Source organism: Pedobacter soli (assembly GCF_900101435.1).
GTDB classification, from domain to species: Bacteria; Bacteroidota; Bacteroidia; order Sphingobacteriales; family Sphingobacteriaceae; genus Pedobacter; species Pedobacter soli.
In genome coordinates this window covers 173,014-288,356 of sequence record NZ_FMZH01000002.1, presented here as the reverse complement: position 1 = coordinate 288,356, position 115,343 = coordinate 173,014, and the positions used below count along the sequence as shown (strand labels likewise).

General features: G+C 39.5%; 101 protein-coding genes (1 of these 101 running past the window's edge). 32 read left to right on the top strand and 69 right to left on the bottom strand.

What is annotated here, in order from left to right; all coding sequences use genetic code 11:
* The first annotated feature begins 5 nt into the window (after positions 1 to 5).
* Entirely contained in the window at positions 6 to 2,540 is a 2,535-nt protein-coding gene (locus BLR37_RS05215; RefSeq protein WP_143009535.1) for an NACHT domain-containing protein, read from the top strand.
* A gap of 101 nt (positions 2,541 to 2,641) precedes the next feature.
* Here BLR37_RS05215 and BLR37_RS05210 read toward each other — a convergent pair whose 3' ends face one another.
* The 26 genes from BLR37_RS05210 to BLR37_RS05085 form a co-directional block, all read right to left on the bottom strand.
* Positions 2,642 to 3,481 (bottom strand): OmpA/MotB family protein, encoded by an 840-nt coding sequence (locus BLR37_RS05210; protein ID WP_090765513.1) that lies wholly within the window; start codon positions 3,479 to 3,481, stop codon positions 2,642 to 2,644.
* A gap of 167 nt (positions 3,482 to 3,648) precedes the next feature.
* On the bottom strand, positions 3,649 to 4,308 hold the full coding sequence (locus BLR37_RS05205; RefSeq protein ID WP_090765510.1) for a DUF2461 domain-containing protein: 660 nt from the start codon (positions 4,306 to 4,308) through the stop codon (positions 3,649 to 3,651).
* A gap of 98 nt (positions 4,309 to 4,406) precedes the next feature.
* Positions 4,407 to 4,802, bottom strand: coding sequence for a DUF983 domain-containing protein (locus BLR37_RS05200; protein ID WP_090765507.1), 396 nt, complete (start codon positions 4,800 to 4,802; stop codon positions 4,407 to 4,409).
* Between the two features lie 4 nt (positions 4,803 to 4,806).
* Entirely contained in the window at positions 4,807 to 5,079 is a 273-nt protein-coding gene (locus BLR37_RS05195) for a hypothetical protein (protein WP_090765504.1), read from the bottom strand.
* A gap of 119 nt (positions 5,080 to 5,198) precedes the next feature.
* Positions 5,199 to 6,542 (bottom strand): DUF4302 domain-containing protein, encoded by a 1,344-nt coding sequence (locus BLR37_RS05190; protein WP_090765501.1) that lies wholly within the window; start codon positions 6,540 to 6,542, stop codon positions 5,199 to 5,201.
* A 3-nt stretch (positions 6,543 to 6,545) separates the two neighbouring features.
* Positions 6,546 to 7,928 carry a substrate import-associated zinc metallohydrolase lipoprotein gene (locus BLR37_RS05185; protein WP_090765498.1) on the bottom strand — a complete coding sequence of 461 codons (1,383 nt, stop codon included), beginning with the start codon at positions 7,926 to 7,928 and terminating at the stop codon, positions 6,546 to 6,548.
* Positions 7,929 to 7,943: 15 nt separating this feature from the next.
* The gene (locus tag BLR37_RS05180) at positions 7,944 to 9,407 is read right to left on the bottom strand and encodes a RagB/SusD family nutrient uptake outer membrane protein (RefSeq protein ID WP_090765495.1); all 1,464 of its coding nucleotides are present in this window, start codon (positions 9,405 to 9,407) and stop codon (positions 7,944 to 7,946) included.
* 12 nt (positions 9,408 to 9,419) lie between these two features.
* A complete protein-coding gene (locus tag BLR37_RS05175) occupies positions 9,420 to 13,049 on the bottom strand; it encodes a SusC/RagA family TonB-linked outer membrane protein (RefSeq protein ID WP_244154600.1) in 3,630 nt (1,209 codons plus the stop codon).
* Positions 13,050 to 13,489: 440 nt separating this feature from the next.
* Positions 13,490 to 14,653 carry a FecR family protein gene (locus BLR37_RS05170; RefSeq protein WP_090765487.1) on the bottom strand — a complete coding sequence of 388 codons (1,164 nt, stop codon included), beginning with the start codon at positions 14,651 to 14,653 and terminating at the stop codon, positions 13,490 to 13,492.
* Positions 14,654 to 14,716: 63 nt separating this feature from the next.
* Positions 14,717 to 15,316 carry an RNA polymerase sigma-70 factor gene (locus tag BLR37_RS05165; RefSeq protein ID WP_090765483.1) on the bottom strand — a complete coding sequence of 200 codons (600 nt, stop codon included), beginning with the start codon at positions 15,314 to 15,316 and terminating at the stop codon, positions 14,717 to 14,719.
* Between the two features lie 179 nt (positions 15,317 to 15,495).
* A complete protein-coding gene (locus tag BLR37_RS05160; RefSeq protein ID WP_039471473.1) occupies positions 15,496 to 16,038 on the bottom strand; it encodes a DUF420 domain-containing protein in 543 nt (180 codons plus the stop codon).
* 65 nt (positions 16,039 to 16,103) lie between these two features.
* On the bottom strand, positions 16,104 to 16,799 hold the full coding sequence (locus tag BLR37_RS05155; protein WP_090765480.1) for an SCO family protein: 696 nt from the start codon (positions 16,797 to 16,799) through the stop codon (positions 16,104 to 16,106).
* A complete protein-coding gene (locus BLR37_RS05150; RefSeq protein WP_039471469.1) occupies positions 16,799 to 17,152 on the bottom strand; it encodes a cytochrome C oxidase subunit IV family protein in 354 nt (117 codons plus the stop codon). The genes BLR37_RS05155 and BLR37_RS05150 overlap by 1 nt, the downstream gene beginning before the upstream one ends.
* Before the next feature lie 24 nt (positions 17,153 to 17,176).
* Positions 17,177 to 17,884 carry a cytochrome c oxidase subunit 3 gene (locus BLR37_RS05145; RefSeq protein WP_090765477.1) on the bottom strand — a complete coding sequence of 236 codons (708 nt, stop codon included), beginning with the start codon at positions 17,882 to 17,884 and terminating at the stop codon, positions 17,177 to 17,179.
* A 31-nt stretch (positions 17,885 to 17,915) separates the two neighbouring features.
* On the bottom strand, positions 17,916 to 18,482 hold the full coding sequence (locus tag BLR37_RS05140; protein ID WP_082018487.1) for a cytochrome c oxidase subunit 3: 567 nt from the start codon (positions 18,480 to 18,482) through the stop codon (positions 17,916 to 17,918).
* A gap of 15 nt (positions 18,483 to 18,497) precedes the next feature.
* The gene (cyoE, locus tag BLR37_RS05135) at positions 18,498 to 19,406 is read right to left on the bottom strand and encodes a heme o synthase (protein WP_039471462.1); all 909 of its coding nucleotides are present in this window, start codon (positions 19,404 to 19,406) and stop codon (positions 18,498 to 18,500) included.
* A 12-nt stretch (positions 19,407 to 19,418) separates the two neighbouring features.
* The gene (locus BLR37_RS05130; RefSeq protein WP_090765474.1) at positions 19,419 to 20,477 is read right to left on the bottom strand and encodes a COX15/CtaA family protein; all 1,059 of its coding nucleotides are present in this window, start codon (positions 20,475 to 20,477) and stop codon (positions 19,419 to 19,421) included.
* 82 nt (positions 20,478 to 20,559) lie between these two features.
* Positions 20,560 to 22,440 carry a cytochrome c oxidase subunit I gene (locus BLR37_RS05125; protein WP_208599602.1) on the bottom strand — a complete coding sequence of 627 codons (1,881 nt, stop codon included), beginning with the start codon at positions 22,438 to 22,440 and terminating at the stop codon, positions 20,560 to 20,562.
* Positions 22,441 to 22,463: 23 nt separating this feature from the next.
* On the bottom strand, positions 22,464 to 23,696 hold the full coding sequence (locus tag BLR37_RS05120) for a cytochrome c oxidase subunit II (protein ID WP_090765468.1): 1,233 nt from the start codon (positions 23,694 to 23,696) through the stop codon (positions 22,464 to 22,466).
* 69 nt (positions 23,697 to 23,765) lie between these two features.
* Entirely contained in the window at positions 23,766 to 24,989 is a 1,224-nt protein-coding gene (locus BLR37_RS05115) for a quinol:cytochrome C oxidoreductase (RefSeq protein ID WP_090765465.1), read from the bottom strand.
* Between the two features lie 16 nt (positions 24,990 to 25,005).
* Positions 25,006 to 25,611 carry a c-type cytochrome gene (locus tag BLR37_RS05110; protein ID WP_090765462.1) on the bottom strand — a complete coding sequence of 202 codons (606 nt, stop codon included), beginning with the start codon at positions 25,609 to 25,611 and terminating at the stop codon, positions 25,006 to 25,008.
* Positions 25,583 to 26,119 (bottom strand): DUF3341 domain-containing protein, encoded by a 537-nt coding sequence (locus tag BLR37_RS05105; protein ID WP_039471449.1) that lies wholly within the window; start codon positions 26,117 to 26,119, stop codon positions 25,583 to 25,585. Before BLR37_RS05105 ends, BLR37_RS05110 begins: the two co-directional genes overlap by 29 nt.
* 2 nt (positions 26,120 to 26,121) lie before the next feature.
* Positions 26,122 to 27,594, bottom strand: coding sequence for an NrfD/PsrC family molybdoenzyme membrane anchor subunit (nrfD, locus tag BLR37_RS05100; RefSeq protein ID WP_090765459.1), 1,473 nt, complete (start codon positions 27,592 to 27,594; stop codon positions 26,122 to 26,124).
* Between the two features lie 26 nt (positions 27,595 to 27,620).
* Entirely contained in the window at positions 27,621 to 30,653 is a 3,033-nt protein-coding gene (locus tag BLR37_RS05095) for a TAT-variant-translocated molybdopterin oxidoreductase (RefSeq protein ID WP_090765456.1), read from the bottom strand.
* Between the two features lie 48 nt (positions 30,654 to 30,701).
* Positions 30,702 to 31,994: a c-type cytochrome gene (locus BLR37_RS05090; protein WP_090765454.1), complete on the bottom strand. Its 1,293-nt coding sequence runs from the start codon at positions 31,992 to 31,994 to the stop codon at positions 30,702 to 30,704.
* Between the two features lie 255 nt (positions 31,995 to 32,249).
* Positions 32,250 to 33,230: a deoxyhypusine synthase family protein gene (locus BLR37_RS05085; RefSeq protein ID WP_039471440.1), complete on the bottom strand. Its 981-nt coding sequence runs from the start codon at positions 33,228 to 33,230 to the stop codon at positions 32,250 to 32,252.
* A gap of 959 nt (positions 33,231 to 34,189) precedes the next feature.
* Here BLR37_RS05085 and BLR37_RS05080 point away from each other — a divergent pair.
* Complete coding sequence (locus BLR37_RS05080) at positions 34,190 to 35,320, top strand: BamA/TamA family outer membrane protein (protein ID WP_090765452.1); 1,131 nt, start codon at positions 34,190 to 34,192, stop codon at positions 35,318 to 35,320.
* A gap of 221 nt (positions 35,321 to 35,541) precedes the next feature.
* Here BLR37_RS05080 and BLR37_RS05075 read toward each other — a convergent pair whose 3' ends face one another.
* From BLR37_RS05075 to BLR37_RS05050, 6 genes are all read right to left on the bottom strand, one after another.
* Positions 35,542 to 37,920: an outer membrane beta-barrel family protein gene (locus BLR37_RS05075; protein ID WP_090765449.1), complete on the bottom strand. Its 2,379-nt coding sequence runs from the start codon at positions 37,918 to 37,920 to the stop codon at positions 35,542 to 35,544.
* Positions 37,921 to 38,148: a hypothetical protein gene (locus BLR37_RS05070; protein WP_090765446.1), complete on the bottom strand. Its 228-nt coding sequence runs from the start codon at positions 38,146 to 38,148 to the stop codon at positions 37,921 to 37,923.
* A gap of 17 nt (positions 38,149 to 38,165) precedes the next feature.
* Positions 38,166 to 39,731 carry an N-acetylmuramoyl-L-alanine amidase gene (locus tag BLR37_RS05065; RefSeq protein ID WP_090765443.1) on the bottom strand — a complete coding sequence of 522 codons (1,566 nt, stop codon included), beginning with the start codon at positions 39,729 to 39,731 and terminating at the stop codon, positions 38,166 to 38,168.
* Complete coding sequence (locus BLR37_RS05060; protein WP_090765440.1) at positions 39,728 to 40,096, bottom strand: BlaI/MecI/CopY family transcriptional regulator; 369 nt, start codon at positions 40,094 to 40,096, stop codon at positions 39,728 to 39,730. The genes BLR37_RS05065 and BLR37_RS05060 overlap by 4 nt, the downstream gene beginning before the upstream one ends.
* 346 nt (positions 40,097 to 40,442) lie before the next feature.
* Entirely contained in the window at positions 40,443 to 41,111 is a 669-nt protein-coding gene (locus BLR37_RS05055; RefSeq protein WP_090765437.1) for a DUF1345 domain-containing protein, read from the bottom strand.
* 4 nt (positions 41,112 to 41,115) lie between these two features.
* Positions 41,116 to 41,898: an O-methyltransferase gene (locus BLR37_RS05050; RefSeq protein ID WP_090765434.1), complete on the bottom strand. Its 783-nt coding sequence runs from the start codon at positions 41,896 to 41,898 to the stop codon at positions 41,116 to 41,118.
* A 44-nt stretch (positions 41,899 to 41,942) separates the two neighbouring features.
* On the opposite strand from BLR37_RS05050, the gene BLR37_RS05045 reads away from it, so the two are divergent.
* Both BLR37_RS05045 and BLR37_RS05040 read left to right on the top strand, forming a co-directional pair.
* Entirely contained in the window at positions 41,943 to 42,812 is an 870-nt protein-coding gene (locus tag BLR37_RS05045; RefSeq protein WP_090765431.1) for a transglutaminase-like domain-containing protein, read from the top strand.
* A gap of 11 nt (positions 42,813 to 42,823) precedes the next feature.
* On the top strand, positions 42,824 to 43,933 hold the full coding sequence (locus tag BLR37_RS05040; RefSeq protein WP_090765428.1) for a glycoside hydrolase family 18 protein: 1,110 nt from the start codon (positions 42,824 to 42,826) through the stop codon (positions 43,931 to 43,933).
* Positions 43,934 to 44,028: 95 nt separating this feature from the next.
* On the opposite strand, the gene BLR37_RS05035 is transcribed toward BLR37_RS05040, so the two are convergent.
* The 7 genes from BLR37_RS05035 to BLR37_RS05000 all read right to left on the bottom strand — a co-directional run bounded on the left by BLR37_RS05035 (position 44,029) and on the right by BLR37_RS05000 (position 50,929).
* Positions 44,029 to 44,511 carry a CAP domain-containing protein gene (locus BLR37_RS05035; protein WP_167356551.1) on the bottom strand — a complete coding sequence of 161 codons (483 nt, stop codon included), beginning with the start codon at positions 44,509 to 44,511 and terminating at the stop codon, positions 44,029 to 44,031.
* A 61-nt stretch (positions 44,512 to 44,572) separates the two neighbouring features.
* Positions 44,573 to 45,400: a glycoside hydrolase family 16 protein gene (locus BLR37_RS05030; RefSeq protein ID WP_090765422.1), complete on the bottom strand. Its 828-nt coding sequence runs from the start codon at positions 45,398 to 45,400 to the stop codon at positions 44,573 to 44,575.
* A gap of 377 nt (positions 45,401 to 45,777) precedes the next feature.
* Positions 45,778 to 46,578 (bottom strand): DUF4595 domain-containing protein, encoded by an 801-nt coding sequence (locus BLR37_RS05020; RefSeq protein ID WP_090765417.1) that lies wholly within the window; start codon positions 46,576 to 46,578, stop codon positions 45,778 to 45,780.
* A 41-nt stretch (positions 46,579 to 46,619) separates the two neighbouring features.
* On the bottom strand, positions 46,620 to 47,534 hold the full coding sequence (locus tag BLR37_RS05015; protein ID WP_090765414.1) for an alpha/beta hydrolase: 915 nt from the start codon (positions 47,532 to 47,534) through the stop codon (positions 46,620 to 46,622).
* Positions 47,535 to 47,543: 9 nt separating this feature from the next.
* Positions 47,544 to 48,618 (bottom strand): peptide chain release factor 2 gene (gene prfB / locus BLR37_RS05010; protein WP_143009534.1). Its coding sequence is split into 2 segments (ribosomal slippage): positions 47,544 to 48,557 and positions 48,559 to 48,618, totalling 1,074 coding nucleotides; the frame shifts between segments, so codons are not numbered across the junction.
* Between the two features lie 309 nt (positions 48,619 to 48,927).
* Positions 48,928 to 50,232 carry an amidohydrolase gene (locus BLR37_RS05005; protein ID WP_090765410.1) on the bottom strand — a complete coding sequence of 435 codons (1,305 nt, stop codon included), beginning with the start codon at positions 50,230 to 50,232 and terminating at the stop codon, positions 48,928 to 48,930.
* A 190-nt stretch (positions 50,233 to 50,422) separates the two neighbouring features.
* Positions 50,423 to 50,929 carry a hypothetical protein gene (locus BLR37_RS05000; RefSeq protein WP_090765407.1) on the bottom strand — a complete coding sequence of 169 codons (507 nt, stop codon included), beginning with the start codon at positions 50,927 to 50,929 and terminating at the stop codon, positions 50,423 to 50,425.
* Between the two features lie 161 nt (positions 50,930 to 51,090).
* Here BLR37_RS05000 and pgi point away from each other — a divergent pair, with 161 nt between their 5' ends.
* From pgi to BLR37_RS04975, 5 genes are all read left to right on the top strand, one after another.
* Positions 51,091 to 52,737 (top strand): glucose-6-phosphate isomerase, encoded by a 1,647-nt coding sequence (pgi, locus tag BLR37_RS04995; protein WP_090765404.1) that lies wholly within the window; start codon positions 51,091 to 51,093, stop codon positions 52,735 to 52,737.
* A gap of 254 nt (positions 52,738 to 52,991) precedes the next feature.
* Complete coding sequence (locus BLR37_RS04990) at positions 52,992 to 53,348, top strand: hypothetical protein (RefSeq protein WP_143009533.1); 357 nt, start codon at positions 52,992 to 52,994, stop codon at positions 53,346 to 53,348.
* An 11-nt stretch (positions 53,349 to 53,359) separates the two neighbouring features.
* Positions 53,360 to 53,902, top strand: a complete 543-nt coding sequence (locus BLR37_RS04985; RefSeq protein WP_090765399.1) for a YceI family protein — start codon at positions 53,360 to 53,362, stop codon at positions 53,900 to 53,902.
* 3 nt (positions 53,903 to 53,905) lie between these two features.
* Complete coding sequence (locus BLR37_RS04980; protein ID WP_090765396.1) at positions 53,906 to 54,856, top strand: DUF5777 family beta-barrel protein; 951 nt, start codon at positions 53,906 to 53,908, stop codon at positions 54,854 to 54,856.
* Positions 54,857 to 54,910: 54 nt separating this feature from the next.
* Positions 54,911 to 55,363 carry a QcrA and Rieske domain-containing protein gene (locus BLR37_RS04975; protein WP_090765394.1) on the top strand — a complete coding sequence of 151 codons (453 nt, stop codon included), beginning with the start codon at positions 54,911 to 54,913 and terminating at the stop codon, positions 55,361 to 55,363.
* A 68-nt stretch (positions 55,364 to 55,431) separates the two neighbouring features.
* Here the strand turns inward: BLR37_RS04975 and BLR37_RS04970 are convergent, their stop codons facing one another.
* From BLR37_RS04970 to BLR37_RS04960, 3 genes are read right to left on the bottom strand one after another with little or no spacing between them, the layout of a single operon-like run.
* Positions 55,432 to 56,574: an ABC transporter permease gene (locus tag BLR37_RS04970; protein WP_090765391.1), complete on the bottom strand. Its 1,143-nt coding sequence runs from the start codon at positions 56,572 to 56,574 to the stop codon at positions 55,432 to 55,434.
* Positions 56,574 to 57,710: a glycosyltransferase family 2 protein gene (locus BLR37_RS04965; protein ID WP_090765388.1), complete on the bottom strand. Its 1,137-nt coding sequence runs from the start codon at positions 57,708 to 57,710 to the stop codon at positions 56,574 to 56,576. Before BLR37_RS04965 ends, BLR37_RS04970 begins: the two co-directional genes overlap by 1 nt.
* Complete coding sequence (locus BLR37_RS04960; RefSeq protein WP_090765383.1) at positions 57,688 to 58,665, bottom strand: lysylphosphatidylglycerol synthase domain-containing protein; 978 nt, start codon at positions 58,663 to 58,665, stop codon at positions 57,688 to 57,690. Before BLR37_RS04960 ends, BLR37_RS04965 begins: the two co-directional genes overlap by 23 nt.
* A gap of 41 nt (positions 58,666 to 58,706) precedes the next feature.
* On the opposite strand from BLR37_RS04960, the gene ruvC reads away from it, so the two are divergent.
* The gene (gene ruvC, locus BLR37_RS04955; protein WP_090766511.1) at positions 58,707 to 59,303 is read left to right on the top strand and encodes a crossover junction endodeoxyribonuclease RuvC; all 597 of its coding nucleotides are present in this window, start codon (positions 58,707 to 58,709) and stop codon (positions 59,301 to 59,303) included.
* 195 nt (positions 59,304 to 59,498) lie between these two features.
* Here the strand turns inward: ruvC and BLR37_RS04950 are convergent, their stop codons facing one another.
* From BLR37_RS04950 to BLR37_RS04895, 11 genes are all read right to left on the bottom strand, one after another.
* On the bottom strand, positions 59,499 to 60,386 hold the full coding sequence (locus tag BLR37_RS04950) for a DUF4349 domain-containing protein (RefSeq protein WP_244154599.1): 888 nt from the start codon (positions 60,384 to 60,386) through the stop codon (positions 59,499 to 59,501).
* 298 nt (positions 60,387 to 60,684) lie between these two features.
* Complete coding sequence (locus tag BLR37_RS04945; RefSeq protein WP_039471394.1) at positions 60,685 to 60,903, bottom strand: hypothetical protein; 219 nt, start codon at positions 60,901 to 60,903, stop codon at positions 60,685 to 60,687.
* 58 nt (positions 60,904 to 60,961) lie between these two features.
* The gene (locus BLR37_RS04940; protein ID WP_090765380.1) at positions 60,962 to 61,726 is read right to left on the bottom strand and encodes a 5'-nucleotidase, lipoprotein e(P4) family; all 765 of its coding nucleotides are present in this window, start codon (positions 61,724 to 61,726) and stop codon (positions 60,962 to 60,964) included.
* A 28-nt stretch (positions 61,727 to 61,754) separates the two neighbouring features.
* The gene (locus tag BLR37_RS04935; protein WP_090765377.1) at positions 61,755 to 62,882 is read right to left on the bottom strand and encodes an ATP-binding protein; all 1,128 of its coding nucleotides are present in this window, start codon (positions 62,880 to 62,882) and stop codon (positions 61,755 to 61,757) included.
* 210 nt (positions 62,883 to 63,092) lie between these two features.
* Complete coding sequence (gene atpG / locus BLR37_RS04930; RefSeq protein ID WP_039471390.1) at positions 63,093 to 63,986, bottom strand: ATP synthase F1 subunit gamma; 894 nt, start codon at positions 63,984 to 63,986, stop codon at positions 63,093 to 63,095.
* Between the two features lie 78 nt (positions 63,987 to 64,064).
* The gene (gene atpA, locus BLR37_RS04925) at positions 64,065 to 65,639 is read right to left on the bottom strand and encodes a F0F1 ATP synthase subunit alpha (protein WP_090765375.1); all 1,575 of its coding nucleotides are present in this window, start codon (positions 65,637 to 65,639) and stop codon (positions 64,065 to 64,067) included.
* A 139-nt stretch (positions 65,640 to 65,778) separates the two neighbouring features.
* Entirely contained in the window at positions 65,779 to 66,318 is a 540-nt protein-coding gene (gene atpH, locus BLR37_RS04920; protein ID WP_090765372.1) for an ATP synthase F1 subunit delta, read from the bottom strand.
* Positions 66,319 to 66,379: 61 nt separating this feature from the next.
* Positions 66,380 to 66,874, bottom strand: coding sequence for a F0F1 ATP synthase subunit B (locus BLR37_RS04915; protein ID WP_090765368.1), 495 nt, complete (start codon positions 66,872 to 66,874; stop codon positions 66,380 to 66,382).
* Between the two features lie 89 nt (positions 66,875 to 66,963).
* The gene (gene atpE, locus BLR37_RS04910; protein ID WP_056087863.1) at positions 66,964 to 67,179 is read right to left on the bottom strand and encodes an ATP synthase F0 subunit C; all 216 of its coding nucleotides are present in this window, start codon (positions 67,177 to 67,179) and stop codon (positions 66,964 to 66,966) included.
* Positions 67,180 to 67,221: 42 nt separating this feature from the next.
* Positions 67,222 to 68,349, bottom strand: a complete 1,128-nt coding sequence (gene atpB, locus BLR37_RS04905) for a F0F1 ATP synthase subunit A (RefSeq protein ID WP_090765365.1) — start codon at positions 68,347 to 68,349, stop codon at positions 67,222 to 67,224.
* A 785-nt stretch (positions 68,350 to 69,134) separates the two neighbouring features.
* Positions 69,135 to 69,359, bottom strand: a complete 225-nt coding sequence (locus tag BLR37_RS04895) for an AtpZ/AtpI family protein (protein WP_090765362.1) — start codon at positions 69,357 to 69,359, stop codon at positions 69,135 to 69,137.
* Between the two features lie 105 nt (positions 69,360 to 69,464).
* Between BLR37_RS04895 and porW the strand changes: the two genes are divergently transcribed.
* The 5 genes from porW (at position 69,465) to BLR37_RS04870 (ending at position 78,801) form a co-directional block, all read left to right on the top strand.
* Positions 69,465 to 72,227 carry a type IX secretion system periplasmic lipoprotein PorW/SprE gene (gene porW / locus BLR37_RS04890; RefSeq protein ID WP_090765359.1) on the top strand — a complete coding sequence of 921 codons (2,763 nt, stop codon included), beginning with the start codon at positions 69,465 to 69,467 and terminating at the stop codon, positions 72,225 to 72,227.
* Between the two features lie 415 nt (positions 72,228 to 72,642).
* A complete protein-coding gene (locus tag BLR37_RS04885; RefSeq protein WP_090765356.1) occupies positions 72,643 to 74,862 on the top strand; it encodes a transglycosylase domain-containing protein in 2,220 nt (739 codons plus the stop codon).
* A gap of 198 nt (positions 74,863 to 75,060) precedes the next feature.
* Positions 75,061 to 76,863 carry an excinuclease ABC subunit UvrC gene (uvrC, locus tag BLR37_RS04880; RefSeq protein ID WP_090765353.1) on the top strand — a complete coding sequence of 601 codons (1,803 nt, stop codon included), beginning with the start codon at positions 75,061 to 75,063 and terminating at the stop codon, positions 76,861 to 76,863.
* 132 nt (positions 76,864 to 76,995) lie between these two features.
* Complete coding sequence (locus BLR37_RS04875) at positions 76,996 to 77,394, top strand: nuclease A inhibitor family protein (RefSeq protein WP_090765350.1); 399 nt, start codon at positions 76,996 to 76,998, stop codon at positions 77,392 to 77,394.
* A gap of 36 nt (positions 77,395 to 77,430) precedes the next feature.
* Positions 77,431 to 78,801 (top strand): DNA/RNA non-specific endonuclease, encoded by a 1,371-nt coding sequence (locus BLR37_RS04870; RefSeq protein ID WP_090765347.1) that lies wholly within the window; start codon positions 77,431 to 77,433, stop codon positions 78,799 to 78,801.
* Positions 78,802 to 78,999: 198 nt separating this feature from the next.
* On the opposite strand, the gene porN is transcribed toward BLR37_RS04870, so the two are convergent.
* The 6 genes from porN to BLR37_RS04840 form a co-directional block, all read right to left on the bottom strand.
* Positions 79,000 to 79,911: a type IX secretion system ring subunit PorN/GldN gene (gene porN / locus BLR37_RS04865; protein WP_039471357.1), complete on the bottom strand. Its 912-nt coding sequence runs from the start codon at positions 79,909 to 79,911 to the stop codon at positions 79,000 to 79,002.
* Between the two features lie 7 nt (positions 79,912 to 79,918).
* On the bottom strand, positions 79,919 to 81,451 hold the full coding sequence (porM, locus tag BLR37_RS04860; RefSeq protein ID WP_090765345.1) for a type IX secretion system motor protein PorM/GldM: 1,533 nt from the start codon (positions 81,449 to 81,451) through the stop codon (positions 79,919 to 79,921).
* Between the two features lie 41 nt (positions 81,452 to 81,492).
* Positions 81,493 to 82,299, bottom strand: coding sequence for a type IX secretion system motor protein PorL/GldL (gene porL, locus BLR37_RS04855; RefSeq protein WP_090765342.1), 807 nt, complete (start codon positions 82,297 to 82,299; stop codon positions 81,493 to 81,495).
* A 40-nt stretch (positions 82,300 to 82,339) separates the two neighbouring features.
* Positions 82,340 to 83,665, bottom strand: a complete 1,326-nt coding sequence (gene porK / locus BLR37_RS04850; protein WP_090765339.1) for a T9SS ring complex lipoprotein PorK/GldK — start codon at positions 83,663 to 83,665, stop codon at positions 82,340 to 82,342.
* Positions 83,666 to 83,891: 226 nt separating this feature from the next.
* Entirely contained in the window at positions 83,892 to 84,662 is a 771-nt protein-coding gene (locus BLR37_RS04845; RefSeq protein ID WP_039471348.1) for a uroporphyrinogen-III synthase, read from the bottom strand.
* A 14-nt stretch (positions 84,663 to 84,676) separates the two neighbouring features.
* Positions 84,677 to 85,654 carry a DUF4271 domain-containing protein gene (locus tag BLR37_RS04840; protein WP_090765335.1) on the bottom strand — a complete coding sequence of 326 codons (978 nt, stop codon included), beginning with the start codon at positions 85,652 to 85,654 and terminating at the stop codon, positions 84,677 to 84,679.
* A gap of 176 nt (positions 85,655 to 85,830) precedes the next feature.
* Here BLR37_RS04840 and hemW point away from each other — a divergent pair, with 176 nt between their 5' ends.
* From hemW to BLR37_RS04810, 6 genes are all read left to right on the top strand, one after another.
* Complete coding sequence (gene hemW / locus BLR37_RS04835) at positions 85,831 to 86,961, top strand: radical SAM family heme chaperone HemW (protein ID WP_090765332.1); 1,131 nt, start codon at positions 85,831 to 85,833, stop codon at positions 86,959 to 86,961.
* Between the two features lie 45 nt (positions 86,962 to 87,006).
* Positions 87,007 to 87,789 (top strand): SDR family oxidoreductase, encoded by a 783-nt coding sequence (locus BLR37_RS04830; RefSeq protein ID WP_090765329.1) that lies wholly within the window; start codon positions 87,007 to 87,009, stop codon positions 87,787 to 87,789.
* Between the two features lie 288 nt (positions 87,790 to 88,077).
* Positions 88,078 to 88,959: a cupin-like domain-containing protein gene (locus tag BLR37_RS04825; protein WP_090765326.1), complete on the top strand. Its 882-nt coding sequence runs from the start codon at positions 88,078 to 88,080 to the stop codon at positions 88,957 to 88,959.
* A 115-nt stretch (positions 88,960 to 89,074) separates the two neighbouring features.
* Positions 89,075 to 89,860 carry a DUF3050 domain-containing protein gene (locus tag BLR37_RS04820; RefSeq protein WP_090765323.1) on the top strand — a complete coding sequence of 262 codons (786 nt, stop codon included), beginning with the start codon at positions 89,075 to 89,077 and terminating at the stop codon, positions 89,858 to 89,860.
* A gap of 127 nt (positions 89,861 to 89,987) precedes the next feature.
* Positions 89,988 to 90,866, top strand: coding sequence for a cupin-like domain-containing protein (locus BLR37_RS04815; protein ID WP_039471330.1), 879 nt, complete (start codon positions 89,988 to 89,990; stop codon positions 90,864 to 90,866).
* 91 nt (positions 90,867 to 90,957) lie between these two features.
* Positions 90,958 to 91,572 (top strand): sugar O-acetyltransferase, encoded by a 615-nt coding sequence (locus BLR37_RS04810; RefSeq protein ID WP_244154597.1) that lies wholly within the window; start codon positions 90,958 to 90,960, stop codon positions 91,570 to 91,572.
* A gap of 87 nt (positions 91,573 to 91,659) precedes the next feature.
* On the opposite strand, the gene BLR37_RS04805 is transcribed toward BLR37_RS04810, so the two are convergent.
* The gene (locus BLR37_RS04805; RefSeq protein WP_090765320.1) at positions 91,660 to 92,085 is read right to left on the bottom strand and encodes a YybH family protein; all 426 of its coding nucleotides are present in this window, start codon (positions 92,083 to 92,085) and stop codon (positions 91,660 to 91,662) included.
* A 94-nt stretch (positions 92,086 to 92,179) separates the two neighbouring features.
* Here BLR37_RS04805 and BLR37_RS04800 point away from each other — a divergent pair, with 94 nt between their 5' ends.
* From BLR37_RS04800 to BLR37_RS04785, 4 genes are all read left to right on the top strand, one after another.
* On the top strand, positions 92,180 to 93,058 hold the full coding sequence (locus BLR37_RS04800; RefSeq protein ID WP_090765317.1) for a carbohydrate kinase family protein: 879 nt from the start codon (positions 92,180 to 92,182) through the stop codon (positions 93,056 to 93,058).
* A gap of 122 nt (positions 93,059 to 93,180) precedes the next feature.
* Positions 93,181 to 94,278 carry a vWA domain-containing protein gene (locus BLR37_RS04795; RefSeq protein WP_090765315.1) on the top strand — a complete coding sequence of 366 codons (1,098 nt, stop codon included), beginning with the start codon at positions 93,181 to 93,183 and terminating at the stop codon, positions 94,276 to 94,278.
* Between the two features lie 213 nt (positions 94,279 to 94,491).
* A complete protein-coding gene (locus BLR37_RS04790; RefSeq protein ID WP_039480454.1) occupies positions 94,492 to 95,979 on the top strand; it encodes a magnesium chelatase ATPase subunit I in 1,488 nt (495 codons plus the stop codon).
* A gap of 82 nt (positions 95,980 to 96,061) precedes the next feature.
* Positions 96,062 to 97,318, top strand: a complete 1,257-nt coding sequence (locus BLR37_RS04785) for a metallophosphoesterase (RefSeq protein ID WP_090765312.1) — start codon at positions 96,062 to 96,064, stop codon at positions 97,316 to 97,318.
* Between the two features lie 89 nt (positions 97,319 to 97,407).
* On the opposite strand, the gene BLR37_RS04780 is transcribed toward BLR37_RS04785, so the two are convergent.
* The 3 genes from BLR37_RS04780 to BLR37_RS04770 all read right to left on the bottom strand — a co-directional run bounded on the left by BLR37_RS04780 (position 97,408) and on the right by BLR37_RS04770 (position 101,774).
* On the bottom strand, positions 97,408 to 98,097 hold the full coding sequence (locus tag BLR37_RS04780; protein ID WP_039480457.1) for a response regulator transcription factor: 690 nt from the start codon (positions 98,095 to 98,097) through the stop codon (positions 97,408 to 97,410).
* Between the two features lie 143 nt (positions 98,098 to 98,240).
* Positions 98,241 to 99,914 carry a sensor histidine kinase gene (locus BLR37_RS04775; protein WP_090765309.1) on the bottom strand — a complete coding sequence of 558 codons (1,674 nt, stop codon included), beginning with the start codon at positions 99,912 to 99,914 and terminating at the stop codon, positions 98,241 to 98,243.
* Positions 99,915 to 99,917: 3 nt separating this feature from the next.
* Entirely contained in the window at positions 99,918 to 101,774 is a 1,857-nt protein-coding gene (locus BLR37_RS04770) for a S9 family peptidase (protein ID WP_208599601.1), read from the bottom strand.
* A 255-nt stretch (positions 101,775 to 102,029) separates the two neighbouring features.
* Between BLR37_RS04770 and BLR37_RS04765 the strand changes: the two genes are divergently transcribed.
* Together BLR37_RS04765 and BLR37_RS04760 are read left to right on the top strand one after the other, a co-directional pair.
* Complete coding sequence (locus BLR37_RS04765; RefSeq protein ID WP_090765301.1) at positions 102,030 to 103,853, top strand: tetratricopeptide repeat protein; 1,824 nt, start codon at positions 102,030 to 102,032, stop codon at positions 103,851 to 103,853.
* A 178-nt stretch (positions 103,854 to 104,031) separates the two neighbouring features.
* Positions 104,032 to 104,343, top strand: coding sequence for a DUF4286 family protein (locus BLR37_RS04760; RefSeq protein WP_090765298.1), 312 nt, complete (start codon positions 104,032 to 104,034; stop codon positions 104,341 to 104,343).
* Between the two features lie 40 nt (positions 104,344 to 104,383).
* Here BLR37_RS04760 and BLR37_RS04755 read toward each other — a convergent pair whose 3' ends face one another.
* Genes BLR37_RS04755 through dtd form a run of 3 tightly spaced genes read right to left on the bottom strand, consistent with a single transcriptional unit; the run spans position 104,384 to position 106,737 of the window.
* A complete protein-coding gene (locus BLR37_RS04755) occupies positions 104,384 to 104,713 on the bottom strand; it encodes a nucleotide pyrophosphohydrolase (protein WP_090765295.1) in 330 nt (109 codons plus the stop codon).
* Complete coding sequence (locus tag BLR37_RS04750; RefSeq protein ID WP_090765293.1) at positions 104,703 to 106,268, bottom strand: ArnT family glycosyltransferase; 1,566 nt, start codon at positions 106,266 to 106,268, stop codon at positions 104,703 to 104,705. The genes BLR37_RS04755 and BLR37_RS04750 overlap by 11 nt, the downstream gene beginning before the upstream one ends.
* 16 nt (positions 106,269 to 106,284) lie before the next feature.
* Positions 106,285 to 106,737 (bottom strand): D-aminoacyl-tRNA deacylase, encoded by a 453-nt coding sequence (gene dtd, locus BLR37_RS04745; RefSeq protein ID WP_090765290.1) that lies wholly within the window; start codon positions 106,735 to 106,737, stop codon positions 106,285 to 106,287.
* Between the two features lie 30 nt (positions 106,738 to 106,767).
* Between dtd and BLR37_RS04740 the strand changes: the two genes are divergently transcribed.
* Positions 106,768 to 107,793: a hypothetical protein gene (locus BLR37_RS04740; RefSeq protein WP_244154596.1), complete on the top strand. Its 1,026-nt coding sequence runs from the start codon at positions 106,768 to 106,770 to the stop codon at positions 107,791 to 107,793.
* Positions 107,759 to 110,215, top strand: coding sequence for a hypothetical protein (locus BLR37_RS04735; RefSeq protein WP_143009532.1), 2,457 nt, complete (start codon positions 107,759 to 107,761; stop codon positions 110,213 to 110,215). The genes BLR37_RS04740 and BLR37_RS04735 overlap by 35 nt, the downstream gene beginning before the upstream one ends.
* Before the next feature lie 218 nt (positions 110,216 to 110,433).
* On the opposite strand, the gene BLR37_RS04730 is transcribed toward BLR37_RS04735, so the two are convergent.
* A complete protein-coding gene (locus BLR37_RS04730; protein ID WP_090765281.1) occupies positions 110,434 to 111,480 on the bottom strand; it encodes a 3-oxoacyl-ACP synthase III family protein in 1,047 nt (348 codons plus the stop codon).
* 128 nt (positions 111,481 to 111,608) lie between these two features.
* On the opposite strand from BLR37_RS04730, the gene BLR37_RS04725 reads away from it, so the two are divergent.
* Complete coding sequence (locus tag BLR37_RS04725; RefSeq protein WP_039480490.1) at positions 111,609 to 111,890, top strand: ATP-dependent Clp protease adaptor ClpS; 282 nt, start codon at positions 111,609 to 111,611, stop codon at positions 111,888 to 111,890.
* Between the two features lie 63 nt (positions 111,891 to 111,953).
* Here BLR37_RS04725 and BLR37_RS04720 read toward each other — a convergent pair whose 3' ends face one another.
* Together BLR37_RS04720 and rsmA are read right to left on the bottom strand one after the other, a co-directional pair.
* Positions 111,954 to 112,556, bottom strand: a complete 603-nt coding sequence (locus BLR37_RS04720; RefSeq protein WP_090765278.1) for a thioredoxin family protein — start codon at positions 112,554 to 112,556, stop codon at positions 111,954 to 111,956.
* Between the two features lie 346 nt (positions 112,557 to 112,902).
* Positions 112,903 to 113,688: a 16S rRNA (adenine(1518)-N(6)/adenine(1519)-N(6))-dimethyltransferase RsmA gene (gene rsmA, locus BLR37_RS04715; protein WP_090765275.1), complete on the bottom strand. Its 786-nt coding sequence runs from the start codon at positions 113,686 to 113,688 to the stop codon at positions 112,903 to 112,905.
* Between the two features lie 192 nt (positions 113,689 to 113,880).
* Between rsmA and pdxA the strand changes: the two genes are divergently transcribed.
* Complete coding sequence (gene pdxA / locus BLR37_RS04710; RefSeq protein ID WP_090765273.1) at positions 113,881 to 114,960, top strand: 4-hydroxythreonine-4-phosphate dehydrogenase PdxA; 1,080 nt, start codon at positions 113,881 to 113,883, stop codon at positions 114,958 to 114,960.
* Between the two features lie 91 nt (positions 114,961 to 115,051).
* Positions 115,052 to 115,343 carry the 5' end (the start) of an MFS transporter gene (locus tag BLR37_RS04705; RefSeq protein WP_090765269.1) on the top strand. The gene runs 887 nt beyond the window's last position, so only the first 292 of its 1,179 coding nucleotides appear in the window; the start codon lies at positions 115,052 to 115,054; the stop codon falls past the right edge of the window.

The following is a 115,343-nucleotide window of genomic DNA, read 5'->3' as shown; positions in this document are numbered from 1 at the left end:
CAGGCTTGAGAAATATCGATCCTGCGCATTGTAAGATCATTTCTGAGTATGTATTTCAGGAAACCAAGAATTATGTAAGCGAAACTACCATAAAACGCTTCTTTGGCTTCGCCAATACGTTACATAAATTTTCGCTTTTTACTTTAAACAGCTTATCACAATATATCGGCTACAACGACTGGGATTCGTTTTGCAAAGACAAAGAAAATCAGACAACCTCTGTACAAAGCATCTGGCAGGATTTAAAATTAAAGACACACGCCATTACCGAAGTATCTTTAATTGCCAATAAAAATAACTCTGGCGTTCCCTTTAATGCAACCGCTAACCGCAGTTTCTTTTTTCCGGATTTCGATTATTTTTTAAAAAACAATTATCAGTTTACCACCATCAGTGCGCAGCCAGGGCAGGGCAAATCGATATTACTATCGCACATGATCGAGTATTTTTTCCTCTCAGAAAATGCTCTTTATAAAAATGATATCGTTTTAATGGTTAATTCGACCAGTATTAACACCATTATTCAAACGGGAAGCACTTTAAAAGAATGGTTTTTAAAAGAATTTAAATTTAACAGCCTTACCGAACTGATTGGCTTTTTTAAAAAGAACCCCGATAAACGCGAAGGGCGCTTTGTGATTATTGTGGATGGCATTGACGAACATTTAACCAAAAGCAATTATTTTAAAACGTTTATCGATTTTTTATATAGTATTGAAGAGAATAATTTTGTTAAACTCGTTTTCGCACTCCGAACGAATAGCTGGATTAATCTCCAGCCCGCCATTTACGGATCGGCATCGTTAACCAAATCGTGGTATACGGGTCTTTTTTACGATGACGACACCTTAAGCAACGTTCCATCTCTCAATACCGAAGAAGTACTCTATACCCTCAGCCATATCGAGAATAAAGTAATCAATAAAGCAGATGTTAGCCCTCCCCTCTTAACCCAGTTTAAAACCCCATTCTGGTTACAGATTTATTTTAAGCTTAAAGAAGAAAACCACCATCTCGAGCTCAATAATCCATTGCTTTGTTACGAACTGATTAATTATTTTCTGGAAAGACGTGTATTTCTGGCTAAGAAAAGTACCGAAAAAATATTCCTCCTTAAGAAAATAAGCGATTCTATCTCTGAAGGAAGCAAAAAACTAAGGGTATCGAAAGAAAAAATACTGAGTTATATTAACTGTTATCCCGATGCATATGAAGAACTTTTACATGCAGGTATTATTATAGAAGAAAAAAGATTAAGCACCGCCATTCCCACTGAAATTGTGCGGTTTTTGAACGATGATATTTACACCTATTTTCTGTTTATACAAATAACGGATAAGTTTGCATACAAACCCGATCAGTCATTTTTTGAATACATTTTAAACAATTTCACGGTTCAGAGCAGTCTCCGTTACCACATTTTAAACTGGTCAATCCGCTTTTGTATTAACCGCAACGAAATTGCAGCCCTCAAAAACATTTTCAGGCTGCCATTCAGCAACACCGAAAAAAACAATGCTTTTGATTTTATCTGCTACGTCTCTAAATTTGAGCTGGGCAAAACCAATTCTAACTTTAACAAGTTAAGTATTGGAATGGATTTTATCGATATTATGGCTACCGGACGGACAATGAGCCGGCTGTACAAAGAAACGGTAAAAACAATTTCTGAAAATGTACTCAATGAGGATATACAGATCATGCTGCATGTAATCGAATGCAATGTTAACCTGATCGATGTAGATAAAAATGCCCTGGCCAATACCATGCAGTCGCTTAAAAGAACTTATAAGCGGTTAAATGAGCTTTTCCCGATTAACCCCTACGATTTAATCCTTTATTTCTACAATAACCTGGCTAATAAGCCTGGCGACAGCAAAACCCTCGAAGAAAAAATTATCAGGCTTTGCCAGGATATAGATCGCAGTACACCGCGCAAAAATGAGGAAATGACTTCTGCTGAAGTTTTATCTTACCGAATGGTGTTGATTTTGCTGTTCTCTCAAAAGAGCTATGCTGAATGTCACCGTTTTATTATGGCCATATTAAGCAAGTATCCGAATCTTTTTTATTTACGCCACTCGGTATTTTCGCCTTTTCTGCTCATCCATCTGGGACAAACCTATATCAAACTCAATTATTTTAAAAAGGCACAGCGCATTATCCAGTTTGTAGATAAGATTATTACCAGCGATTATACCTATTACACGAGCTTTATACTGGCAAGCTTTAATGTTTTTAAAGCTAATTTTTACAGCGCCACACATAACTATGAGCAGGCGTTGATAGAAGCCAACATTGGACTTGAGTTAACCAGTAAAAATGATTTTAAAATGTTTGAGATTTCGCTCCTGCTCAACAAGATCGACACCTTGAAACACACTGAAGACGCCGAAGAAGTATCGAATGTAATTAAGGAACTGCTTAATTTTTTAACGGTACACAAACTTTCTATGCCTGATTATGCCAACCTGAGCGGCAGTGAATTTGAGCATACCTTTAAGATTTTAAAATCTTATCGCCGTCACCAAAACCTATAATTATTAATGGCTTAAGGTTAATTGTAAAATAAAAAATCGGTTAACTGTATGTTGCCAAATCAGTTAACCGACTCCGAAATTGAGGCTTTCGACTCAATATATTATTTAATCAGGTTGTAAAGTTCATCCAGTTTTGGCGAGAGTACAATTTCAATCCTTCTGTTTTTACTTCTTCCATCAGCATTTGCATTTGAACCCAATGGCTGGAATTCGCCTTTACCCGTAGCAGTCATCCTAACACTTTCTACCTTCTCGTTTTCAGTAAGGTAACGCACAACCGAAGTAGCCCTCAACACACTTAAATCCCAGTTATCCTTAATCTGGCCCAAGTTATTTATTTTCTGGTTATCGGTATGGCCTTCAACCGCAATATTAATTTCGGGCTGTTGTTTTAATACATTGGCCAGTTGGGTAAGGGCCTGTTTACCTTTTTCATCGATAATAATACTTCCTGACGGGAATAAGAGTTTATCGGTTAAGGACACATAAACCTTTCCGTTTTTAATTTCAACCGTTAAGCCGCTTTTGGTAAAGCCAAGTAAAGCCTGCTGTAATTTTTCTTTAAGCGCATTGGTTGCTTCATCGCGTTTACGCAGCACTTCTTCTACTTCTTTAAGGCGTTTTTCGCGGGCTGCCAGATCGCCAGATAGTTTGGTAATTTCTGATGATGAATTGCTTTTTAGTTTTTTATAATTCGCATCAACGGTGTTGTAACTGTTCTGCAAATCGCGAAGTTCTTCTGCCATCAAAGTGGTATCTTTCTTTAGCCTGTTTACTTCTTTTTCGAGGTTTTCAATTTTAATCAAACCCTCGTTAAAGGCAGTATACAGCGAATCTTTTGTACCAAGTAATGCTTTATACTTTTTAGGCGAGAGTACTACACAGGAAGTAAGCGAAGAAATAACGAGGAGAAAGGCAAAGGCAAGAAAGGTGTTTTTCATTTTTTTATTTTCAAGAGTAAGGTTATTGCGTATTGGGTATTATGTAGCAAGTATTATGTAGCAAGTATCAAGATTAAAGCTTCTAATTACTTTTTCATAATTGGTTATTGAGTATTGGTTATTAAAAACTGACAACTGCTAACTGTTTACTGCTAACTGTTAATTAACTACTGTTCAATAGCGTTTCGTAAAAATGCAACTAAAGGTTGTACGGTTTTAAAAGAACTTATCAACTTATTAACGAAATTCGGTTTAAAAAATTCTTCATCATCGATTTGCATCGTTGCTTCAAAGCTTTTTAATTTCAACAATTCAATATTCGGATCGGCCGGATCGTATCCTTTAGGGGCATTTTTAAGTGCATTATCAACTCCCAGTTTAAAGTTTTTCTTAAATTCCTTTTCGTTAATAATGGCCTTAAAGTCTTCGGCGTTATAATCGATTTCCTGTCTGATGAGTTTTAGGTGTGGCACATCCGGCATCCAGTAACCTCCGGCAACGAAGCTCTTTCCGGGTTGTATGTGCAGGTAATATCCAGGTTCGTTGCCTCCCTTTTTAGTAGAGAACCACATGCCATAGTTATTTTTATAAGGATCTTTGTTTTTACTGAAACGCACATCGCGGTAAATGCGCAAAAGCGTTTTTTTGGGGTCAGCCTCTGCCGAAAGGATTGGGTCTATTTTAGCTAGTTCGGGTATAATGGCTGCTGCCAGTGCTAAAGCATCTTCCTTTGCTGCTTCGTATACATCTTTGTTAGCTGCAAACCATTCGCGGTTATTGTTTTCAGCAACATCTTTTATAAAGTTTAAAGTTTCTTTTTTAAGCATATATCTTGAGGTTAACTGGTTAATTGTTTAATAGATAACCTAACGATTAACCGGTTTATACAATTGAAACAATTAACCATAATTACGATTAACCCATACTACTTATCGTAATACGGCTTATACTTAATATTTGGCGATAAAACGTGAAGTAATATGATCCTCGAATATCGGTAATTAAAGGGATACAGGATAAAACAGCCTGTAAAAATTACGATAAGGTAATGCCAGAAAGTATTGTCGGTAAGTGGTCCGAATATTAAATAGGTAATGAAACTGGCTATCAGCATTTCGATCACGTTCATGGCGTAACTTACGTACATGGCCGCGTAAAAATAGCCAGGCTCTATTTCAATCCGTTGTGCGCAGTGCCCGCAAATTTCTTTGGTATGCTGTATATTCCAGCCATACATGCTCCCGGTAAAAATATCTCCCCTACGGCAATGCGGACATTTACAATGCACAATGGCATAAAGTTTAGACGTAGTGCCAGACATGCTTTTAATTTAAATTAAAAGGTTCTCTTTTCATATTGAGGTGGATGTTTTTTTTACGGTATTTTTTATACCACACCACGCCCACAATCAGCGCCATTAAGTACGGAATAGATAAAAGATACAGCACCCCTGTATTTAAGCCTGCCGTTTGTGTATTACCGTTTTTAACACCTTGCTCAGCATTAATGGTACACATTGAACATTGTGCATGCACATTAGGGCTAACCGCAAACGTAAGTGCCAGTATTAACAGGATAAAAATTGCTTTCTTTTTCATGGATTACAAATATAAGCATAAACGCGTGGAGGGGTTTAAAAATTATGTCATAAAAAAGCCCCTTGCTTTTTAAGACAAGGGGCACGGGAGAGAAAGATTAAAATTTAGATTTTAACTATTTACAGTGTTCCATATATAAACGAGCTGGCATCGGCTGTTCGGTAAAGACCGCCAAGTAAACCTGCATTGGGGTTCGTGCTTGTTACCCAATCAATCCTGAAAGGGCCAGATAGCATGTAATTTGTAAGCGGCAATAACTGTGTAGCTCTTGTTACCCAGTTTGCACTATAAGCAGGTGAAGCGCCTAAAGTAATTACATCTCCAGACCTGGTATAGGTATAATCGGCAGTAGCTACAAAAGCACTTGTCCCAGAATTGTAAGAAACATATACCTGTAATGTAGAATTACCGGTTAAAGTAATAGTGGTATAATTCACTACCCTACTTGTAGAAACAAAATTACTTAGTACTGTGTTGTACACACTCGTAAAGCCAGAAGTAACCCCTGTTGGCAAGCTACCAGTAATCGAAATTTTTCTATAGGTAAAAGTAGTAGGAAAGCCAAATAACAGGGTAAGTGGTGTTAAAGGAGCGGCACTCGATTTAATAATATATTCTTTACCAGCTGAATCATAGAGTGCTAAAGTAGTGGCATCCTTCCAGGCCATCCTTGTAAAGGTGATGTTTTGATAAATCAGACCATCTCCCACAAAATCAGCACCATTTAAAGTAAATGCGAATTTACCTGTACCTGTTGCAGTTGATACCCCATCCTCCAAAATACCAGTTAAAGTAGCTCGTTTTCCTGAGGCTAGAGTGCTGCCTGTGCTTAAACTAAAAGCTACCTTTAAAAGTGTAGCACCTGATGCCACCTCAATATATGGGTATTTAACCGTTGCAAAAAAATCTTTCACTTTATTGATAGCTGTTTTATAACCACCATCAATATAAGTAGCCTTTTGTGCTGCAGAAGCTTTAACCATTTTTAAAAGCTGGCGATATTGCTTCCCGATAAAAATAATACTGTCAGCCGAAGAGCGTACATAGGTAAATTCTACATCGCTTTTAAAACCGGTTGGTTGTGTACCACCGAAAGCAGCCGGATTGGGATCGGCCAGCATTGCCAGATAATTGTAGGTATCGAAAATTAAATTGGCGCCTAAACCTGTTTTTACACGATAGGTCGAGGTTGCACTGGTAACAGCAGCATCGTCAGTTAAATCGGCATACATGCTTACATTATCTTTATCATCAAAGGTCATGTAAAAACCAAAACCCCCACCTGCAGAGGTAGATAAAGTGGCTACCCAACCGTTTGATGCAGCAGTAAGTGTATTTTTGACCTGCGCTACCGATGTTGCCATACGGTCTTCAGGCGTTTGATCGAAATCTGATACAAAAGATGATTTTTTACATCCAGAAATGATCAGTACGGTTATAAATAAATATAATATCTTTTTCATATTTTATAATGCTGTTTGACCTAATATTCCATAAAAATAATTGGTTGGGGTACCGCTTACATAGAAACCACCATAGCTGTTAAAGTTATCATTACCAATATTAGCTGGCATCCAATCGGCTATAAAATTGCTTGCTGTGAAGTAATTAATTAATGGCTGCGCACCCGCTTGAATTACGGCAGCATTTGTCCAAGGAGTTGTGGTATCTCTCGCTGTTCCGGCAGTAAACTTCGTTGCTCCGGTAGTTGCATTAAAGGTCATATTTAAGGCATACAATGCTTCTAAAGTACTTCCTGCTGAGTTGGTATAATTTAAATACAGATTAGCAGCAGTTGTAGATAAGAAATCCAAGCGAATATAATTCAGTTTCCTGTTGGCATTGCCCACGGCAGCAACTGCAGTAACAGATGCCTGGTAAGCAGTACTGAAATTAGAAGATATACCCGAAGAAGTATACACAGGATTGGATAAATCTATCGTAATATTCTTAAATAAACCTTGACCTATCCAATAAGGAAATGAAGCGGACTGATATTTATAAGTATTGCGAACAACATTTTGAACCTCTCTTTGCAATGCCCTAAAGTCGATTCCAAGGTTAATGGTAAAATACTGCACTACGCTAGCCTCTTTCGCTTTCAGCGCAATTTTACCTGCAGCCGTTGAGGCATTTGCACGGGCATCAAACCAGGCCTCGCCCAGTACCAGTAAGTGCGCGGTTGTTTCTGCAAAATCTTCTCCTGGCTGACTAGATGCATAAGGGCTAACATAACCGTTATCTCTTGCAGTTGCATCGGCCACGGTGGTCCAGGTTGCGTTATAAGTTGCCTTGGTTATAGTTTGAAAATCAGTTGGCATAGGCACAATCTGATTCAAAATGTGCGTAAACTCGTGGTGAATGGTTCGTAATTTACGTGTAACTAAATCAGCATTATTAATGTCGAAGTTGTTCAAATCGTAAATGGTTACCCTCCTGCCGGCAGAAGCTGTAGCCAGGATCATCGATCCATCACTTTGATAAGCTCCTGAGCCATACAGCACCCATTCTTTTGGCAATCTTTCTTTTACAAAGGTTTGCCCAGCCACTTTTTTATATGGAGAGATAAAGCCATCCAGCACGGTTTGCATCTGTGGCATCACTTTGTTTACATTAACAGGACTAACTACCTTATCGTAATCTTTGTAATAATCGCTGTAACGGTAAATTACATCGATATTATAGGTATCAAGAAAACTGGTTTTTAACCATTTATCCAGATCAGTCTGCGTAGAAGGGTTATCAATGTATTGCGTTAAATCAATGCTTACCGCATCTTCTTTTTTGCAAGACTGTACCGCAAGAACAAAAGTTAGTGCAGCAAATATTTTAAATATATTTTTTTTCATCGTATTTCTGATTAATTACCTTGGGTTTAATGGCACACCAGAAAGTCTGGCTTCTTCAGGTAGTTGAAACATCCTCCTGTTATCATCTGGTCCCAGTTCAATAAAGGTTTCATTACCCACTGCATCTAAAACATTGTGCTTAACGGTAAGGCGGTTACGTAAAATATCCATCCATCTGATGCCTTCTTGCAAAAAGATCGACTTTTTAGTCTCCAGGATAATTTTAATCACTGCCTCCTGAGAATCGGTAATGCTGTAAAAAGCCTTTATCTTATCTAATGTAGCAGCATCACTGGCGACATAACTTTTAACCGTTTGGCTTAACATGATATTGACATCTTTAATCGCATTATCGAACTGATTTAGGCGGGCGTATGCTTCAGCACGATTCATCAAAGCTTCATCAGTAGTTAATAATGGCGACATAATATAAGGCTGACCGGTATTTGCTATCTGATTGGTTACATAGAAAAATTCTGAGTATTTACCAGTAGTATAATTCGGCACTGTTGTATAGGCGATTTTAAAAGCATAAGCTTTACCGGTAATATTATAACCAGCCGAAAACATTTTAACCAGATTTGCACCGTATCCGTAACGGGGATAGGTACGCTGATAAGTTGAGTACTGGTTGGCCAGCAACAAATTATATTTTTGATCATCTTTGGTTAAGGCCACTTTATAATCTGCGTATGCCATTGCATTCAAAGTACTGTTAATCGGTCTGATGATGTTGGCGAAATTTTCGGTAGAGATAGCTGATGCATGATCGATTACTTTTTGCCATTCGCCTTTAAAAAGATAAAAACGTGAGGCAAAGGCATGTGCAGCTGCTGGGGTAAAATGAAATTTCGGAACACTATAAGCTGATGCTGATAATAAAGCTATCCCCTCTGTTAAATCTTTCTCGATTTTTTCGTAGGTAGACTTAACCGTTTCCCTGTCGTATTGTTTAATTACTTCAGTTTCGGGTACGGTAACATACGGAATGCCTGGTGCATCGTTGGCACCACCTATTACATATGCTTTTGCAAACAATGTAACCAGCATAAAATGAGCATATGCTCTTGCCACTAAAGCCTCACCTTTATAAGGTAATACTGCAGGGCCAAAGTTATTTTGATCTATAGCCTCCAAAGCCTGATTGGCAGCGGCAATGCCCCTATAGCAACCCGTCCAGTAATTGGTTGGTGTATTGGTGCTTGAGCCTGCTACATCCTGCCAGAAATAAGGGCGGCTGGTGATATCTGTAACAGTACCAATACCCGGTCCTTTATCTTCTGTGTTATCTGAGGCCGCCTCGGTAAAAGTTAAATAATCGTAAGCCGGATAAGCCGTGCCCACCAGCTGGGCCACTTTATCAACCGAGTTAATTTCCGTTCTGTTATCCGGATTGGTATCTAAATATTTATTACAAGATGGAGTTAACAATAAGATAGCCGATCCAAATACAAAATATTTTAGTTTATCTAATTTCATAATCTTTTATTTTTAAAATCCAACTTTTAGTGAGATCGTGTATTGTTTAGGAATAGGTAATGCAACACCACCATTGCCAAAAAATTCAGGGTCGGCACCATTTAATCTTTTATCAGAATAAAGTAAAGCGATATTATTTCCGATAAAGGAAACAGAAGCGTTTGACATGTTCAGTTTTGAAGTGAATTTTTTAGGCAGATCGTAAGTTACAGATACCTGCTTAAACCGGATAAAATCGCCTTTTGCAACCCGCTCACTCGAGAAGTTATATAAATTATACGGGTAAGCTGCCGAAATTACAGTACCTGATGTATTGGTAATAACCTTACTGGCGGTAACCGGATCCATAATTGATGGAACAGTAGTAAATGCCTCATCACCAGGTTGCATCCAGCGGTTCAACATAGATTTAGTCATAGAATAAATATCCGGGTAACCTGCAGAGAATTCCTGGGCTAACCGTACCACATTGCCAGCTGCAAAAGTAAACAATGCAGATACACTAAACTGTTTGTATCTGAACTGGTTGTAATAACCACCTGTAAAAGTTGGGTCTGTTGGCCCCTCATATTTCAGGTAACCTGTTTTAGTACTCTGTAAATTTACATAAGCACTTTTATTACCTGCATCATCAATAAAATATGGGTAACCATAATTGTGGTCTAAGCCAGCAAACTCAATAGAATATAAACCACCACGCGGATAACCTACTATTGAACCGCCAACATCACTTACCAGATCAAATATGCGTGGGGTATTTTGTAACTCGGTAATTTCATTTTTATTGAAGGCCATGTTAATCTGGGTTCTCCATTTAAAATCGCCGTTTTGAACTGGCGTACCGCCAAGAGTTAACTCCAGTCCTTTTGCTTTCATTTTACCATAATTGGCTGTTTTTGCGTATTGGCCTCCAATACCCGAAGTATTGATGGTACCAATCAGATCGTAAATATTTCGTGTATATAAATCAGCAGTAAATGATAAACGGTCTTTTAAAAAGGTTAAATCGAAACCCAGGTTAGCTTCTTTAAGTTTCTCCCAGGTTAACTCCGAATTGGCTAAGCTGGAAATATAGGTTAATGTTTCTTTCTCGGTATCGTAAGGTCTTCTGGCCAACTGGTTGTAGAATACAGCGGCTGAGTTTTTAGCATTACCAATGTTAGCCACTAAACCATAAGTTCCTCTTACCCTTGCTGATGACAATATATCATTTTTAGGCCAGAAATTTTCCTGATCTATATTCCAGGCACCAGATACGTTCCAGGTAGGCAACCATCGTGCAGTTCGGCTCTTACCCATTAAATTAGATCCATCATAACGGGTAGTAGCATTAAAGCTATATTTATCTTTATAAGAATAAGCTGCTCTTAAAGCAAATGCAGCAAAACGGTCAGCACCGGTAGACATACTGTAATATGGTGCTCCAGATTCCTGAGCTTTTTTGAAATACAGGAAATTCGCATTTACAATACCGCCGTTATCGTACTGGTAACCTACCCCATCAAAGCTGGCCGTTTGGCGGTCGGTATACCTTACCTCCATCGAACCAAACACATTCAGACGGTGATCTTTGTTAAAAGTTTTATCGAATTCCAGGTTTTGTCTGAAATAGTAATTCTTCAAATCATCAGACGTAGTATTATAAAAACCTCCTTCAGGTAATATTACGACTGGTAATTTGGTTAAATCATCAGGATTAGTATATAAGAATGGATTATCGCCAATGGTTGTAGCGTCGGTTGCTGCCCTGAACGCTAGCGCCATATTCGAATTTTCTAAAATATAGGTTTTACGTTCTGTTTTGGCAAAACGGTAAGCGCCATCAACCGAATAGGTTAAGGAAGGAATAATTTTATATTTCAAACCGCCCTGAACTTTAAAATCGATCTGACCTAATTTTAAGTAATTGTTATCCAATTCGCTTAAAATATTAAACGGTGCGTAGTTTCTGTTAAAATACTCCAGATTTCCATTTTCATCATAAGCTGTCATGGCCCTGCTGGTATTTAGTGCATACGAATAAGGGTTTATATCAAAACTTCTGGAAAATGTACCAAAAACCGGGTCAGATGTACGGTTTAAACTACCGGGAGCTTGCTGATCGCGCACTGATCCGGTAAGTAAAAACTCACCGCTTAACTTGCTGCTCATTTTAAAATTGGCCCTGAAATTACCAGTAAAACGGTCTACATTACTTCCAAGCGTCTGACCATTATCGTGCAGATAAGAAGTTGAAGCATAAGTTTGAAATTTTTCTGTACCCGACGACATACTAACTGAGTGCTCTTGCATCAGCGAGTTTTTGAATAAAATATCAAACCAATCGGTATTGGCATTGGCATATCTGTTCAGGAACTGCGCTCTGTCAGTTGCTGTATTTTTTAAGGCGTAAGTATCAGTAGCGGGATCATAATCGTATAAAGCATTATACATTTTATAAAACGGTCCACCATCCGAACCTCTAGATGCTGTGGTATGCTGAAAATATCCTTTAGTGTACATTTCCATCAACACCGACATCTGATCTGCAGAGTTCAAAATGTCAAAGTTATCGTAAGTCGGCTTTAAATAAGTGGTAAAATTGCCAGAATAACTGATTCTAGGTGTTCCTTCCGATTGCCTTCCCTTTTTGGTAGTTACTACAATTACACCATTCATAGCACGCGCGCCGTACATGGCTGTGGCAGCTGCATCTTTTAATATATTGAAACTTTCAATATCATCAGGGTTTAAACCAGCTACTGAAGACCCGATTAATGTATTGGCATCACCGGTAGAAAGTGACTCATTAGAAATATTCACTACATCTTCCAGAATGATTCCATCTACGACCCAAAGTGGTTTATTATCACCAGAAATAGATGTTGCCCCACGCACACGGATTTTTGGAGCGGCACCAAAAGTACCCGATACGTTCTGTACAGATACACCGGCAACCTGCCCTTCCAGCATACGACTGATGTCGGGCACACCGTTTCGTTGCGCATCTACTGCTTTTACCTGAGAAGAAGAACCGGTAAATAATTTTCTATCCAACTGTTGATAACCGGTAGAAACCACATTTACTTCGTTAAGCTGGGCGGCGTCTTCTTCTAAAGTAACATTGATAACGGTTTTAGCACCAATTGGAACTTCAAGTGTTTTGTAACCAATGTAACTGAAAGTTAAAACTGCACCTTCTTTAACAGAGATTGTATAATCACCAGAGCTATTAGTTGATACCGCATTGGCAGCACCTTTCTCTCTAACACTTACACCCGGAAGCGCTGCCCCGCTTTTATCCCTTACCTTACCGGTTACTTTTACTGCCACAAAATAACCAATCACTTTATCCAAAATTGTTTTTTCTTTTGGCTTAATGAGGATGGTTTTATCTTCTATAGTATAGGTTAAATCATTTCCGGCAATAATTTTAGCCATTACTTCTTCAATGGTTGAGTTGCTAAAATTTGCATTAAAAGTGGTGGTACTGCTGATTTTATTGGTAGAAAGCAGTACATCATAACCAGATTGCAATCTGATTTCGCGAAACATTTTCTCGAGCGTTACATTTTTCTCCTTTAATGTAACCAGCTGGCCAAATGAAGCTGCACTTACCTGCATTAGCGAGGCAAGCAGCACGACCGTAATTAACTTCATCATCAATAGCAATTTAGGGATGTAGCGGCGATGCGTACATAAAATTCTAATATAAATTTTGTACATTTAATAGTCTGTTTTTTGTGCGGAACGCAAGAAGTTTGGACGCTAAAATGCGTTTCGCGGTTATCCAAGAAAATAATTGATTTTTAATCGATTCCGGTTTACGGAATAGCTAAACAGATCATAAAAGGGGTGTTACGAGCACTCCTTTTTTATGCGTTTAACTGTCGGTTCGTCAGGAGTTTTGTCGAAGTGTATTCATAATTTGTTAAGTTAAGGTTGTTATTTAATTTATTTTTTAGAGATAAAGGTTAGTTACTCCTCCATCTTTTTTCTTTAAACCGTTATGATTACCTGATATGGACAATCATCTGTCTGGTTAAGTTGGTTAATCTTTTATTTTTTAAGAATAGTGGTTAGTTAGTCCTTATCCTTTATTGTTAATCTTTATACACAATTATTTTATTGCCTTTAATATCAAAACGCACTTCACCAGTCTGCTCTAACTTGTGTAGTACCTTCGATATTTTTTCGAAACGGCTTACTGTTCCATAGTACATTACCTCTTTTGCCTCAGGATCTGCATATTCTATCTCTACATTGTACCATCTGGCAATTTTTCGTAAAATGCTCTCCTGTTTTTCATTATTAAACATAAAGTAGCCCTGCTTCCAGGCCACAGCTTCATCTACATCTACGTTTTTAACCGCAATGCCCCTCGCGCTTACCAGCGACTGCTCACCGGGTTCGAGCACTTCACTTTCATTGGTATCATTATGCGAAACGCGTACACTTCCTTCCAGTAATGTGGTTTTGGTTACTTGCTCTTCCTCATAGCTGTTAATATTAAAGTGTGTACCCAACACCTCAACGGTTTGCTTTGCTGTTTCTACCACAAACGGATGTGCTTTGTTTTTTGAAACTTCGAAATAAGCTTCGCCATCCAGTTTTACCAAACGTTCTTTAGCCGTACCAATATTAAGCGAATACTGGATTGATGAGGCTGCATTAAGCCACACTCTTGTACCATCGGGTAAACGGATTTGCCACTCGCCGCCATTTGGTGTAGAAATGGTATTTAAGCGGGTATCGTTTGCATTTTCAGCTTCGGCAATGTTGTAAACCAATTCACCATTGGAAGTTTTAGTAATAGAAAAGCCTGCTTCTTTTGCTATATCACCTGTTAAAGCATCAGAAAGCGATATTTTCTTACCATTAGCCAAAGTTAAAATCGCTTTATTCTTCCCCGGTGCTACATCAGAAGCAAAAACATGCTCTTTCTTTTTATTTAGCGATAAATAAGCCGTGAACGAGAACACCACCAATACAGCCGCGGCTGCTGCCCATTTTAAAGGGCGTAGCAAAATGCTGCGCGGTGTTTTCTGCGGTTTATCCGTAGCCACGATGTTATTTAGAACAGACTCCCACTTTTCAGTTTCGGTTACTTCAGTAGCAGCTCCCTCTTCGGCCTCAATCAGCTTTGCGATTTCATCGCCAACAACAGATGCTGGATCAGTGGCCAATGCCAAAAGCTCCTGCTTTTCTGCCGGGCTTAATGCATCTGCCGTAAACTGTTTTAATAAGTAATTTATACGTTGTTCCATAATGGGGCTACAATACTAAGAAGCAGGAAATCGGATTTAGGACTATCCGGTTTTCAAAAAAATTTATTTTATTTTAAAAAAGAGGAATACAAACGGAAAAAGGAAAGCAATTCCATGTTGATCGAGGTGAATTCGAATAGATTTTAGAGCCGATACCAAAGCATTTTTAACCGTATTTGGCGATACATGCAATATTTCTGCAATTTCCGGGATGGTTTTACCATCACGGCGACTCAATTGGTATATTTTTCGACGCTGATCGGGCAGTTTGTCGATAGCAACGGCAATAATCCTGGTTACTTCGTTCAAATTAATGGTTTCGACAGTGTTGTTGTGGCTATCGGTTTGTTTAGCGGTAAAAGCATCAACCATTTTATCGGTTTTAAGTTTTTTACGCAGATAACTTAAACATTCGTTTGATACGTATTTGTACAAATAGGCTTTGATATTTTCAACTTCAGCCAGTTTATCCCGGTTCAGCCATACCCTTAAAAAGGCATCCTGGATTATTTCTTCAGCGGCATCATCAGATTTTGTAAATTTTGTGGCGAAAATCTGGAGTACAGGCAGGTATTTGAAGAACAACACAGAAAAAGCCTGCTCATCCCCCGTTACTATTTTTTCTACAAGCTTTAGATCATCTTCCTTATTTATCAGCGCCATACCTTAGTTTACCTACACTCACGCATATTGAATTAGAATTATATGAAATGATATACTCCACATAAAAGTGAAAAAAAAATTGAGTTAAAACAAATAACTATTGTAACCAAAGCAATGTTTAACTAAAAAAGCCTTACATTTTTGGTGTAAGGCTCTATCGATATTTTTTTCAGGTGCTATTAATACTGGTAATAAGGCGAGATCATCAGATATACCACTACACCGGTTATAGCCACGTAAAGCCACAAAGGAAAGGTAATTTTAGCAATCTTTCTGTGGCGGTCAAAACGCTCAGCCAAAGCCCTTACGTAGGTAACCAATACCAATGGGATAATGGCAATCGAAAGCAGGATGTGCGTTAAAAGGATAAAGAAATAAACATACCTGATTGTTCCATCGCCACCAAATTTAGTAGAAGGCGTAGTCATGTGGTAGGCTATATACATTACCAAAAACAGCAAGGAACAAGCTATTGCAGTTTTCATTAAATTTTGGTGAAGCGCAACTTTTCCATTTTTAATGGCCCAAACGGCAACAATTAAAAGGACGGCTGTTATACCATTAATCGTAGCATATATTGGTGGCAAAAAAGGAAGCGGTGGTGCATCTATTCCTAAATCTTTTAATTTAACAACAAATAAGACTGCTACAGCAACCGGAATTAAAATGGATAGGATAATGATCCATTTATTATATTTTTTCTCAATCGGGCTATTTTCCATGAGTTTTAAATCTCTTTATTTTTTATGAATAAGTTAATCGCCTCAGACTACCGACTAAAGACTAACTACCGTCCGTCTTTAACATTTCTCAGATACTCTGCAATCAGTACCTTGATTTCATCCTCCAGTCTGGCATTGGCCTCCTTGTTATCGGCTTCATAAATACCGCGAATTCGGTGCAGGTTATCGATGAGCAATATTTTATTACTGAAAATGAAGGTAGGCTTTGTGCGGGTGTCATCTTCAATTACATCAAGCAATAAACCATTTTTAATTAGCGGATAGGTTTGTATGGTATCGCCTGCTAAAAAATCCCATTTGCCTTCTATTGCTTTAAAGCTGGCTGCAAAATCTTTAATCTTACTTTGATCGGCCGGATCTACCGATAAGCTTAAAAATTTAACCAATGGTTTTTGTGCGTAACCATCTGATAGCTGTTTAATATACTGACTTGTTTGCTGGTTGCCGGCTCCGGTATGGAATAAGTTTAAGACTACAATCTTGTTCTCCAGCGATTTCCAGCTGATGGTATCGTTATGCTGGTTAACCAGTTTAAAATCCGGAATCTGATGATAGATGGTATCGGGTATTTTCTTCCCCTTTACACTGTGAAATGTAGTGGCCACAATCTTCTTGCCATAGATTGGTAAACTCTTATACCTGTTTTTGGCAAAGTGGGGCAATAAGTAAAAAAATAAAAATCCCGGTATAGCTAAAATGCTTACCAGGATTAATACCTTTTTTATAGGGCTTCTTTTCATTAATGGCTCATCATGTGCAGGTTTAAAAACCCACCTTCTATTAGCATTAAAACAATAAAGTAAATGATGAAAATGAATGAAACTGTTAATGCTAACTGCAAGCCCAGTTTTTCGAATTTTAAGTGCATAAAGTAAGCAACAATATAAAAAGCTTTTACAAGCGTTAAAGCAATGTAAACATAGTTACCAACGTGTTGCGACATATGACCACCTGGTATTGCCCAAAGTGCAATCATAAATTCGATAGCTGTAATTAGCGATAAAATACCTGCTACTTTCCAGATTTTTGCTTTATTCATGCCTGCATGTTCTCCATGCTCGTGGCCTTCTGTTGTATGTGCGTGTTCTGACATGTTAAATATTTTTTTTCGTTGAAATTAAACCAAATAGAAGAATGTAAATACAAATACCCACACTAAATCTACGAAGTGCCAGTATAAACCCACTTTCTCAACCATTAAATAATGACCTCTTCTCTCGAAAGTACCATTAATCGTCATGATTAAGATAATGATGTTAATTACCACACCACTAAATACGTGGAAACCGTGGAAACCAGTGATAGTGAAGAATAAATTCGCAAATTGTTGTGCAGCTACCAAAGAAACTGGCCCGTCAAATAAATGCTTTAATTCCTCAGCAGATGGGATATGTCCCCACCAAAAACCTTCGTGGTGTAAGTGTGTCCACTCTAAGGCCTGACAGCCTAAGAACATGAAACCTCCAACGATAGTAGCTACCATCCACCAGATTACTTCTTTCTTTGCGCGACGGTGGCCGGCTTCTACCGCCATAACCATCGTTACAGAACTTAAGATTAATATAAAAGTCATAAGGCCCACAAAAACCAATGGAGCACCATTATCTTTTATACCAGGTATAGATTGAAATACCAAATCAGGATCTGGCCATGTTAATTTAGAAAAACGCTGAGCGCCGTAGTAGATCAATAATGATGAAAATGTAAAAGCATCTGATAAAAGGAAAAACCACATCATGATTTTACCATATTCTACCGACCACGGAGAACGACCACCATTCCATGGCCCGGTTTTAACTTGATCTAATTGTGATACTGCATTCATTTGGAAATAGTATAATAGTTTGTTAACAAATTTAACGGTTCAAAAGTAAAAAAACATATAGATAAATCCATAGGATATCTATAAAATGCCAAAAAATAGAAGCGATTTCCATTCTGTACTGGCTCTTAGCAGCAGGAATATGCTTATAACTGCCTATTAATGCATTAATAATAAAGCCTACACCCGCAATAATGTGCAAAAGGTGCATACCCGATACGACGTAAATAAAAGAAATTGCGGCGTTGTTACCCACAAGGGTAGCGCCTGTTCTTACCATGCTACCCCATGCATTAAACTGCATCACACCAAAAGCTATGGCTAAGATTACAGTAACCCAAAGCAGGTTGCGTTGTAAGCTGAAATTAAGTTTTTTCAGGGCTCTTGCCGCTAAAAATAAAGTAACACTGCTGGCCAAAATCACCATGCTCGAGTAAATAAACGCATCGGGCAATATTAAACCATGCCCTTTACCTTTAGATGCGGCAAAAACCAGATAATAACTGGTAAAGCCCCCAAACATAATGGTAGATGATACTACGAATAACCAAACAATAAACTTTCTGGGTTTTGGATCAAATGTATCCTGGATTTTTTCCATTGTGATAACCATCAGTTATTTTGCTATAAAATTTAATAATAATCCGAGCTGTACAGCAGGGATGTAAAAAAACGAACAGAACATCACGCGCTTCGCATCAATCATTTCTCTGTTCATTAAAAGTTTAAATGCTAACCAGCTGAATATAAAACCAGCAATTAGCGATAAGCCAGCAATGTAATAACCGCCAAAGCCATAAAAGGTAGGCAATAAACTCACTGGTATTAAAATCAAAGTACTTAAAAACGTAAGTAAAGCTGTCGCTTTATCGCGTTTTTTGGTAGGCAATAACCTGAAACCGGCCTTTTTATAATCATCATCCAATACCCATGCAATGGCCCAGAAATGTGGGAACTGCCATACAAACTGGATGAGGAACAAAATACCGGCAATGTAATAATCGATTTCATGAAACAACTCGGCTTTTAAACTGCCAAATGCAGCCAGGTAACCAATAAGCGGAGGTAATGCTCCCGGAATAGCCCCAACAAAAACAGCTATTGGCGATTTCCTTTTTAAAGGTGTATAGGCAAAAGCATATAATAAAATGGAGAATACCGATAATAAACCCGTTTCTAAATTCAATTTACCCAGTAACCAGGTGCCCACAAACGACATAAACACACCTAATATCAAACCTTGTCCGGTAGTCATCCTACCTGCTGGCATTGGCCTGTCTTTGGTGCGCGACATCAGTTTATCCAGGTCCTTTTCTATAATCTCGTTAAAGGTATTCGCAGCTGCAGTAACCAAAAAGCCACCTGCAATTAATATCAGCCAGTTTCCCCAATCTATGCTGGGAATATGGCCCCTGCCTACCTGCATTTTCTGTCCGATCAGAAAAGAGATCGATGCAGAAAACACTACCGTAAACGATAGCCTGAATTTGATGAGTTTAGAAAAATCTGAAAAAAATTGTTTCAATTCCCTTAAATATTATTGTTTATATGTACTGGTACGATATACCAACAAGTACAGATAAAATTGTAAACTAAATAGTAACGTAGAGAACAAAATATGTAACGCCTGCGCCACTGGTGGAAAAGCAATGTATGCTAAAGCTAAACCACTTAACAACTGAACCAGGAGCGTAATTAGAATAAATCTGGCCGTTAACAATGGAGCTGCTTTGCCGCTAAAACGATCGGTAACCATTTTATAAACCACAGCATTGGTGATCACTACCAGTATAGCCAGATCGCGGTGATAAGAAAAGATGCTTCCAACTTTCGAAATCCAACTAGCCTTAGCTCCATATCCGAGCGATTTTGCGATTACATCTACAGCCTCTCTAACATCTGTACCAATAACTATTTGTATTAGGCTAATAATCAGCGTAAAGAACAAAAAGCCTTTTAGCCACAGTATGCGGTACATAATTACCGAAGGTGCCTTGTTTAGCTGTTTCGCATAATTATAGGTATAAATGGAAATAGCCAGAATTACCAATGCCAAAAGCATGTGTACCGTTACCACCCATTGCGCCAAATTGGTAGATACTACAATTGAGCCCAACCAACCCTGATAGCCTACCACAAAAATATTGAGTATGCTTAATACAATGATGCGTTTAGCGGTTTTCCTATACGTAAAAGAACAAATTGCCGTTAGCAGTAAAAATATTCCTGCAGCAACACCTGCCAAACGGTTCAGATATTCGGTCCAGGTTTTAGCTGGATTAAATTCTTCAGGGATGGTGATACTTTTATCGTGCCTAATACTATCTGCCAATGCTACTTTGCCCATACTTTCGAGGTATTTGGCAAATTTTTCGTTTTTCTTTAGCCTTCCCGCTACATACTTTTCTTTGTAGTTGGCCGGAAGCTGCGATACATCGGTAGGTGGAATATAACGGTCGAAACATTTTGGCCAATCCGGACAGCCCATGCCTGAACCTGTACTGCGCACAATACCGCCGGCAAGTATAACCAATAGTGTAACTACGATGGTTATCAGATTAATTTTAATGAAACGTTGTTCTGATCCGCTGACCATATATCTATTAAGATGAAAAGGGTATCCGGATAAGCAGAAACTTAATCAGATACCCCTTCTAAATTTTATTTAAAGCTTAAAACTAGCCTTTATTTTCTGCAACCGGATTGGCTAATTCCCATTCCTGTTGAATTTTCTCTGCTTCAGCATTTCCTTCAAAATCGTGAGGTAAGTTAGAGCTCATGGTTTGAGAGAAAGGAACAGTTTGTGGAATGAAATCTGCATCATGTCCTGGCTTGCTATAATCGTAAGGCCATCTGTAAACAGTTGGAATCTCACCTGGCCAGTTACCATGTAAGTGCTCTACTGGTGCAGTCCACTCTAATGTATTGGCTTCCCAAGGGTTTTGAGGAGAAACTTTACCTTTAAAGATCGAGTAGAAGAAGTTAAATAAGAACGCAACTTGTGCCAACGCAGCCATAATAGCAGCCCAGGTAACAAATACGTTTACAGTTAACCATTTTTTCATAAACTCGAACTCAGTAAATGCATAGTAACGACGTGGTACACCATCTAAACCTAAGAAGTGAAGTGGGAAGAATACCAGGTACGCAGCGATGAAAGTTAACCAGAAGTGTAAATATCCAAGTTTAGCGTTCATCATTTTACCGAACATTTTAGGAAACCAGTGATAAACACCTGCAAGCATACCAAAAATCGCTGCTGATCCCATTACCAGGTGGAAGTGGGCAACTACGAAATAAGTATCGTGTAAGTTAATATCTAAAGATGCGTTACCTAAGAAGATACCGGTTAAACCACCAGAGATAAAGAATGATACTAAACCGATAGCAAATAACATGGCCGGAGTAAAACGGATATTACCGCGCCATAATGTAGCCAGGTAGTTAAATGTTTTTACTGCCGATGGTACCGCAATAATTAAAGTAGTGATCATAAATACACCACCCAATAACGGGTTCATACCAGTAACAAACATGTGGTGACCCCATACGATGAATGATAATACCGTAATACCAATTAAAGAGTAAACCATCGCGTGGTAACCAAAGATTGGTTTACGTGAGTTTACCGAAATTACTTCAGATGAAATACCTAAAGCAGGCATAATTACGATGTATACCTCAGGGTGACCTAAGAACCAGAATAAGTGTTGCCATAAAATTGGAGAACCACCTTCGTTTGGTAAAATATCAGTACCCATTACGATATCTGATAAATAGAAACTAGTTCCGAAACTACGGTCAAAGATCATTAATACCACACCCGCAACTAATACAGGGAATGATAAAATACCCAAAATAGCGGTTAAGAAGAATGCCCAGATTGGTAAAGGCATTTTCCAAAGATCCATACCTTTAGTACGCATGTTTAAGATTGTACTTACGTAGTTGATACCCCCCATTAATGATGATGCTACGAAAAGTACCATACTAATTAACCACAAGGTCATACCCAAACCCGAACCTGGCATAGCCTTCGCTACTACAGATAATGGCGGATAAACTGTCCAACCACCAGATGCAGGACCTGTTTGAATAAAGAATGATGACATCATGATCACACAGGCCATAAAGAAGAACCAGTATGAAAGCATGTTTAAGAATGGCGAAGCCATATCCCGTGCACCAATCTGCAATGGAATTAATAAGTTACTAAATGTACCGCTCAATCCGGCTGTTAGTACAAAGAATACCATGATGGTACCGTGAATGGTTACCAATGCCAGATAAAAATCGGATTTAATACGACCGCCTTCAGCCCATTTACCTAAAAATGTTTCTAAGAAAGGGAAACTTTTATCTGGCCAGGCCAATTGGATACGGAATAAAATAGATAAGCCCATTGCTATTACCGCCATAATGATACCGGTAATTAAAAATTGCTTGGCAATCATTTTATGATCCATACTAAAGATGTACTTTGAAATCAAAGTCTCTTTATGATGTCCATGATCAGCGTGATCGTGATTGTGTTCGTCGTGTAATGCTATTGTTGACATAATTCGTTCGCTCCTGCTTAATATTATTTATTTAAAGCCATTTGGTTAGTTTTAACAGCTGCTGAATCTGTAGCTGCTGAATCTGCTTCTGCTTTTACAGGTGCAGGTGCCACTGGCAAATTAAATTGTTTTCTTAAATCATCGTTTAAGTATGTTTTCTGTTCAGCTATCCAGGCTTTGTAGTCAGCCTCAGAAACTACACGTACAACTTTTTGCATGTTGTAGTGACCAGAACCACAGATTTTGGCACAGAAGAAAAGGTACTTAAAGTTAGGATCGTTTGTTTCTTGCTGCATCTCTGCAGTTGTTTTTGTAGGCGTAAACTCAAAGTAAGTTCTCATACCCGGTACAGTGTTTAACTGAACCCTGAAATGAGGCATGTAAAAACTGTGAATTACATCTTTACTGGTTAAGATTAACTTAACTGGTTTTCCTACCGGAATAACCATTTCGTCAGCCATCTCATCATCGCGAGAGTTTAAATCTTTAAAATCGATACCCAGTGGATTAGCAGCTGTAGTTAATTTGTAGTTTTTAGTACCTACAACACCATCAGCACCAGGGTAACGGATAGACCATTTGAACTGCTCAGAAGTTACTTCAATCTGTAAAGGTTTGTTGTTTGGATCTTCAACCTTAAAGAAGATTGATCTCCAGGTTAAGAAACCCATTAATACCAATACCGTTAATACTAAAGCCGGAACAATAGTCCAGATTTTTTCGATGGTATTATTATGCGGATAGTAGTAAGCTTTTCTTTTTGCAGAATATTTGTAGATATAAGAAAATCCGAATAATAAGATGTGGGTTACCACAAACACAATTGTAGTGATGATCAATGTTAAATTGAACATCTCATCTATTTTCTTTCCATGTTCTGATGCTGCATCAGGAAGTAACATTGCACCGTGCACGGTATATTCCCAATATACACCATATAAACCCAACACCAAGAACAAGGCAAATAAACTTGCATGTACCCTGTTCCAGTTAATGCCAACAGGTTTACCTTGTGCTTCGCGGCTTAATTCATATACCCTTATCGATTTACCGATAATTGCGATGAATAAACATACGGCAAGGAAAATCAGAATATAAAATATTACCGATTTATAAACCTCGCCCATATCAACCTTCGGTGCCGCGGCAGCACCTGCTGCTGCATCTTGCGCAAATACGCTAGTGTTTGCAAAAACAGTAAGTAATACTGCTAAAGCTGCGGTCGTTTTATTCGTTATAAACTTTCTTAAACTCATTTTCTTAAAAGTAGTACGCTGTACTGCTAATTATAATAATAACTAAATATTTGCTCTATCTTATCATCATTACAGTTGATGATGCAAACTTTCTTGTAATAATGGGTGATTCTTTGCAATCAAAGGCTTTTTACTCAATGCCGATAAAACGGTAAAGGTAAACAATCCTACGAAACCTACTGCAGTTCCGATTTCAACAATTCCGAAACCATTGTGACCATCTTCTACTGCACCTGGCATAATCATTTGGTAGTAATCTACCCAGTGACCTAATAATACCACGATAGAAACGAATAATAATTTGGCATCGGTTCTTTTGTTATCTCTATCCATTAACAATAACACTGGCGCTAAGAAGTTCATCGCAAGGTTTAAGAAAAACCAGAACTTGTAATATTCAAAGCGTTTGAAGAAATATACAGTCTCCTCAGGCATGTTTGCATAGTAGATCAATAAGAACTGAGCAAACCATACATAAGTCCAGAAGATAGAGAAACCGAAAATAAACTGGCCTAAATTGTGTAAGTGACTGTTGTTAATCCACTGCATGTAGCCAGCTCTTCTTAACAAGATCAGGATAATAGCAATAGTTGCTAAACTGCTTACCCACATGGCGGCGAAGTTATACCAACCGAACATGGTTGAGAACCAGTGTGCCTCTAATGACATCACGGTATCGAAAGCAAAAACAGGAGTTGTAAATCCGTAGATAACTAAGAAGATACAAGCATTTTTGAAGCTTTTTCTGTAAGAGTTTAAACCACCAGCTAAATCTTCGTTATAAGAAAGTTTAACAAAAAGCATTGAAAAAATGCTGTAAACACCTAAGAAGATAACCTGACGACCTAAGAAGAAAGGTACGTTAAGGAATACCGATTTACCAGCAATGATTGAATCATAGTGCGGGCTGTTTGGATCAGTTAATCCTTCAGCATTCCAGTGGTGGTATAAGTTATGTGTAAATAAACCTGCTGAAATAACTACAACAAGTATTACAGCTGCTAAAGGCAAAGTTTTTGCCATAGCCTGTGGTACACGTAAAATAGATGCAGACCATCCTGCCTGCGCTACATATTGAACAGCAAGGAAAAATGTACCCGACATACAAACGCATGCAAAGTAATATGCCATAAGCAACAGGTTGGCAAAAGTACGCTCGTGCATTACTTTATCGCCGGCTAAGAAACCGAAAAGAACAGCTGCTGCACCGATAAGGATACCAACTATGCTTAAGGTTTTTACTTTTCCTGTAAACTCAAACTGTTCACTAAAATTAATATTGTGAGTTCCCATTTATATTCTGCTTTACTTATTGTTGTTTTTGTAATTCCTGAACATACATCACTACTTTCCAACGATCAGTTGGTGAAATTTGTGAAGCATGTGAGCCCATATTATTTACACCGTAGGTAATGGTGTGGTAGATTTTACCAGCTGTAAGTGCTTTCATCTCCCCACCTCTTGATGAACTTCCAGCGAAGTAAGAAGGTACACCATTAAATTTCTCAATTTTTACCAGGTGTCCTTGTCCGTCTCCTTTTGTTCCGTGGCATGGGCTACAGAAAACGTCGAACAAGTGTTTACCCTGAGCTAAATTTACAGTATCAACCGGTAAAGGGTTAACCATGCTCACACCCGCTGCCTGATATCCCTCAAGGGTATTAGGAAACTCATCATACTCGGTAAAACCTACCGGTTTAGTATGTGCTGGTGGCAATTGTGCCGTTTTACCATCTTTAAAATTCTTGTTTGGCTGATCCGGATTGTAAGCAATCGGATCATACATGTTTCTGGCATATTCTAAGCCAGTACTGCGTTTATCTCTACAAGCAGAAAAGGTAGCTGCAAAAGCGATAGCTAAAAACGCTGTGTAAACAAATTTATTCTTATTCATAGCTAATGTACTTCCTTTCATTATACTTTACTTCTAAAGCACCTGCATCTTTTAATAATCCATCAATTACCGTGTGTGCGGCGTTGTCTTTTGCATCAACTGCAATTACAAAGCGATCATCAGTAGCACGTAAATCCATCACTCTTGGTGCTCTTCCTGGAAATAAGTGTGTAGAAGCATAGTAAGTTAACACCATACCGAAAGCACAGAATAATACTGTAAGCTCGAACATTATCGGAATAAAATCCGGCAATGCAAATGATGGTTTACCACCTATGTTTACTCTCCAATCGATAACTGCGCAGAAATAAATCAAAGCGAATGCACAGCAAGTACCGGTAATACCAAAGCAAAATGCTGCGATATCGATTCTAGATCTTTTAATTCCTAATTTGGCTTCTATTCCGTGTATAGGCATTGGAGTATATACATCATAAATGCTGATGTTATTTTCCTGAAGTTTTTCGATGCCATGCATCATTTCATCAGGATCGCCAAAGCTGCCTAAAATATATTTGATATCACTCATTGTTATATTTTTGCGTAATCTTCTTGTTTAACACTATCAAATTTTTCTAAAGACTCTATGTACTCAGCTACATATTCTTTATTCTCGTGCCCTTCTTTAATCTGTTTCATTTTAGCTTGCTCACTTGCAGATTTTAATAATAATTTAACCTCTGCGATAGCGATTGATGGCAATACTCTTAAGAACAATAAGAATAAGGTAAAGAATAAACCAATCGAACCTACGAATACACTGATATCAACCCAGGTTGGATAGAACATCGCCCAGCTAGATGGAATATAATCGCGGTGTAATGAAGTAACGATAATTACGAAACGCTCGAACCACATACCTACGTTTACTACGATCGATAAAATCCAGGTAGCTTTGATGCTTAAACGGATCTTTTTGAACCATAATAACTGTGGAGAGATTACGTTACAAGTCATCATCATCCAGTAAGACCACCAGTAAGGACCAGTAGACCTGTTGATGAAAGCATATTGCTCGTACTCAGAGCCTGAATACCATGCAATGAAGAACTCAGTTAAATAAGCCACACCTACGATTGATCCGGTTAAGATGATGATTTTATTCATCGACTCAATGTGGAACATGGTGATGTAATTCTCTAAACCTAATACTTTACGTGCAACCAATAATAAGGTTAATACCATCGCGAAACCTGAGAAAATCGCACCGGCCACGAAATATGGAGGGAAGATGGTAGTGTGCCATCCCGGAATTACCGAAGTTGCAAAGTCCATAGATACAATGGTGTGTACCGAAAGTACAAGTGGTGTAGAAATACCCGCTAAGATTAACGACACCGCTTCGAAACGTTGCCATGTTTTAACGCTTCCACTCCACCCGAAAGAGAAGATAGAATAGATTTTTCTGCGTGTACCCACTGCACGGTCGCGGATAGTTGCAATATCTGGTAATAAACCTGTGTACCAGAATAATAATGATACAGAGAAATAAGTTGAGATCGCAAACATATCCCATACCAATGGTGAGTTAAAGTTTACCCAAAGTGAACCAAACTGGTTTGGTAAAGGTAAAACCCAATAAGCTAACCATGGACGGCCCATGTGTGATACTACATAAGTTGCGGCACAGATTACGGCGAAAATTGTCATCGCCTCTGCCGAACGGTTGATTGAGTTACGCCAGTTCTGACGGAAAAGTAATAGTACAGCCGAAATTAGCGTTCCGGCGTGACCGATACCTACCCACCATACGAAACCGGTGATATCCCATGCCCAACCTACTGTTTTATTTAAACCCCACGCTCCGATACCGTTCCAGAAGGTGTAACTTACAGCTACCACCCAAAGTAAGGCGCCTAATGCGGAAACGATGAAACCAATCCACCAAGCTTTGTTTGGCTTATTTTCTACTGGCATCAAAATATCATCCGTAATTTTTGCATACGTGATATTATCGCCGGTAATTAATGGTTCTCTAAGTATTGATTCGTTATGTCCTGACATAATTTGTATTTTCTTTATACTAAAGCTTACGCTTGTACTGTTGTATCTGTATTTCTAATTTTTGTCATGTAGCCGATACCTGGTTTCACATTGATTTCTTCTAATACGTAGTAGATACGCTCAGAACGCAATGCTTTTGAAACTTCTGAATTAGGATCGTTTGCATCACCAAATACAATTGCATTTGCTGAACAAGCTTCCTGACAAGCCATTTTAATATCGCCATCTTTTAATGGACGTTTTTCCAATTTAGCCTGTAATTTACCACCTTGGATACGTTGGATACACATAGAGCATTTCTCCATAACACCACGTGAACGTGTGGTTACATCAGGATTCAATACCAATTGGGTAAACTCGTTATTTAAATAGTTATCGAAACGAGAATCGTTCCAGTAGTTAAACCAGTTGAAACGACGTACTTTGTATGGACAGTTGTTTGCACAGTAACGTGTACCTACGCAACGGTTATAAGCCATGTGGTTTAAACCATCACTTGAGTGTACTGTTGCCAATACCGGACATACAGTTTCGCAAGGTGCGTGGTCACAGTGCTGGCACAACATCGGTTGGTGAACAACTGAAACGTGGTCTAAATCTTCTAGTTTTGCAATTTCTTTCTCTCTGGTTACATCGCCTTCTTTAGTTTCGTAGCTATAGTAACGGTCGATACGGATCCAGTGCATCTCACGACGACGACGAACCTCATCACGGCCTACAACCGGAATGTTGTTTTCTACGTTACAGGCAACAATACAAGAACCACAACCAGTACAAGCATTCAAATCGATTGCCATAACCCAGTTGTTACCTGGTTTTTCATATTGATCCCAAAGATCGTAGTTTTTGTGTTCGCCTTTTTCGTTACCGGCACCAGCATTTTTTAAGTACTCTTTAAAAGTAGCTTCTTTAATTACTGCACGGCCCTCGAAAGAGTGGTGAGTTTGTGTTTGAGCCAATTCGTAATAACCGCCTGTTGGAGTAATGGTTACCGAAGTAGCATATTGCATTGTTCCATTGATAAAAGAAACAAAAGGGAAAGCATTTTTACCTACACCGTTACCAGCTTTACCAGCTTTATCACGGCCATAACCTAATGCAATAGAAGCAGTTCCCTGTGCTTGTCCTGGCTGGATCAATACCGGAAGCTCTACTGAATATCCGTTGCTTCCTTTTACAGTTACAACATCAAATTCTTTAACTTTTAATTTTTCTGCAAATTTTGGCGCAATGGCAACAAAGTTATCCCAGGTTACTTTCGAAACCGGATCAGGTAACTCCTGTAAGAATGCATTGTTAGCATTTTTACCATCACGCATCGGGATGTTTTCGTAAACCTGTAACTGGATATCTTTATCTAAAGCTTTGCTGCTGTTGGTAATTGAAGTAGCTACTGCAGCTAACGATAAAGTGAAGCTGTAAGCACCAGCGGCTTTTGCCGTTGTAGTAACTACACCTTTTTCCAATACCTCTTCCCATTTCAAGCCTGCAGCTGGTAATACTTTAGCTTCCCAGTTGCTGCGTACAAACTGATAGTAGTCTTTAACAGGAGCATCAGCCCAGGTTAATAAACTTTCTTCTGCCTGACGGCTATTGAATACCGGGTTAATGGTTGGCTGAACGATAGAATAATATCCTTCGTAAGCGTTAGCATCACCCCAAGATTCTAAGTAGTTGTGGTTAATGGCAATTGCATCGCAAAGCGTAGCTGTTTCATCAGCACGGTCTGAGAATGAAATTTTTGCCGGAACTTTAGCTAAAGCATCAGTAAATGCTTTTGGATTTGCTGCGTCGTAAGCCGGATTGCTGTTTAAGAATAAAACTGCACCAACTTCGCCACGTACCATTTCAGCAACTAAGCCATTAAATTCGGCATCGTTACCAGCATATAAGTAGCAAGGGTTATCTAAATCGATAGTAGTACCATAACTTCCGATAGCGGCGTTAATAGCATTTACCAGGATTTGAGTAGAAACGTCGTTCGAACCACAAACTACTAAACCTTTACCTTTATTTTGTAATAATTCTTTAGCAACTAATTTAATTACTTTATCAGCAGTTGCATTATTCGCTAATGAACCTCCAGGTAAAGCCTGACCAGTAATTGCATTGTATAAAGCGATTAATGCAGGACCTTCTTCCGATAATTTAACCGGAACACGGGTATCGGCATTGGTACCAGTTAAGCTCATACCACCTTCAAACTGAATGTGGCGGCTCATTTTTTTATTTTCTAACGATTTGTAGTTACGGTTGGCAGTGTATTGAGCAGTAAACTCTTCACCACTGATCCAGGTACCTAAGAAATCGGCACTGAAACTTACAATTAAATCGGCTTTATCGAAGTTGTACTTTGGTAAAACAGCTTTACCAAAACTGTTTTGGTTAGCCTGGATAATACCTGTATAAGAAACAGCATCATACTGAACCAATTTGGCAGCAGGATATTTAGCCACAAACTGAGCAATTACTGCGTTGGTTGACGGGCTGTTTACTGTTGATGCTACAATACGGATTTTTTTACCTGAAGCCTGTGCTTTTGCCAACTCGCCTTTTACAAAGCTGTCGATTTTTGCCCAGGTAGTTTCTTCAGTCTGACCGCCTTTTACTAAAGCTGGTGCTTTTAGTTTAGATACATCGTATAAATCTAATACTGAAGCTTGCGCTCTTGCATCGGTACCGCAATTGTATAAACCTGCATTTGGATTCGGTTCAATTTTAATTGGGCGACCTTCTCTTGTTTTAACCAAAATACTCTGGCCGTTGAAGCTTGAAGTATAAAAGTTAGGGATACCTGGAGTAACCTCTTCAGGTTTTACCAGATAAGGGATTGATTTTTTTAACGGTGTACTTTGGCAGGCTGCTAATGTAACCGCACCTAAACCAAAGCCTAACGCCTTTAAAAAGTCGCGGCGTGGGGTAACGGTACTTAACCCTGCTTCATTTAAAACATCTTCTATTGGAAGTGGCTCGGCGAATTCGTTTTTGTTATTTTTAACAAAATCCGGTGTATTGTTATACTCCTCTAAGCCTTTCCAGTATTTTTTATTGCTTTCCATTTAAGCTATATTACTGTGTATCGAACGTTCTTACTAAACTCTAATCTATTAATAGTGGCACTTACCACACTCTAAACCACCCAATAACGCTGGGGTAATTTTCTCGCCTTTTTTAATTTTTTCGTGCGCTTCGATAACCTTAGCGTAGAAAGCATTGTTTTTCTGACCAGAAATATCTGTTTCTTTATGGCAGTTAATACACCATTTCATGGTTAACGGAGAATATTGATAAATTTCTTCCATTGTATTAACCGGACCGTGACAAGCGAAACAAACAGGTTCAGTTGGTTGTAATCCTTTTGCTTTACGAATTGCATCTTCTGCAACTACCACGTGTTGAGAGTGGTTGAAGTAAGCAAAATCAGGTAGATTGTGTACACGTACCCACTCCATTGGTTTCGATTTACTCTCGTCGTATTTCTGTGTTTCAGGATCGTAACCTAAAGCACTGTAGATTTTTTTGATCTCAGGAGAAATCTCGCCGTCATATTTATCTCTTGCCTGTACCGCTTTGTGGCAGTTCATACAAACGTTTAATGATGGAATAGATGCATTTTTAGATTTAAATGCTCCAGAGTGACAATACTGACAATCGATCTGATTGATACCAGCGTGCAGCTCGTGAGAGAATTTAATTGGCTGAACTGGCTGATAACCTGTATGAACACCGGTATTCCACATACCCATCCAACCGAACGAACCTAAGCAGATAATTAGACACAAGATAAAGAACATTACAAATTTCTTGTTTTTGAACATCTTGCGCACACCTACTTTCAATGGCACATCTTCTTCAATTTCAATACCTTGTTTTTGTAAAATCAAACGCTCTAATAATTTAGATGCGCGACCTAAAATTACAAGGATAACAATAGCTACAATTACGATAGCTACGATACCTGCAATTGATAAACCTGAAGTAGATTCATCTTTAGCAACAGCACCACCATCGGTTTTAGCAGCTTTTGGTTCGCCTTCTTTAATGTAAGCTAAGATGTCTTTTACTTTTGCTTCATCTAACTCAGGGAAAGATGTCATCGCAACTTTTCCGTTTTCGTTAAAAAGTTTAACAGCCTCAGGGTTACCAGAAGCTACCAGACCTTGCGAATTTGGAATCCATTTTAAAAGGAACTCTTCAGAGTGACGATCCGATACTCCTGTTAAGGCCGGACCAACCATTTTCTGATCTAATGCGTGGCATGACGTACATTTTGCTTTGAAAAGCGTCCTTCCCTCTTTAGCATCTTGCGCATTTACGGTAGAAACCGCTATTACGGAAACTGCTGAAAATACGAATAACGACTTCCAAACATTCTTTAAAATCATCGAGATATCTCTCATAATGAACACTTTATACTTATTTAATTTACTTTTTGTTGTGAAATTGATGTTTGAACCCAGATAGCCCCATCAAAACTTGAACAAAAGTATAACTTATTAATAAATCCCATGACATAATAGTGACTGGAAATACAATTTATAATCATTCTAAACAAATGCTGATTTGAGCCACTGAGGCAATAAAAATGCCCATTTTTGATACCTAATCTCAAATGGGCATACCAAAAACCAATTTGGTTTATTTATTTCTTGCGATTATTGTTTTAATATCCACGCAAACATTAAGGGTGCTACGATTGTTGCATCACTTTCTACGATAAATTTAGGCGTATGGATATCCAGTTTACCCCAGGTAATCTTTTCGTTTGGCACAGCACCAGAATATGAGCCATAAGAAGTAGTCGAATCTGAAATCTGGCAGAAATAGCTCCAGAAAGGAATGTTTTCCATTTCCATATCCTGATATAACATTGGTACTACGCAAATCGGGAAATCGCCGGCAATACCACCGCCAATCTGGAAGAAACCAATTCCTTTACCTTCTGAGTTTTTAACATACCAATCGGCAAGCCAGCCCATATACTCAATACCGCTTTTCATCGTTGTTGCTTTGAATTCGTTTTTGATTACATAAGAAGCAAAGATGTTACCCATGGTCGAATCTTCCCATCCCGGTACCACAATTGGTAAATTCTTTTCAGCAGCAGCCAGCATCCATGAGTTTTTAGGATCAATTTCGTAGTATTGTTCTAAAACACCACTCAACAACATTTTGTACATAAACTCATGCGGGAAATATCTTTCGCCCGCATCATCTGCATCTTTCCAGATTTTGTGGATGTGTTTCTGTAAACGACGGAAAGCTTCTTCTTCCGGAATACAGGTATCGGTAACACGATTATAATGGTTCTCTAACAAATCCCACTCATCCTGCGGACTTAAGTCGCGATAGTTAGGCACACGTTTATAGTGAGAATGCGCAACCAGGTTCATAATATCCTCTTCTAAATTGGCACCTGTACAAGAAATAATCGCCACTTTATCCTGACGAATCATTTCAGCAAGTGAAATACCCAATTCTGCAGTACTCATTGCACCGGCAAGTGTAATCATCATTTTTCCACCTTCATCCAAATGCGTTTCGTATCCTTTAGCCGCATCCATCATTGCCGCAGCATTAAAATGGAGGTAATTACGCTCCATAAACTGAGATATTGGTCCTCTAGTATTGCTCATTTCGTTTTGTATTGTTTGCCGCAAAAATAGGTATTTAGGCCGAAAGGTTAAAACGTAAATGCGTTTAGCGTTTGGCGGGCTGTGTTTGGCCTTTGTGAGACAATATGAATTAGCGCGTCATACTCAACAATCGTCATCCTGAACTTGTTTCAGGATCTCTAGCTTAAATAAGTTAATACCTGTTTTTCAGAAAAGCAGTGACAGTAACTTTTATTAAAGGTAGCCCGGCTTTTTGGTACAAGTCCTCTCCCGATGAAAAATCGGGATGCGGGCTTTCCCCGTCAATCCGGTTTAGGTGGCAGCAGGTAAATGCACCTATCCCCTCGCGATCGTCACGATGCGCATGTCGTCCTCAGCTATGCGATCGGCATCCTGAGCGGAGTCGAAGGATCTTTTTGAGATAACATATATATAAGGTATACCTTATAATAACCAATTATCAAACAACAATGACCAATAACCAGGCACCAATGATCAAATACCCATTAACAATAACCAATGACCAGGCACCAATGAACAAACGACCAGTGAACGAATGAACCAACCAGTTTACAATTGGCAGTTTGCAGTACTAATGAACAAATGACCAATGAACCAATCAGTTTGGAGTTGAGCGTTTGGCATTTGGTGTCAGTTAACCAATTTAAACCGTTAACCGATTAACCACAATTCAGTTTACAGTTGGCAGTTTGCAGTACCAATGAACAAATGACCAATGAACGAATGAACCAATCAGTTTGGAGTTGAGCGTTCGGCGTTTGGTGTCAGTTAACCAATTTAATCAGTTAACCGATTAACCACAATTCAGTTTACAGTTGGCAGCACCAATGAACAAATGACCAATGAACGAATGAGCCAATTAGCTTGGAGTTGAGCGTTTGGCATTTGGTGTCAGTTAACCAATTTAAACCGTTAACCGATTAACCAACTTATAACTAAATTTCCTTTTCTTTGCATCAATGAAAAAATATTATCTAATTATTTTACTTGCACTTGTTTCAGGAAGCTCTTTTGCACAAATGAAACTGATCAGGAAAATGCTCTCGAACGAAAAAGATACTACACGTAAAGCCAGCTTTTTGCCTTTACCGGCTTTTGGCTATAGTCAGGAAACTGGATTTGAATTTGGTGTTGGCGCTATTTACTCCTTTTACATAGACCGCAAAGATACACTGAACCGCAGCTCCAATTTCGCACTGAATACCACCTACTCTACCAAAAAGACAGCTAATTTTATGCTGAAGGGCGACATGTGGACAAAAGGGAATAAATATCACTTTATTGGTGATATCCGTTTCAAAAACCAGCCCTTTAATTTTTATGGCATTGGCAATAACGCTACAAAGGCTGATGAAGATAAATTAGATCAAAGGGTTTTTAAAACACTTTTTGATGCAGAAATGAATACCCTACCCAAAGCCTACACAGGTGTTTCATTAGGTTTTGAAAATTATCATTTTATCGACAAGCAAGTTGGAGGCATTTATACCACTAACCCAGCTATTTTAGATAAAGATGGTGGCTCAGTGGCGTGGATCGGCGTATCGCAAAGTTATGATACCCGCAACAGCAACAATTACCCAACCAAAGGTTTCTTCGGAAGGGCAACCTATCAATACGCACCTGATTTTTTTGGTGGCGAAAGTTTTAATGGTTCGCAGATTAAGCTCGATCTGCGTGGTTTCTTTAGCTTAGCCCCAAAAGTGGTTGTAGGCGTACAGGGATTATATTACACTATACAAAGCAAAAGCACACCATTTTATTTATTGCAACAGTTAGGAAACGACCAAATGATGCGTGGCTATTACAGTGGCCGTTACCGCGACGAAAACTTAATGGCAGCACAAGCCGAAATACGCTACCGCTTTATGAACCGTTTCGGTATCGTAGCTTTTGCCGGCACAGGTAAGGTATTTAGCAATGGTCAGTTTAATGGCGATGGGCTAAAACCCAACTATGGGGTTGGTGGCCGCTACTTTTTTGATCCGGCAAAAGGACTTAGCGTTAGACTTGACTATGGTATAGGTGAAAAATTACCGAATGAAAAACGCCAAAGCGGCTTTTATATCAGTTTGGCTGAAGCGTTTTAAAAGATGGAAATAGGAATGGCGTAAGATAGATAATGGAAAAAATCGCAAAATGTCTTAGATGGTAAAAAACCATGCTACCCGTTCTGCGGTAATCAACGAAATCTGCGGGCCAATTTTAATAACCATTTAAGCTATTGAAGTTTTATATCAACCTAAACAAACCTTAAATGTGCTTACCTGTTGTCTTAGGTGGTAAAAGTTATGCTATGGATTTTACTAACCTAGTTATTTCTCTTCCGTTCCTCCTCGTTACCTTGTTTAATTTCTTGTCGCTTAATTTTTTCATTGCCAAAATTATAACTTACCGAAAACCTTAACTGCCGGCTATCGTAGTAATTGTGATATACCTGATTAATGCCGTTAATTAAACTGCTAAAACGATAGCGATCTGTTTTTAAAATATCGGTAGCTGCCAGGGCGATTTGCAATTTTTTATTGAGCCATAACGTTTTAAAGCCAATATCCAGATTATATTGGCTACTGCTTTTGTTTACTCCATCAACCGTAGGCCAGGCGTACCAGAAACTAATGTCGCCAAGCACAGTTTTCGACTGGTTAAAAACGAACTGATTTGTACTGGCAAAATAAGCACCTAAGCCTGTTAAACGCTTTAAAGTTTGCGGTAGTGCAGAGTTAGCTACATTGTAAAAAACATCAAGCTGACTAGTATTCTCCCAAATCTTTAACGGATTAAGCACAACTGAATTGCTTAGCTGATAATGATAGCCCGTAATAAAATTAACCGGTTTTGATGACTGGGTATTGGAAAGCGCCTCAACAAAATTTACATCGTTATAGCCATCGGTGGTTTTGCTAAACGAAAAAGTAGTGGTAAATAGCTGTTTGTAAATATGCATCAGGCTGATATTGTTATTGTATGATGGTTTTAAAAACGGATTGCCTTCTGTATAAACATATTGGTTGCTGTACCAACGGAACGGATTGAGTTTACGGTAAGCAGGACGGTTAATTCGCCGGCCATAATTTACCGACCAAACACTTTGCTCGCTTGCCCGGTAACTAATAAAAGCAGTGGGAAACATCTGGAAATACCGGATCTGATTGTGCTCATTTACCGAAACACCATCAAGCTGCGTATATTCCCCGCGTAAACCGAATTGAAAATCCCAGCGTTTAATATTTTTACTTGCATTAAGGTATAGCGCCTGCGTATTTTCCCGGTACCTGAACAAATTACTTTGTTTTTCATCCTGGATATAGGTTCCTGCATTGCGTTTAAAAAAGTTAACATCACTCTCATTTTGGATAAAACTGGTTTTTCCGCCAAGCGATATCTTCAAAAAAGGATAAGGCAAATCGAAATCGGCCTTTAATGTATATAGGGCTATCTGCTGCTTACTGGCCGATAAATACTCGGCAAAGGAGCCTGGAATAAGCTGTCCGTTTGAGGAATAACTGGTATTATCAAAGAACCGGTTTTTATCATCATTGTACCTAAACCAGTCGGCATTAAGTGTAAATGTTTTGCCCGCAGTATCCAGCAATTGTTGTAAATATATACTGGCCGAGTGGTAATGCGACCTGATTTTGGCATTGGCATTGGAGTTTAGTGCTGAATCAATAAGATGTGCTGCTCCAAAAACCGAAGTATTGATCTGCTCTTCTGAATGAAAATTGGTAAGGCCACCGGCATAGGAAGCGCCAACGGTACCACCTTTCGAAAACTGATAATCGAAACCTAACTGCCCGCTGGGTACTGTTCGAAAATTACGGTCTTTATTTACAACTTCCCACTGCTGCGCAGGATAGTAAATGTTACTTTGCTCTAAAGGTACCAGTGATCCTTTTCTGAAATTAAGATTGGTATATAGTGTGAGCTTATCTTTGCGGTAATTTAAATTACCTCCAATAACAGCCGCAGCATAGGTGGCCTGATTTAATCCAGCATTTACCGAGCCTTTAAAACCATTGCCCAGTGTTTTTTTGAGTACAATATTAATTAAGCCATTATTTCCCTGGGCATCGTACTTTGCCGGTGGATTGGTTATAATTTCGATTTTTGCAATGTTACCCGCCGAAATTGATTTGAGGTAATTCGACAAGTCATCGCCGGCTAGCTGCACCAGTTTATCGTCGATCATTACACTTACACTCCCCTTCCCTACCAGCGAAACTTTATCGTTTAAAACCCTTACTCCAGGTACTTTTGCCAGCAGTTCGAGCGCATCGGTACCGATAGCTGCCAAACTATTTTCAGCATTGAAAATAGTGCGGTCTATTTTATGGGTGATTAAGGGTTGTTTAGCCTTTATATCTACATCAGCTAACATTTGCTCATTTGCAAACAGCTGTATATTAATAATGGTATCAGATGTTAAATATAGGCTTCTGGTTGTGGTCTTAAAATTAAGTGCACTGTAAGTAATCAAATACTGACCACCTTTTAAACCTTTAAAATGGTAATTACCTAAGCTATCAGTCTGAGTATAATTTAACTGACTTCCAGAACCAGAAATTTTAATGGTAATAGCTGGTAAAGTATTAAAATTTTGATCTGTTAATTTACCAAAAATGCTGAACTGTGCCCATGAGTGCAAAGCAGAAAAACAGACAAACAAAAAGAAAGAAAACCGCAACATTTAATGGTTAAAACCAGTGCCATATAATCTGGCCTTTTCGGTATTTAAATTAAAGAACAAACTATCTGCTTTTATAACTTCATTGTTGCCAGTAGTCATGGTTGCTTTATTTACCATTACCGAATTTTTCTTCTTGTTGTAAACAATTTTAGCTCCAGATAAGACCACTTCATTATAAATTAATTTGGCATTTCCGAAGAGTGAGACAACAGCTTTATCTCTGCTCATTTTAGCCGTCCGTTTATTTAGCAGCCGCGTTGTGAAAATTCTACAAAACCATCCAGAATCAGGTTACTCATCCTGCGAATATTTTTTTCCTGACTGATATACTCCAGACTTTTTTCGTCGGCAATATTACCCATTTCAATTACCACGGCAGGCGCTTTCGATTCGCGTAACAAATACAGGTTAGCTTCCTTTAAGGCTCCCCTCACCGGCAGGCCTTCCAGTTTATTCAGTTTACTTAAAATGCCTGTACCAAATTCTTCCGCAACCTTAATGTTTTTGTTCAATTTAGAAACGTATACTTCTACACCATTAAAAGGAACCTGCTCACTGTTTTTTACACCAGCATTGTGATGGATAGAGATAAATGCAGTTACAGGTTGCTGAGGCAGGCGATCGCGAAGAGACAGATATTCATCCTTATCTCTGGTGAGCAATACTTTTATCCCTCTTTTTGCAGCTTCTTCCTTTAAAATTTTTACTGCTCGTAAGTTGAGGTCCTTTTCTCTTTGCCCATCTACAGCCGTTGCTGCAGCATCTTTACCACCATGGCCCGCATCAACAACCAATACCACTTCTACCGCTTTAATGGCTCCCCGTGTATTTCGCTTAATAATCAGGTTATCTTTAAGGTAATTCATGGCATAAACATTGGGTTTTCGCGGTGCATCTGACGGAATTTCGGCACCAGCCATTGTTTTTTCTACAATAATTTCTTTTCTGTTGATAAATGCCATGCAGCAGATCAACAATACGGGCACTACGGCTAAATAAGCCAGCCTTTTCAGTTTTGCATTGGGTTCTTTGTACAACATCATAATTCTATTTTTTAAGGGTAACTTACTGAAGCTATGGGTTGCAAGTTGTTTGGCTGGCATGGCCAGGTTAAGCAGCAACGATGCATAAACTTTTTTATCGGCTACGCGTGAGGTTTCCCGATCGGCCAAAAATTCGTGGTTATGATCGATGGCATTACGCCAGAAATAAATAACGGGGTTAAACCAAAGAACAGCGGTTACTACATTTGCCAGTAGTTTATCTGCTGCATGTAACTGTTTTACATGCACCAACTCGTGCCTGATGACCAGCTCGCGTTCGCTGGGCGGTAGAGAAATATCGACTACGATGCGGTTAAGGAAAGAACAGTTTTTAATGGCCGAGTTTTTACCCACCAGAATAACCGAATCTTCCTCCCCCAACTTGTTTTTACGCAACTGATGCTTAATCCGGATCATCATCAAAACCATTCTGAAAGATAAAAGAATCAAAATACTGAGGTATGCATAAACGAGAAGCAATTCCCAATTTAAGTTTTTAACCGGCTTTGCACCATTATCTATAAAATCCTGCTCTACAAAGCCATCATTTTTTGCATAAGTAACCTGATTTAATTTTTGATCGGCAGGCACAACTATTTCCTGTATATTTTCGATAGTTAAAGCAGGTATTATGAAACTGAATACCAGCATCAGTAGCAAGTAAACTCTGTTCAGGTTAAAAAACGTAAGCCTGGCCAGCAAGAAATGATAAACTGCAAAAAACAATGCTGTACACGCCGAAACTTTAAGGAGATAAATCAAAATCATGGCCTGCTGTTTTGGTTAATTAACTGCTTAATTTCTTCTATATCTTTTTCACTTAGCTTTTCCTCTTTTACCATAAAAGACAAAAGGCTGGCTGGCGAATTATCAAAATACCCCGAAAACAGCTTGGAAAATGTAGTTTTGGCATACTGATCTTTGCTAATTGCCGGAAAATATTCGTAAGTCTTACCGTAAGCTTTATAATTTACATAACCTTTCTTTTCGAGCAAACGCACGATAGACGAAATGGTATTGTATGGTGGTTTCGGTTCTTCATCCAGTTCATCAATAATATCTTTTACAAATGCTTTTTGCAGCTTCCATAAAACCTGCATAATGCGCTCTTCTGCTTTGGTTAATTCTTCCATAACCAAATATATAACTTATTTTTCAGTTTCACAACTGAAAAATAAGTTATTCGACTGAAAAATCAGTTAACAAAACATAAACAACTGATTTACAAATAAATAATTATTAATCCCATTAAAAGGGAATGGAACTTAATGCCAATTAAAGGCTGAACCGCAGTAATTAAACCTGATCCGATAGCTATCGGATGAAGTGAAAAGCCCGCAACCCGATTTTTCATCGGGAGAGGACTTGAAACGGAAAGCAGGACAGCAAGCCGCCAAAAGAACCTGACTGCTCATTTTCTAAAAAAGGTAGTGGATAGCATTTTACACTTGTTTGCACGCTGGCAGAGGCGAGGCCTGATTACTTGCTTAACCCCGCAACGGCATTGATGGTAAGTGCTACAATTACGGTATTGAAAATAAAGGCGATTAAACTGTGTAGCAGCGACAGTCTTCTAATGGTACGATCAGAAATTTCGACATCCGAAACCTGGAAGGTCATACCCAAAACAAAAGAGAAATAGGCAAAATCAATAAAATCAGGTTCATCATCGCCCGGAAACTCTAGTCCTGAACCTCCTTTTGCTGATTTTTCTTTACGCTTGTCGCCATAATACAAATGCGCGTAGCGCATAGTAAAGGTGGTATGCACCAAAAACCACGATAAAAACATGCCCAGGATAGCAATTACCAGATCGAGTGGTTCAATATCTTTGTTAATGAGCAGCAACACTACCGCAAGTAAGCCGGCAAAGGTAGAAACCACTACAATAGCAAAAATTTCGCCCCGCGTTTCATCCTGCATTTTGGCTTTTAAATGGGTTTCGGCTGCAGAGGTATGAAAAAACATATACCAATGGAGACTAATGAGTACCAGGCAAAATACATCCCACCCAAACATAATATGCGTGAGGGCATCCATTTTGCAAAGTAGCGAAAGCAGGTATGCTACAATTCCCGAAAAGAGGCTGAGCAGCAAAATAAAGAGTGCCGATCGTTTTAGAATACCTGCTAATTTCGGTTCCTGCATGGGTTTAAAACTTAAGTTTAAAATGTTCTTTAGCCTGCCCCTTTTTAAAATAAACCAATCCTATCCAAAACAAATCGATGGTTATGCTAACATCGGGATGGTTTTTAATTTCGGTCCAGGCTTCTTTCATGCCCTGGCTCCAGTAAATATCGTCAAAAATCAGCAGCGAATTTTCGTTAATTTTCGGCAAACACCATTTAAAATAATTCAGAGTGGCATCTTTCCTATGGTTTCCGTCTATGTAAACGAAATCCAGACTGGGTTGATGCGCGATAATATCGGGTAAAATTAAATCGAAATTGCCTACATGCAGCTCAATATTATTCAATCCCAGCGTTTCAAAATTCTTTTTGGCCACTGCCGCAGTTTGCGGGCAGCCCTCTATGGTAATGATTTCGGCATTGGCATCTGTTTTAGCCAAATAGGCGGTAGTAATACCCAGGCAGGTACCGAGCTCGATAGCACTTTTAGGAGCCGTATTTTTAGCCAGACGGTAAATGAGCTTGGCCAGTCGCGGACTTTTTAATGCGTTTTTAGCAATCTGGCTAACTTTCTTGGTGCGGTTTTTATTGAGGTGCGATCCTGCTCCAAGGTCAGTAACCGTGATTATGGAATCGTCATTAAAAAGTTTTTTTCGCTGTTCCTCTATGTTTTTGTATTCAGATTTGTCCTTAAAATCGTAAATTACCTCATCAGCGAGCTTGTACACAAATGGCGAATGCGTTCCATGCCTGCTTTTTGCTGTGAAACGGTGTTTAAGGTAATCTGTAATAAATTGAAATAGCATAATATTGCAAAAGTAATTAAACACCGCAAACGTATGTATGTTTTATGGAAAATATCGCAGAGATAAGTGCTTTAGTAAAATTGTTGGATGATCCGGATGAGGAAGTGTACCAGCATGTGGAGAAAAAACTGCTGGAATATGGTGGTGAGGTAATCCATTATTTAGAAAATGCATGGGAGCAGTCGTTCGACAGCCTGATGCAGGAACGCATTGAAAATATTGTTCACCAAATCCAGTTTAAAACCGTTAAGGAGGATTTAAACCTTTGGTATTTAAGTGGTGCTTTCGATTTATTGCAGGGTGCGCTGATTATAAACCGTTATCAATACCCTGATTTAGACGAACAAAAGGTAATTAATCAGATCGAAGATATTAAAAGGGATATCTGGCTGGGCCTTCAATACGAAATGAGTTCGGTTGAAAAAGTTAAACTGATTAACCACGTTTTATACCAGCAATATGGTTTTGGTGGAAATACCAAAAACCACCACGATCCGCAAAATTCTTATCTCAGTCAGGTTCTGGAAAGCAAAAAGGGAAACCAGATTTCTTTAGCTATTATTTATTCTACCCTGGCTCAAAAGTTGGATTTACCAGTATACGGCATTAATTTGCCGCAGCATTTTATTTTAGGGTATATAGATGATAGTAAACAGGAAGGCACCGAGTATGGTGTACTTTTTTACATTAACGCCTTTAACCGCGGTAATATTTTTGGCAAACACGATGTTGACCAGTTTTTACGCCAGCTTAACCTCGAAGCTTTGCCCGAATATTATAAACCCTGTAGCAATACCGATATTATTCGCCGCGTAATCAGAAACCTGATTTCGGCTTACGAAAACGCTGGTGCTACCGAAAAGGTAGCGGAGCTTAACGAATTACAACAAATTTTAACAGAAAATAACCCTTAAAACTTCAGCACGTGCATTCTAAAACCGGTAATTTCTTTAAAACTGGCCTTTTAATAGCATTCATATTCCTGACAGGCAGTTTGAAAGCACAAACACCGGCTAAACCCAATGTAATTGCATATTATACTGGTCACGGATCGGTTATTGACAGTTTTCCTGTTGAAAAAATAAGTCACCTGATTTATAGTTTCGGCCATTTGAAAGGCGATAGTTTAAACATCCGATCGGCCAAAGATTCGGCTTTAATTTCGAAAATGATCGAACTGAAAAAACGTAATCCCGATTTAAAGGTAATGATTGCACTGGGTGGCTGGGGTGGTTGTGCACCCTGTTCAGAAGTTTTTAGCCGGGCAAACGGTCGGAAAACCTTTGCCAAAACTACTAAAGAAATCCTCGATTTTTTTCATGCTGATGGCATCGACCTCGATTGGGAATATCCGGCAGTAATGGGCTATCCCGGTCACAGATATACGCCGGAAGACAAACATAATTTTACCTTATTGATTAAAGCATTGCGGAGTAAACTTGGCAAAAAAGCAGAGATTAGTTTCGCGGCAGGAGGTACACAAAACTGTATCGATTCGTGCTTTGAATGGGATAAAGTGATGCCATTAGTAAACCGGGTTAATGTAATGAGTTACGACCTGGTAAGCGGCTATGCAACAGTGAGCGGGCACCATACGCCTCTATATTCTACCGATAAGCAACAGTTATCTGGCCATTATGCCGTAAAATCGTTAACTGATTTGGGCGTACCTGCAAATAAAATAGCCCTCGGGGCTGCTTTTTATGCTCGAATTTTTGAGAATACAGTAGATGCCAACCAAGGACTGTATCAGCCTACCAAATTTATCCGTGGTGTTTCTTTTAAAAACTTTAAAACCACTTTTACCGAAGCTGAAGGCTATACCTATTACTGGGATGAGGTAGCCAAATCGCCTTATTACTACAATGCTAAAAACATGCAACTGGTTACTTTCGATGATCCTAAATCAATTGATTTAAAAACCAGGTACGTAATCGATAAAAAATTAAATGGCATTATGTTCTGGGAGCTTACCGACGATGCTTATACCAATGGCTTACTCGATGTTATCGATAAAACGATGAAAGGGATTTAAGCTTTAAATCAATTTTAAATAAAGGAATTTATACCAACTTAATTTCTTAATGATGTAAAGAAAAATTACATCAGCTTTAATTATTTAGCTTAGCACTAACGCGAAGCACCGAAGCTTACTGCCCAATAGTTTTCAGCCATCCCTACACCTGCTTCTATACTTTTGGCATCCATCATGGCCTTACAATGGCTTGTGCTGTTTTTCCATGCAGCTACTACCTCATCAGCCTTGCGATAACCTTTGGCTAAATTTTCGGCTATGAATTGGCCGGTATAGCTGGCATTAATTACCCGTTCTTCGGGTGTACCACCCTCTGGAGATAAATGGTCGAAATAGTCTTTTTGCGCCATGTCTTTTGCATGCGCTGTGGCCGCAGCCTGCAGGCTCATATTTACAGATAATGCCTGTACGGGCGGCATGTATATTGTACCACAGTTACATCCGCTCTGCCGCAACAGGTTAATTTTATCAACCAGCAATACAACCTCATTTTCGGGCTCAGTCAGCTCATCTTTTTTGCACTGTACCAATACGATACCCGACAGCAAAAACAAAAAAATTATCAGCCAGTTTTTCATTTCAATTACTTGGAAAAAAGGAGGAAACATGGTGTTTCCTCCCGCATGCACTAATGGTTATTTAAAAAGCCCGTTCTCTACCCAGGTAAATATTTCTTGCAGTATACAAGGTATTGCCACCCGGACCAGGAGATCCGCTATCGCCTTCCATTTGCATATTGATGATTAGCCACATGGGTTTATTTACCGAATTGCTCATGGTATGCTTGGCTACCCAAACATTGTCAATATAATAATGGCAATCTACATCGGTTGCACTCACTTTGTTGTACCAGCATTTGTAATTGTGATAGGAACCCGCATTAGAAACTGCAGTTAGCTTGTTTTCCCAGCCCCCATCGTAAGTATTTTGCCAGTTTGTACTGCTACCCTTAAACTCCATAATATCGCTTTCAGGCGGCCATGAATTAACGCCGGTAATCCAGAAAGCCGGCCAGGTACCTTTTACAGTTGGCACAGCAAAATCGCCTGATATGGTGTAACTCGGAAACTGATCGTTAATTACCACCTGCTGTTTGGCATGGCAAGCTCCAGAATTATACCAGATAGCTACATTGGTAAAACCATTGGCTGTACTGTTTCCGGGCGAGGTAGCCAAACGGGTTGCCTTAATGGTAAGTACACCACCGCTTAACGAGATTTGGTTATGGTTTGAAGCGCTACCTACCATGCGTGCCGAACCGTTATGATCGGTACCCCAGGGATAATTGTAATTCCATTGCGCCTCAAAATTAGCGTAGCTGGCAAAAGAATTGCCATCAATTAAGGTTTCCCAGGCTTTAACCTGGCCATGTTCTGGTTCAACCTGGGCTTTATCTTTTTTACAAGATAAAAGCGCCGTACAAATGCATACCAATAGCAAGCACCATTTCATTGTTTCTTTTCTCATCTTTTTTTGATTTAGGTAAATATTTGGTTAATTGTAAAGACTTCACTCATGATCTTAACCAGATAAAAACCTGAAAAACAACAAGATTCACAGTTAAACAACTATTAACCTGCTTGCATGCTAATTCAGTAAATTTGGTTAGATCATTTGCAACGAACGGGATAAATGCGGACGTGCTTGTAAGCAAAGCTATACAGACAAGCCATAAAAAATGAGGGCCTAAATCGTAAAAATAGAGTGGTAAAATGGGCGTTTTTAACCAATTTCTTAAATAAAACATGAAACCATCGCCAGCGATACGGGCTTGCATGCTTACCATAAACGCAAAAGCCCGATCACAAGCATTATGATCGGGCTTTGTATGAATGTATTAAAATCTATTTACAGTTGTAAGTTAAACTTAAAGTTGCTAAAGACTCGTCGGCTACACTTCCACCCATTTTAGTTTGATTTTTGATCACAATTGAAGTTGCATTACCCTTACCATCAAAAGCATAAGTATATTCCTCTGTATCAACACTCGCCATGTTACTGGAACTTGTAACTGATTTTTTAAGCACATTTTTAGATGCTTTACCGAAATAATTTCCCGGAATATAATCTACAAAAGCCGAAAGTGGGTCAACCAGCTCATAAGCGTTTACCGCAACTTCACCAGAATATTCATAAGTGGTTGTTTCAACACTTCCATCTGTGGTATAGGTTACTTTGGTTTGAGTTAAATTACCTCCGGTATAACTAAGTTCGGCAGTAGAATTAAGGTTATTCCCTATATAGCTTTTAATTACCGTTAAATAACCATCGGCATTATAGGTATAGGTTCTCGTAGCACTTACCCCAGGAAAGAAATCAGACATATAACCGGATACCGCTCTTCCGTTTGATAATGTAAGTTCGGTCTTTTCACCACTTTCAAGGGTTCCGGTAATTTTTGTAGCAGCATAGGTATAGACCATTGTTTCGCCATCACTGGTTGCGCTAACTAATTTACCGGAAGCATCATATTTATAACTAATTGAAAACTCGCCCAATGTACCAAGATCAGTTTTTAAACTGGCCAACTTACAGCCATTTCCGTTCGGATCGGGAAATGCATTCCAATTAATTTCTTTTTTACAACTTGCTATAGCGAGGATAGCAACAAGAGATACCATCAGGTATTTTACCGTTTTTTGCATGGTGTTTTAGATCAAGAGGTTAAAAATATCCGGCAAAGATATTAAAATTTCTCTTTCTTTATCCAGTTGCTCAATAAGTTAAACCAATCTACATCCGAAGTTTTATTAATGAGGCCAAATCCATGTCCGCCGTTTTCGTATAAATAAATATCAGTATCAACATGATTGGCCTTTAATGCTTCATTCATTAAAACACTATTGGCATAGGGTACGGTTTTATCATCTTTGGCATGCACAAAGAAAACAGGAGGTGTTTTCTTGTTCACATTTTTATTGGCCGAGAAATAATGTTTCAGATCATCAGCAGGGTTAGGTCCCAAAAGGTTTTTCATGGTACCGGTATGCACCGATTCTTCGAAGCTGATTACCGGGTAAATTAAAGCTGCGAAGCTGGGTTTCAGGTTTATTTTTTCGGGATTGGCTATTTTAAGATCGTTGTAATGTGCCACTAGCGTAGAGGCAAAGTGCCCTCCTGCCGAAAAGCCCATGATACCAACTTTGTTAGCTTTAATTCCGTATTTTTTTGCATTTTTCTTCACCAGGTAAATGGCCTGCTGTGCATCCTGTAAAGGGCCATAGGTTTTATCAACCATAATTTCGTCGCTCGGCAAACGGTATTTTAATACAAAAGCCGTAATACCAATTGCATTAAAACGTTTGGCAACATCGGTTCCTTCGTGGCTAAAAGCCAAAGCACCATAACCACCGCCAGGACAAATAATAACGGCTGCTCCTGTAGCAATTTCTTTTGGGGCAACAAAAACCGTCATAGTAGGCACCGATACTTTGGTAATACTCAGCGTACCGTTACTACGTACTTCTGTATGTTCGGTATAGGTTGTTGGTGTGGGTTTTGCACCCGGAATATCGCCCGCGTACAATGGAATTACCTCCTGTGCGCCTGAATAGTTTACAGCCATGAACAATGTGATGATTAAGGTGAAGATCTTTGTCATTTTCTCGAATTAAAATTCCATTAAATATGCTTTCAAAAAGTCGTTGATATCGCCATTTAAAACCGCATCAGGGTTAGAAGTCTGGTAGTTGGTACGGTGATCTTTCACACGTCTGTCGTCCAAAACATAACTTCTGATTTGCGAGCCCCACTCTATCTTTTTCTTCGATCCTTCTACCGCTGCTATGGCTTCGTTACGCTTACGTTCTTCTATTTCGAACAACTGCGATTTAAGTAAACGGATGGCATTTTCTTTATTCTGCAACTGCGAGCGCGATTCCTGGTTTTTAATAATAATGCCCGAGGGTTTGTGATACAAACGCACTGCGGTTTCAACCTTGTTTACGTTTTGTCCGCCGGCACCGCCAGCCCTGAAGGTTTCAAATTCAATATCGGCAGGGTTAATATCAATCTGAATTGTATCATCAACCAAAGGATAAACATATACCGAAGCAAAGGAAGTATGCCTGCGGGCATTCGAATCAAAAGGCGATATCCGCACCAGTCGGTGAACACCATTTTCTCCTTTGAGGTAGCCATAAGAAAAATCACCATCAAACTGAAGTGTTACCGATTTAATACCGGCAATCTCCCCTTCCTGACTATCCTGTTCGGTAATTTTATAGCCGTTTTTCTCGCCCCACATCAGGTACATCCGCATCAGCATGTAGGCCCAGTCGCAACTCTCGGTACCACCGGCACCCGCTGTAATTTGCATTACCGCCGAAAGCTGATCTTCTTTACTCCGCAGCATGTTTTTAAGCTCGAGATCTTCTACAGCCTGTTTGCTGATTTCGAACTGATCTTTCATCTCAGCTTCTGAAGCATCGCCTGATTGAAAAAAATCGAACATAACAGCAGCATCCTCAACCGCATTATGGGTTTGGTTAAAGCCATCTGTCCACTTTTTCTTTGCACTTATTTCAGCAAGAATTTTCTCTGCTTTTTTAGGATCGTCCCAGAAATCGGGCGCCATGGTTAATTTTTCTTCTTCGCGAATGGCGTAAAGTAGCTCTTCAACGTCAAAGATACCTCCTTAGAGACGTTACTCTGTCTCTTAAATCCTGAATCTGTTCTTTGGTCATGAAACAAATATAGCAACTTTTTGATCTCTCTTTGGCAGTACCTAAATATTACGTTCACTTTTGATGTGATTCTTCACTTTGTTTTGAATGACAAATTCCTAAAAAAAATCGTCATTCCCGCGCATGCGGGAATCTCAAAGCTTAAGCATTACGATTCCCAATCAAGTTGGGAATGACGATCCCGTTAAGTGTTTGACGCCTGGAACCAGTTAACCGATTTAAACAATTAACCGGTTAACCCATAAAACAGTTTGCAATAGGCAATTTGCAGTTACTAATGAACAATTGAACTAATGACGAATGAACCCCTTACTTCTTCATCCCCATATAATCAAGCGTTAGGTTGGCCAGCAACTTCACACCTAAAACAAAGCCACTTTCATCCAGGTAAAAATCGGGCGTGTGGTGCGACGGGGCTTTTAAAGGATCTTTCCCTTTTGGCATCCCACCTAAAAACACAAACAAACCAGGTACTTTTTCCTGAAAGAAAGAAAAATCTTCGGCACCAGTAACCGGTGGTTTTAACTTTACATGTTCTTTCCCTGCCGTTAACTGCATACTGGGCAACATTTTTTCAGTAAGTGCAATATTGTTGAAGGTAACCGGATAATGGTTACTGTATGGAATTTTTACTATGGCAGTTGCGCCACCCGCTTCGGCCGTTTTGGTTGCGATGGTTTTAATCCGCTCAATAAACATGGCCTCATCTTCTTTGCTAAAATTGCGAACGGTCCCCAGCATTTCAACTTTTTCAGGAATAATATTAGAGCGTACACCACCATTAATTGCGCCAATGGTAACCACACCAGGATTCTCGGTTACATTTAAATTGCGGCTAACAATGGTTTGCAGGTTATTGATAATCTGTGCCGATATAACCACCGGATCGATACTGCTCCATGGATAAGCACCATGGGCCTGCCTGCCGGTAACGGTAATCTTCATATCGTTTACAGCAGCCATGGTACCACCCGGGCGATAAGTTACATCACCAACCTCAGTTTGTGAATTGATGTGCAGACCAAAAATTACATCTACTTTTGGATTTTCTAAAACACCCTCTTTAATCATCAGCGCAGCTCCGCCTTCCTCTCCTTCCGGCACTCCTTCTTCTGCAGGTTGAAAAATGAATTTTACTGTGCCTTGAATATCTTTTTGCATACCGGCCAGCACCTCTGCAACGCCCATTAAAATAGCCATGTGACTATCGTGCCCGCAAGCATGCATTACGCCTACTTCCTGCCCGTTATACTGCGTTTTTACTTTTGATGCAAATGGAACATCAACCCGTTCGGTAACAGGTAAGCCATCCATATCGGCACGGAGTGCCACAACCGGCCCCGGCTTCCCTCCTTTCAAAATGCCTACTACTCCTGTTTTGGCTACTCCTGTGGTTACTTTAATGCCTAACGACTCCAGGTGTTTAGCAATTATACCTGCTGTTCGCACTTCAGTGTTACCCAATTCGGGGTGTTCATGAAAATCACGTCGCCAGTTAATTACTTTCTGCTCTAAGGCATCGGCTTTTTTAGCAACGGCAGGTCGTAATGCTGTAGTTTGGGCAGCTGCATTTAAGGTAAATAACGAAAGGCCAATCAGGTATAGTTTTTTCATGAAATCAAGAATTTAGGTTTAGCTGCTCTAAGCTAATCAATTTTAAGCAGAGCTGGAATGGAAACAAACACAAAAGCCATCCCTGAAGTGGAATGGCTTTAAAATATTAGTCGATAAGAAAATAATCTAATTAAACATAACAGTGATGTCAGCTGTTACCAGCTGACTTTGAGTAAAAAATCTAATTTGTTTAATTAAACATCCCTTTTAACTTATCCATAATCCCGCCCTCGCCGGCCTGACCACCTTCTTGCGATTGCCTGCCATTGAACATGCCAATCACATCACTCACATCAAATTTACCGTCATCGCCACCTAAACTACCTAAAACATCTTTCAGGTTAAAAGAACTATCATTCGGATCGTTGGTTTTTTGGGTAAACTTGGCAATCAGCCCCGGAATAATACTCGATGCCAGAGATTTCGCCGTATCCGCATTAATCCCCAAGCCACCTAACTTATCAATAAAACTACCGGAAGCTTGCTCGGCCACCTGGGTGCCTTCGGCTTTGTTGCCATTAAAAATATCGGTAAGCGCGCCAATATTACCTGATGATAAATGGTCTTTCAAAGAATCGAAAATGGAGCCGGAAGCAGCCTGAATAACCGCTTCATTTTTTTCATTCGGAATAGCGGCATTATTTACAACGCTTTCCTGTACGTTTTCACGTACCATTTCATTTAAATTTTCTAACATAATGATAGAATTAATGGTAAAACAATAGATGGTTAGTTAACAGGGACGTTGATATTAAAGTTACACGCTTTATTTGAGATTTAAAATTCTTAACGATTTTTGAACATTAAAAAGACCATTTTAAATTTTTGCTTTATTACTTTTACAAAAAACCCAAAATTATGTTACCTAAAGTAAATTTTACCGAAACTGAGGCTTACAAATACCTGGCCGATCATTTTATAGATATTAATCAGAAAAGCATTAAAAATCTTTTTGCTGAAGACGCAGATCGTTTCAACAAGTTTTCTGTTTTTTTTGAAGATATTTTACTCGATTACAGTAAAAACCGTATCAGCGACGAAACATTAGCACTGTTAATGCAACTGGCGCGCGAGTGTAAGCTGGATGAAGCCATTAAATCGATGTACAATGGCGATAAAATTAACGAAACGGAAGACCGTTCGGTACTCCACATTGCTTTACGTAACCTGAGTAACAGCCCAATTTTGGTTGATGGTAAAGATGTAATGCCCGATGTGAACGCGGTGCTGGCTAAAATGGAAAAATTTAGCAACAGCATTATCAGTGGCGACTGGAAAGGTTATACCGGAAAAGCCATTACTGATATCGTGAACATTGGTATTGGTGGTTCTGATTTAGGTCCGGTAATGGTTACCGAAGCCCTAAAACATTATAAAAATCACTTAAATATTCATTTCGTTTCGAATATTGATGGCACACACATTGCCGAAACCTTAGCCGGTTTAAATGCCGAAACCACTTTATTCCTGGTAGCCTCTAAAACATTTACTACACAAGAAACCATGACCAATGCGCATTCTGCACGTACCTGGTTTTTAGAAAAAGGTGGTAAAGAAGGCGATATTGCCAAACACTTTGCTGCATTATCTACCAACGCAAAAGATGTAGCTGCTTTTGGTATCGATACGGCAAATATGTTCGAATTTTGGGATTGGGTAGGTGGTCGTTACTCATTATGGAGCGCCATTGGTTTATCTATCTCACTGAGCATTGGTTTCGATAATTTTAAACAATTGCTTGCAGGAGCACACGCTACCGATAACCACTTTAAAACTGCCGAATTCGAAAGCAATTTGCCCGTTATATTAGGTTTACTGGGTGTTTGGTATATTAATTTCTACAATGCCGAAACACAGGTTATTTTACCTTACGATCAATACATGCACCGTTTTGCAGCCTATTTCCAACAAGGAGATATGGAAAGTAACGGTAAACATGTAGATAGAAACGGTAACGAAGTGGATTATGAAACCGGACCGATTATCTGGGGCGAGCCAGGCACAAACGGTCAGCATGCTTTTTACCAACTGATACACCAGGGTACACGCATTATTCCGGCAGATTTTATTGCACCGGCACAGAGTTTAAATCCACTTGGCGATCATCACCCGATCTTGCTATCTAACTTTTTTGCACAAACAGAAGCTTTAATGAACGGTAAAACCGAAGAAGAAGTTGTTGCCGAGCTTAAAAAAGAAGGCAAATCTGAAGAGGAGATCCAAAAAATTGCTCCTTTTAAAGTTTTCGAAGGTAACCGTCCAACCAATTCTATTTTATTGAAAAAAGTAACGCCTTATACTTTAGGTAGCCTGGTTGCCATTTACGAACATAAAATATTTGTACAGGGCATTATCTGGAACATATTCAGTTTCGATCAGTGGGGCGTTGAGCTGGGCAAACAACTAGCCAAGAAAATCCTTCCTGAGTTAAATGGAGATGAAAAAGTTTCGAGCCACGACAGTTCTACAAACGGATTGATTAACCAGTATAAAGCCTGGAGATAGGATAAACAAAAACTTTTTTGATTGAGTCCCCGACGTGTAAAACGATCGGGGACTTTTTTTTTTGCAAAAAAATATGGATTTAGGGCAACCTTTCTAAAAAGGTGGCCGTAATACAGCTAAGAAACTTAATTAACAAAACGTGCCACTAATCCTTTATCCGGTAATTAAAGCTTACGCTTATAGCAGCTTTAATCAATAACCCTTGATTAAGGTATGCCACAGAAAATAGATTGATTACTTGCTAAATCACCACTATGAGAAAAATAACCCTTTACTTATGCATTACTGCGTTCTATTTAATGCTTTTTGCATGCTCGAAGAAACAAGCCGATGAGCTTACTGAAGGTAATCCCACTGGAGTAACCACCGAAAATGTAAGCTATAACAATTATGTTGGAGCCCTTTTAACCACTAAATGCAATAGTTGCCATGGTCCTGGCGGTGCCGACCGCGGATTTTGGACCTTTAACGGAATTCAATCAGTTACAGCCGAGCCACGTGTAAAAACCAACACATTAGTAACTATGACCATGCCGGTTGGCGGGAGCTTAACAGCAAGAGAGAAACTATTATTAACTGCCTGGTACGATAGAGGGATGCCAGCAAACTAAACAGGAAAGCCATGAAAAAACTATTCATCACCCTTATGCTGGTTTCTGCTTTTGCAGCCGTACAAGCACAAATGCTCATCAGCAAAGATGTAACCATTTCATTCTTCTCTAAGGCGCCGATGGAAGATATCGATGCAACCAGCAAAACGGCCGCTTCCGGCATTAATGTTAAAACCGGTGAGGTAATCTTTAAAATTAATAACAACAGTTTTCAATTTAAAAAGAAACTGATGCAGGAGCATTTTAATGAGAATTACATGGAAAGCGATACCTACCCTGTTTCCGAGTTTAAAGGAAAAATAATTGACCCTGTTGATTTTTCGAAACCGGGAACATACAACGTAGCAGTAAAAGGCAATTTACAGATCCATGGCGTAACCAAAACCTACCAAACCCAGGCTAAAATTACAGTTACTGCCGACGCTGTTACTGCCAACACAACTTTCAGGGTTAAACTGGAAGATCATAAAATCAAAATACCAACCATCGTAATTGCGAAAATTGCCGAAGTAGTTGATGTTAAAATTAATGCAGTTTATCCCACAAAAAATTAAGTCATGATAAAAATTTACAGCACACTAATAATTATGGGCCTGGGCCTCTCATCAACTGTCTTTGCTCAAGACTCGCTGGAAAAAGCGCTGCAAATGCCGGCAACCAAAAGCCAGGTGAGCGCAACTTTTAAATCGCCGAAGTTGATTAATATCCAAACCAACGAAACCATTTTTAAAAATGAACTCGATTTTAGGGTAGACCACCGTTTTGGTGATATTGCGGGGCAAAGTGGCGGCATTAAAAATTTCTTTGGACTGGATCAATCTACCGATGTTCGTATCGGTTTCGAATATGGAATCAGCGATGATCTTTCGGTGGGCATCGCCAGGGCAAAAGGAGCCGGTCCGGCTACCCAGTTATACGAAGGCAATCTTAAATACCGACTGCTAAGGCAAACTGGCAATGAAAAAATGCCATTGAGCGTTACACTTTTCGGAAGCAGTACTATATCGGCTGTAAAAGCCAGTACCGATCCAACTTCGGCTATTGCATACCAGGATTTTCAAGACCGAATTGTATATGTGGTTCAGGCTGTAATTGCACGTAAATTCAGTCCTGATTTTTCGATGTTAATCATGCCATCTTATGTACACCGGAATTTTACTGTTTTTGGTGATCAGAATGATCTTTTTGCCCTATCGATAGGTGGTCGTATCAAAATCACCAAACGCATGGCATTTGTAGCCGATTACACCTTGCCGTTTAGGGACGACACCAAAAAGGCTTACCTCGAAAATCTTTGGGGCAATAAATATTACAATACCCTGGGTGCGGGTTTAGAATTCGAAACTGGCGGTCATATTTTTCATCTCAATTTTACCAATGCAACAGCGATACAAGAATCGCAGTTTATAACCGACACCAATACTTCATGGACCAAAGGCCAGTATCGCTGGGGTTTTAGTATTGCACGCAGATTCTCTTTCGATAAGAAAAAAGATAAAGCTCAATAATTTAAATACCACTGATAAACATTGTTAATCTAAAATAAACTAACTGAAAAAATTATGGAACGTAACGAATTTATCAAATCTTTAGGCCTGGGTGTTGCCGCGGTATGCACCGGAGCCTGTTTTTCGGCCTGTGGCAAAAAGAGCGATTCGCCCGAACCCAGCAAACCAAATGGTGGCGGAGTGCCTCCAGGTACAACAGCCAGTGTCGATCTCACCACGCAATTGCTTACTGTAGGCGCATCTGTTACCGTGGGTGGTATTCTGTTTATCAGAACAGCAACCGGAAATGCAAGCACCTCATTTGTGGCCACGCAGGCGGCCTGTCCGCATCAGGGTGGCACATTAAGCTTTATTCAGGCCAGCAATTATATACAATGTGGCTTACATAGTTCGAGATATACTACATCGGGAAGCATTTTAGCCCAACCTAACGATGGAGGAACTACCAGTGCATTAAAAATTTATACTGTAACGGTTTCGGGTAATACGCTGAGTGCAACCGCATAAAATTTTATTATTTTAAGGGTAAAGCAGTATCAAAAATGGTACTGCTTTTTTATGTTGTCACTTTAGCATTAAACGGTTACATTTTGTCCTTTAACATCAAAGGCATCACGCAGGCCTATTGCCAGCACATTAAAGGCATAAACGGTAAGCATAATGGCTAAACCAGGCAAAATGGCCAGGTAAGCGGCATCCATAATAATATAGCCATAATGTTCCTTAATCATACTGCCCCAGCTTGGCATGGGCGGCTGCGCGCCAAAGCCTAAAAAGCTTAGACCGGTTTCCAATAATATAGCTGAAGCGAAATTAGAAGAAGCTACGACCAAAATAGGCCCCGCTATATTGGGCAGGATGTGTTTGATAATTATTTTACTCGTACTAAAACCCAGCGCCCTTGCGGCTTCTACAAATTCGACTTCTTTTAGGGCTATAACCTGCCCGCGTACCAAGCGGGCAACATCTACCCAGGTAGATAAGCCTACCGCAATAAAGATTTGCCAGAAACCTTTTCCCAGTGCAAATGATATAGCTATAACCAGTAATAGTGAAGGTAAAGACCATACCACATTCATAAACCAGCTGATTGTCGCGTCAATCCGGCCACCAAAATAACCTGCTACAGCACCTAAACTCACGCCTATGAAAAGCGAAATAAGTACAGCCATTAAACCTACTGATAGGGAAACACGGATGCCCAAAATTACGCGACTTAATAAATCGCGGCCATAAATATCAGTTCCTAAAATATACGTCCGCTGGTAAATGTTATTTTTTTCAAATAAAGATTGAGGAGTAGCCATTTTAGCTGGCAACACGCAATCGGGGCATAAATCTTTTAAAGCATATTGGGTTGCTTTTGCTTTTTCATCATCGCCAATATATTCCTGAACCAAAACATTTTGCCCCACTATTTTATAGCCGGTAATTGGGATACTTTTAAAGGTTGGGGTTTGGCCGAACAGCATTTTTTCGAAAAAACCCACCTTTTCTACTTTTGGGTTGCTGCTCGTAATGAGAAAAGTAAAGGTACTGCCGGGTTTCTTTTTATTAAGCTGCAGTGTTTGCAGGTTCGCATCCGGAGAATCATCGGGCATAATGGCATAGCCTAAAATGCCCATCACCATCAATAGTAAGATAAAAACTAATCCGCCGAAGGCAAATTTATTTCGCTTAAATTTTAACCATACTTTTTTTGACGGGCTGTTATCCATTATCTAACCATTCTGCCTTTCCAATTGTATTTTCCGCTGTTGCCGGCAATGCCGATATACACCATGTATAAGATGTGCAATACATTTAACACCGGGATTAAAATGAGCAGGCTACGTCTTTTGGCAAAGCCTGTCACATCCCATAAAAATAAGCTTTCTAAAACCATTTTAACCAACAATTGATAAAATGTAATGGTTAAAAAACCTGGTACAAATAATCCGGTAATGAAATTAGATAATATGCTCAGGTTGAAAATCCAGATGAGTACCCCCAGCACAATAATTCCCTTGTTTTTATAACGGGTACTTTTAGAAGCCCAACGCCTGCGCTGCTGAATAAAAGCACTTAAATTTTCTTTGGCATGGGTATATACAATTGCTTCCCTGTTTTTAAGGAAGCCAATTTGGTCAGGATATTTGGCTGCAATTTTATGCAATAACAATTCATCATCTCCTGAAGCCAGATCATCAATCCCCTGAAAACCACCAACCTCGTAAAAAGTCGCTTTCTCATAAGCCAGGTTTGCGCCGTTACAGGTAGATGGCTGTTTATTGCCGATGGTAGATGCCCCCAGGCCAATCAGATATAAAAATTCAAGCGATTGCAGCCTTTCGAAGAAACTCTTTTCCTGAAAATAGGCTACCGGTGAAGAAATCATTTTATATTTTTTCTGTTCAAACAACTGCACAATAGTACTCAGCCAGTTTTCACCCATCCTACAATCGGCATCTGTGGTTACAATTAAATCGCCGGAGCAGGTACCTATTGCCGTTTGTATGGCCTTCTTTTTATATGAATTTAACGCACGATCCTCATTTAGTTTAATCAACCGTACATTTCGATCGGCATAACTCAATACAATTTCAGCTGTAGCATCAGTAGAGTGGTCGTCGATAATGATAATTTCGGTTAAAACCTTTGGATAGGTTTGTGCAATCAAATCATCAATTGTTTTGGCAATATTAGCCTCCTCATCTCGCGCAGCTACAATAATCGAAACTTTGGTTTGCGGATCGGAAATTTCGGGAATAAAATAAGTTAAATTATGCCATCCCCTGATAAAATTAAGCACCAGAAAAGCATAAATGAGGGTTAATGCAGCGGATAATAGACTAATTAGATTTAAGATTTCCAAAAAAGTTAAGTTTAAAAACGAAATAAGCGCCTAATATAGCAGGAATTATAATATTTATAAGCCAAATACTTGCAGTACATGCAATAACAGCTACATGCTGATCGGTTACATGCTTAAACAATTCTACAGCCGTAACACTTCTAATGCCTACATCAAACAAATCTAATGATGGCAAAGCCGATTGTACCAGAAACAATAAGCAGGTCATCATCACAATATCTGCATAATGCAAACCAGGTATTAGCCAAATAAACAGGATAAAGTATTGCGAGCTGAACACCAAATACCTGGCCAGGCAATAACCAATAATTCGGAGCAATTCTTTCCGGCGGTAACGGCCTAAAATACTGTAAAACTTTTTGTATTTGCGGGTAAATTTAAAGGATAGCAGCAAACCATTTAGCCATTTGATATTGAAATAAAAAACAATAAAAAACAGACAGAAAAATACGGCCAGAAAAACCACCGCAATAAACAATACCCGATCAATCGGGATAAAGCGGTAGACAAAAAAACAGGCTGCGATTGCGCCAAAAACATTGGTTAACACCAACTGGCCAATGCTGCCAACACTCATGGCAACAACGCCTACAATCCGCCTTCTGGGTGAAAGAAAAAATACCCTGCCCCCATATTCACCCAGGCGGTTTGGGGTAAAAATAGCCATTGTTAAACCACAAAAGACTGATTCAATAGCCCGGTAAAAGCTAATGGCTTCAATATGGCTCATTAAATATTTCCATTTTGCTGCCTCGAGTAACCAGTTTACAAACATCAGGAGTACCACCAACCCAATTACAGCCGTAATTTCGAGTTGATCGATATCTTTTAGCAACGTTCGGAAATCGCTCAGGTTTTTATTGGCGACAAGCTTGTGGTAAATAAACCAAAAGGCAAACAGCACAATAGCAGCTTTTATAAGCAGTGATAATATTTTTTTGTTCTTGCCTGTCAAACTTGTCTTTTTAGATTGCAAATATGCTTAATATTGCTGTAATGTTGAACGAAAAAAAGGAACGGGTTATTATGGGCATCGACCCGGGCACTGCGGTGATGGGTTACGGTGTGATTTTAGAAAAGGGGAATAAAACAGAACTGATCAGTATGGGAGTGGTAAAAATGACCCATCTCGATGATCCTTTTCTTAAGCTTCAGCGCATTTTCGAAAAAACTGTTGTTTTACTTGATCAGTATAAACCTGATGTATTGGCCATTGAAGCTCCTTTTTATGGCAAAAACATACAGGTACTTTTAAAATTAGGACGTGCGCAGGGAACCGCTATTGCCGCTGCCTTATCCAGAAATATTTCTGTAACGGAATATTCGCCCCGGAAGATCAAACAATCCATTACAGGCAGCGGAAATGCCACTAAAGAACAGGTTGCAGCGATGTTGCAAAGGTTATTAAATTTTAAAGAAACACCCGAATTTTTAGATGCCACTGATGGTTTAGCCGTTGCGGTCTGCCATTCGTTTCAAAAAATTACAACTGGCGGCAAGTCTAAAACTTACTCAGGCTGGGAATCTTTTGTGAGTGACAATAAAAGTAAGGTTACAGGGGTAAAAAAAGCTACAGGTAAGCTTAAAGGGTAAAGGGGGTAGTTTAAATGGTCTGTGTAGAAACAAACCATTAGGAAAAACAATCGTCACACCGATCCGATAGCTATCGGATTTCTGCCCGGCCAGTCAGACGGGTATTTCAGGGTCTACTTTTTTTAATACTTTTCAGGAAATAAAAAAATGGTTCGTGCGGACACGAACCATGGAGCGATTTATAAATATCATTTATTACCTGGCCTGATCAATCAAATTCTTAGTAGCCAAATCGGTTGCCAGTTTATTTCTTCTGATCAGGTACCTTGCTACAAAAAACACTACCACTCCAACCAGTATTAACATCCATAGGTTAGAAAGTGCAAGGATAATTTCTTTAAAAATGGTCCAGCCGTTTACAAGGCCTAGCCAAAAGCGATCGGCAAAGCCTGGTTTGTAATCGTACACATTATCATTGGCCACAATCATAGTTTTAACAGTATTATCCTGATAAAAATTTAGGGTAATGGTGCTATACTTTACGCGGTTATCAATCAGCAGGTTTTCAATTTTCCGGTCAACATAATCATCTTTGATCAAAAGCGAGGTTTCTACATTCGGACTTTTCTTTGTTGCCATTTTATTAATCCGCTCAACGGCTTCTACCCTATTGTTGGCTTTTAGTTTATTGGCCAGGTAAGCAATGCTCTGGTCGTCCATTTTCATCGACTGATTATCGACAAATACCGCCATTTTAGCAATGGCGTTGGTAAAATCATCGAGCTTTTCTGATGGCACTTTAGCCACGAGATAGCCTTCTGTACGGTAAGAGGTAATTTCTTTAAGCGAATCGATAGATTGTTTAACTTTCTGGCTTTCCTGAATTACACTTTGGATAGAAAACTCGGCCACCGCTCCACCCTGCGCTTTAATGGTCTGGCTTAATTTTTCTTTCGTACTTTGCACATCCTTAACGCGGAAGCGCATATCGGCAGTTTTAATAATTTTGGGGGCAACTGTACCAGTGGTACTATCAGTTGCACTGATTTCCTCGGTTGAGGCTACTGAGCCATATTTTTTTTCAGCGTTTTGGCAGCCGAACAAACATGCGGCTACGGCCATAGCAATAATAATCCTTTTCATGATTTAGTGGTTCTAAGGGGTTAATCATTTGTGTGATATTATCTTCGCTGGCCAGTGAAGTTGCGGTATCTTTTTCTTTTTTGTACCGCGTTTTCCCTTTATACTAAAATTGGTTTAAGGTAACCCAAGGTGGTTGGGAGTTGAGAGCTTGGAGTTAGGCGTTATAGCCATTAATTACGCTAATTGAGTGCTTTGAAGCATCAATTAGGCTAAAAAAATATTTTTTTTGAAAGGCACAAAAACAAAAAAAGCCTGTCATGCGTGAACAAGACAGGCTTTATTATAGAGAGAAAATATGTTATGCGTCTAAAATTTTGAATACACCTTTAATGGCGATAATTGCACCGATAAACAAAACAATCCACGATGCTAAAGATACTTGCCATGAATCGTAAGCGAAACGTGCGTAAGTACCCACAATGCATATCAGTACACCAAAAACCATCAATTTATAAATTCCTGGCTGGTTAGCCGTTTGCATACTTTCTGTATTGTGTTTTAATTTATTGTTCTCCATAATGTTTATTTTTATGTTGCAGCAAAAGTAATACTTATTGCTGAATAATTACAGAAACTTAGTAACTTTTTAATCGTTCTAAACGTTGCTTTGCCTTATCCTGATCGGACAGTTTTTCGCCCTGATACAAAGGCTTTTCCCAATCGCCATACATGGGGTTAGGCAATACAATAAATTTCACCCCGAAAAGTGCCTGATTTAAGTTTACCTGCTCGTTTGTATTTTTATTCTCACGATAAAAAATATTTGAAAAATCGCTCAGATTATCGCCACAAAGCATTAAAATGTTATGCGTTTCGGTTATTTTTTGCCTGCGGGGTTCTTTATTGGAAGTGCCTTTCGAAACCAGCAAGTGCGCATCATCCGCATAAGGGAACCCAAATTTTTGCAGGTTTTTTAAGGTTGCGTTATAATCCTTTTCATCGCGGTTGCTGAGGTAAAAGGTCTCAATGCTTTTGCTTGCTGCAAATTTCAAAAATCCAAGTGCCCCAGGAACGGTATCTGCCTGTGCTAAATTGGTCCAGGTGGTCCAGTCTGCAGGATTATAACTTAGTCCTTTCTTAATCTCATGACCCTGAAAAGCCGAGTTATCCAGCACAGTTTCATCAATATCAACAATTACACAATTGGGTTTTCTACTCGTATCGGCCCATACTGCCTCCTTTAACGATAAACGAGCAAAGTTATAAGCCTGAAAGCATAAAGCCCTGTATTCGCCCGATGTTTGCTGCCAAAGCACCGCATTGGTATAATCTCGTGCAGGATTTTGCGCCTGAGCAAAAAACGGTACAAGCGACAGCATAATGAGAATGTATTTTTTCATGATTACAAATAAAATGTAAAGATAAAGTTTAAGTATTCAAAAAGCTTCCCCTCTCGTTTTTTGACACCAATAATGCTTTTGCTTCTGGATAAGCCGCAGTAAATGTAACCGGAAGCTTATTCCTGCTTTTTTGAGTCCATTTAAATTCAACTGCCAGAAATTGGGCTTTCGTTTTTTCAATATAGTCTACTTCCTGTTGTTGAGTAGTACGCCAAAAAAAACAGCTGGCTTCTATTTGGTTCTGGTGTAAAAACTTCAATCGTTCTGCAATCATATAATTTTCGAACAAAGCCCCAACATCATTTCTATTGCTTAAACTATTAAAATTTCTGGTTATAGCATTTACAATACCTGTATCATAAAAGTAAATTTTCTTATTCTTTTTTATCTCGTTGCGTACATTTCCTGAAAAAGCTGGCAGCGTAAAAACGACAAAAGACTTTTCGAGTAAGCTAATATATTTATCTACAGTTTTCTGATCGGCTTTAACCAATTGTGCGAGCTCAGAAAAATTAACTTCACTACCAATCTGCAACGCCAATGCCTTTACAATTTTTTCGAACAACAGTGGTTTTTTCACCTCTTCCAATGCAAACAGGTCTTTATACAAATAACTATCCGCAAGCAATTTCAAATGCTCTTCAGCATTATGCGGATCGTTAATGATTTCAGGGTAAGAACCATAAATTAAACGTTGCTCCAATGATCTTTCTTCAGTAACAAAATCAGTATCATTTACGAGTTCGGCATAAGAAAAAGGCAAAAGCATCATCTCATATTTACGACCGGTTAAAGGTTCGTTAATTTTACCCGATAATTCAAAAGCAGAGGAACCTGTGGCAATTACCTGAACGTTCTTAAAGCGATCTACGATGATTTTGATCAATAAGCCCACATCATTTATACGTTGAGCCTCATCTATAAAAAGTACTTCATAATTACCCAGCATTTGGGTAATCTGTGCAGCATTGGGCCTGGCTAAAGATTCCCTCACATCTGCATCGTCACCATTAAGGTATAAAGTTTTCTTATTGACTTTAGCTAATAGTTGCTCTACAAATGTGGTTTTGCCCGTTTGCCTTGGCCCGAAAATGATAAATGCTTTCCCCTTAAAAAGTCTGGCTAAAGCATAATCCAGCTGCTTTCTGATTATCATAACAAATTATTACAATACAAAACTATAATAATTTTGGATTTAAATCCACAAAAAACATAATAATTCTGGATTTAAATCCACAAAAAACATAATAATTCTGGATTTAGAAAAATATCAGGAACAAAAAAACCCATTTCAACTAAGAAATGGGTTTTAATATATTTTGTTATTCAGACTCCAAACTTAAGACTCCGAGCTCCAAACTTAATGTTATCCTTCTAATGCTGCTGCACCACTTACAATCTCAGTCAACTCAGTTGTAATTGCTGCCTGACGCGCCTGGTTGTATGAAAGTTTTAATGCTTTCAATAACTCACCTGCATTCTCAGTAGCTTTATCCATCGATGTCATACGTGCACCGTGCTCAGAAGCATGCGAATCTAACACGGCTTTGTATAATTGGATTTTAATCGATTTAGGGATTAACTGCTCAACAATTTCTTCTTGCGAAGGCTCTAAGATATAATCAACGTTGGTTGTTTTCTTATCTGCTTTTGTTTCTGTTACAGGTTCAGTTTTAGGTAAAGGTAATAACTGTTCTGTAGTAATAAACTGTACAGCTGCATTTCTGAAACGGTTATACACCACCTCTACCTTATCAAACTCGCCTTTAACAAAGCCAGCCATAATTGCATCGGTAATTTTAGTTACATTTTCGAAAGTTAAGTCCGAAAATATTTCGTTATTGTTACCGATAACGTTGTATTTGCGTTTCTCGTAAAAATCCTGCGTTTTCTTACCGATAGAAATAATGCTTACATTACCGTTCTTCAACTGTTCGCTATACTTCTCAGCAATTAAATTATTGGCCGCTTTAATTACGTTCATGTTAAAAGCACCAGCCAAACCACGGTTTGATGATACAGTAACAATTAAAACCTTATTGGGCTCACGCTCCTGGATAAAAGGTGATGAAGAGCCTTCTAAACTGGCTGAAAGATTACCTAAAATCTCTTTAAGTTTAGTTGCATAAGGACGTAAAGCGATAATTGCGTTGGTAGCACGTTTCAACTTCGCCGCCGAAACCATTTTCATAGCTTTGGTGATTTGCTGTGTTGATTGTACCGATGCAATCCGGTTTCTTACTTCTTTTAAATTAGCCATATTTTAGTATCTAGTACTTATAGTATCGAGTATCCAGACTAAATCTCGTCTTGATACCTGATACTATAATACTTTTATCTAGTATTTACTTGAAATTTCTTTTGCTACTGTATCTAAAACACCAGTAATGCTGTCATCAAATTTACCAGCTTTTAAAGCCGCTAAAGTTTCAGGGTGACGCAATTCCAGCTGAGTTAAGAATTCAGTTTCAAATTCTTTTACTTTGTTAACCGGAACGCTACGCATTAAGTTTTTAGTACCAGCGTAAACAATTGCAACTTGTTTCTCAACAGTAAATGGAGAGAATTGTGCTTGTTTCAACATTTCTACGTTACGTGCACCTTTATCTAATACCGATTTAGTTGCAGCATCTAAGTCAGAACCGAATTTAGAGAAAGCCTCTAACTCACGGTATTGAGCCTGATCTAACTTTAAAGTACCTGCTACTTTTTTCATTGATTTGATTTGCGCGTTACCACCCACACGTGATACCGAGATACCTACGTTAATGGCCGGACGGATACCTGAGTTGAACAAGTTCGACTCTAAGAAGATCTGACCATCAGTAATCGAAATTACGTTAGTTGGGATATATGCAGAAACGTCACCTGCCTGAGTTTCGATAATTGGAAGTGCTGTTAATGAACCACCACCTTTAACGATGTGTTTAATCGACTCAGGTAAATCGTTCATGTTTTTAGCGATATCATCGTTAGCGTTGATTTTCGCAGCTCTTTCTAATAAACGACTGTGTAGGTAGAAAACGTCACCTGGATAAGCCTCACGGCCCGGTGGACGACGAAGTAATAAAGATACTTCACGGTAAGCCACAGCTTGTTTAGATAAATCATCATAAACAATTAAAGCTGGTCTACCAGTATCACGGAAAAACTCACCAATTGCAGCACCTGCAAACGGAGCATAGAACTGCATTGGAGCAGGATCTGCAGCCGAAGCAGCAACAACAACTGTATATGGTAAAGCACCGTTCTCTTCTAATGTACGTACAATGTTCGCTACAGTAGAGTTTTTCTGACCGATAGCTACATAGATACAGAACACAGGCTGACCTGCTTCATAAAATTCTTTTTGGTTGATAATGGTATCGATACAAACGGCAGTTTTACCAATCTGACGGTCACCAATAACCAACTCACGTTGACCACGACCGATTGGAATCATTGCATCGATTGCTTTAATACCAGTTTGTAAAGGCTCGTTTACCGGCTGACGGTAAATTACACCTGGTGCTTTACGCTCTAAAGGCATTTCGTAAGTTTCACCTAAAATCGGACCTTTACCATCTAAAGGTTCACCTAAAGTGTTAACTACACGGCCAAGCATACCTTCACCAACTTTAATAGAGGCAATTTTTTTGGTACGTTTAATGGTATCACCTTCTTTGATCTCGTCAGAAGCACCTAAAAGTACCACACCAACGTTATCTTCTTCCAGGTTTAATACGATACCCTGAAGTCCGTTTGCAAATTCAACCAACTCTCCTGATTGAACTTTAGTTAAACCGTAAACGCGGGCAATACCGTCGCCTACTTGCAACACGGTACCAACTTCTTCCAGTTCGGTTTCTGATTTGAAGCCCGCCAATTGCTGTCTGATAATTGCCGATACTTCGTCTGGTCTTACCTCTACCATAATTTTACTTTATATCTTTTTATAAATGTTTAGTGCTTAGCGCATGGCGCCTGGCATTTAATCGCCATCCGCTTATCGCAATGTTTTTTTGTTGGCGTTTGGTGTACGGCGTTTCCCGCTATACGCTTATTGCCATGCGCTATTGCGCAAATTCTTTTTTAAGTTTATTTAAACCGCTGGCAATACTTGCATCAAATTGCTTATCGCCAACTTTTAATATAAAACCACCAATTAGTTTCTGATCAACTTTTTCGTTTACAATAACTTCATTAGCGCCTAATTCCTTTTTCACAATGGCAACAACCTCTTCTTTAGCTGCAGCGCTTAAAGCGGTAGCAGAAGTAACATCAGCAGTAACGATACCTTTAATCTGATTGTATTGTTGCACAAACTGTTTTGCAGTAGCAAATAAAATAGCCGAACGACCTTTGTTAACCACTGTCTTGAAAAAAGTAGTTGTTAATTTACCTACCTTATCAGCAAAAATACCATTCAAAATACCGGTCTTTTTATCTAAAGGTACAATCGGGTTATTTAATATCGCTTCCAGCTCAGGGGTTTCATCAACCACTTTTTCAAATAAAACCATATCGTTATAGGCATCCTGCAGTGCATTGTTTTCAATGGCAAGGTCTATTAGTGATTTGGCGTATCTGCTTGCAACTTTAATTTCTGACATATCTTTTGGGTTGGCGTTTAGCGTTTGGCGTTTACTCCGCCTACTGCTTTACGCAATACTCTTAGTTTAATTCAACGTCTTTTAACAAGTTAGCAACTAATGCTTCCTGTTTGGTTTTATCATCTAATTGTGTGCGTAAAACGCGTTCAGCAATTTCTAATGATAAAGTAGAAACCTGATCTTTAACTTCTGCTAAAGCTGCTTTCTTTTGGTTTTCGATTTCGATTTTAGCTTTCTCGATCAATTTTGCACCTTCAACCTGAGCTTGTTTTTTAGCTTCGTTTAGGATACTATCTTTTAAGGTTTTAGCTTCCTTCAAAATTTCGTCGCGCTCAGCACGGGCCTGTTGCATTAAATCCTGGTTCTGGCTGGTTAAACGGGCCATTTCCTGTTTAGCCAATTCAGCTTTGTTTAAAGCCTCATCAATGCTTTGCTCACGTTCGTGGATAGCACCTAAAATAGGTTTCCATGCAAATTTTCTAAGTAATATCAATAAGCAGATGAATGCTAAAGCGGTCCAAAAAACCAATCCTATGCTTGGGGTTACTAATTCCATTTTTATCTAATTTTTAAAAACAATCTTTTTTAATAAGGCGGGGTAAATAACCAATCGTTAAATACCCTGCCTAAATTTTTCAGTTTGAATTATTGAGGGTTGTTACCTAATAATGCAACTACCACACCGAATAAAGCAGCACCCTCGATAAGGGCAGCAGCGATAATCATTGCAGTCTGAATTTTTGATGCAGCTTCTGGTTGACGAGCAATACCTTCCATTGCTTTACCACCTACTTGACCGATACCGATACCTGCACCGATTACTGCTAAACCGGCACCGATTGCCGCGATTGAACCTACCATAACTAATTTAATTTATATTAATTTGTAAAAAATAGTTTTCTATTAATGATGTTCTTCTACTGCCATACCAATAAACAAGGCAGTAAGTAATGTAAAAATAAAGGCCTGTAAAAATGCTACCAGCAATTCTAACACATCCATAAACAACACGAATGCAACTGAAACCGGAGCGATAGCCAGTGTTTCGAAAATAAAGATTAACGAGATTAAACTCAATACGATAATGTGACCAGCTGTAATGTTTGCAAACAAACGAATCATTAAAGCGAATGGTTTAGAAATGATACCGATCAACTCTACAGGAATCATAATCGGATACAACCACCAAGGTACATCTGGTCTGAAAATGTGTTTCCAGTAATATTTATTACCATTGATATTTACGATAATCATGGTACCAAAAGCCATTACGAAAGTTAATGCAATGTTACCGGTTACGTTGGCCCCTCCCGGGAAAATTGGAACTAAACCTAGTAAGTTGTTAAACCAGATAAAGAAAAACACGGTTAACAAATAAGGCATAAATTTAGCGTATTTATGACCGATGTTTGGTTTAGCAATATCATCTCTAACAAAAACAATAATTGGCTCGATTAAAGATTGCAAACCTTTAGGCGCTTTACCCACACGTTTTTTGTAAGCACCAGCCACCGAAATAAAAACGATTAATATTACCAGGATTGCTACAAACATAGCCGCAACGTTTTTAGTGATCGAAAAATCTAAAACGGAAACGGTTTCGTCAACCTGACCATTTGTACCAACCACTTTAACATGATCTTCTACCAAACGGTAAGTATTATAAGTTCCTTTATAATCTTCCTCACCATGATAAAAGTGAGCAGAAGAGAAAACTTCTAATCCAGCAGGTGTATATAAAATTACTGGAAGAGGTAGTGAAGTATGCCCCCAAAGGTGCCACATGTGCGAATCAGCAATGTGCTCCATAATTACTTTGGTAGGCTCGAATTTTTCTTTGCCATGTCCAGCTTCTGCTCCGTGCTCACCTGAAGCTGCATGAGCAGATTCGGCAACAGTACTATCAACAGGTACAACAGCGCTATCAACTTGAGCGAAAGTATCAATTTTGATAGATAAAAACGCGATTAAAAGCGTAAAAACAATAGTTAGCCTTTTAACTTTAGACACAAAAACTCGGTTACAATCCATTTATTGGCAGTTTTTTACTTTAAATTTTGGTGGCGCAAGTTACGTAACAAACAGTAAATTTCAAAGGCCGTAAACAATAAATATAAAGAAAAAAAATTAAGCAGAAATACTGACCCAATTCCCTTAGCTTTTATACTGTAAATCAAGACAAAAGCCATACAAAAAATCATCTTCACCGCTATCGATCCCATAATAGCCATAATACCTACCTCTGGGTCGCGTTTTATCCCGATATCAACCACCATATAGGCGATATAGGTAATGCCAGCCAAAAAGCCGAACATCACCCAAAAATTATTGATAAAAAGTTGGGTATTAGGAAACAGTAAGGGTAAAACGGCAACAACGCCTATTAATAAGCCTACGAAGATGAAATAGATACTTGTAAATTTGGCCAGAGTCAATGGAATAATTTCTTAGCAGATTAAAACTCCGGCAAAGATAAGGTTTTTAGTATCAAGTAAGTAGTGTGTAGGGGAATTATTGTTTAATTGGTTAACTGTTTGAATTGGTTAATCGGTTAATTGAAGTTTTACGCGATCATTGCTCGATTGTTAAATTGTTTCATTGTTAATTGCATATTGCCCAACAATCTAATAATAGAAACATTTAACAATATTCTATTTGGGTTAACTGTTTTAATCGGTTAATTGAAATTTTACGCGATCATTTCCGGATTGTTATTTGCGCATTGCCCAACAATATAACAATAGAACCATTTAACAATATTCTATTGGGGTTAATTGAAAACTGTCAACTGAAAACTGTAAAATGCAAACTGAAATCTAACCCCTGGTAACCTGCCTGATTGCTTGATAAAGCGCAATTCCCACCCCTGCCAATGCAAAAGCTGCAGTAATTAAATTGGTTTTGCTCTGCCGGTGTTCATCGATTTTGTAACCAATAAAAGTTAAAAGACCAATGGTAGCAATCATCTGGAAGCCGATGGCCGAATATTTTGCGGCTGCATTTACCTTTTTCTTTGTATCTTCCTCTTTCGGATTTTCCATTTTTTAATGCAAGAATTAAATTAACTTTGAATAATTAAAATTGACAGCCGATAATAATTTGGCTTACAATTTGTTTATATGTTGAACTAAAGATATCTACCATACTTGAAAAATTACGCTAGCAGAAACTTACATACTCTCCTCTTCATTTTCAGCCTCCTTTTTATATATGGCTGTGTGGCAAACAAGGATACAGCCGTTGACCGAAGATTTCAGAACCTGACGGCAAGATATAACTATATTTATAACTCAAATGTTTTATTAACCGAATATAACGAGAGTTTACTGCAAAGTTATACCGATAACTACGAAAAAATACTCCCGGTATACCTCGATCCAGAGCCTCAGGTAAATCTGGTACTTACACCTGGTGTGGCCAATAAACAATTGGATGAGGTGATTACCAAAAGCCAGACCATTATTAACGAAAAAAGTTTCAGCAATTATATCGATGATGCCTACATGCTCTTGGGCAAGGCCAATTATTTAAAAGGCAATTATTTTATCGCAGCAGAATATTTCGATTATACTGCAAAAACCTACAGCAGCGATTTAAAAACCTTTATCATGGCCATGAACTGGAAAGCCCGTAGCCAGATGCAGCTGAACAACATGGTATTGGCCGATAAAATAATTGATACGATGCTTCGTGCCTGCGACGAGCTGAAGAAAGATATTGCAGAGCCATTGGCCACTGCGGCACAGATGCGCATTTACCAAAAACGGAACAAAGAGGCTATCCTTTTTCTCGAATCGGCTATTGAACGTGCAGAAGAAAAACAACTACGCATCCGCTGGCAGTTTATCCTGGCCCAATTGCAGGAGAAAGAAAAAAACATTACCGATGCCTATGCCAACTTTACACGTGTAGAAAAAAGCAATGCCCCTTTTGAGATGTATTTTCATGCCAATTTAAACCGGATTAAATTAAAGGCATTATTAAGCGGCGAAAAATTAAACAAGGAGCAACAGCTTTTAGCTTTATTAAAAGATGATAAGAACACCGATTATACCGATCAGATTTATTATCAGGTAGGCGAGCTCCTGTCGGCAGAAGGAAACTTTGTAAAAGCTGCTGAATATTATAACAAATCGGTACAAACCAGTACCCGAAACCAAAATCAAAAGGCATTATCCTATTTAAGAATTGCTGATTTAAACTTTAAAGAATTTAACGATTATATTAAGGCAAAGCGTTATTACGATAGTACCGTAATGATTTTGCCTAAAAACTTCCCTGATTACGATGCGATTGTTAAAAAGGCAAATAACTTGCAATACTTAACAGATCGTTATACACTTATAGCCAAAGAAGATACTGCGCAAACCATAGCCAAGCTGCCTGCAGGCGAGCGCGAGGCGAAGGTTAAAGCTTATTTAACACCAAAGGTCGAAGTTGCCAATACCGGAGGTGTCATCAACAATCAGTTTTTAAATGATCCCGATTTTCCTAACCAATCTTTAAATACACCCAAAACTGCGGCCGGTAGCACTTTTTATTTCAGCAACAACGCCGCTATAAGTGCAGGTTTTGGCGATTTTAAAAAACGATGGGGCAACAGACAGCTGGAAGATAACTGGAGACAGAGCGTGCGTTCATCGGCACAGGAAACCAATTCGGTGCTGGCAGGCGGAAATGTAGCCACAGGTATAACACCCGCAAATGGGGGAAGCAATCTGGCAGCAGCAGACCAAACTTCTTTAGAGAAACAATTTCTGGATGGCCTACCAACCACTCCCGAGTTGCTGACGGCCTCTAATCAAAAAATTATTGATGCCTATTTTGAAATTGCCAGCTTTTACCAGCAGGAACTGGGCGACAAAGCAGAAGCCAATAAAATATACCTGGAATTGCTGAAAAGATATCCGGAAAATAATCACCTGGTTGCCATGTACTATAGTTTATACCTGAATTATAAAGGTGTTGACGAAGCAAAATCGGAAGAATACAAACAATTGGTACTGAAAAAATTCCCTGAATCTAATTTTGCGAAAACCATATTAGATCCCTCGTATTCTGCTAAACAAAGTCAGCTGGAAAACATAGCCATTAACAATTACAACGTGGCTTTTGATACCTATGCGAAGAAGGATTATCCAAATGTGGTAAAACAGGTAAACGATAACATCAGTGCATTTCCAGAAAATGATTTTGCACCTCAGTATGCTTATTTAAAAGCCATTGCTATTGGTCGTACTGCTAAAGTAGATTCCTTACTTACCCAATTTAACCTCATTACCACTCTTTACCCTAACGATAAAATTATTACGCCATTGGTGCGCGACCACCTGAAATACATTGAAGCCAATCTGGAAGAATTTAAGCAAAGACCTGTTGCGCTAATCGATTTCGATCCAAATGCACCACGCTTTGTAAGTCAGGCTAATCCAACACCTGTTGAAAATAAACCTTTGGTAACCGAAAACGCTACCGTAAAGACTGCTGAGCCCAAAATAGCCAAACCAGTTGAGGTTAAACCTGCTGATGTAAACAAACCTGCCAGCATTTTCAGTGCAGCAAAATCAGAAGAGTATTATTATGTAATTGATGTGGCCGATGCTACTTTAACCTTAAGTTCATCGCGATTTGGTTTAGGTCAGTTTAACCGGGGTAACTATCCTGACAATGATTTGGTACATAAATTGGTAGAGCTTGATAACGATCAGTTGATTTATGTAACCAGTTTTATCGATTTGGAAGATGCCAAACTTTACGAGTCGAGCATTGTTGGCCAGTTAAAAAATATTATGAAAGTACCAGCTAACCTGTATAAAGGCTTTATCATCAGTAAAGAAAATTTCGAAAAGCTAACTGACAGACAACGCATTAATGAATACCTGGAGTTTTTAAAAGACAATTATAAGTAAGCGAAAAGACTAAAGCTGAAAGACAAAAGACTAAAGCTTGGATGTTCTTAAATGTCTGAGGTGGTGAAAAAGACCGAAGTCCGAAAGTCGGAGGTCCGAGGATCAGGAGCCGAAAGACCAAAGCTTAAATGCCCTTAAATGTCTTAGGTGGTAAAAAAGCTGAAAGACTAAAGCAGAAAGACCAAAGCTTATATGCGCTTGAATGTCTTAGGTGGTGAAAAAGCTGAAAGACTAAAGCAGAAAGACCAAAGCTTATATGCGCTTAAATATCTTAGGTGGTAAAAAAGCTTAAATGCACTTAGTGTTAGGTCTTAGAATTGCCAAACTTTCATAGCTTAAATTTGGTTCTCTAAAAAATTAATAAATTTGCATCCAAACCTCCTTTTGTGATGGTTTTGGAAAATTATAGCACAAAATGAATAAATCCCTTTCTGCACAAGATACAAGAAGATATAGTTTAATGATCTGGAAATTATTGGTTGGTGGAATAGCCCTCTTTGCCATTTTCATCTCCATGATTGGTTTTGGCCTTTTTGGCGCACTACCTTCTTTCAGGGATATTGAACACCCGAAAAGCAACCAGGCATCAGAAATTATTGCCGAAGATGGTCGCCCGATTGGAACTTATTTTGTACAAAACAGATCAAACGTTACGTATAAAGACATTTCTGAAAACGTAATTAATGGCTTAATCGCAACTGAAGATACCCGTTTCAAAGATCACTCAGGTATCGATTTCAAGCGTACTTTTAGCATTATCGGCTATAATTTAATTGGTAAAAAACAAGGTGCCAGTACCATTACACAGCAATTGGCTAAAAACCTTTTCCCCCGCGAATCGAATTTAAATTTCTTCTCGCTGGTGCTAACCAAATTTAAAGAATGGATTGTTGCTGTTAAACTCGAGCGTAACTATACCAAAGAAGAAATTATTACCATGTATTTAAATACGGTCGATTTTGGTAACCAGGCTTATGGTATTAAATCGGCTGCAAGGGTTTATTTTAACACTACACCCGATAAATTAACCCTAACGCAGGCTGCTACCTTAGTGGGTATGCAAAAGGGGATTACCATGTACTCTCCTACCCGCCACCCTGAGCGTTCGCGCGATCGTAGAAATACGGTAATGGCCATGATGGTAAAATCTGACCTTTTAACCCAGCAGGAATTTGAAGAACAAAAAGATAAACCTCTAAACCTGCATTTCAACGCTGCTACTGTAAATGATGGTATTGCGCCTTATTTCCGTACGGTGCTTAAAAACGATATCAAAACTATCTTCCAGGAACAATCGATTACGAAGCCAGATGGTACGCCTTATGATTTAGACCGCGACGGACTTAAAATTTATACCACGTTGAATTACGATATGCAGGTATATGCAGAGGAGGCGCAAAAAGAATACATGAAGATTTTGCAGGCGCAGTTTATCGCCAGCTGGAAAGGTCGTAACCCTTTCAAAGATAAAGCTTTGCAGATTGAGCAGGGTATTAAAAGGTCAGACCGGTATAAATCTTTAAAGCTTGAAGGGAAATCGGATGAAGAGATTACGCAAGATTTCAACACCAAAACAGAAATGACCATTTTTACCTGGAAGGGTAATATCGATACGGTAATGAAGCCGATTGACTCGGTACGTTATTATAAAATGCTGTTGCGTAATGCCATGATGACCATGGACCCAACCAACGGCCACGTTAAAGCCTGGGTAGGTGGTATCAATTACGAGCATTTTAAATACGATCAGGTTAAAATGGGTACCCGTCAGGTGGGTTCAACCGCTAAACCTTTCACTTACGCGGTAGCCATTGAAAATGGTTATTCTCCTTGTTATACTGTACCTAACGTTCCGGTTACCATAGAAGGTTACGGCGATCCGTGGACACCAAGAAACTCAGGAAAACCTTTAGAAGGCAGCATTACCTTACAAAAGGCACTTGCTTATTCGCAAAACTATGTTACCGCCTATTTAATGAAACAGGTTGGTCCGGTTGCCGTATCAACGCTGGCTACTAAAATGGGTATCCCGAATGTTCCGGCATTTCCTTCAATTTGTTTGGGTACCTTCGATTCGTCTATTTACAACATGGTTGGTGCTTACGGCGCATTTGCCAATAAAGGCACTTATACCAAACCCATTTACCTGTTAAGAATAGAAGATAAAAATGGGGTGGTGTTATTTTCTCAGAAAGAAATACCAAAGCCAATTATGAGCGAAGAGGTTGCCTATGTGATGACCAGAATGCTTAAAGGCGTGGTTGCTAACGGAACAGGATCGCGATTAAGTTATAAATATGGTGTAAATGCACCAATTGGTGCAAAAACCGGTACCACACAAAATAACTCTGATGGTTGGTTTATGGCCATTACTCCACAACTGGTAACCGGTATATGGACTGGCTGCGAGGACCGTGCTTTCCATTTTATCAGTACTAATCAGGGTGAGGGTGCCAATACTGCCTTACCTATTTTTGCCGGCTTTATTAAACGGGTATATGCCAATCCGGCGTTGAAGATTGGCCGGGCAGATTTTGAAGCACCAAAAAGCGGCGTATCGATTACCTACGATTGTAACCAATACCAGCAGCAGGAAGAAGGCACAACAGAGCTAGATAAGAAGTTAGGGTTTTAATACACTTGCGATTGCGTGAAGGATAGCAGTGAAAATCCTTTTGTTGTGCCTGAAGCGAAGCGGAGGGTAACAAAAGATTGTAACGGATAGCCTGACCCTTTGCGCAGCTTAGGGGCACGCCCAAATTCTTTTAAACAACATTAAATCATTATCCGTTTAGATAAGGATTTCCCTTTTTGAATCTTATTTTTGTAATTAATGAGCAGTTTCGACCATAAAACAGCATTAACCGCTATACCGCATAAACCGGGTGTGTACCAATATTGGGATGCCGATGGCAAGTTAATGTACATTGGAAAGGCGAAAGACCTGCGCAATCGGGTGGGCTCTTATTTTAACAGCGATAAAAATCAGTTTAACGGCAAAACCCGGGTATTGGTTTCGAAGATCAGAAAAATTACCTTTACCATTGTTGATACCGAAATTGATGCCTGGCTGCTCGAAAACAGCTTAATTAAAAAGCACCAACCCAAATTCAACATTAATTTAAAGGATGATAAAACCTATCCGTGGATTATTGTTAAAAATGAGCACTACCCTCGCATTTACTGGACCAGAAAAGTAATTAAAGATGGTTCGACCTATTTTGGCCCCTACGGTTCAATAGGCATGATGCACACGATATTGGACCTGATTAAGGAAACCTATGCTTTACGCACCTGCAATCTGCCATTAAACGATAAAAATATTGCTGAAGGGAAATTTAAAGTTTGCCTTGAATATCAGATTGGCAACTGCAAAGGACCTTGCCAGGCATACCAGACTGAAAGCGATTACGATAAAAACATTGCAGAAATTAAGGAAATCCTCAATGGCAAGATCGGCAACGTAATCCGTGAGGTGAAATCGACGATAAAAACGGCAGCCGAAGACTTAAACTTTGAACTGGCGCATCAATATGCCCGCAGATTAGAGGTTTTAGAAAAATATCAAAGCAAATCGACCGTAGTAAACAGTGCCATCACCAATGTGGATGTGGTGAGCATCGCATCAGATGAGCGCTATGCTTTTGTGAACTACCTGAAGGTAATGAACGGTACCATTATCCAGACGCAAACCATTGAGGTTAAAAAGCAACTGGATGAAAGCGACGACGAAATCATGACCCTCGCCATGCTTGATTTCAGAAGCAAGTTTAACAGCACTTCGAAAGAAATTATTGTTCCATTCGAACCTTCGCTGGAAGATGAAAGCCTGCGTTTTACAGTACCGAAACTGGGAGAAAAGAAAAAGCTTCTAGAGCTTTCGCAAAAGAATGTGCTTTTCTTTAAAAAGGAAAAGTTAAACCAGTACGAAAAGCTAAACCCTGATTTACGTACCGACCGCATTTTAACCACCATGCAAAAGGACCTGCGCTTAACGCAGCTGCCCAAGCATATCGAATGTTTCGATAACTCCAATTTCCAGGGCAAATATCCGGTTTCGGCCATTGTGGTATTTAAGGATGCCAAACCATCGAAAAAAGATTACAGGCACTTTAACGTTAAAACGGTAGAAGGGCCCAACGATTTTGCCACCATGGAGGAAGCCGTTTTCCGTCGTTACAGGCGCATGCTGGATGAAAACCAGACTTTGCCCCAACTCATCATCATTGACGGCGGTAAGGGTCAGCTTTCATCGGCAATGAAGAGTTTAAAACAATTGGGGATAGAAAAACGGGTAACCGTTATCGGTATTGCCAAACGCCTGGAAGAATTATTCTATCCGGGCGATTCATTTCCACTCTACCTGGATAAAAAATCAGAAACCTTAAAAGTAATTCAGCAGCTGCGTGATGAAGCCCACAGATTTGGGATTACCTTCCACCGTAAAAAACGCGACCAGGGTACGCTCAAAACCGAGTTAGAGCAAATTGAAGGTATTGGTAAAACCACTGCCGATAAATTACTTACGCATTTTAAATCGGTGAAAAAGATTAAAGAAGCTACCGAGAAACAACTTGCAGAAGTACTAAACAAAAAGCAGGTGCAAACTTTGTTGAGCCACTTTAAAGAGGTCTAAATCCATAATGTAAACCACAACAGACATGATCGTAAAAAGATTAACACTAAATTAATCTGGATTGCGTAAAGCTTAACTATTTTCTCAATAATTTAGGGTTGTTAATACAAGTAAACATCCATCCCTATTTACATGAGTAACAACATCCTAACCACAATTACCAAACTTTTATTAGGCGTACTGTATTTTAGCGAATCGGAAAGTCCCTTTAAGGTGTCTGATTGGGGCAAAATTCCCTCGGCTGCATTACAGCAAGAAATAGCCTCCCGCTACCAATCTGCCTTATCCAATTTAAAACAAGTAGACCAATCAGCCTTTTTTAACCACATTACCTCCAAGGTAGATGCAGCTGATGCGCCAATGGTAGAAAATGCACGAAAAATAACGGAGTTACACAACTTCATCAGGCAAAATCTATCCGATATACAAGTTACACGTGTAGAAGGCAGTAGCAAGGTTCCAATAATTATTACGGGTTACCTGCCTGATGGTAGCTGTTTAGCGATCGAAACTTTTGCTGTAGAGACTTAAATTAATCCCATCCACTAAATAATCCCAAAATTACACATGAAAGCATTAAAAAAATTAAGCTTACTGGCAATGCTATGCCTGGGCCTGTCGGCCTGTAAAAAAGAAAATCAGCTGACACCCGAAAGCAGCACTTTTGAACAAAAAATAAACACTAAAGCGGCTACTGCAAGTGTACAGACTGTAACCGCAGGTTTTCCGGAAACTTTCGAATCGGGAAGCAAAGGAAGTTATGCCACTGCCTCGGTAACTTTAAGCAGCGGAAGCTGGAGCCTTAACGATGCCCTTATTGGAAACCTCGCCGCAGATGCCAAAAATGGTAGCCAATCGGTACGGATCCGCAACACAGGTATTGTAAGCATGAATTTTGATGTAAACGGAGCCGACGTAGTAACCATTGCTCACGCCAAATACGGTACCGATGCAAACAGTACCTGGCAACTCTGGTACTCTACCAATGGTGGTTCGAGCTGGCAACAATCGGGTAGCACCATTACCAGTAGTTCCACAAGCTTAACAACCGCTACCTTTAACACCGCCATTTCAGGAAATGTACGTTTCCAGATCCGCAAAATCAGTGGTGGCACCGCCCGTATTAACATCGATGATTTCAGTATTTCAACTGGCGACGGAACAACCACCCCGCCAACTACACCTGGTGATGATAGTCACCTTTTAATGGGCAATCCGAGTAATGCTGTTGCCAGTATTACTTATCCTGAAAATTACCTGATGGAGCGTACTTATTACAGCAGTTCTTACAGCAAAAGCAGAGGTACACCAAATTGGGTAAGCTGGCACATTGGTTCGGCCGATTTAGGTTCTACCCCACGCCAGGATGATTTCAGATCAGACAGTACATTACCTTCAGGCTGGTACCAGGTATCGAGCAGCAGCTACTCAGGCTCAGGTTTTGATCGTGGTCACAATTGCCCATCGGCTGATAGAACCGCTTCGGTTGCTGCAAATTCTTCTACCTTCTTAATGAGCAATATGATGCCACAAGCGCCCAATAATAACCAGGGACCATGGGCTGATCTTGAAAATTACACCCGCTCACTGGTAACTGCAGGTAATGAAGTTTATGTGATTTGTGGTTCTTATGGTTCGGGCGGTACCGGAAGTAACGGAGGCATTACCTATACCATTGATAATGGCCGTATAAATGTTCCTTCTAATACCTGGAAAGTAATTGTAGTATTGCCTAATGGAAATAACGATTTAAGCCGTGTAACTTCATCTACCAGAGTAATTACGGTAAACATGCCCAATACAAACGGTTTAAATACCAATTGGAAAACTTACCGCACCACAGTTAATGCAATAGAATCTGCAACAGGTTACGATCTTTTATCAAATGTACCGGTAGCAGTACAAAATGCAATTGAAGCCGTTACGGATAACCAGTAATAGGTTGAATTTAATAAGAAGAGCGGTAACCGGTGTAGGTTATCGCTCTTTTTGTTATGGGTAAGGTTCATTAATTATTATTGAGAGACCCTGAAATACCCGTCTGACCGGCCGGGCAGAAATCCGATAGCTATCGGATCAGGATGACGGTAACAAAAAACAAAAAGGCTCTGATTTTCATCAGAGCCTTTTGCATGCTTAGTATTCCCAAAGACCTTGTTCGTAATCAAGAACAGATTTTTTAATCCTTTCCGATTCGTAAAGTCTTTCTCTTGGATCAGTAATGATATCTCTGATTTTGTTATCACCAGGGTTTGATTCTTTAACAATATAGCTGCTAAATAAACGACGGATAAAGAAATCGTCGAAACTTAAGTTAGAAGCATCGTTATTGGTGTTAATTAAACGTTTTTTGGTTAACAGCTCTCTAGCTTCTGTGTAATAGACCCAGAATACAGGTTGCCATTGTTTAGAAACCTCGTTGAATTTTAAAGGTGCTATACCTACAATACGCGGTTCGAAAATAGAACGCTTGGTATCGAAAATCCAGTCTTCTTTGATTCTGAATTTTAAAAACAAATCAGGGTTAAAATCGTTCACCACAGTAGTAACGGTACCTGTTTTATTGTTCGAAACCTCAGCTGTTCCTAAAGCCGATTTTGCAGCTGAATCAGGAGTCATTGGGTTGTTAAATGCATCATCCTCATTCAAAGCACTATCAATTGGCGAATAAGCGGTTAATTCGCCGGTTTTAATGGCAGATACCAATACATCAATTAATCTTGATTTTGGCGATCTTAAAGGTGAGTTAACCGTATCACGCAAGTCGATTTCTCTCCAGATCCGTTTTGCGTAAAACACATCTTCCTCCCTCACATCGGCCAAAGGCACCATTTCGGTACTATCAATATCCTTACGGGCATAGAAACCATCTTTTGGTGGTACCTTAAGTTTTTTCTTCACTGTTTTAACCGGAGCTTTCACCGTATCTACTACAGGAGCAGCCGCAACAGGTGCAGGCTTTTTGGGTGCTAACTTAGTCGGCTTTTTCTGTGCAAAAGCAAACGCAGTTAACAACACTAAAACAGCAATACTTAAAATCCTTTTCATCTTCTTCTTATTTAACACTAAATGCTAATGAAGGTAAAATTTTCTGACGACCATCAGGGCCTATAGAAACAATATCTTCAAAAAATACTCTTGTACCAGGAGTAACCGAATTAATAGCACCTTTTACGGCACCAGCAAAACTGCCACCACTAGCGGCAATTGTAACCGCATCCGAACGTGGTTTAATAATGGTTACTTTATAACGCTGTATCTTAAACTTAACATCGAAAGGGAAATCATCCAAATCGGCTTCAATTTCGGTTTCGCTTTTTAACTGTACTGAGGCCACATCGCCACCTGCACGGCCACCAACTTTAGCAACAGGAGTTGGAATACCTTTAACCCTGAATTTTTGCGAGCCTAAACTCACTGTTTTGCCAGCGTTGTTAGCTGATACATTAACAGATACCTCTGAACCTACAAGGCTACCTGGTACGTTAACATTATAATTTCCGTTGCTACCCGACATTGATCCACCAGAAATAGAGGCTTTAATACTCTCTAATGGAAAACCTGCTGCCGAAACCGTAAATGGATTCGGGATACCTGCATAAATTACATTCAATTTGGTTGATGCAACCGATGCTGATGGTTTTGCCACCTGATAAGATTGTGGTTGTGTTTTGTATTCTTTTACAGTACCATCAGTTTGACGAACGCGAATAGTACCTACCCAGGTAAACTGACCAACACTACCTGTTCCGCCGGTATACGTTCCTTTACCATCTTTGATCGAAAGTTTATTTCCGTTTACCGTAATATCAGGAGTTGATCTCGAATCGCTTGCAGTTAAAAATACTTCGGCAGTATAAGGTTGACCTTGAATTACGTATGAAGTAGGTGCTACCGCAACTGCTGCAAACTGATCCAGGTTTACCTGTGCTTTATCCATGTTACCGAATAACTTTTTCACCACTTCTGCTTCAGCATTTTTGGTATCTGCCTGCAATTTGGTTAAAACCGTCATTGCCGCGGTTAAAGGCGTACCTTCACCAAAATAAGTTTCCTGCCAGTTTCCCTTTCTTTTTCTTTCAGGATCTTTAGCTTCCAAAGAAAATGAAACATTTGCTCTGTCTGCAGGATCTAATAAAGAGATTAATTTTTCGCGTGTAGCATTAATCTTGGCTTTTAATTTATCAGCCTCTTTTTTATTAATCATGATATTTTGCGCAATATCCTGATTTGATCTGTTTACCAGGTCGCCGGTTTCAGGATCAATTCCATCGCCTGCCTGTGTAAATTGTTTTTTAATACCATCAATGTAGTTATTCAACTCATCGGCAGCTGCCTTAGCTTGCTGAGCCTTTTCGTAAATAGGCTGTGCACGGGCCGGCTCCTCTTTCAGTTTCGAGTTTTCGAAAGCAGAAAATAACTGGTTGATGCTGGTATTTACGTTATTTTTAGAAGTATCCAAACTATCATTGATATTTTTGAATGCATCTAAAATGGTATCTGATACGTTTAAGGCAAGCATGGCCAACAATACCAAATACATGATATTGATCATCCGCTGCCTTGTTGTTTCTTTTCCGCCTGCCATGTTTGATGTAGCTTTTCTTTAAAAATTAAAAACTAAACAAATTATACACGTGGGCTGTTCATAGCCGATAACATATTGCCATAAATTGCATTAAGTGATGATAAGTTTTTAGCCAACTTGTTCACCTCTTCTTTAAACTGTTTCGAATCTTCCATCGATTCGTTAAAGTTCTGCATGGTTAATGATAAGTTTGAATAGAATTTATTCATCGATTTTAAATGCGCGCTCGAATCCTGTAATTCCAATTCGTAAACAGCATTTAATGCCGATAAGTTTTTAGCTAAGTTATTCACCTGATCGTGATAAGCCTGCGAATCTACATTGCTTTCGCCCATTGCTTTCAAATTCGCAGTAGCTTTTTCGAAAGAGGCACTTAAGCTATCAAATCCGGCTGATGCCGTTTTAACTTTACCTGTAAACTCATTAGTAGCAGTAGAAGCATCTGCAACATTTGAAATGGTTGCTACTTTATCACCAAACGTACGTAAACCTGTACCTAAGCTTTCAATCAATTCAGGACCAATTTTAGCGTCAGATAACATTTTATCTAAAGCAGCAGTGTTCGAAGATCCTACTGCGGCTACCGGTCTTGCAGAAGCTTTTGGTAATTCGCCATCAAAATCGGCTCTTAATTCCGGATAAACTCTTTCCCATGCTGGTTCTGGTTCTGGTGGGAAGAAACCGGTTAAAAAGAACAGAAATGCCTCAACGCCAAGACCAAGCCCAATCATGTAGTTACCTACAATTCCACCAATGTGTAGAATTTTAAATAACGCTCCAATAATTACAATACTTGCTCCCCATGAAATCGCTACGTGTAACCAGCCTGGTTGTTTTTTTGCTGCCATAAAATTTTGATGTTTTTCTTTAGTTTTTAGTTTGTTTGGTTTAACGTCTTAAATCGGTACCTGGATAAGATGAAACGCATCTGAAACCAATGTACGACCGTTGGGTATCCTGATATTCGTAAGTTGCTACAGCATTCTGTAAAAAGTAACCTGTATCTTTCCACGAACCGCCTTTTACTACTTTACGCTTTTTGTATTTGCTGTCTGCAGCACCTGCATCGTAAGTAAAATTAGGGTTCAAATCGTGCAATAACGGACTTGCGCCCTTGTTGTAAGCGGTTATGGTCCATTCCGATACGTTTCCGGCCATGTTGTATAAGCCATAATCGTTAGGAAAATAAGATTTCACGCCAACTGTATAAATACCACCATCGCTCGAGTAATCGCCGCGACCTGGTTTAAAGTTGGCTTGTAAACATCCTTTTGTATTTCTGATGTACGGACCGCCCCAAGGGTATTTGGTTTTGGTGTTACCGCCTCTTGCGGCATATTCGAACTCCGTTTCTGCTGGTAAACGGTAATCAGAACGCGATCCTACAGGCAATTTACGTGCTGTAGCTACGCCATCATACAATTTGGTTCTCCAGTGAGAGAAAGCCTTAGCCTGCTCCCAGCTTACGCCAACTACCGGATAATCATCATAAGAGGGGTGATTGTAATAACCGCGAACCATTGGATCGTTCTGAGAATAAGAATAGTCTGTTTTCCAAACCATGGTATCAGGATAAATGGCAACAGTATAACGGTCTATATAATCCTGACGTTTGCTGTTTGGATCTTTGTGACCTAGTGCCGCTTTCTCCATATTTAACTCAGCGTAGGTATACTCAAACTTACGCACATCAAATTCTTTCTTGCCTGGAAGGGCATCTAAGCCCGAATAATACATACCATCAAGCTGACTAGCTTGTGCACCTGCACCACCTCTGCCCTTGTTACGCCAGATATTTGCACCATTTGGACCAACCTTTTTCCAATCGATAAATTTATCGCCACCAACAGCCGCCGCTGCATTTCCTTTGGGTGTCATCATAAACTGTTGTGGGTTACCCATCATGGCAATGGCAATAGAATCGCGCACCCAGTTGGTAAACTGACGATATTCTGCATTTGAGATTTCGGTCTGATCCATGAAGAATGCACTAATGGTTACCATTCTGCTTGGCCCATTCTGAGAGAAAGTGATATCCTCGTCAGATCCTCCCAGTGGCGTATGCCCTGGTGGAATATATACCATTCCTAACGGGATCCTATCGTTTTTAAATTTCCGGTTATATGCACCAACCAGTTCGCCTTGGCCTCCATGGCCGCAACTTGCTAACATTAATGATATACCTACAATAGTTAGAAGGTAAATTTTCTTCATATTTTTTATAGTGTGCAAAGCACGATAAGGGAGCAATTTTATCAAAAATCACTGAAATTATCAACAAAAGCAAATATTTTACATTAAATCATTACGCGAAAGCAATTAAACTTAGATTAACTGCCTACTCCCCCCTAACACTTTGCCCACAGAAAATGCGTAACTCTCTTAATAACAGCAAAGTTACGCATTTATTGTGTTGACTTAAAATAAATTAACAAATGTATTATTTATTAGATATTTTGATATAGTTCTCTATGGCCATGGTCATAGATGGCACACCTGGAGTTGGTGCAGCAATATCTACAATAAGATCCATATCGGTACAAGCTTTACTGGTATTGGTACCGAAGGCTGCAATCCGCGTATTATTTTGTTTAAAATCGGGGAAATTTTTAAATAACGACTGAATACTTGATGGACTGAAAAAGGCAATCACATCATAAAACACCTCTGCAAGATCAGATAAATCACTCACTACAGTCCTGAATAAAACCGCAGGCGTAAAGTTATAGCCACTTTTTTCCAAAAACTTCATGGTATCTTCAGTGGCTACGTCAGAACAAGGGTATAAAAACTTCTCATTCGCATGCTTTTTAAGCACTTCAGCTAAATCAGCTGCAGTTTGTTTGCCAAAAAAGATTTTGCGTTTTCTGTACTGGATATATTTCTGAAGATATAGCGCAATGGTTTCAGACAGACAGAAATATTTTAGTTCTGCCGGCACTTCGTAACGCATTTCTTCACAGATCCTGAAAAAATGATCCGCTGCGTTACGGCTGGTAAAAATTACCGCAGTAAAATCGGCCAGGTTCACTTTATCCTTCCTAAAGTCGCGGGCAGGTACGCCTTCAACATGGATGAATGACCTAAAATCGACTTTTAGGTTGTGCTTTTTTGCCAAATCGTAATAAGGAGATTTTTCAGTTTCAGGTTTTGGTAAAGTAACCAAAATACTTTTTACTTTGCGGATTCTAGAGTCGTTCTTTTCTTGCATTTTCCTTTTTCCTGCTACAGTCCTATCGTTTTAATTAGTATTAGGATAGGACATATTTCGAGGGCGCAAAAGTACAAAATTAAATGCATTCTAGAAAACTTATTATTAGAAAGTATCGTTATACCCGCCCTTAATAACTGAAACGCAAAAATGATGCCTAACAGCAAGAATGCCAACCCAATATATACTTCGCCGTATTTAAGCGGGGTAAGTGCAAATGCAATAACAAGCGGGATAAAAAGCAGCGATGCGTTGAAATAACTGAGGTATAAAATAGAGATGTATTCGCCCACAGGTTTCTGTACATTAAACAGATAGCCCAGAAAACGCAGAATCACCAGTTTCAGTGCATAAAAAACAATAATGGTAATGGATATGCTAAAGAAAAATTTAAAACCATCTTTGGCCTGGTACATATCATTCCACTGGGCCACCAGAAAAAAGAACATCCCGAATACGAAGCCAAATTGCACAAAAAGCAGCAAAAATGGCCAGGAACTAAACAGGTTATCTTCTTTATTGATGTTATTTAAAATCCGATTGCTAAAAAACGATTGCACAATAGCCGACAGCTGCTTGGAAAATGCGTTTTTTAATACTGCAAAAATAATGAGCATGCCAAAAATAAAACCCAGCAAACCTACATTGCCCTTGGGTATTTTAGTGCCTAACTGATACGGATTTGCCTTTTTCTTAAACTGCTGATATTTTTTTTGCCAGGCCAGTAAATCCAGCTTTGGGAAAAGATATTCTTTTTCGATGGTATCGGTCAGGGCATTTTTATTGATCTGGCTATCAGCCAACACCCAGGTATGGCGCATAACAGAATCGGTTACAAAACGTTGTCTGGCCAATGTAGCCGAATCGGGCCGGTATCTCCTGTACTGAATCTGATTTACAACAGTGCTATCTGTTTGTACAGGAATTTGCTGCCCTGCTACAAAATTTGCAGAACATAAAAACGCAAACAAAATGAAAATAAATTTCGGCATGCTGTAAATCAAAACTTAAGGTTGCAAAAGTAATTGAATAATCATGGTTTACCTAAATAAAATAATTGGTTTAACGAATAAAAAGTATAAACCAAACAATGCTTATTTCATTTTGCAATGGATAGGCCATCCAAATATGACACTAAAGCAAAACTAACTTCATTATCTTTGCAGCAATGTCTGGTATCTATATCCATATTCCTTTCTGTAAAAAGGCCTGTCACTACTGCGATTTTCATTTCAGTACATCGCTAAAATATGCCGATGACATGGTTGAGGCTATTTGTAAGGAAATTAAGCTAAAGAAAAATCGCATCAGTGCTCAGGTAGGTAGCATATACCTGGGTGGAGGTACCCCTTCCATCCTACCGCAAGCAGCCCTCCAAAAGATTTTCGATACCATTAACCATACCTTTTCGGTCGATGCTGATGCAGAAATTACTATCGAAACCAATCCCGATGATTTAACCGCACAGAAGTTAAAAGAGCTGAAACAATTGCCGGTTAACCGCTTTAGTGTGGGCATACAGTCTTTTTTCGATGAAGACCTGATCTGGATGAACCGTGCACACAAAGCCATGGAAGCCGAAGATTGCATCAGGAGAAGTCAGGATGCAGGATTTGAAAACCTGACACTCGATTTGATTTACGGTTACCCCCTCTTAACCGATCAGAAGTGGATGAGCAACATCCAAAAAGCGATTACGCTGGAGGTTCCACATATTTCAGCCTACGCCTTAACTGTTGAACCCCGGACCGCCCTGGCGCACGCCATTAAAAACAAAAAACAGACTCCGGTAAGCGATAACCAAAGTGCTGCCCAATTTGTAATTTTGATGGATAAGCTGGTTAAAGCCGGATTCGAGCATTACGAAATTTCTAATTTTGCCAAACCCGGCCATTATGCGGTGCACAACACCAATTACTGGAGAGGTGTCGATTACATTGGCATTGGCCCATCGGCTCATGGTTTTGACGGACAGAACCGTTACATGAACCCGGCAAACAATGCCTTGTTTATAGAAACACTGGCAGCTAACAAACTGCCCGAAATTATAGAAGAACTTAGCCTGAACGATAGGTTTAACGAATATATGATGACCTCGTTACGAACAATGTGGGGAACAGATCTTGAAAAAATAAATGCTGATTTTGGAAAAGATTTTTTAGAAGAAACCCAATACAACCTTAAAAATTTCGAGGGTAAAGATTGGCTGGAACACGAAGGAACTAAAATCCGGTTAACTGAAACAGGAAAGCTCTTTGCCGATCACATTGCTTCGGAATTATTTATAGTAGAAAATTAAGTAAGCGTGGCCAGAAACCATTCTTTCAATCAATAATTTAAAAAAATGTCAAAAATTGTATGGATTACAGGCGCATCATCCGGTATTGGCGAAGCGCTGGTTTACGAATATTTTAAAGCGGGTAATAAACTGATTATTTCGGGAAGAAACCGTGATGAATTGTTCCGTGTAAAAGGAAACTGCCAAAATTCGTTTAATGTGCACGTGTTGCCTTTCGATTTAAGCGAAACCAAAACACTGGAAAGTAAAGCCACAGATGCCATCCGCATTTTCGGGAAAATTGACCTGCTCATCAACAGCGGAGGGGTAAGCCAACGCGGACTGGCACTGGAAACCACCTTACAAACCGAGCAGCAAATCATGAATACCAATTTTTGGGGTACAGTGCAGCTCAGCAAAGCCGTTTTACCTTCAATGATTGCCAATGGCGGTGGCCAAATTGTGGTGATTAGCAGTCTGGTAGGAAAATTTGGCACCAAACTGCGATCAGCCTATTCGGCTTCAAAACACGCTTTACATGGCTATTTCGATTCGCTCCGTTCGGAAGTGTACGAACAAAATATTGATATCTCCATTATTTGTCCGGGCTTTATCAAAACCAATGTAACCTACAATGCACTAACCGGCGATGGAAATACCCTGAATATTATGGGCGATGCACATGAAAAAGCCATGACGGCCGAAGCCTGCGCAAAACAAATTGTACAGGCAGTAAACAGTAAAAAAGAAGAAGCTTACATTGGCGGTAAAGAAACAAAAGCGATATGGTTAAAACGTTTCTTCCCCGGCGTTTTCGCTAAAAAAATAAAAACAGCAAAAGTGATTTAGCAAATCTTTAACCTATAATTAACTTTTAACTTTTTTTTAAAAACCACAACAGTTTCTTTATCGTATATACCGGCATTAACACGAAAGATATCCTTGTTAAAAAATTTACACTGTCCCGTGTGATTACTAAATTAACGTTCTTGCGTAATTGTAAGGGCGTTTTTTTATGTAAACACGCGTACTTTCTGACCTTTTTCGATTAATTGTCAGTTCTTTTTCATGTTTTGGGTTTTGTAATGCTTACTGTTTTTTAACTATTTAATTTTGCTTCATTAATCCTTATTTAACATGAAATTCAATTTATCTCCGATAGATGTAGTTGAAGACATTTCTAAATCAGATTTCGAGCAACATTACCTAAAGCCCAGAAAGCCATTGGTAATAAAAAATATGGCCCGGAAATGGCCAGCTTACGAGAAGTGGACAATGGATTATATGAAAGACGTTGTTGGCGATAAAACAGTTCCACTTTACGATAGTTCCAAAGCAGACCCATCGAAACCTATAAATGCCTCGGCGGCTGAAATGAAATTTGGCGATTACATAGACCTGATTAAGGAAACGCCTACCGATTTACGTATCTTTTTATTCGACCCGATTAAGTTTGCCCCTAAACTGCTCGAAGATTACATTGCCCCCAAAGATTTAATGGGTGGTTTTTTAGACAGCTACCCCAATATGTTTTTTGGCGGAAAGGGCTCGGTAACCTTTTTACATTACGACATCGATCTGGCACATATTTTTCATACGCATTTTAACGGTCGCAAACATGTTATCCTGTTCGATTACAAATGGAAAGAGCGCCTGTACCAGATTCCTTACGCCACTTACGCCCTGGAAGATTACGATGTAGAAAACCCTGATTTCGAAAAGTTTCCGGCTTTAAAAGGTGTGCAGGGGGTAGAAGCGTTTCTCGAACATGGCGATACCTTATTTATGCCAACCGGTTACTGGCACTGGATGAAATATCTGGATGGCTCTTTCTCCATTAGCCTCAGGGCCTGGGATAAAAGCTGGCTGGTAAAAGCGAAAAGTTTGTATAACTTAACCCTGCAACGTAAATTTGACGACTTTATGAAAGCCAACTACCGCGAAAAATATATGCGGTGGAAAGAAGAACTTGCCGTTAAAAAAGCCATTAAGGCCCTTGAAAAGAATTTACCCAAATAACTGAAGATAGAATTTTAAAGTTTTGAATGATTGACTACAGTTTTTAACCTTCCCTAATCCAATTATCCGATCTTAAATCATTTCAAACTCATTCATCCCACACCACCAATTATACATGCATCCGAACATTATTAAAATACAGGAAAAAATTGAGCCTTTAAGGCAGGAAATCATTAACCATCCGGTATACACTGCCATTAGCGAAATCAGCGACCTGCGCATTTTTATGGAGCACCATATTTTTGCCGTGTGGGATTTTATGTCGCTGCTTAAGGCTTTGCAAATTAACTTAACCTGCACCACCCTGCCCTGGTTTCCGGTAGGCGATCCGGTTACCCGGCAACTGATTAATGAAATCGTAGCCGGCGAAGAATCGGATGTAGATGCTAGGGGCAACATTAAAAGCCATTTCGAGCTTTATTTAGATGCCATGGAACAATGCGGTGCCAATACTACCCCGATAAACACATTTATAAACGCATTACAAAACGGCAAAAGTTTTGATGAAGCTTTCGAAATTGCTGAAGTACCAGCTGCAGCAAAAGATTTTGTAAACGCAACATTCGAAACCATTAACAGTGGCAAAACACATTTGCAGGCGGCAAGTTTTACCTTTGGCCGCGAAGACCTGATTCCGAACATGTTCTTTAGCATGGTTAACGATTTAAACAGTACTCAACCCGATCAGGTTTCTGTTTTTAAATACTATCTGGAGCGCCATATTGAGGTAGATGGCGATCACCACAGCCATTTGGCACTATCTATGACAGAGAAATTATGCCAGCAGGACGAAGCTTTTTGGGCTGCAGCCGAAGAAACTGCTAAACACGCCTTGCAGAAAAGAATAGACCTCTGGAATGCTGCCCATAGCGAAATCGTAAAACAAAGTATAGTTGTATAGTTATGAAATTGTTAACTATTTACTAATTTAGATTACGTGATTTTAGTCACATTTAATGGTGAACACCGATTTTATAAAATAAAATTTACACATTTGTTGTTCGGCACAAATAACCGATTTTAAGCGCATGAGTTTCATTTTAAAACCAGTTGATATCGTAGAGAGCATTACTCCCGAAGATTTTAAGAAAAATTATCTGAAAACTAAACGTCCGTTAGTAATCAGGGGCCTTACTAAAGACTGGCCTGCAAGAGAAAAATGGACTACTGAATATTTAAAAGAAATTGGCGGCGATCTGGAAGTTCCGCTTTACGATAATTCTAAAGCTGATCCATCGAAACCGATTAATGCCGCTACAGCACACATGAAATTTGGCGATTACCTTGATTTAATCAAACGAGAGCCAACAGAATTGAGGATATTCTTCTTCAATTTGTTTAAAAAAGTGCCTAGCTTAATTAACGATATTAAAATCCCGAAAGATTTAATGGGTGGCTTTATTGAAAGCATGCCTGCCATGTTTTTTGGTGGCTCGAACTCGGTAACTTTCCTGCATTACGATATCGATTTACCCCATATTTTCCACACTCATTTTGGTGGCAGAAAGCACATCATTTTATTCGATTATAAGTGGAAAGACAGGTTATATTGCTTGCCTAATGCAACTTACGCTTTAGAAGATTATGATGTAGCCAACCCTGATTTCAAAAAATTCCCTGCTTTAAATGGTGTTGAAGGATATGAAGTTTTCTTAGAGCATGGCGATACTTTATTTATGCCAACCGGTATGTGGCATTGGATGAAATACGTAGATGGTTCGTTCTCGTTAAGTTTAAGGGCCTGGGATCAATCGATTAGCCGCAAAGTAGCCAGTGTTTGGAGTTTATTTACACACGGTGCCATTGATAGCTTGATTAAAATGACTTTCAAAGAAAAGTATGCACATTGGAGAGAGAAAAAAGCAGTAAAAATTGCTGAAAGAGCGCTAGCCAAAGGCAGACCATAAAGTACTGAAAATTAAAATACAGCGGGGCATCCATTACGGTAGCCCCGTTTTTGTTATTATTGCGTTCAAAATTATCAATTTAAAATACCCGATGGAAAACAACATACTTACCGAAAAACAAAAAATGCTGGCTGGCAAAGCCTATCAGGCAGGCGATGCAGAATTAGCAAAAGAAAGATTAAAGGCCCGCGAAATTGTTTTCGAATTTAACAACCTTGCCCCAAAATTTATCAAACAACGCAAAGAACTGCTAAAAAGGTTATTTGGTAAAACAGAAAAGATGTTTTATGTAGAACCACCTTTCCGTTGCGATTACGGCTATAACATTGAAATTGGCGATAACTTTTACGCCAACTTTAACCTGGTTATTTTAGATTGTGCCAAGGTAAGTATCGGCAACAATGTGTTTATAGCGCCAAACGTAGCCATTTATACCGCAGGGCACCCCATACATGCGCATCTGCGCGATCAGGAGTACGAATGGGCACAAGAAATAACAATTGGCAACAGCGTTTGGATTGGTGGCAACGTGATAATTAACCCTGGCGTAAAAATTGGTTCGAATGTGGTAATTGGCTCGGGCAGCGTAGTAACCCGCGATATACCCGATAATGTTTTTGCCGCAGGCAATCCCTGCAGGGTAATCCGCCAGTTAACAGATGCGGATAAAGATTTTTATTACAAAGATTTTAAACTGGAAGAATAAATTTATACATCGTCCGCGTTTGCAACGCGGATTAACTAGAAAGGCGATTATATCGCCTTTTTTTATTTTCCAACTTTGCTTCAGCACTTAACTGCTATGATCAGCAACTACTTTCCACTCGCCTTTTATTTTTTTAATGAGTAAGGTAAAATAACCTTTCAGTTCATCCTTTTCGCGTTTTACATTCCAGCTACCTAAAACAAAAGCCAGGTTGGGGTTCAAAAAATCGACTTTTTTAATGCCGAACACCAGAAAACCCATGGCCGATTTATCGGGATAACCTTTTTTATAGTTATCGAGTGTTTTTTGCCAGCCGTAAGTTGGTCCACTTTTACCTACGAAAAGTAAGCTATCCGACTTTTCATAGCCTTCCATAAAAGCTTCTACATCGCCTTTGTTCCAATCGGTACGCTGTTTTTCTAATAAATCAAGTATGGCCTGTTTATCTTTTGCGTTTTGGGCAAAGCTTCCGGCAGAGATTAACAATAGTACGGCAAGCAGAATTCTTTTCATGGTTATGGTAATTGGGATTAAACTTAAAGGTAGCAAACAAATTATTTTGTTCCATCACTAAAAATTGTTTATTTACGCATTAATATCATCTATCATGCAAAATAAAGTAATTACAATTGGCGAAATACTCTGGGATGTTTTTCCGGAAGGGAAGAAAGCCGGCGGTTCGAGTATGAATGTTGCACTTAACCTGCACAAACAAAATATAACAAGCAGCTTTATTAGTGCGGTTGGCAACGACGGCAATGGTCAGGAATTACTGGATTTTTTAAGCAGCAACCATTTTACCACAGACCTGATTCAGGTACACACCGAATTACCAACCAGTACCGTGGTAGTACAGCTCGATGCCAACCACCAGGCCACTTACACCATTAAACAACCTGTTGCCTGGGATAATATTGAACTTACCAACCAGAATACCGAAGCGGTTAAACAGGCAGATGCATTGGTATACTGCAGCTTAACCTGCCGTGATGCGCGTTCAAAAAAAACCATTATCGGTTTACTTGAAAATGCTAAAACCAGGATTTTTGATATTAACCTGAGAAGTCCTTTTTATGAAAAAGACTTAATTGGCGATCTTTTGAACTATGCCGATATCTTAAAAATAAATGAAGACGAAATTATTTGGGTAAAAGATACTTTTGGCCTGACTGGTAATACCGACGAACAGCTGCTTAAACAATTGGCCAATCAGTTTAATATTGGCATTATCTGCTTAACGCTGGGCGATAAAGGTGCCTGCGTTTTAAAAGAAGGAAAATTGTTTAAACACTCCGGCTATAAGGTACAGGTTGCCGATACAGTTGGCGCAGGCGATGCTTTTCTGGCTACTTTTATTGCCTGTTACCTGCAAGGTTACCCCATGGAAACCACTTTAGATAATGCCTGTAAAGTTGGTGCCTTTGTGGCTTCGCAGGTTGGAGCTAATCCCGACTATAATAAAAAGATTTACCACATGGCGCTTTAGCCCCTACTCCAGACCTCGCAGGTTTTAAAAACCTGCGAGGTCTGTGCCGCTCAAATATGACACCCCGCTTAAATTAATGCAAATCGAAACTTTTATCTTCGATAATCCGTTTATAAAAGCACATGAGAGGTTTTCGTTTTTCTGATTACAAGCCGGGCGATACGCCCAAAGGTGGCTTTGATGAATTGCTAAAATTATTTAGCGAATTGCTCAACTATACCGCAGGTGATGCAGCCGAAGCCCTAAGCTGGCTAAATGAACTCGACAAACAATATAAGCTAACCAATAACGATTATGGAATTGGTAATTTTATAGATGATTTGAAAGATAAAGGTTACCTGACAGAAGATAACCAATCGGGAGAGTTTAAAATAACGGCCAAAACCGAGCAAACCATACGCAAATCGGCCCTGGATGAAATTTTTGGGAAGCTTAAAAAAAGTGGTCGCGGGAACCATAACAGTAACCAATCGGGTATTGGCGAAGAAAAAAATGCCGACAGACGCGAATATAATTTTGGCGATAGCTTAGACCAGATCGATATGACTGCTTCTATTCAGAACGCACAAATAAACCATGGCATTAATGACTTTACCCTCACTGACCGAGATCTGGAAGTAGAAGAAAAAGATTTTAAAACCCTTACTTCTACGGTACTGATGATCGATATTTCGCACTCTATGATTTTGTATGGCGAAGACAGGATTACCCCGGCAAAAAAAGTAGCCATGGCGCTTGCCGAACTGATTAAAACGAAATACCCGAAAGATACATTGGATATTGTGGTTTTTGGTAACGATGCCTGGCCCATTACCGTGAAAGATCTGCCTTATTTGCAGGTTGGTCCTTATCACACCAATACCTATGCTGGTTTAGAACTTGCAGCAGATTTACTGCGCAGAAGGAAGACACATAACAAACAGATTTTCATGATTACCGATGGTAAACCTACCTGTTTGAAAGAAAATGGCAAGTATTACAAAAACAGCATGGGGCTTGACCGGAAGGTAATTAACAAAACCCTGAATATGGCAGCACAATGCAAGCGCCTAAGAATCCCGATTACAACTTTTATGATTGCCAAAGATCCTTACCTGCAGCAGTTTGTACGTCAGTTTACCGAAATAAATGGTGGCAGGGCGTTTTACAGCTCGCTAAACGGGTTGGGCGAATACATTTTTGAAGATTACATTAAAAACAGAAGGAAAACAGTTAAATAAGGTGGAAGGTATAGGGCAAAGGGTTTACGGTAAAACCCATAGCCATTCTTACCAAAATCAACCCTAAAAACATTAATATGTGAACAGGTTTATGCATTTTGAGGACCTTACACCTTAAACCCCAGACCTTAAACCTTATATAAAGCAAGCGAAGATTGAGTGGTTACACCTAACCTTTCAACCGGATTAACTTTACAACATTTAAACCCAAAAATGCAAAATACTACATTAGGCCAGTTAAAGGCCACCAGCTATAAATCAAGAAGCGTTAAGGAAGAATTAAGGGAAAACCTGATTAAAGTATTACGCGATAAGAAAACAGAATTTGAAGGTATTATTGGTTATGATGAAACCGTAATTCCCGAATTACAAACGGCCATTCTATCGCGCCATAATATTCTGCTTTTAGGTTTACGCGGACAGGCCAAAACACGAATTGCCCGTTTAATGGTTAATTTACTGGATGAATACGTACCCTACGTAGCCGGAAGCGAAATCTTCGATGATCCGCTGAACCCGATTTCGTGGTATGCCAAAAATGAAATTGCCACCAAAGGCGATGCTACTGAAATTGCCTGGTTACACCGTAGCGAACGTTATACCGAAAAGCTGGCGACTCCTGATGTTACGGTTGCCGATTTGATCGGCGATATTGATCCCATTAAAGCCGCGACCTTAAAACTGACCTATAACGACGAAAGGGTAATCCACTTTGGTTTAATCCCGCGTGCACACCGCAGCATTTTTGTCATTAACGAATTACCCGATTTACAGGCACGTATTCAGGTGGCTTTATTTAATATGCTGCAGGAAAAAGATATCCAGATTCGTGGTTTTAAATTGCGTTTGCCTTTAGATATCCAGTTTGTATTTACGGCAAATCCTGAAGATTACACCAATCGCGGAAGCATTGTTACCCCGTTAAAAGACAGGATAGAAAGTCAGATTTTAACCCATTATCCGAAGAGCATCGAAATTTCGCGCAAAATTACTTTCCAGGAAGCCAAATTAACCGCCGAACAGAAAGCCAATATAGAGGCCGATGGCTTGCTTAAAGATTTGATCGAACAAATTGCTTTCGAGGCACGTAAAAGTGAGTACATCGATCAGAAATCGGGTGTATCGGCCAGATTAACCATTTCTGCTTACGAAAATTTAATCAGTACAGCTGAAAGAAGGATGCTGATATCAGGTGAGAAAAACACCTTTGTCCGTTTATCAGATTTAGCGGGCATCATTCCGGCCATAACCGGTAAAATAGAATTAGTTTACGAGGGTGAGCTGGAAGGTCCGGCGCACGTAGCCACCACCCTAATTGGCAAAGCAGTTAAAACTTTGTTTGCCCGTTATTTCCCTGATCCGGAAAAAGCGAAAAAAAGCAAAACAGCCAATCCTTACACCGAAATAACCGAATGGTTTACCGATGGGAATAATGTAGATGTAACCGATAACTTAACCAATACACAGTATAAAAAAGCACTGATGCTTGTACCTGGTTTATACGATACTGTTAAAAAATTCCACCCTAAATTAAGCGAAAATCAAACCTTATTGCTGATGGAGTTTGTACTGCATGGCCTGGCCGAATACTCTCAGCTGAGCAAAAATTACCTAACCGGCGGCTTTGGTTTTAGCGACATGTTTGGCAGTTTATTTAATGCCGAATTTGATGAGGAAGAGGATGAAGACGATTTCAGATAATAAACTATTATAATTTCTTTAATTTAGGCAGGCGAAATATCCTGCCTTATTTGTTTAAAAACTTACTACAAACCTACCAGAAATGGGAAGATTACCTTTTATCATTGCCGCCTGCATTTTTATTATCGCTTTTGATATTTATTGTTTTAAAGCCATTACCTCGGTTTTTAAAAAATGGAAACCCAATACCAAAAAAGTATTTGCCGTTGCCTATTGGGGTTACAGTGCCTTGCTTATTTTTGGCGTTTTCTGTGGCATTTACCTGAATTTGTTTCTTACGCTACGCGCTATCATTTTAGTTTCTTTCTTTTTAACTGTGGCCTGCAAAATGGCCATGCTTCCATTCCTGGTTCTGGATGATTTACGCCGGTTATGGATTAAACTCACCAGAAAGAAAACACATACAACTGCACCTGCTATAACTTCAACCAACCAGGAAGACGATAAAATTTCGCGTTCAGCGTTTTTGGTTAAAGCCGGACTGGTTACTGCCGCCGTTCCTTTAACTTCGTTAAGCTGGGGCATTATTTCAGGCGCCTACGATTACCAGGTACGAAGGGTAAATTTAATATTGCCAAACCTGCCCAAAGCGTTCGATGGCATAACCATGGGCCAGATTTCAGATATCCACTCGGGTAGTTTTTATAACAAAACCGCTGTAAAGGGTGGGGTTGAAATGCTTTTGGCCGAGAAACCCGATTTTGTATTTTTCACCGGCGATTTGGTAAACAACCTCACCAACGAAGTGCGCGATTACCAGGACATTTTCTCTAAAGTAAAAGCACCGCTAGGTGTATACTCATCGCTAGGCAACCACGATTATGGCGATTACTATTTCGGCAAGGAATCTTCGCCGGCTAAAGTAAAAAACCTGAAAGACATGGTTGATGTGCACAAGATTATGGGCTACGACCTGTTGATGAACGACAACCGCAGGCTAAAGGTAGATGGCGAAGAAATCGGAATTCTGGGTGTTGAAAACTGGGGTATGGGTCGTTTTCCGAAATATGGTAAAATGGAACTGGCGGTTAAAAACACGGATGATTTACCGGTAAAACTTTTACTAAGCCACGACCCATCGCACTGGCGTGGCGAAGTGTTGCAAAAATACCCGCAAATTGATGCCATGTTTAGCGGCCACACGCATGGTATGCAGTTTGGTCTAAGGTTTAAAGAAATTCAATGGAGCCCAATCCAATACATTTACAAAGAATGGGCAGGTTTATACCAGGAGCAACTCCAACAACTTTATGTTAATGTTGGCTATGGCTTTTTAGGTTACCCGGGCAGGGTTGGTATTTTACCTGAGATTACCATTTTTACTTTAAAAAGAGCGTAATAAAAGGCGTTGAGGTGATGTCAGATGTGACCATCTGGCATAAAGATATAACCGTCAGATGGCAACATCTGACGGCACATTAGATTTCTCTATCCCGCGTTAAACCTGTAGCCTACTCCCCTTACGGTTTGTAATAACTGCGGATTATCAGGGTTCAGTTCTATTTTCTTACGCAGACGCACAATGTGCATATCAAGCGTTCTGGTATTCACATCAGAGTTATAACCCCAAACTACCAGCATCAGCTCATCGCGGTTAATTACCTTACCCGGATTACGTAAGAAGTATAATAAAATACGGTTTTCTAATATGGTTAACTCAATTTTCTTACCATCCCTAAACAAGGTATGAATATTCGGGTGGTGCTCCATATTACCAAAACGGTGAATTTCGGCAGTATCTTTATTCACAATAAATTTCACCTTGCTATCCAGCATGGCTACCAAAACATCCATATTAAAGGGTTTGGTAATGTAATCAGATGCTCCAAAGTTGTAGGCATCGATCTTATCTACATCCTGCGCTTTGGCAGTCATCATAATGATCAGGTTTTCGAAACCTTGCTTACGCACATGCTCGCAAACCTCAGCGCCTTGCTTGCCGGGCATCATCCAGTCCAATAAAACAATATCAGGCTGATCAGCCAAAATCATCCTTTCACCTGCATCGCCATCATTTGCCTCGAGCACAGTATATCCCTCTGCCTTTAAGCGATGGGCCACAAGAAAGCGAAGATTTTCATCATCTTCTACGATTAATATTTTTACTTCTTTAGACATTTATATATTAATTTATATTGTAATGTTGAAAGGTTACAAGGTTGCATCCTTTCAACTTTTTTTTATTGTTTTAATGTTGAAACATTGTAATGTAAGAAGGTTAACACAACTTTCCAACCTTTCAACAGCCAACATTCCAACCTCTAGCTATTAAAAGGCAGCACAATTTTAAATTCTGTACCGCTGCCTACTTTACTTTTTACAGAAATCTCTCCCTCCATAAAGTTAACCAGTTCTTTGCAAAATGCCAAACCCAAGCCTACACTGCCCATTTGGTTATATTCGTTCTGAATCCGGAAAAATTTCTTAAAAATATTGTTCAATTCGGAAGCTGCAATACCGATCCCTTTATCGGTAAACCTGAAAACCAATACCCCTTTAATTAACTTGGCACTAATGTGCAATTTTTTCTGTTCAGGTTTAGAATACTTGTAAGCATTCTCGGCCAGGTTATCGAACAAACTCCCCAATAACACCGGATCGGTAATAAAGGTTTTAAAGCCCATTACTTCATAGGTGATTTTAAAATCGGGATGTTTAAGCGTATGCGATTCGATGGTACTTTCAATAAAATCGACAATATTAACTTCTTCCTGGTTTAATTTAATTGCTTTATTCTCAATCTGGGTAAAGGCCAGCAGTTTGTTCATTAAACCGTTAAGCTTATCGGCTTCTTCATCGAGTATTTTGCCATAAAGCTGCTGCTCCCGCTGACTCAGTGCCGGGGCGCTTTTAATGTTGTTACCTGCAATTTTGATTACACTTACCGGCGTTTTAAATTCGTGCGTCAGGTTATTCACGAAATCGTATTGCAGTTTAAACATCTTGCTGTTGATGTTCAGGTTGCGGTAAATTAAAAATGCAACCAGCAAGAGTACGCCATACACCAGTAAAAGCACGAGTGCTATTGGCATAAAGTAAATAAAAATCTCTTTTTTGATGTAGGATTTAGACGAAACGAAGTAGAGTTTAAAATCAGAAAAGGCTCCTGGCAGGGCAATCTCTGTGTTCATATTTTCATCAGAATTGTCAATCGGATCGTAAGTGAGCGGCTCAATACTTATGTGCTGATAAAGCAAGGGGCGTGTATTTACGATTTTGATGTGATGCGCATCGAGCTTAAAAACCAATACATCCTGCTGGTAAACCGGAGAGGGATTTAACTTCCGTTTCATCATCTCCTTATAAACTTTCAGGTCTTCGCGGCGCGGAATATTTAAATAGGTAATTTTATTCTCGCTTGAATTTACTACCGAAAAATTAGTAAAAAGTTCTTCCTGCGTAGGTACAGCAGCAGTATCCAACCGATCAACAAAAGTGGCCAACTTGTAAGCCATGGCATTAAAATCGTCGCCAACATTAAAAGAGGTGGGATCTTCTTCCGAATAAACTTTTATTGAATCGGGGCTGATGCCTTTTCCGAACTGATAAATTGATTTTGGTCCAATTCCCAGATAATTGGCATTAATACCATCTCGTACCGGTGCAACTTTTACCTCTGTATCGTAAAAAGTAACCCGCGAAATAAACGGGTACTTGAGCATTACCGTATCAACGAATTTCGAAGCAGTTGAAGAATCTAAATAGCCGCTATAGTAAGAAATTTCGGGCATTTTGTTCTGAAAGAAATCATTGTATGGCTTAATGCTCTGCTCCAGTACGTTTACTTTTTCAGAAACAAAATCATTTTCTATCGATTTCTTGCTGTAATTAAAGGCCAGAAACAGCGATAAGATAAAGAGGATTGATATGAGTACAATAAAGGTTACCCCTAGTGAAAAGTTTTTACGGTAACCGCTTTTTTTATCTAAGGCCATACCCTATTTCTTTCCCAGGTTTTCTTGTAAAAATTCTTCTAAAGCCTTGTACAAAGCAGTTCTTCCCTGCTGGCGTATTACCGGGTTGGGTCCTTCTTCTTTTTCGATATAAGTAACCTGAACATTGCGCTTTTTAAGTTCCTTAATAAACTGCACGCCTTCTGCTACGTTCACGCTCGGATCCTTCGGGTTTTGCGCAATAAAAATAGGCGATTTAAACCGGTCGGCATGAAACACAGGCGACGCGAAGCGCATGTAATCTGTTTCGGTTACAGGATTGCCTACAATTTCGTAATACATTTGCAATTTAGCTTTTAAAAACGGTGGGAAAGTTTTCAGGTAACTAAACAGGTTAATTACACCAGAATTAGATCCGCCGCATTTATAAAGATCGGGATTTTTATACAAACAATTTAAGGCAATATAGCCGCCGAAACCATTGCCATAAATAGCGATACGTTTCGGGTTAGCAATTTTTTGTGCAATGAGCCATCTGGCCCCATCGTTTACATCATTTTGTATTTTATCGCCCCATTCTTTAAAGCCTGCAGCATAAAATGATTTGCCATAACCTGTAGAACCACGGTAGTTTACCTGTAAAACGGCATAACCACAATTGGCCAAAAACTGCACTTCGGCATTGTAACCCCAGCTGTTTCTGGCTTTTGGCCCATTATGCGGGAAAACCACAACCGGCAAATTAACTGCTTTTTTATCTTTAGGCAGGGTTAAATAACCATTAATGGTTAAACCATCGCTGCTTTTAAAACTGATGGGCGTCATGGCGCTCATATCTTCAGGTTTAATAGCGGGACTCACATCCGTTAGTTTCTTCAGTTTATTATCTGCAGCGGAGTACAAATAATAAGAACCCGGATTTTTATCGGTAAAAGTGCGTATTACAAATACTTTATCGGTTCTATCCTTATCGGCAATAATCCACTCGGTACCCGGCAAAAGCTGATCTATTTTTGAATAAGCCAGTTTTGTGCTGTCGTCAAGGTAATATTTCTCTCTTTTCCAGGTTTCGTATGTTGCAAAAAGCATTTTTTTCCTGAAACGCGAGTAAGTGGCATCTACAACGTTTAATGTATCATTGGCAAAAAGCACCCGTTTTTCCTTTCCGGTAAGCAAATCGAGTTCTACCAGTGCATTTTTATCGCGGTTAACGCTGGAAATTGCATATAGTGTATGAGATTTAGCTTCTGAAAAGGCGATCGGCTGCAAAGTGGTTTCGAAGTTGTTGGATATTACGGGTTTGAAAGCCTTGCCCGGATTTTCGCGGTACATTAAAGTTTCATTCACGCCATCACTGGCAATGGCCAGCATTAACTCACCCCTGCAATCGGTCATCCAGCGACTAAAATTGCCTGGATTTTGAGCCAGAATATCCATTAGGCCATTACGCACATTTAGGCGGTAAACGTCAAAAAGGGTCGAATCGCGTTTATTGGATGAAACGATGATGTATTTATCATCAATCAGCTGGTCTTCAATTACTCTTAACCTGCTTTTTTCGTTACTGTATAATTGAACCTGTTTGCTGCCGTCTTTGTTGATCACAAATAAATCAGATCTGCGCTCTTTTGATTCATCTTCTGTATAATAAATCAATTCGTTATTGCTGGTCCAGAAATGAAAACTGATACTCTTATCATTCAGATGTGTAAGCTGCACACTTTTTCCACTGGCCAGATCTTCGGCAAACAGTTCGAGTTTCTTGTTCTGCAGCTTTAAATACGAGAGGCTTTTCCCATCAGGCGATATGCGGTAATAGGCTTTATCCTGCGTTTTAAAAAAATCATCCACAGGTATTGTACTATCATTCTTCCCTTTACAGGCAAAAATAAACGCAACCATAAACAATAGAAAAATCCTTTTTAACATAAATAAATCCTCAACGGGATAACAAAAATAAGTATCACAATCACTTAACCACGATTTACACTAACAATGTTACCTGCGCCAGCAATAATAAGTCGTGGTTCAATTTAGTATTTATAACATATACACAAAATAAAATACAGGTAACATTTAAAATACGTTTTAGATAAGATAGTGGTTTAGCTAATCAGGTATTAAAATGTTACATTTAAAACTTATAATTTAGGGTTTATGAACCGTTTGCTTTTCATCATATTCTTATCGTTTACACTGGGGGCTAATGCTCAGATTTTCAGGCCCAGCCAGCCCATAGCACCCGATGAAAGTACTTTAGCTGTACAATACTACCAGGATGGCGATTATGAAAAAGCATTGGTTTTGCTCGAAAAACTTTATGCGATACCGAATAATGATGGCTATTTTGACTTTTATTTTAACACTCTGCTTAAGCTAAAACGTTACGATGTGGCCGAAAAGGCGGTGAAGAAAGAGATTAAAAAAAATCCGCAGAATGATATGTACCCGATTGCCTTAGGTAAACTTTACCAGGAAAAAGGAGATGTACAATCGGCCAATAAAATTTTTACTGATGTAATTGCTAAACTGCCAAAAGACGAATTTAAAATCAGGAATTTAGCCAATAATTTTTACCGTTTCGAAAACTACGATTTTGCCATACAAACCTTTAAGCAAGGCAGAAAAGTATTGGGGAATGAGCAGTTGTTTACTTTCGAACTGCTGAATATTTACAGGTTTAAAAAGGATAAACCCATGCTGATGCAGGAATACCTGGATGCATTGGCTACCATGCCACAGCTTTTACCACAGGCGCAGGCGGTGCTTTCGGCTGTTTTTGAAGATAAAAACGATTATCAGCTTTTTCAGGGGGCTATTCTAAAAAAAATCCAGAAAGAGCCAGATGCCGAAATTTACATCCAGTTGCTTACCTGGAACTACATACAGCAACAGGAGTTTGATATGGCCTTACGTCAACTCATTGCTTTTGATAAACGTACCAAGGCTGATGGCGGAACGCTGTTTAATGCCATTTATACTTTTGTAGATAACGGCGCCTACGAAACAGCCATAAAAGCGTACGAATATCTTTTAACCAAAGGGAAAGATAACCAGTATTATCTGCCTTCGAAGATTGAAATGCTGAACACCCGCTATAACCTGCGTACCAGCGGGAAATACACTGTTGCTGAGCTCGATTTGCTGGCCAAAGATTATGAGGCTTTATTGTCCGAAAATGGTAAAAACCGGAATACGCTGTTTGCCATTAAAAAACTGGCCAACCTGCAGGCTTATTATCTTAACCAGCCAGCATTGGCTGAAAAGGAGTTGGAAGAAGCCATCAAAATGCCAGGCGTAAACGATCAGGAAGTTGGCCAGCTGAAATTGGATTTAGGCGACATTTACATTTTAACCAACGAACCCTGGGAGGCATTTTTGGTTTACGAGCAGGTAAGCAAACAATTTGAAGGACAGCCGATTGGTAACGAAGCCCGTTTCCGCAGCGCCAAACTTTCTTTCTATCAGGGCAATTTTGAGTATAGCAACGGTCAGTGCCTGGTTTTAAAAGCCGCCACCTCGCAGTTAATTGCCAACGATGCATTGAATTTAAGTTTACTGATTAACGATAACATTCAAACACCTGCAGACAGCAATGCTTTAAAAATGTATGCCGACGCCGAGATGCTTTTATTTAGAAACCTGCCTGAGCGTGCCATTAAAAAAATGGATAGCATTGCCATTGCTTACCCGCAAAACAGTCTTACCGATGCCATTATGATGAGCAAGGCCAGGATTTGGATTAAAGCAGGCGAATTTCAAAAGGCAGCCGATATCCTCAAAAAAGTAACCGACGATTTTAAAGACGGGATCTGGACTGATGATGCCTTGTTTACCCTCGGCGATTTGTACGAGAAAAAGCTGAACGACATTGCCCAGGCTAAAATTTATTTCCAGAAACTAATTACTGATTACCCCGGAAGCATGTTTAGCGCCGAAGCCAGGAAGAGGTTCAGGAATTTACGAGGAGATGGAGTTTAGATAATCTTCCAGTCAAGCTGGCAATGACAAATAGTGCATGGGGAATTGCAAACTGTACAATGATTAATTGTTAGAACTGGTTAACCGGTTAACTGAAGCCAAACGCCAAATTGCTTCCCTCGTCATTTCGAGACGACTCAAAAATCATAATCTTTTAGGAAATTACTATCTTTGCCCCATGTTTTTATACAATGTTACGCTCATTTTAGAAGATTCTGCTGCCAAAGAATGGTTACAGTGGATGCAGGAAACACACATCCCACAGGTAATGGCAACCGGTATGTTTGTATCTAACCGCTTGTTAAAAGTAGTCGATTCTCCAAATGAAGGGGTAACTTACTGCGCACAATACGTGGTAGATAGTTTAGAAAATTACAACCAGTACCAGGAAGTGTATGCCCCGGCTTTACAAGCTGAACTAAACGAAAGATATAAAAACCGTTTCGTGGCTTACCGCAGTTTGATGGAGTTTGTACCTCCAACCGCCTAAAGAAAGCTTAGGCAGGAAACACAAGTCCCCTGCGGGGGATTTAAGGTTTTAATTTCTCGTTATTCTTATGCCTGTCGGCATCGCGAATGCTTTTCTTTTCGAGGTTTTTCTCTAAAGCCTCGGTTAGGTTAATGCCGGTTTGGTTTGCCAGGCAAATCAAAACAAACATTACATCGGCCATTTCATCAGCCAGGTTTACAGATTCGTCGCTTTTTTTAAACGATTGCTCACCGTACTTACGGGCCATAATGCGGGCTACTTCGCCCACCTCTTCCATTAAAATGGCGGTATTGGTTAACTCGTTAAAATACCTGATTCCTGTGGTGTTGATCCAACGGTCTACGGTTTCCTGTGCTTCGTTAATGGTCATGTTTCTCTTCTTCTATTTCAGTTTGTACCCTGCTGTTAATATCAATGGTGGCATCCTCCAGTAAAAAAACCGCTGCACCTTTTTCTCTGGCATAAGGTACGGTCACCTCGCCTATTTTTGTTATTTTTTTAAAAAACGGCTGCTCTTTTTTACGTTGCGGATCTTCTTCGTTCGATTCCCTGACCAAAATTACGTGTTTAATTGGTTTATCCATTTTAAACCAGTACAAGTAATCGGCATTGTAAGTAACCGCATTTATATTTTTAAATTTCGAATAGTAGTTTATCGCTCCCGCTTCTCCATAATTATCTGCACGCACCAGTAAAGCCGATTTATCTTTCACCTTTGCATAAGCAATATCTGTTAAAGCAGCCATTTCTTTCCATGCCAGCATATCGGCAAAATCCTGTGGCAAATCATGCTGCAAACCATCTTCCCAACGTAAAGCTCCCACGCGGGCGTACTTATCATGTGAACCAACAATCTGTTGTGGACTTAAAACGGGATAAGCATATTTTAAGGTAACACTAAACAGTGCCAGGGGTAAAATTACGATTAAAGCCCTAAGGTATTTTCTTTTCCATCCCTGGTTAAATTGCAGGGCCAGATAACTACAACCTGCAGCAATAATAACCGGATACAAACCCGCTGCGTAATAAGCCTTAGCCCTGAACCAGGTAAACAAAGCCAGCGAGATCACAAATCCGATCACAATCCAACGGTAACTACTAAAAGTTTTACTCAACACCAAAGCCCACAAACCAGCCAATACTATAAAAATGATATTGAAATAGTACAACAACTGATCTTTTAAAAAATCGACCCTGTTTATTTTATCGAGTTGAGTCCGGGCCAGTTCTTTCATGTGCCCTACAACCGGAAAATGATGGTGATATTGCCAAAGCAGATTCGGCAACATAATTAACAGCGCAATAAGGCCTGCTCCATACAAATGCTTGCTGGCATAAATTTTCCTTTGGTTAGCAATAAACAATGCAGGAATAAGACCTGCTATTAAAAAACAAATGCTGTACTTATTTAGAAAACCGATTCCCAAGGCTACTCCGGTTAAATACAGATATTTGTTTGCCCTGGTATTAAAATACCTGATAAGAAAAAAGTAAATGGCTGTCCAGCTTAAGATATCAAATGCATTGGGCTGAAAAAGTAAATCCAAACGCCCAACAGCGCAGCAAATTAAAGCAATAGCCGAAAGCGCTTTGGCATACAGCCTGCCTTTAAACTCAGCCACAATTTTCCAGGTAAAAATTAAGGTTAGCGCACCAATACTTGCTGTAACCAATCTTACAGCTGCTTCGCTTCCACCTAAAAATTGAATTATAACGGCAAAAATTGAAGTAAGTGGTGGTACCGACTGAAAACCCCAGGCCAGGTGATGGGCCTGATCGAGGTGTAAAAATTCGTCGCGATGCAAGCTATAAGCCGTATTTACCAAAAAGAAAGGCAAAATGAGTTTCACAAGAACAAATCCCCCAAGCACTAATACATCCAATTGAGCGGATGTTGATTTTCTAAAGTTGATGTTATTTACCATGTGCCTCGAGTTTAATTTATTCTTTATCCTTCGTATCGATTAATATGGTAACCGGGCCATCGTTAAGCAAAGCGATTTTCATATCTGCCCCAAAAATTCCGGTTTTTATTTCCTTACCCAGCAAAGCCGATAATTTTTTAATCATCTGCTCGTAAAGCGGCACTGCAATATCAGGCTTGGCGGCCCGTGTAAATCCCGGCCGGTTGCCTTTTTTGGTCGATGCAAATAAGGTAAACTGACTGATTAAAAGAATATTTCCATCTACATCGGCAAGGGCCTTATTCATCAGGTCATTTTCATCGCCAAACACCCGCATGCCCACAATTTTCTGCGCCAACCAATCTAAATCTGCTGCTGTATCGGCATCTTCGATACCCAGCAGCACCAAAAAACCCGTTTCAATCTGCCCCGTTATTTCGCCCTCAACAGTGCAACTTGCCTGTGTAACTCTTTGTAAAACTGCCCGCATTTTATATTACTTTTGATCGATAAAATTGATATGCGCAAGATAAGTATTTTAGTGATTTTTGCCTTTTTCTTATTGGGCTGTAAACAAAAACCGGTTATTCATCCTACCTTTTATTACTGGAAAACCGATTACCGCAATAAACCGGCAGAAACCGCTTACCTGAATCAGTTTAAATCAAAATCGCTGTATGTGCGCATCATGGACGTAGATTTTAACCCCGATGTGCAACAAGCTGCCCCGGTTTCGCCCATTAAATTTTCCGATCCGGTACCCGACGGAATAGCTATTATTCCGGTAGTATTCATTGTAAACAATGTATTTAACAAAATCGATTCGCAACAAACGGGCATTTTAGCCAGTCGCATAGCTAAATTTGTTGATGATAAGGTTAAACAAGCCGGGAAGCAAAATTATACCGAACTGCAAATCGATTGCGACTGGACTAAAACAACCCGTGCGTCTTATTTTAAATTTCTAAAAGAGTTAAAGGCCAACCCACTTTTAAAGCATAAAGCGGTATCGGTTACCTTGCGCCTTCACCAGGTAAAAAATGTCGTATCAAGCGGAATTCCTCCGGTGGAAAAAGCGATGCTGATGTGCTACAATATGGGTAATCTGCGTAAATATGGCGAACAGAACTCGATTTTAGATCAGCATGAAATGAATCTTTACCTGAAAGATTTCCTCGCGCAATATCCTCTTCAACTTGACGTAGCTTTACCCATTTTTGAGTGGGCTGTAGTGTTCAGAAATCAGGAATATGCAGGTATTTCCAAACACATCAGTAAAACAGTTTTACAAAACCCTAAACTTTTTAGGCAGCGCGGAAATACTATTTTATTCGACTTGTTGGTCGATTATCCCACAGCTGGCTTAAAAAAAGGTGATGTAGTGCGCTGGGAGGAAATTTCGGCATCAAATTTATCCACTACTGCTAAATTTTTATCCCGATATTTAAAGCCTGAAGAACGAAACCTTGTTTTCTACCATTTAGACACCGACCTGTTAAAACATTTTACCCATGATGACTTTCAAAAAATTATCGCTTATCTCTAGTGTATTTCTCCTTACTTTTTTCGGCGAAATTGCCGTAAACATTGCCTGTGGGGGTGAAATTGACCCCTACGATTATTACATTTCCTATTTCCACAACAACATTGAGGGAGATGAGTATGCACCTTTTGCTTTCAATGAAATGGTTTATTTAAACAGTGAGGAGGATGTAGAAAGCGAGCCCGATATCAATAGCGGCGAATGGGCCAAATACCTCAACATTAAAAAAGAAGATGTACTGAAAGTAATGTACAAAGCCGACAGTGCAACCAGCGTCAAACTGGCTAATTTCGACGGAAACCTATCGCAATTGCCCGATAGTCTGCAACAAAATTCTTTTATCCAGGCCTTGAGCAAACGTAAAGCTCCACTAAAATATTATCTGTTTGCCAAAAGCTGCGAACCACTAGCTAACGTAGAGTTCAGTCTGTGGGATGCTGCGCCTCGTGATACCGCAGCCATGGCCGCAAAAGCAAATGAAGGCTTAAAACTGACCGCCGATGAAAAAGATGACTTCCTGAAATTGAGATATGCTTACCAATCGGCCCGGATGTTCCATTTTGGTGGCTACCATGCCGAGAGTAAATCAACCTACGAGAAATACATTAAACCAAGCAAGCTAAACAGCGCGGTTAAAGGCTGGGGGCTGGCATTATACGCTGGTTCTACAAGGCGCTTAGGTAATCCTGAAGAATCTGCGTTTTTATTCTCCAAAGTTTTCGCCAGCAACCCCGAGCGAAGAGTGCAAGCCTATAAAAACTATTATTACAACAGCACTCCTGTAAATGGCGCCTTAAAATATGCCAAAACTGACAATGAAAAAGCCAATATCTGGGCTATAAATGGCTTCGGCAATGCTGATTCAGGTATTGAAAGCATACAAAAAGTTTATCAGTACGAGCCAAAAAGCCAGTTGAACGGAACGTTACTGGTACGCGAGGTAAATAAACTGGAACAAGATCTGATTGAAGCTAATGATATCGCCAAAATAGCTTATAATTATTATTTCTCGGATAATGGTGGCTCTAAATATAAAGACAGTTTAAAAGCTGTAAACCTTAAACACCTGAACAAAATCAGAAATTTTGCGGTTAAATTGGCTACAGAAAAAAAATATCCACAACCCGAACTGGGCACTTTAACAGCAGCCTATTTATCGTGGATGGAAAACAAAGATTTTATGGCCGCTAATTACCTGGCCATTTTAAAACCTGATAAATTACCAGAAAGGTTGCGCGATCAATACCGCATTACTGATCTCTTGATTAAAGCTAAAAACATCAAAAAAGGTAGTCCTTTTAACGAAAATGACCTGCTACCCACTTTAAAATGGCTGGATGAAAAGCGTTTTGCAGAAAATAAAACCCAACCCAACGGACAGTATTACGATTATGGTAGCGGAGCCGAAAAACGCTTTAGCAGAACCACACGAAATTTTTACCAGCAAATACTGGCACCTGCCTATTTAAGTTTAGGCGATACTGCCAAAGCAGCCCTGGCAATGGTTAAAGGCGATATTGGATATAAAACATTAAAAGAAAATTCGCTGTTCCAAAACATGAGTTACCAGACGATTGCTTTCTGGCAAAAAAACCTGAGCCCGAAAAGTATGCAGGGCTTAGCTGTTTATAAAACCAAAGCAGCGGGTAATGATGTTACCGCTTTATTGGCCTCGGCGCTTAACCAGCTTAAAAACGACGATTTTTATGAGCTTTATGGCACCACTTATCTACGTACCCATCAGTATGACAAGGCTGTTCAAATGTTTGCAAAGGTTTCGGCAGATTATAAATACTTTGCGCCTGAAAACTGGTATGGAGATGAATCGAATTCAAAACTTTATGCCAATCCATTTATCGAAACCATTAACGACTATCCTAAGCAATATGTAGCGGCTAAAACATCGGTTACCAAAAAGGCCTTTGCGGCAGAGATGCTCCGTTTACAGAAATTGCTGGTGAGCGATAAAAAGAATGCGGCAACCTATTATTATAAAATGGCCAATGCGGTTTACCAAACAGGCTATTATGGCAACAGCTGGTTTTTAATCAGCTACGATTGGTCTTCATATGACAATAGTGCACCAGCCAAATTTGTTTACGATGTCGATTACAAAAAAGCACAAACAGCCAAAGCCTGGTATTTAAAAGCAAGGTCGTTAAGTACCAATCCTGATTTTAAAGCGAAATGTACTTTCATGCTGGCCAAATGCCTGCAAAAACAAATTATTATGAATGCACATCCGCTATCTTTCTCGTACTATGATAAAACGGATGTAAAATGGAAGAATTTTATCAAAGCCAACTACAACAACCCTTATTTCATTGAGTTGAGATTGAATTACAACAAAACACCTTATTACCAGGTGGCTGCAGGTGATTGCAGTTATTTACGGGATTTTATTGCAGCTAAAAGCAGAAAATAATCAATGGCTTAAGATGTCATCCTGAGCCTGTCGAAGGAATTTGGGGAAAGATAATCGAAGGGACGTCATTGCGAGGAGGTACCACAGCCGGCCCCGACTCCTCGGGGAAGCAATCTTTCATGCCGGTAATTCTTGCTATAAAGATTGCTTCGTCGGCTGAAAAAGCCTTCTCGCAATGACGAATCTCTCAGATGGAAACATCTGACCTCACATATACCTTACCACCTGATTAAAGCACTGGCCCAGGTAAAACCCGATCCGAATGCAGCGAGACAAACCAGATCGCCATCCTTAATTTTACCCGCTTCCCAGGCTTCGCATAAGGCAATGGGTACAGAAGCGGCTGTAGTGTTTCCATATTTTTGAATGTTATTAAACACCTGATCATCATTTAAACCTAACAACTGCTGTACATACTGGCTGATACGCAAATTGGCCTGATGGGGTACCAACATATCGATATCTTTTTCCGTTAAATTATTAGCCGCTAAAGCTTCTTTTATCACTTCAGGAAATTTAACAACGGCTTTTTTAAAAACAGCAGGGCCATCCATATACGGTAAAGCGGCGCCACTTTCTAAAATTTCAGGAGTCATAAATAAACCACCCAGTTCTTGCTCCGGATAGGCTGGTTTATCTTTTAACCATTTGTTGGCATGAGACCCGGGATAATACATGGCCAGAATTTCGGCATCGGCACCATCACTATGTAAATGCGTACTTAAAATACCTTTTCCCTGCTCATCTGTTGGCTGCAAAACCACTGCACCTGCACCATCGCCAAAAATTACGGAAACATTGCGGCTCCGGGTTTCGAAATCCATGGCAAAGGAATGTTTTTCACTCCCAACCACCAGTACATTTTTATACATGCCGGTTTTTACAAACTGATCGGCAACAGAAAGTGCATACACAAAACCCGAACATTGGTTGCGGATATCTAAGGCACCGATTTCGCCCATACCCATTTCGCGCTGCAGTAAAACCCCACAACCGGGAAAATAATAATCGGGACTAAGCGTGGCAAAAACAATAAAATCGACATCTTTTGCCGTAATACCAGCACGTTCGATGGCAATTTTAGCGGCTTCGATCCCCATTGTAGTAGTGGTTTCTTCGTTGCGGTCGGCAAAACGGCGCTCTTTAATACCCGTACGTTCCTGAATCCATTCATCACTGGTTTCCATAAAACGGCTTAGATCGGTGTTGGTATATACATTTTTCGGAACATAGTAGCCAATTCCGGCAATTTTAGATTGATGCATGCTCGTATGTATTATAATTTGGTTAAACAAAGTTAATCATTTATTGTCTAAGCTATTATTATTACCGAAGGAACAAAATCTTGCTACTATATACCCAAATACTTGATACTAATGTTTATTTTTGCGCCATGTCTACAGAAACCAAAGAAGAGACCTTTACACTCGAAGAAATTTTAACTTCCCTTAAAACTGTACATCGCCTTATTTTGTGGAATGACGATGTGAATACTTTCGATCATGTGATTTTTTGCATGATGAAATATTTAGACTACAGCGAATCGCAGGCCGAAAAAATTGCCTGGAAAGTGCACAATGAGGGTAAATGCCCCGTACTGGAAGGTTCTTTTACCGAAATGGAAGTTTACCGCAAAATCTTACAACAAGAAGGTTTAACCGTTTCTGTTGATTAGTTCCCAAGCTTGACTCCCGTTGTAATGAAGAGACCCTGAAACGAGTTCAGGGTGACGGGCTGGTTATTCCAACCCGGTCAATAATTCCGCTAATTCTCCTTGTGTAGTTTGCGTTTTATCTTTTGCGTACCAGCTGTGCAGTTTTTCGGCAGTAGCCATCGGATCGGTATTTTCCTGTTTCCAGCCTTTTAATAAAGCTTGTAAAACCTGAGGTCGTGGTGCCCAGCTTTTTATTACTTTTTCTCCTTTTTCATCCAGCACCAATAAAACAGGTATCGCCCTACCACCGTTCGTTAAATGTGCATCGATTAGCGGCAGGTTTTTATCGCGCAGTACAAACTTAAGTTCAAATTTATCTGGAGCAGCTTCGGCTATTTTGTTAAAAACCGGAACAATCTGTGCAGCATCGCCACACCAGCCTTCGCTAATTACCCATAATTTATAGCTTCCTTTTAAATTGGTGATAGCAGTGGTTAGTGCTTCATTTAAAGCTGCCGTTTTATCTACACGGTTCATACGCTGCACATTCATTTTAGTGTAGTGTAGCATTGCTTCAGAATTATCCGGACCGGTAGTTTGCCCTTCAGCCAAAAGCTTGTCAATCAATTGACGGTAAGTGGTATAATCCATTCCCTGCTCGTCAAAAATTTCGCGATAATTAACCATGATGTTTATAATTATGAGGCAAAGGAAAGGAGAAATTAGTTGAGAATAATCATGATTTTGCAAGAAAGCGCAAGCGGGTGATTACACCGATTTTGGAATGACACATATTTTAGCTTTTCTCTCTCTCACTGTCATTCTGAACGCAGTGAAGAATCTCTTAATTGCGGAAAAAACAGAACGAGGAGAACATAACCTTAGTATATTGTAGTACCTGAAGTTAAATAAACCCGGTTGAAGTGTTAAGCCCGGAGCGCAGCGAGGACTTTAAACGAAAAACGGGGCTACCGGAACCGAAATGCACCAGAGCCTGCTTTTCAAAAAATAAGCCCGACAAAATTGTTGCCGATTAAACCGCCATCAACTTAGTTACGTGTTGCGTTAAAGCCACGAAATCGGCAACGGTTAACTGCTCGGCACGCTTTTCAAAGTAAATATGGTCGTCCATTTTATCTTTAGGCATTACTGCAGAAACCGCATTGCGCAAAGTTTTACGGCGCTGGTTGAAGCCTGCTTTAACCACCCGCCAGAATAATTTTTCATCACAATCCAAAGTTTCGACCGCATTACGGGTTAATCGGATTACTGCAGAGTGCACCTTTGGCGGTGGATTAAATGTACCCGGCTTAACGGTAAACAGGTATTCGATTTTATAATAAGCCTGCAGAAAAACGCTCAGAATACCGTACTCTTTACTGCCCGCCGGAGCTGCACAGCGCTGTGCCACCTCTTTTTGGAACATGCCCACCATTTCGACAACTTTATGGCGGTTATCTAAAATTTTGAATAAAATCTGTGAAGAAATATTGTAGGGAAAGTTACCAATAATGGCAAACTGATTTGGAAAAATGGCATCAAAATCGAGTTTCAAAAAATCGCCGTTAATTAAACGATCGCCCAATTGCGGGTACTTCTCATTCAGAAAGTGAAAGGACTCGGTATCGATATCGATCAGATAAGTTTGTAAATCCTGGCGTTGCAACAAAAAATCAGACAGGATTCCCATCCCGGGGCCTACCTCTAAAACCTGGTTGTATTTATCGGTACTTACCAACGCTTCTACAATGCGGTTGGCAATACCTTTATCGGTTAAAAAATGTTGCCCTAAATGTTTTTTTGCTTTTACTAAACTCATCTTTACGCTTTATTTTGCCATGGAGGCACGAAACCCACAGAAACTTTGTAAAGAAAGGAAAAACCATAATCCCCTTTCCGTGCAAACCGTGTTTCCGTGGCGACTCTATTTTGTACAAAATAACTAATTTTTATCGGGTAAGCACCTCTTTAATCGAAAATCAGTAATTTGCGCTAAAATTTTCCAGTAATTATGAGCAATAAACTTAAAATTGGTATTAGTATAGGCGATGTAAACGGCATAGGTTTAGAGGTAATTATTAAAACATTATCCAACCCTGCAATTTTAAATTATTGTACTCCAATTGTTTATGGCCACACCAAGGTTTCGTCTTTTCACAGAAAGGCAAACAGCCTGGGCGATTTCAGCTTTAACGTGATTAACCATGCCAACCAGGCACAGGCAAAAAGGGCAAACATGATCAATTGCTGGGAAGAAGATGTAAAAATAGAACTGGGCCAGGTTACCGCCACAGGTGGTAAGTATGCACTTTTATCGTTAGAGCGTGCTACAGCCGATCTGGTAAACGGCGAGATTGATGCCCTGGTTACTGCTCCAATTAATAAACATAATATTCAATCAGAAACTTTTGCTTTTCCGGGCCATACCGAATACCTGCAGGAAAAAAGCGGCAGTAAAGATGTACTGATGTTTTTGATTAGCGAAGGTTTGCGCGTAGGTGTAGTTACCGGTCACATTCCGGTAAAAGACGTGCCGGCGGCAATTACCAAAGAAAAAATTACCAGCAAATTAAAGCTGATTAATGATAGTTTAAAGAAAGATTTCTGGATCGAAAAACCTAAAATCGCCGTTTTGGGCCTTAACCCGCATGCCAGCGATAATGGCTTATTGGGCACAGAAGAAGCCGAAATTATAAGTCCGGCCATTCAGGAGGCCTACGATAAAGGCATGATGGTTTTCGGACCATACCCAGCCGATGGTTTCTTTGGCAATGGCAGCTACAAACAATTTGATGCTGTACTGGCCATGTACCACGACCAGGGGCTGATTCCTTTTAAAACACTCGCTTTCCATAATGGCGTAAACTATACTGCTGGTTTAAACTTTGTGCGTACCTCTCCCGATCATGGAACAGGTTACGACATTGCAGGTAAAGACCTGGCCGATCCAACTTCTTTTACCGAAGCTTTGTTTTCTGCTATCCACATTGTAAAAAAACGCAGGGAGCAGGAAGAGATGCTGGGCAACCAACTGCGTACGGGCGGTAAAGTGGTAGAAACACAGTTCGATATTAAGGATGATGCTTCTTAAGGGAAAGCTGGAAGACTAAAGCTGAAAGCTTAAAGACCAAAGCTTAGTTACACTTATGTATGTGGAGCGCTAAAACGAAAAAGTTTTATCAATGAAAGCCACTAAACCTACTGGCATACTGCCCATTATTGTGATTTCGCAATTCTTGTGCACTTCTTTGTGGTTTGCGGGCAATGCGGTATTGTCTGATATTGTTAAAAATTTCCCGTTAGCACAAAATCTACTGGCCAACTTAACCAGCATGGTGCAATTTGGTTTTATTACCGGGACACTGGTGTTTGCTTTCTTCGCCATTTCCGATATTTTCTCGCCATCGAAAGTTTTCTTTGTTTGTGGTATTGCTGCAGCACTATTTAACCTGGCTATTTGCCTGCAGCTAGCCG

What these genes read in the sequence shown, in the direction of transcription:
- BLR37_RS05210 (WP_090765513.1), bottom strand. Translation starts at nt 3,481, where the DNA reads ATGAAAAACACCTTTCTTGCCTTTGCCTTTCTCCTCGTTATTTCTTCG.
- BLR37_RS05205 (WP_090765510.1), bottom strand. Translation starts at nt 4,308, where the DNA reads ATGCTTAAAAAAGAAACTTTAAACTTTATAAAAGATGTTGCTGAAAAC.
- BLR37_RS05200 (WP_090765507.1), bottom strand. Translation starts at nt 4,802, where the DNA reads ATGTCTGGCACTACGTCTAAACTTTATGCCATTGTGCATTGTAAATGT.
- BLR37_RS05195 (WP_090765504.1), bottom strand. Translation starts at nt 5,079, where the DNA reads ATGAAAAAGAAAGCAATTTTTATCCTGTTAATACTGGCACTTACGTTT.
- BLR37_RS05190 (WP_090765501.1), bottom strand. Translation starts at nt 6,542, where the DNA reads ATGAAAAAGATATTATATTTATTTATAACCGTACTGATCATTTCTGGA.
- BLR37_RS05185 (WP_090765498.1), bottom strand. Translation starts at nt 7,928, where the DNA reads ATGAAAAAAAATATATTTAAAATATTTGCTGCACTAACTTTTGTTCTT.
- BLR37_RS05180 (WP_090765495.1), bottom strand. Translation starts at nt 9,407, where the DNA reads ATGAAATTAGATAAACTAAAATATTTTGTATTTGGATCGGCTATCTTA.
- BLR37_RS05175 (WP_244154600.1), bottom strand. Translation starts at nt 13,049, where the DNA reads ATGATGAAGTTAATTACGGTCGTGCTGCTTGCCTCGCTAATGCAGGTA.
- BLR37_RS05170 (WP_090765487.1), bottom strand. Translation starts at nt 14,653, where the DNA reads ATGGAACAACGTATAAATTACTTATTAAAACAGTTTACGGCAGATGCA.
- BLR37_RS05165 (WP_090765483.1), bottom strand. Translation starts at nt 15,316, where the DNA reads ATGGCGCTGATAAATAAGGAAGATGATCTAAAGCTTGTAGAAAAAATA.
- BLR37_RS05160 (WP_039471473.1), bottom strand. Translation starts at nt 16,038, where the DNA reads ATGGAAAATAGCCCGATTGAGAAAAAATATAATAAATGGATCATTATC.
- BLR37_RS05155 (WP_090765480.1), bottom strand. Translation starts at nt 16,799, where the DNA reads ATGAAAAGAAGCCCTATAAAAAAGGTATTAATCCTGGTAAGCATTTTA.
- BLR37_RS05150 (WP_039471469.1), bottom strand. Translation starts at nt 17,152, where the DNA reads ATGTCAGAACACGCACATACAACAGAAGGCCACGAGCATGGAGAACAT.
- BLR37_RS05145 (WP_090765477.1), bottom strand. Translation starts at nt 17,884, where the DNA reads ATGAATGCAGTATCACAATTAGATCAAGTTAAAACCGGGCCATGGAAT.
- BLR37_RS05140 (WP_082018487.1), bottom strand. Translation starts at nt 18,482, where the DNA reads ATGGAAAAAATCCAGGATACATTTGATCCAAAACCCAGAAAGTTTATT.
- BLR37_RS05130 (WP_090765474.1), bottom strand. Translation starts at nt 20,477, where the DNA reads ATGGTCAGCGGATCAGAACAACGTTTCATTAAAATTAATCTGATAACC.
- BLR37_RS05125 (WP_208599602.1), bottom strand. Translation starts at nt 22,440, where the DNA reads ATGTCAACAATAGCATTACACGACGAACACAATCACGATCACGCTGAT.
- BLR37_RS05120 (WP_090765468.1), bottom strand. Translation starts at nt 23,696, where the DNA reads ATGAGTTTAAGAAAGTTTATAACGAATAAAACGACCGCAGCTTTAGCA.
- BLR37_RS05115 (WP_090765465.1), bottom strand. Translation starts at nt 24,989, where the DNA reads ATGGGAACTCACAATATTAATTTTAGTGAACAGTTTGAGTTTACAGGA.
- BLR37_RS05110 (WP_090765462.1), bottom strand. Translation starts at nt 25,611, where the DNA reads ATGAAAGGAAGTACATTAGCTATGAATAAGAATAAATTTGTTTACACA.
- BLR37_RS05105 (WP_039471449.1), bottom strand. Translation starts at nt 26,119, where the DNA reads ATGAGTGATATCAAATATATTTTAGGCAGCTTTGGCGATCCTGATGAA.
- nrfD (WP_090765459.1), bottom strand. Translation starts at nt 27,594, where the DNA reads ATGTCAGGACATAACGAATCAATACTTAGAGAACCATTAATTACCGGC.
- BLR37_RS05095 (WP_090765456.1), bottom strand. Translation starts at nt 30,653, where the DNA reads ATGGAAAGCAATAAAAAATACTGGAAAGGCTTAGAGGAGTATAACAAT.
- BLR37_RS05090 (WP_090765454.1), bottom strand. Translation starts at nt 31,994, where the DNA reads ATGAGAGATATCTCGATGATTTTAAAGAATGTTTGGAAGTCGTTATTC.
- BLR37_RS05085 (WP_039471440.1), bottom strand. Translation starts at nt 33,230, where the DNA reads ATGAGCAATACTAGAGGACCAATATCTCAGTTTATGGAGCGTAATTAC.
- BLR37_RS05080 (WP_090765452.1), top strand. Translation starts at nt 34,190, where the DNA reads ATGAAAAAATATTATCTAATTATTTTACTTGCACTTGTTTCAGGAAGC.
- BLR37_RS05075 (WP_090765449.1), bottom strand. Translation starts at nt 37,920, where the DNA reads ATGTTGCGGTTTTCTTTCTTTTTGTTTGTCTGTTTTTCTGCTTTGCAC.
- BLR37_RS05070 (WP_090765446.1), bottom strand. Translation starts at nt 38,148, where the DNA reads ATGAGCAGAGATAAAGCTGTTGTCTCACTCTTCGGAAATGCCAAATTA.
- BLR37_RS05065 (WP_090765443.1), bottom strand. Translation starts at nt 39,731, where the DNA reads ATGATTTTGATTTATCTCCTTAAAGTTTCGGCGTGTACAGCATTGTTT.
- BLR37_RS05060 (WP_090765440.1), bottom strand. Translation starts at nt 40,096, where the DNA reads ATGGAAGAATTAACCAAAGCAGAAGAGCGCATTATGCAGGTTTTATGG.
- BLR37_RS05055 (WP_090765437.1), bottom strand. Translation starts at nt 41,111, where the DNA reads ATGCAGGAACCGAAATTAGCAGGTATTCTAAAACGATCGGCACTCTTT.
- BLR37_RS05050 (WP_090765434.1), bottom strand. Translation starts at nt 41,898, where the DNA reads ATGCTATTTCAATTTATTACAGATTACCTTAAACACCGTTTCACAGCA.
- BLR37_RS05045 (WP_090765431.1), top strand. Translation starts at nt 41,943, where the DNA reads ATGGAAAATATCGCAGAGATAAGTGCTTTAGTAAAATTGTTGGATGAT.
- BLR37_RS05035 (WP_167356551.1), bottom strand. Translation starts at nt 44,511, where the DNA reads ATGAAAAACTGGCTGATAATTTTTTTGTTTTTGCTGTCGGGTATCGTA.
- BLR37_RS05030 (WP_090765422.1), bottom strand. Translation starts at nt 45,400, where the DNA reads ATGAGAAAAGAAACAATGAAATGGTGCTTGCTATTGGTATGCATTTGT.
- BLR37_RS05020 (WP_090765417.1), bottom strand. Translation starts at nt 46,578, where the DNA reads ATGCAAAAAACGGTAAAATACCTGATGGTATCTCTTGTTGCTATCCTC.
- BLR37_RS05015 (WP_090765414.1), bottom strand. Translation starts at nt 47,534, where the DNA reads ATGACAAAGATCTTCACCTTAATCATCACATTGTTCATGGCTGTAAAC.
- BLR37_RS05005 (WP_090765410.1), bottom strand. Translation starts at nt 50,232, where the DNA reads ATGAAAAAACTATACCTGATTGGCCTTTCGTTATTTACCTTAAATGCA.
- BLR37_RS05000 (WP_090765407.1), bottom strand. Translation starts at nt 50,929, where the DNA reads ATGTTAGAAAATTTAAATGAAATGGTACGTGAAAACGTACAGGAAAGC.
- pgi (WP_090765404.1), top strand. Translation starts at nt 51,091, where the DNA reads ATGTTACCTAAAGTAAATTTTACCGAAACTGAGGCTTACAAATACCTG.
- BLR37_RS04990 (WP_143009533.1), top strand. Translation starts at nt 52,992, where the DNA reads ATGAGAAAAATAACCCTTTACTTATGCATTACTGCGTTCTATTTAATG.
- BLR37_RS04985 (WP_090765399.1), top strand. Translation starts at nt 53,360, where the DNA reads ATGAAAAAACTATTCATCACCCTTATGCTGGTTTCTGCTTTTGCAGCC.
- BLR37_RS04980 (WP_090765396.1), top strand. Translation starts at nt 53,906, where the DNA reads ATGATAAAAATTTACAGCACACTAATAATTATGGGCCTGGGCCTCTCA.
- BLR37_RS04975 (WP_090765394.1), top strand. Translation starts at nt 54,911, where the DNA reads ATGGAACGTAACGAATTTATCAAATCTTTAGGCCTGGGTGTTGCCGCG.
- BLR37_RS04970 (WP_090765391.1), bottom strand. Translation starts at nt 56,574, where the DNA reads ATGGATAACAGCCCGTCAAAAAAAGTATGGTTAAAATTTAAGCGAAAT.
- ruvC (WP_090766511.1), top strand. Translation starts at nt 58,707, where the DNA reads ATGTTGAACGAAAAAAAGGAACGGGTTATTATGGGCATCGACCCGGGC.
- BLR37_RS04950 (WP_244154599.1), bottom strand. Translation starts at nt 60,386, where the DNA reads ATGAAAAGGATTATTATTGCTATGGCCGTAGCCGCATGTTTGTTCGGC.
- BLR37_RS04945 (WP_039471394.1), bottom strand. Translation starts at nt 60,903, where the DNA reads ATGGAGAACAATAAATTAAAACACAATACAGAAAGTATGCAAACGGCT.
- BLR37_RS04940 (WP_090765380.1), bottom strand. Translation starts at nt 61,726, where the DNA reads ATGAAAAAATACATTCTCATTATGCTGTCGCTTGTACCGTTTTTTGCT.
- BLR37_RS04935 (WP_090765377.1), bottom strand. Translation starts at nt 62,882, where the DNA reads ATGATAATCAGAAAGCAGCTGGATTATGCTTTAGCCAGACTTTTTAAG.
- atpG (WP_039471390.1), bottom strand. Translation starts at nt 63,986, where the DNA reads ATGGCTAATTTAAAAGAAGTAAGAAACCGGATTGCATCGGTACAATCA.
- atpA (WP_090765375.1), bottom strand. Translation starts at nt 65,639, where the DNA reads ATGGTAGAGGTAAGACCAGACGAAGTATCGGCAATTATCAGACAGCAA.
- atpH (WP_090765372.1), bottom strand. Translation starts at nt 66,318, where the DNA reads ATGTCAGAAATTAAAGTTGCAAGCAGATACGCCAAATCACTAATAGAC.
- BLR37_RS04915 (WP_090765368.1), bottom strand. Translation starts at nt 66,874, where the DNA reads ATGGAATTAGTAACCCCAAGCATAGGATTGGTTTTTTGGACCGCTTTA.
- atpE (WP_056087863.1), bottom strand. Translation starts at nt 67,179, where the DNA reads ATGGTAGGTTCAATCGCGGCAATCGGTGCCGGTTTAGCAGTAATCGGT.
- atpB (WP_090765365.1), bottom strand. Translation starts at nt 68,349, where the DNA reads ATGGATTGTAACCGAGTTTTTGTGTCTAAAGTTAAAAGGCTAACTATT.
- BLR37_RS04895 (WP_090765362.1), bottom strand. Translation starts at nt 69,359, where the DNA reads ATGGAAAATCCGAAAGAGGAAGATACAAAGAAAAAGGTAAATGCAGCC.
- BLR37_RS04885 (WP_090765356.1), top strand. Translation starts at nt 72,643, where the DNA reads ATGAATAAATCCCTTTCTGCACAAGATACAAGAAGATATAGTTTAATG.
- uvrC (WP_090765353.1), top strand. Translation starts at nt 75,061, where the DNA reads ATGAGCAGTTTCGACCATAAAACAGCATTAACCGCTATACCGCATAAA.
- BLR37_RS04875 (WP_090765350.1), top strand. Translation starts at nt 76,996, where the DNA reads ATGAGTAACAACATCCTAACCACAATTACCAAACTTTTATTAGGCGTA.
- BLR37_RS04870 (WP_090765347.1), top strand. Translation starts at nt 77,431, where the DNA reads ATGAAAGCATTAAAAAAATTAAGCTTACTGGCAATGCTATGCCTGGGC.
- porN (WP_039471357.1), bottom strand. Translation starts at nt 79,911, where the DNA reads ATGAAAAGGATTTTAAGTATTGCTGTTTTAGTGTTGTTAACTGCGTTT.
- porM (WP_090765345.1), bottom strand. Translation starts at nt 81,451, where the DNA reads ATGGCAGGCGGAAAAGAAACAACAAGGCAGCGGATGATCAATATCATG.
- porL (WP_090765342.1), bottom strand. Translation starts at nt 82,299, where the DNA reads ATGGCAGCAAAAAAACAACCAGGCTGGTTACACGTAGCGATTTCATGG.
- porK (WP_090765339.1), bottom strand. Translation starts at nt 83,665, where the DNA reads ATGAAGAAAATTTACCTTCTAACTATTGTAGGTATATCATTAATGTTA.
- BLR37_RS04845 (WP_039471348.1), bottom strand. Translation starts at nt 84,662, where the DNA reads ATGCAAGAAAAGAACGACTCTAGAATCCGCAAAGTAAAAAGTATTTTG.
- BLR37_RS04840 (WP_090765335.1), bottom strand. Translation starts at nt 85,654, where the DNA reads ATGCCGAAATTTATTTTCATTTTGTTTGCGTTTTTATGTTCTGCAAAT.
- hemW (WP_090765332.1), top strand. Translation starts at nt 85,831, where the DNA reads ATGTCTGGTATCTATATCCATATTCCTTTCTGTAAAAAGGCCTGTCAC.
- BLR37_RS04830 (WP_090765329.1), top strand. Translation starts at nt 87,007, where the DNA reads ATGTCAAAAATTGTATGGATTACAGGCGCATCATCCGGTATTGGCGAA.
- BLR37_RS04825 (WP_090765326.1), top strand. Translation starts at nt 88,078, where the DNA reads ATGAAATTCAATTTATCTCCGATAGATGTAGTTGAAGACATTTCTAAA.
- BLR37_RS04820 (WP_090765323.1), top strand. Translation starts at nt 89,075, where the DNA reads ATGCATCCGAACATTATTAAAATACAGGAAAAAATTGAGCCTTTAAGG.
- BLR37_RS04815 (WP_039471330.1), top strand. Translation starts at nt 89,988, where the DNA reads ATGAGTTTCATTTTAAAACCAGTTGATATCGTAGAGAGCATTACTCCC.
- BLR37_RS04810 (WP_244154597.1), top strand. Translation starts at nt 90,958, where the DNA reads ATGGAAAACAACATACTTACCGAAAAACAAAAAATGCTGGCTGGCAAA.
- BLR37_RS04805 (WP_090765320.1), bottom strand. Translation starts at nt 92,085, where the DNA reads ATGAAAAGAATTCTGCTTGCCGTACTATTGTTAATCTCTGCCGGAAGC.
- BLR37_RS04800 (WP_090765317.1), top strand. Translation starts at nt 92,180, where the DNA reads ATGCAAAATAAAGTAATTACAATTGGCGAAATACTCTGGGATGTTTTT.
- BLR37_RS04795 (WP_090765315.1), top strand. Translation starts at nt 93,181, where the DNA reads ATGAGAGGTTTTCGTTTTTCTGATTACAAGCCGGGCGATACGCCCAAA.
- BLR37_RS04790 (WP_039480454.1), top strand. Translation starts at nt 94,492, where the DNA reads ATGCAAAATACTACATTAGGCCAGTTAAAGGCCACCAGCTATAAATCA.
- BLR37_RS04785 (WP_090765312.1), top strand. Translation starts at nt 96,062, where the DNA reads ATGGGAAGATTACCTTTTATCATTGCCGCCTGCATTTTTATTATCGCT.
- BLR37_RS04780 (WP_039480457.1), bottom strand. Translation starts at nt 98,097, where the DNA reads ATGTCTAAAGAAGTAAAAATATTAATCGTAGAAGATGATGAAAATCTT.
- BLR37_RS04775 (WP_090765309.1), bottom strand. Translation starts at nt 99,914, where the DNA reads ATGGCCTTAGATAAAAAAAGCGGTTACCGTAAAAACTTTTCACTAGGG.
- BLR37_RS04770 (WP_208599601.1), bottom strand. Translation starts at nt 101,774, where the DNA reads ATGGTTGCGTTTATTTTTGCCTGTAAAGGGAAGAATGATAGTACAATA.
- BLR37_RS04765 (WP_090765301.1), top strand. Translation starts at nt 102,030, where the DNA reads ATGAACCGTTTGCTTTTCATCATATTCTTATCGTTTACACTGGGGGCT.
- BLR37_RS04760 (WP_090765298.1), top strand. Translation starts at nt 104,032, where the DNA reads ATGTTTTTATACAATGTTACGCTCATTTTAGAAGATTCTGCTGCCAAA.
- BLR37_RS04755 (WP_090765295.1), bottom strand. Translation starts at nt 104,713, where the DNA reads ATGACCATTAACGAAGCACAGGAAACCGTAGACCGTTGGATCAACACC.
- BLR37_RS04750 (WP_090765293.1), bottom strand. Translation starts at nt 106,268, where the DNA reads ATGGTAAATAACATCAACTTTAGAAAATCAACATCCGCTCAATTGGAT.
- dtd (WP_090765290.1), bottom strand. Translation starts at nt 106,737, where the DNA reads ATGCGGGCAGTTTTACAAAGAGTTACACAGGCAAGTTGCACTGTTGAG.
- BLR37_RS04740 (WP_244154596.1), top strand. Translation starts at nt 106,768, where the DNA reads ATGCGCAAGATAAGTATTTTAGTGATTTTTGCCTTTTTCTTATTGGGC.
- BLR37_RS04735 (WP_143009532.1), top strand. Translation starts at nt 107,759, where the DNA reads ATGATGACTTTCAAAAAATTATCGCTTATCTCTAGTGTATTTCTCCTT.
- BLR37_RS04730 (WP_090765281.1), bottom strand. Translation starts at nt 111,480, where the DNA reads ATGCATCAATCTAAAATTGCCGGAATTGGCTACTATGTTCCGAAAAAT.
- BLR37_RS04725 (WP_039480490.1), top strand. Translation starts at nt 111,609, where the DNA reads ATGTCTACAGAAACCAAAGAAGAGACCTTTACACTCGAAGAAATTTTA.
- BLR37_RS04720 (WP_090765278.1), bottom strand. Translation starts at nt 112,556, where the DNA reads ATGGTTAATTATCGCGAAATTTTTGACGAGCAGGGAATGGATTATACC.
- rsmA (WP_090765275.1), bottom strand. Translation starts at nt 113,688, where the DNA reads ATGAGTTTAGTAAAAGCAAAAAAACATTTAGGGCAACATTTTTTAACC.
- pdxA (WP_090765273.1), top strand. Translation starts at nt 113,881, where the DNA reads ATGAGCAATAAACTTAAAATTGGTATTAGTATAGGCGATGTAAACGGC.